The sequence below is a fragment of the Aeromonas sp. QDB63 genome (assembly GCF_027707425.1).
Lineage (GTDB): Bacteria > Pseudomonadota > Gammaproteobacteria > Enterobacterales > Aeromonadaceae > Aeromonas > Aeromonas caviae.
The window spans coordinates 114,198-222,027 of record NZ_JAPCIS010000005.1 but is presented as its reverse complement, the minus strand read 5'-3'; the positions used below and the strand labels follow the sequence as shown (position 1 = coordinate 222,027).

Genomic DNA, 107,830 nt, shown 5'->3' with positions numbered 1-107,830 from the left:
ACTGGTAACCCATTGATATTAAATGACTAAAATTTTCATTTTTTGTTCGTGGGATACTTGTTCGCACTTTCCCTAGGTCGATTTTTGACTCGGCCCTTTTCTAAAATTGCCCCATTTTCTTCAAAAATCAGGCTTTATAACCATTTTCACCCCCTTTCTGGGGGTATTCCCCGATTTTAGGTAGATCTTTCCTGTGCCCTTATCAATTGATCCGCGAATTCAACTTCGAAGTGCGACACTCGCCTATGCCGCCTGACGGTACTCTTCGAATACCTTGACAGGCTGCCTGAATCCGAGACATTTCCGAGGTCGTAGGTTGAGCCACTGCTCCGCTCTCCTGACATCCTCGTCCGTGACCTCTCTCAGGTCTGTTCCCTTTGGGATAAACTGCCTCAACAGCCCATTGCTGTTCTCGTTCAGACCGCGCTCCCACGAAGAGTAAGGGTGCGCAAAGTAAGTCTCGGCACCCAGCGCTTCCTCTATCGCCTTGTGTTCGGCAAACTCGCCGCCGTTGTCAAAGGTGATAGTATGCACCTGCTCGATGTAGGGCGTTAACATCTCGATTATCGCATCCCGCACCACCCCAGCCTGTTTGCTCGCGACCCGCTTGACCAGATAGAGCCGGCTCTTGCGCTCCACCAGGGTGACCAGTGCACCTGTGCCTTGCTTGCCCAGCACCGTGTCCGCCTCCCAATCACCGAGCCGCTCCCGGCTATCGACGATAGCCGGCCGTTCATCAATAGAGCGGGCTTCCTTGATGGGAGAACGCAGGCTGCTCGCCCCCTTGCGGTAGCGCTTGTGGCCCTGGCGCAGATGGCGGTACAACTGGCCACCCCGGGCTTTGTCGGCGGCCACATGGCGGTATATCCACTCGTGACTCACCATGAGGCCTATCTGCTTGCCCACCGTGCTTATCTGCTCCGGGCTCCACCACCAGGCGAGTGTCAGCTCGACAAACTGGATGACATCGGCAGATAGCCGAGATTTGGCCGCACTGGCCCGTCGGTGGGTGGCGTGCTGATGCGCATTGTCTGGCTGGTAGCCCTGCGGCCCGGCGTTACGACGCAGCTCCCGGTAGAGGGTGGAGCGATGAACGCCAATGGCGCGTGCGGTGGCAAGGATGGACATCCCCTGTGCGCGAAGCACCGATAACTGGTATCGTTGCCCCTCGGTCAACTGCTGATAGCTCATGGTGATACTGCTTATACTTTGGCGAGCAGAAGGGTACCACCAATCAGCAGTTGGCCACCTCTCGCCATTCATCCATGAGTGTCGCACTTATTATCTGAATTCCCGATCCACTCGGAACAGGTTCGCCAGCGTAAACAGCATCGCCAATTGATTGTCGTTCTTCATCAGCCCCTTGTACCGCGCTTTGACGAAGCCAAACTGACGCTTGATGAGCCGGAATGGGTGTTCAACCTTGGCTCGGATGCTGGCCTTGAGTCTTTCAAACTGGATAACGGCCTTGTTCTTGCGCGGACGTTGTTTGAGCGCTTTGACCTTGCCTGGGCGTTCGGTAATGGCCCATTCGACCTTTACCCCAGCCAACTCCTCACGCTTGGGTGCCCCTTGGTAACCGGCATCACCAAACACAAATTCCTCCTTCCCGTGCAGCAGATTGCCGGCTTGATTGAGGTCGTGCTCATTGGCCGCGGTGGTTGCCAGGCTATGGGTCAGGCCGCTTTTGGCATCGACGCCGATATGGGCCTTCATGCCAAAGTGCCACTGGTTGCCCTTCTTGGTTTGGTGCATCTCGGGGTCGCGCTGCTGGCGCTTGTTTTTGGTCGAACTGGGGGCCTCGATGATAGTGGCATCAACCAAGGTCCCCTGAGTCATCATGATGCCGGCGTCAGAGAGCCACTGATTGATGGACTCGAAGAGCTGGCGAGCCAGTTGGTGCTGCTCCAGCCGATGGCGGAAGTTCATGATGGTGGTACGGTCAGGGATAGCTTGGTCGAGGGAAAGCTTGGCAAAGAGGCGCATGGAGGCAATCTCGTAGAGCGCGTCCTCCATCGCTCCGTCACTGAGGTTGTACCACTGCTGGATGCAGTGGATACGCAACATGGTCTCCAGCGGATAGGGGCGACGACCATTGCCGGACTTGGGATAAACGGGCTCAATCACGGCCAGCATTCTTGACCAGGGCCGCAACGCCTCCATACGGGCAAAGAACGCTTCTTTTCGAGTTTGACGGCGTTTGCTGTGGAACTCGCTGTCGGCAAATGTCAATTGATGAGTCACGTTGAGCTTCGTCCCTGATGCCAAAATGATGTGGCGATGATCTCACATCAAGGACTTGTTCGCACCTTCCCCAGCGTTTGAGCTCCTCGCTGATGTATTCCGGACCGTTATCACAGCGGATGGCCGCCGGTTTGCCACGCCACGCTATCACCTGCTCCAACGCCCGTTTGACCCGCGAGGCGGGAAGCGAAAAATCGACTTCGATACATAACGCTTCCCGGTTGAAATCATCTATCACATTGAACAACCGCACCGAGCGTCCATCGGACAGCTGGTCATGCATGAAGTCCATCGACCAGCAGGTATTGGGTTTTGCAGGAACCGCCAACGCCGCCGGTTTTGCACGCACCAGCCGTTTCCTGGGTTTTATCCGCAGGTTGAGCTCCAGTTTCCGATAAATCCGGTACACCCGCTTGTGGTTCCAGCCAAACCCTTTGACGTTGCGCAAATAGAGGAAGCAGAGCCCGAAGCCCCAGTTGCGCTGGCTGGCTGTGATGCGCAGCAGCCAGTCGGCGATGAGCTGGTTCTCTTCGGCCAGTACCGGTTGGTAGCGATAGCAGCCTTCGCTGACCCCGAACACCCGACAGGCGAGCCGGATGGAGAGGGCGCAGTGAGCGACCGCCTGGGTGGCCATCTCCCGGCGGGTAGATGGCGTCACCACTTTATTGCCATGGCCTCCTGGAGGATGTCGGCTTTGAGGCGCTCCTCGGCATACATCTTCTTGAGGCGGCGATTTTCCTCCTGGAGGTCCTTGAGACGAGCCATGAGGGAGGCGTCCATGCCGCCGAACTTGGCGCGCCACTTGTAGAAGGTGGCGCTGCTGATGCCATGCTCGCGGCATAGCTCGGGGATGGGTGGCGGCGGGCGAGTTGGCCGCCCAGTTTCCTCATTGGGAACAGTTGCACAGCATTGGCGTGGCCATCTCTTATCGCATTGAAAACATGAAAAAAGCCACCCTTGAACATCACTACTTCATCTGTTCAAAAACGCTGGAGCGGGATGAGTTTTCTCGGGCGGTGCGTGGGCACTGGGCCATCGAAAATAGCCTGTACTGGGTACTTGGTACTGGATGTCACGATGGGCGAGGATGATTGCCCAATCTATCGGGGTGATGCGGCAGAGATTTTAGCGTGCATCCGGCACATGGGGCTGAACATGCTCAGGGCCGAGACTTCACGTAAGGCGAGCGTAAGACGGAAGCAAAAAATAGCAGGAATGAGCAGCGAATATCTGGAAACGGTACTCAATGCGGGCCTGAAAAAATTGGGTGAATTTTAACAAAATGTTCACGCTCTCACCCTGGGGCTAAAGGTATAATGACAGTTGGCATATCGATGTCTCATTGCTGCCCCCCCCTAAATGGGGTGGATCATAGATCATTGTATTTTCTACAAAAAAAATTTTCCATCGAGTTTTAATGACGTCTAATGCTTTTTTAATGCTGTATAAAAACCGGTGTTTGATACTCTCTTGCGACCATTATTGGCGAATAAAAACTATTCAAGCCGATAGGCACACAGTTCAAGGAAGAGCTCCATGACGACAGAGATTCCATTGGTACTCGTGACCGAAGGCAATGTTCAGGCGACGACCTTCACCACCTACCTGATGGCCCAACTCGGTGAACCAATACGCCTGATTAGCCATCCCGATCAACTATTGGCTATCGAGAATTGCAACCTGTTCCTGATCGATCTGGACTATCTCAAGTCGAGCCAGCAGTTTGGCTGGAGCCGGGATATAGCCGCCTTCGAATCGGCCAGCACGATATTACTCAATGCGCCGACCAGCACGAATCGCGATCTGCTGCTGCTGTGGCCCAATACCAGCGGTCTCTTCTTTCGTCAGGATCCCTTGGATCACTTGGTAGCCGGTATCAAGAAGGTGATGCTGGGGGAGTTTTGGATCCCGCGTCATCTGATGTGCGAGCTGGTCCATTATTACCGACAGGGCATGGAGCCAGCCCAACGCAGCCAGAATCTGCTGACGGTCCGAGAGCGCGAGATCATTCGCTATTTGATGACGGGAGCCTCCAATACCGAGATAGCTGACACCCTGTTTGTCAGCGAGCACACCATCAAGTCCCACCTTTATAACGTCTTCAAGAAGTTGAACGTCAAGAATCGGTTGCAAGCCGTGAGCTGGGCTAAAGATTACCTCGATATGACGAGCTCCTACTGATGCGAACTTGGCTGCTCTGTCTCTGGTTGATCTCTGGTGCCCTAGCTGCCAATGAAGGGGATGCCAACACGCCTCTGGAATCGCTGCAACCCGAGCAGGAGAGCGACAGGATAGAGATTGGGGGTCTGGTGATAGACCGTACCTTCACCCGTTTCGGTCAGGTTTTTTATCATCACTTCAGCCGATTGCGAGAGGACGAGGATCCGAATGCGCGGGAGAACATCACCATACATGAGCGGCCGACTGCGCGCTGGGGCAGCCTGATCTGGATCACCCACAATCGCAAGGTGCTGTTTAGGACGGCCCTCTCCCCGGTGCGCAGTCAGGGAGAAGCTGCAGCGCAGCAGGCCTGGGTCCAAGTGAACGAAATTTTACAACAGCAGAAGGTCGCCATCCTGTTCATGGATACCTTCGATCTGGAACACGATGAACTATAAGGATATAGCATATGTGCTCACGCCTCCTGCTTCTGGCACTGACGGTCAGCATGACCGCTTCTGCCTCCGAGCTTATCTATCGGCCTACTAACCCCAGCTTTGGCGGTAACCCGCTCAACAGCAGTCATCTGCTGGGCACGGCTAACGCCCAGAACGACTACAAGGATCCCTCCACTGGCAGCAGCAGCGGCACCTCGGCTCTGGACAGACTCACCTCCAGTCTGCAATCGCGGCTGGTGAGCCAACTGCTGGCCGACATCGGCAAGGATGGCAGTCAAAGCGGTAGCCTGGTCACCGACGAGTTTGCGATCAATGTGGTGGATGAGGATGGCACTCTTGCCGTTTCCATTACCGACAGATCGACGAATGAAACCACCATGATAGAAGTGAATGGCCTGATCGCCGACTGAGGACGTTATGACAAGGACACCGTTATTTACCGCCCTGCCTTTGCTCGCCATTCTGTTTGCTCTGGGGGGGTGTGCTACCCATATAGGCTCTCCCGAGGCGGATGAGAAGGCGACCCTGATGCCGAGATCCATCTCCTACAAAGAGTTGATCAGCCTGCCCAAACCCAAGGGCAAGATAGTGGCCGCCGTCTATGATTTTCGCGATCAGACCGGTCAGTATCTGCCAGCCCCAGCCTCCAACTTCTCCACCGCAGTGACCCAGGGTGGGGTCGCCATGCTGAGCACGGCGCTATGGGACTCCCAGTGGTTCGTGCCTCTGGAGCGGGAAGGGCTGCAGAACCTGCTGACCGAGCGCAAGATAGTGCGGGCCACGCAAAACAAACCCAATGTGCCCGGCAATAATCAGCATCAATTACCCTCTCTGGTGGCGGCCAATATCCTGATCGAAGGGGGCATAGTGGCCTATGACAGCAATGTGCGTACCGGCGGTGCCGGGGCCAAGTACTTCGGCATAGGGGCGAGTGGCGAATACCGGGTCGATCAGGTGACCGTCAATCTGAGGGCCGTCGATATCCGCTCCGGCCGGATTCTCAACAGCGTCACCACCTCCAAGACCATCTTGTCCCAGCAGGTGCAGGCCGGAGTGTTCCGTTTCGTCGAGTACAAGCGCTTGCTGGAGGCCGAGGCGGGCTTTAGCACCAACGAACCGGTACAGATGTGCGTCATGTCTGCCATCGAATCGGCGGTGATCCGGCTCATTGCCAACGGGGTGCGAGACAACCTCTGGCAGCTGGCCGATGCGCGGGACATGGAAAACCCCATACTGCAGGGTTATCTGCAAGACAGCGCCCCCATCCTCTAGTCGAGGCAGCGTCGCTAGTTTCTATCTATCGCTTGCCCCTTTCAGCTCCTCTCCACAGGCCCATCATGGGCCTGTTTTCATGGTCTATCCCCCCTCCATCCCTTGGCGCGACACCTGCAAAAAAGAGGCATGGCTCAGCTTGACCTCAGCCTTTTCTACCAGACAAACCCTGGATCCGAATCAGCCTCGAATCAGCTGTGTGCCTGATGGCCCTGGCCCGGGGGGCTGGGGATACTGGACCCGCACTTCAAAAAGGTAATCACAGATGAAATACCTGAATCCCGTCCTGCTGATCATGAGTCTGCTAGGCCTGCCCGCATTGGCGCAGGACCTGGCTTCCCTGAGTGAACTGGGTCAGGGCAACGAGCTTGAGCTGGTTCAGCGGGGGGAGGGCAACCAGGCCCACCTCTGGCAGCTTGGCTCGGATAACGAATTGCAGCTCAGCCAGTCAGGCAATGACAACCAGATCCGCCTGATGCAACAGGGCCAGCAGCAGCAACTGCGACTGGATCAAGTCGGCGACAACAACTGGGTAGATGCGGTCCAGCTCGGAGTTGGCAACAGCGCCGAGCTCTACCAGGCCGGTATCGGCAACCAGATCTGGCTGTGGCAACAGGGGATGGACAACCAGGCCTGGATCAGCCAGAGCGGATATGACAACAGGGCACGGGCCGTTCAGCTCGGTGATGGCAACTTGGCCAGCATAGAGCAAAACGGCTCCGGCCTATCGGCCACCGTCATTCAGACGGGCGCCAACCAGCAAGTGAGAGTAGTTCAAACCAACTGAGCCCAGGCTCACACCAAAGCACGAGAGGGAAATCATGTTCAAACGTACCATCATCGCCTCTGCCGTATTACTGGCTACTTCCAGCGTCTGGGCGGCTTCCGCCAACAACCAGGCGACCGTCGCCCAGACCGGCAACAACAACTTGGCCACCGTCGAGCAGATCGATAGCAGCAACCACAATCAGGCGAGTATCAGCCAGATTGGTGCCGACAACGAAGCGAAGACCATCCAGAAAAACACCAGCCAGTCCGAAGCCAGTGTGGCTCAGGTCGGGGCAGGCAACGATGCCCTGGTGACCCAGGAGTCCAGCACCGCAGGATCCGTCGCCCAGGTGGCAAGCACAGGCAACTTCAACGTCGCGACCGTGACCCAGCAGGTGTTCAACGAAGGCTCCCACGCCTCCGTGGCCCAGGTCGGCAACCACAACAGTGCCGACGTGATGCAGGATAACGGTGATGGTGCCAGCTCCACCGTGAGTCAGGTTGGCAACAACAACGATGCCAGCATCAACAACTATTGGTCCGATAAAGCCATCGCCAACGTCAGCCAGCTTGGCAACAGTCACGAAGCCAGCGTTTCCCAGCAGATTGCCGATGGTGCCGAAGCTCAGGTGGCCCAATCCGGTCAGTTGAACAAAGCCACCGTCACTCAGGCCACCAATAATTATGGTTACGCCTATCCGGAGGGGACTCTGGCAAAGGTGACTCAATCGGGTAGCGGCAACGAGGCCCTGGTCGACCAGCGCGATCTCGATAACAAGGCTTATGTCACCCAGAGCGGTGTCGATGGCTATGTGAAGACGGCGCAGTCTGGCTCTGCGGCCGGTGAGGGCAACACCCTGACCGCCAATCAGGCTGGTACCAACGAGAGCGCCACCCTGACCCAGGTTGGCAACCGTAATGAGATCGAAACCAGCCAGACTGGCCGTGACGATGCATTGACCATCGATCAGCTGGGCGATGACAACTTGGCCACTGCCTATCAGGGCGGTGTCGGTGAGCAGAGCTCCATCACCCAGGTGGGTGACGGTAACCTGGCCGATACCGAGCAGAGAGGGTCGGGCAACCAGGCCAGTGTCGATCAGATGGGTGACGGCAACCAGGCCGTGGTCAAGCAGCTGGCGAGCAGCACCGCTGGCGTGGTGACCATAGATCAGAGCGGTGATGACAACTACGCCAACGCGGTGCAGGAAGCGGGCAGCAACAACCAGATCGCCATCGACCAGCAAGGGGATCGCAACCAGGTGGCGGCCGCGCGTGATGTGCAAGGCAAAGGCGCCTGGACCTGGGGTTCAGACAACGAGCTGACCGTGGCCCAGACCGGCAACGACAACTGGGCCTATGCCGATGCGTCCCACTCCGGCTCTACCGTGACCGTGACCCAGACCGGCGACCTGAACAACGCCTCTGTCGAGTCCTACCTGGGTAGCGACAACGATCTGACCGTCAGCCAGACCGGCAACAACCATGTGGCCGACGTCTATGTCAACGCCGGTATGAATGGCGGTGGCAACCTGGTCGATGTGGTACAGACTGCGAGCTTCAACACGGCTCAGGTCGATGTCTATGGCAGCAACAACCACGCCTATGTTTATCAGGGCGGCAACTGATGATTTGCACATTCGGGGGCCTGCGGGCCCCTTTTTTATTGGTGCGAACCCGGGACTGGCTGGCTGGTCCATGCCATCAGACCACTCCCCTGCACCGGCGGCTAGTGATGCTGCTCCTATGGCTCAGCTTGTCTCCCTCGGGATGGGCGGGCGAGTCAGAACCGGCCAAGGAGGCCAAGGTGATCCCCAAGATAAGCCTCAATGTCCAACAGGGGCCGACCGGCCTCTCCCTGGCCCCTACCCTGCAAAGCGACCAGTCGGGGGCCGTTACCTTTGCCCTGGATCTCTGGAGCCAGGGGGCGGGGGGGCGCAGTCATCAGCGCCAGAGCGGGGGGGCCGAACTGGTCGCCAACCGGCCCCATGGCGTGGGACGACTGAGTCTGGGACTGGCTTGTCCCTATCAGGCAAGAATACGGTTGCAGCTGTGGCAGGGGGCCTTGTTGCTGAGCGAGATCGACCAGACATTCGAGTGCCCCTCATCTCCATGATTTCCCGTCTGGACTGTCTATTCATCCAGTAGTCTCTATGCCATACTGGCCCGCTCTGGTTACCGTATCGAGCGCGCAACAAGATGGAAAAAATCGTGATCCGGGGTGCCCGCACCCACAACCTCAAGAACATCAATCTGACTCTTCCCCGCGACAAGCTGATCGTGGTCACCGGCCTCTCTGGCTCCGGCAAGTCTTCTTTGGCGTTCGATACCCTCTATGCCGAAGGCCAGCGCCGTTATGTGGAGTCCCTCTCCGCCTATGCCCGCCAGTTCCTCTCCCTGATGGAGAAGCCGGATGTGGATCATATCGAGGGCTTGTCGCCGGCCATCTCCATCGAACAGAAGTCTACGTCTCATAACCCGCGTTCGACCGTCGGCACCATCACCGAAATTTATGACTATCTGCGCCTGCTGTTTGCCCGGGTGGGTGAGCCTCGCTGCCCCACCCATGCCATACCGCTCGCCGCCCAGACCATCAGCCAGATGGTGGATCAGGTGTTGGCTCAGCCAGAAGGCAGCAAGCTGATGCTGCTGGCGCCCGTGGTGCGCGATCGCAAGGGGGAGCACAGCAAGCTGCTGGAGAACCTGGCGGCTCAGGGTTATATCCGTGCCCGCATCGATGGCGAGGTGTGTGACCTCTCGGATCCCCCCAGCCTGGAGCTGCACAAGAAGCACACCATCGAAGTGGTGGTCGACCGTTTCAAGGTGCGCGAGGATCTGGCCCTGCGCCTCGCCGAGTCCTTCGAGACGGCCTTGACCCTCTCCGGCGGCATCGTGCTGGTGGTGCCCATGGACGGGGAGGAGGGGGTTGAACCCATGACCTTCTCGGCGAATTTCGCCTGCCCCGAGTGCGGTTACTCCATGTCGGAGCTCGAACCGCGGATCTTCTCCTTCAACAACCCAGCCGGTGCCTGCCCCACCTGCGACGGCCTGGGTGTGCAGCAGTACTTCGATCCCGCCAAGCTGATCCACGATCCGAGCCAGAGCCTGGCAGGGGGCGCCATCCGTGGCTGGGACAAGCGCAGCTTCTATTACTTCCAGATGCTGAAATCCCTCGCCGAGCACTATCAGTTCGATCTGGAGCTCCCTTGGGGGGATCTGCCCGCCAAGGTGCAGGAAGTATTGCTGCGGGGCTCGGGCAAAACCGAGATCGAGTTCCGCTACATGAACGACCGTGGTGATGTGGTGGTGCGCAAGCACCCCTTCGAGGGGATCTTGCACAACATGGAGCGCCGCTACCGGGAAACCGAATCCAACTCGGTACGCGAAGAGCTCTCCAAATACATCGCCAACAAGTCCTGCACCAGTTGCGGCGGCAGCCGTTTGCGGGAGGAGGCGCGTCACGTATTCGTCGATAACCGCAACCTCTCCGCCATCGCCGAACAATCCATCGGCGATGCGCTGGCCTTCTTCGAGGGGCTGGCGCTCACCGGCCAGCGTGCCCAGATAGCGGACAAGATCCTCAAAGAGATCGTCGAGCGGCTCGGTTTTCTGGTCAACGTGGGCCTCAACTATCTGAGCCTGTCCCGCAGCGCCGAGACCCTCTCCGGCGGCGAAGCCCAGCGCATCCGCTTGGCGAGCCAGATAGGTGCCGGTCTGGTGGGGGTCATGTATGTGCTGGATGAGCCCTCCATCGGCCTGCACCAGCGGGACAACGAGCGCTTGCTCAAGACCCTCAGGGGATGGTCAGCATGCGGGCTCCCCCTCTGATTTCAAATGTTAGAAAGTTCAAGAGCGAAACAGTCGTCCCATCATGTTGACTTTCCTAGGGAAGGTGCGAATAAGTGGGTAGCACCTTCCTCTTTGATTGCTAGGTCGATTTTTGACTCGGCCCTTTTCTAAAATTGCCGGTAATCCCCCATATTCAGGGGCATTCAAAAGTAGAGGTCAGGCGGCCCGCGCCAGGTGCTGCTTTGGCGTGTAGCCACCCAGCGCCATATTAGGCCGCTCATGGTTATAAACCCATTGCCATTGCGTGGCAAATTCCTGCAATTCATCGCTGAGAATCCCATTCTGCAATGCCCAAGCAGCCTGTATGAAGTCGCCAAGCAGCTGAATGCTTGGTGTGAAAGCTGAATAGGTTGGTGGTGTGGTAAAATTACAACATCGTAGGGGAAGGCGCAGAGGTCGATGCCACTTTATGTCAGCTTATGGGTAAATTTTACCTGATTACCCATGATTAGCAGTCAGTTACCACGAACTATACTGATCTTACGTACAGTTATCGAGGTGCGAGATCATGGCCAAAAGCAAAATCCAATTCCAGAAAGGCTACAGCCTGTTTGAGTTTCTCAAGGACTATGGCACTGAGGCTCAGTGCGAAAACGCGCTGTTCACTTGGCGTTTTCCTAACGGCTTTGTCTGCCCTGAATGTGCCAACAAGACCTGTTGTCGCCTGAGAAGGCGGCCACGTGTGTGGCAATGCAATCACTGCCGTCACCAGATGTCATTGACTGGAAACACGATTTTCGCAAACACCAAGCTCCCACTGACCAAGTGGTTTCTGGCAATGCACCTGTTGTCACAAACCAAAACAGGCTTGTCAGCAATGGAGCTAAAGCGCCAGTTGGGCGTCAAATATGACACCGCCTGGATGCTCAAGCACAAGCTGCTGCAAGCCATGAAAGAGTCCGATGACAAGCAGCCCATCAGCGGCATCATTCAGCTCGATGATGTCTACTGGGGTGGCGAGCGCCGTGGTGGCAAACGGGGTCGGGGCGCGGCAGGCAAGACGCCGTTTGTGGCAGCAGTGGCCCTGAACAAGGAAGGACATCCAATCAAGATGCGGATGACGGTGGTCGATGGTTTCAAAACCAAGTCCGTTGCTGATTGGGCAAAACGGCATATTGCCAGTGGTAGCGCGGTGATATCCGATGGATTGGCCTGTTTCAAAGCGGTCAAGGAGGCCAATTGTGAGCACCTGGGTGTTGTCACCGGGGGCAACCTGGACTGGCTGGATCATCCGGCATTCAACTGGGTAAACACGATGATAGGAAATGTGAAAAACTCGCTGCGGGGCAGTTGCCATACGCTCGGAGCGAAGCATTTACCAAGGCATCTTGCGGAATACTGCTTCCGGTTTAATCATCGTTTTGACCTCAAGAGCATGTTGGTTGAATTGGGGCATGCAGTCGTGGCTGTCACCGCCGATGTAAAAATGACCCACTAACGCCGGAGTAAAGTTGACCCACCTGGGCCAAGATCGTGGCTTTTGAGCCACGCCCATGTTGACCCAGGAGTTATCAGTGGAAATCAGAGTGTTGGCCCGTCAGGGCATGAGCATCCGGGCTATCGCCCAGCAATTGCGGGTGTCCCGTAACACGGTTCGCAAGTATCTGCGCAACCCGGGCCTGCCAATCTATCCCAACCGAGCAGCCCGACCAACCAAGCTCGATCCTTTTAAACCCTATCTGCAAGCGCGTATCCAGGTAGCGAAGCCACACTGGATCCCGGCGACGGTTCTGCTCAGGGAACTGCGAGAGCATGGTTACACTGGCGGGCTCTCCCAGCTCAAGGCCTGGTTATCGCCTCTGCGCCATGACGCCTCTGGCACCATCGTCCGTTTTGAAACGGCCCCCGGTAAACAGATGCAGGTCGATTTCACCATTATCCGCCGCGGCAATCGGCCTCTAAAGGCCTTTGTTGCTACCCTGGGATTTAGAGAGCAGCAAGCATATGGACAGCAGTGCCAATCAGCTAGGCCTGCTCTCCACCAATGTCCGTTCTGCCGCCGATCTACTGGGGCAGCGCTTGGAACAAGTGACACAACAAATTGAGCAAGCCGGTAGCCAAAATGCTGCACTTACTGATCAACTCAAGCAACAAGCCGAAATGCTGGCCAGATTGCAAGATGGCCTGCTGCAGGGAGCGGAGCGGTTCGAACAGGCTGCCAGTGAGGCTCGCCATGGCTTTGTTGAGATGAAGCAAACGCAGCAACAATTCCTGACAGGGGTGAGAACCGAATTCAATGCCTTAGGGAAGGTGCGAATAAGTCATATGGCACGAGAGCATTTACTGGTAACCCATTGATATTAAATGACTAAAATTTTCATTTTTTGTTCGTGGGATACTTGTTCGCACTTTCCCTAGTTTCACACAGCTCGTTGCTGACTCCAACAAAGAGCCCGTAGAACGTACGATGCTTATCGCCGGTTTATTGGGGCGCGAACCGGCCTCAAGCCATCCAAGTGTAAATTCGTAGTGAAGATTCTACTTGTCCAAGAGCAGATCACTCTGGTCGCTGCAATCAGTGGGAAGATAATCAAGGTGCCAGTTGGTCTTCCCGTACTGCGGATTGTCTGAAATGGCGCTGACTCGATTTTTTTACCCCTATCTCTCTGTTAATCTTGGCGTTTTCTGCTAGGTGCCTGCTTACTATGTCTATCGATTACTACAACCAACACGCCGATAGCTTCGTCGAAGGCACGCTGTCGGTCGATATGCAACCGCTTTACCAGCGCTTCTTGCCTCTGCTCGCCGCCGGCGCTCATATCGTCGATGCGGGCTGCGGCTCTGGGCGGGACAGCCTGTATTTCCATCAGCAAGGTTTTCGGGTCACAGCCTTCGATGCCAGCGCGGAGCTGGCCCTGCGTGCCGAGCGCCTGCTTGGTCAGCCGGTGCAACTGTGCCGTTTCGAGCAGTTTGTGGCTCCCGTGCCGGTCGATGCCATCTGGGCCTGTGCCAGTCTGCTGCATGTTCCCCGCGCCGAATTGGATGCCGTAATGGCCCATCTGTGCCAGCAACTCGCCGACGGTGGTCTGCTCTATTGCTCGTTCAAATATGGGGTAGACGAGACCGAGCGCGATGGCCGAGCCTTCACCCAGTTGGATGAGGCGGGGCTGCACGCCCTGATCACGCCGTTGCCGCTGAGCGAGGTCGAGACTTGGCTGACGGCGGATCGACGCCCCGGCCGCGAGCAGGAGCGTTGGCTTAACGCCATCGTGCGCAAGGTCGGGTCATGAGTGCACCCGTGCTCATCAGCGGGGGAGAGGCGGGGGATCCGGAGTTCAACGATCCCCTGTTGCCACATCTGCTGGACGCCATCGCCCGTTGTGGCGAGGGTAGCCGCATCGAGTTGTGTGTCTCCTTTATTCGCCAAAGCGGGCTGGTGCTGTTGCGCGGTGCCCTGCACGAGGCGTTGGCGCGAGGAGCACGGCTTCGGGTGATCACCTCGGACTATCTGGAGGTGACTCAGCCGGTGGCGCTGCGCGAGTTGCTTAAATTTGATCCCGCTCGCTCTTGCGCGCTGATCTACCAGAGTCAGGGCAATCGCGGCTTTCACCTCAAGTCCTATCTGTTTGTCCAGCACGCAGCCCAGTATCTAGGCGAGCAAGTTGGCCAGGAAGGGTCGCCAGCGGTGCTCGGTGGCCAGGCGTTTCTCGGCTCCAGCAATATCTCTGCCGCCGCCCTCACCGAGTCGCTGGAGTGGAACTGGTCGCTCAGGGCTGAGCCGAGCGGCCCCAGCGAGCCGCATCACAGCCTGCGTCAGCTCGCGGCTCAAATCGATCGGCTGGCGCAAGACGCGCGGGTCGTGCCCCTTACCCACGACTGGATCGATGGCTACCTCGCTCGCTATCGGCAGAGCGCGCTGCGGGAGTTGCGGGTGCTCACTGGGGATCATCGCAGCAGCGCTGAGCAGCTGCGTGAAGCCCCCATCCCCAACAGCGTGCAGCAAGAGGCGCTGATGGCGCTGCAAGCCGCGCGGGCACAGGGGCATAAACGGGGTGTGGTGGTCATGGCGACCGGCCTTGGCAAGACTTGGCTCGCGGCTTTTGATGTGCGCCAGATGCAGGCGGCCCGCCTGCTGTTTGTTGCCCATCGGGAGGAGATCCTGACCCAAGCGCGCCAGACCTTCTTGCACATGGTGCCGCGGGCAAATTCGGGCCTCTATCATGGTCAGCAGCAGGATGAGGCCGACTGGCTGTTTGCCTCCATCCAGACCCTGGGCAAGAGTCAGCATCTGCTGCGCTTTGCACCGGATCACTTCGATTACGTGGTGGTCGATGAGTTTCATCATGCCGCCTCACCCTCCTACCGGCGCTTGCTAAACCACTTCAAGCCCCGCTTCCTGCTCGGGCTGACCGCGACCCCTGACCGCACCGATCAGGCCGATATTCTGGCGCTGTGCGACAACAATCTCGTCTTTGAACGGGGGCTGGCCCTCGCCATCGAGCAGAAGATGCTGGTGCCGCTCACCTATCACGGCATTTTGGATGACACCGTCGACTATGCCGCGCTGCCTTGGCGCAACGGTCAGTTTGACCCCCATGCGCTGGAGAGTGCCTTCGCCAGTCAGAAGCGGGCTCAGCACGCCCTTAGCCAGTGGCGACGTTTACGCCAGCAGCGCACGCTGGCCTTCTGCATCTCGACCCGTCATGCCGATTTTATGGCCAGCGTCTTCCAGCAAGCCGGTGTGCGGGCGATAGCCGTCTATGCGGGCTCCCGCCAGGGGCGACAAGCCGCCCTGGAGCAACTGGCCGCCGCCGAGCTTGATATCATCTTCTCGGTAGATTTGTTCAACGAAGGCACCGACTTGCCCGCCATCGATACCGTGCTGATGCTGCGCCCCACCGAGTCGCGCATCGTGTTCCTGCAACAGTTGGGGCGGGGCTTGCGCCTCTATCAAGGCAAAGAACGCCTGGTGGTGATCGATCTGGTGGGCAATCACAAGGCGTGTCTCTACAAGCCCCAGCTGCTGCAAACGCAATTGACCCGCCCACCAACGCACGCAAACAGGGCGATGCCGCTGGCGGCAGGTTGTTTTATCAATCTGGATCCCAAGCTGCTTCCGCTGCTGGCGCTGTTAAAAAAGCAGCAGAAACCGACTCTGATTGAGACCTATCAGACCCTCAAAGAGCACCTCGGCTATCGCCCCACCGCGCGGCAAACCTGGGCAGTCCGGCTGGGTGAGCAACTGCGTTTCGATACCCAAAAACAGGGGGGCTGGTTTGAGCTGCTCGCCCAAGCGGGCGATCTGGGGGAGGAGGAGCTGCGCGTGCTGAACCGGCACGGCGACTTTCTGCGTTCGGGGGTGGAGCACACCGCGCTCACCAAGAGTTTCAAGTTGATCCTGCTATTGGCGCTGCTCGAACTCGACGGCCTGCGTGAGCCACCCACCTTGGCGGCGCTGGCCAGCCACTCCCGTTACCTGTTTGAGCGGCATCCCGAGCTGGCCCGCCTCGATCTACCGGTCAAGCAGCAAGCCCTGAGCGCCGACAGCCCGGCTTGGCTCAGTTACTGGAAGAGCAATCCGATCAAGTTCAGCAGTGGCGGCAATCCAGGCGCCAAGGGGGAGTACTGGTTCGAGGTAAGGGAGGATCGCTTCTGCCCACGCTTCGCGGTGAGTGAGGAGGATATCGATCCTCTGCATCGCATGGTGCAAGAGCTGCTGGACTTGCGTCTGGCCCAATATCAGCAGCGCAAAATCGCATCGGCAGCCGCCATTTCCCCTGAGCCCTTCACAACTATCCACGATGAGGAACAGGCGCTGGCGCCTGATGCCAAAGCGCGTCAGGTGACCCTGATTTAAGGCTGGCTATCCGATAGCACGATCAGTGTAAAAACAAGCAGTGTAAAAACCAGCAGCGTGAAAGCAATCAAGGCGCCAGTGGCGCCTTGATTGTTTGGGGAGATGGTCGGTCAGCGCTGGCCGTTACCGAAACAGCCATTCCATATCGTCCTCTTCCTCACGCCACCTTATTTGCTGCTGATCCCAGCGGGCCGCCAGATAGGGTTTGAGGGTCTGCAGGGTGGTGATCTCGGCCAGCTGGGCAGTCAGGTGGTCGATATCACGCAGCAAATAGTCCCGATGTTCGGCAAAGGCCTGCTCGGTCTTTTTCTTGGATGATTGCTTGAATTTGTGCAGCACCGCGCCCATTAGCCCGTCTTGCCCGCCGTAGTAGCTGACTTCGAGCTCGCGTAGCTGGCGTTTCAGCATCGGGTTGAGGTAAGCGAGGTTCTCGTCACTGAGCAGGTTATCGAACTCGGGTAGGTGAGCGTGGGCCAGCTGTAACAGGGTGAACATCTCTTTGTTTTCCCAAGCCTGACTGAGTTGGCCCATGATGCGGGTCTTTTCCGCCTGCATGGCGGGGTCGGGTTCCCGATCCGGGTGCAGCGCCAGGGCGAGCTTGCGATAGAGCTGCTTGAGGCTGGATTTGCTGAACAGCTGTTCGATGCGCATCTCTTCCTCTTGCTCACGACGGGTGCGCGTGTGGGCAAAAGCATCTTGCTGCTCAGCGCCGAAGGGGGACTCATCGGCAAACAACTCATCATCGTCGAAGAGGGCATCCTCTTCCTCACCAGCGGTGTCACTCCCGTTGGCCATTTTCTGCTTCGCCGCGTTTATCAGGTACTCGTGCAACAGAGCGGGGTTTTTGACCATATCGCGCAAGGTGTCGATGTCTTCGGGGCAGTGACCACAAGTTTCCATCAGCATATGGGTAAGTTCATCACACTGATAGTCGAGCTGTTCGTCATCCATGTGCAGGGCGGTATTGGTTTGGATTTGGTGATAGAGGGGGGCCAAATCCATCTCGCCACGAAACGGATTGGACTCGAGATAGTTGATGAGATCGTGGATCCAGTGGTGCAAGGTCTCCCGTTGCCACTGGGTAAAGCTCTTGCGAGCCGTAAAGTCGGTCAGTCGCTTGGTGAGGGCAAAGATGAGCTCGCATTGTTGACGCTCAAGGGGTTCGATGTCGCTGGTGAAGCGCTGATAGATATCGCGGCCGTTGAGGGTTTGCTTGTCGATTTTTGCCTGTAGCTTTTCGAGCGCTTGCCAGTTGCGGTGGAAGAGATCGAGGGCGGGGTTACCCGTCGTGGGGGAGGGCTGGCGAGCGGGCTGCTTGCGAGCTGGATTACGAAGAGACATAGGCCGCCTCCATAGGCGTTATTTTGTTCGCTAAAACAAAAAAACCGGCGCGGGGCCGGTTTATCGCCGCGCATAAATAGCGCGAAGTCTGCCTTGCAGATGAGTTGCTGGCCATATTAAAGCCTTTCTTACGCAACAGATAGCAACAACAGAGAAATAATGGGGTGGCTGATGGGGCTCGAACCCACGACAACCGGAATCACAATCCGGGACTCTACCAACTGAGCTACAACCACCACTGAAATCATCGCCATTTTGTGTCTGCCAAGGCCTGGCCAAGGTCATCCTGAGATAATCTGCCGAATGGACGATAAGTCACACTCTTCATTAATAACTCAATGATTTAAAACACATTTTAAATGGCGCGCCCTGCAGGATTCGAACCTGCGACCCACGGCTTAGAAGGCCGTTGCTCTATCCGACTGAGCTAAGGGCGCGTTGTATCAAGAAATCCGGGGATTTCCCGATGAACCTGGTCGGTGATAAAGGATTCGAACCTTTGACCCTCTGGTCCCAAACCAGATGCGCTACCGGGCTGCGCTAATCACCGAAAATTCGCCATCCAGCATACCTTCGGCGGCACCACTGGGCAACGGGCGGGCATCATACCCAAGCGCCAAAGTCAGCGTCAACGACTTTTTCCACCAGTAAATTCAAGTGCCTACTTATTGCCCTCCCTGCGAGAGCCGCTAACACCCGCGCCAAAAAAATGCGACAATGCGCCGCAGTTGAACACATGGTGAGTGAAGAACGATGTCTGCCAAAATCATTGATGGAAAACAGGTTGCGCAAACGATTCGCAATCAGGTCGCCGCGCAAGTCCAACAGCGGTTGGCGCAGGGGAAACGGGCACCGGGTCTGGCGGTGATCCTGGTGGGGCTGGATCCGGCCTCCCAAGTCTATGTGGGCAGCAAACGTCGCGCTTGTGAAGAGGTGGGATTTGTCTCCCGCTCCTATGACCTCAGCGCCACGGCGACACAAGCGGAGCTGCTGTCCCTGATCGACCAGCTCAACGAGGATCCGGAAGTAGACGGCATCCTGGTGCAGTTGCCCTTGCCGGCCCACTGCGATACCACCCAGGTGCTGGAGCGCATTCGTCCCGACAAGGACGTTGATGGCTTCCATCCCTACAACGTGGGTCGTCTGGCCCAGCGGATCCCGGCGCTGCGACCCTGCACCCCCAAGGGGATCATGACCCTGATCGAGACCACAGGCGTCAAGACCCATGGTCTGCATGCGGTGGTGGTCGGGGCTTCCAACATCGTGGGGCGCCCCATGACGCTGGAGCTGCTGCTGGCCGGTTGCACCACCACCACCTGTCACCGCTTCACCCAGGATCTGGAGACCCAGGTGCGCCGGGCCGACTTGCTGGTCGTGGCGGTGGGCAAGCCCAACTTCATTCCGGGGGAGTGGGTCAAACCCGGTGCCCTGGTGATCGACGTGGGCATCAACCGCCTTGCGGACGGCTCCCTGGTGGGAGATGTGGAGTATGAAACCGCGCGCAATCACGCCGCCTTCATCACGCCGGTACCGGGGGGCGTGGGCCCCATGACGGTCGCCAGCCTGATGGAGAACACCCTGAGCGCCTGCCAGGATTACCACGACGCCTGATGAGGGCGACGGGCAGAAAAGAGAAAGGGAAGGCATTGCCTTCCCTTTTTTTATTGCGTCACTCCCCCGGATCGCTACTGGATATCAGAGGAGGGCCAGGGCAGCGGCCAGATCGGCAATCAGATCGTCGGCGTCTTCCACCCCGATGCTGAAGCGGATGAGATCGTCATTGACTCCGGCGGCGAGGCGGCTCGCCTCGTCCATGGCGGCGTGGGTGGTGCTGGCCGGATGGCAGGCCAGGCTCTCGAGATCGCCGAGGCTCACCGCCTGCACGAAGAGTTGCAGGTTGTCGAGCAGGGTGGCGCAGCGCTCAAACCCGCCTTCCAGCTCGATGCTCACCATGCCGCCAAAGCCGCTGGCGAAGGCGCCGAGGGCATCGTGGCCCGGATGGCTGACAAGGCCCGGGTAGATCACCTTCTTCACCGCCGGGTGGGCATCCAGGAACTCGGCCACCTTCTGGGCGTTGTGCAGGTGGGCATCCATGCGCAGGGGAAGGGTCTTGACCCCCCGTTGCAGCAGGTAGGCCTCCTGCGGGCCGATGGGAGAGCCGATGTGCTTGAGGGCCACGGTGCGAATCGACTTCATCAGCTCATGACGACCCGCCACCACCCCGGCGATGATGTCGCCGTGACCGCCCAGATACTTGGTGCCGCTGTGCATGACGATGTCGATGCCAAGCTCGAGCGGGCGCAGCAGATAGGGGGTGAGGAAGGTGTTGTCACACACCGTGATGGCACCTACCTTGCGGGCCGCCTCCACCACCACCCGCGGATCCACCACCTTGAGGGTGGGATTGGTCAGGGTTTCAAAGAGTACCACCTTGGTGGCGGGGCGGATGTTGGCCAGCAGCGCCTGATCGCTCTCGTAGGCGGTGATCTTGATGCCGGCGCGGCTGAAGGTCTGCTTGAGGAAGGCATCGGTGCCGCCGTAGAGGGGGCCGATATAGGCCACTTCATCACCGCTGTCGGCCAGGGCATACATGATGGCACTCACCGCCGCCATGCCGCTTGCCACCACCAGTGCCTCATCTGCACCTTCGAGGGCTGCCAGCTTCTGCTCCAGCTCGGCGGTGGTGGGGTTGCCAAAGCGGCTGTAAATGAAGCCGGGGGCTTGACCTGCGAAGCGCTCCTTGCCCGCCTGGGCGTTGAAGTAGCTGAAGGTGCTGCTCTGGTAGAGCGGGGTGGTGAGGGCGCCGGTCTGGGGATCGATCCGCTGGCCGCTGTGCACGCTCATGGTCTTGAATTTCATTTTTGTACTCCGTCATTGCCAGGCTGTTGCCCGACTGCTTGTGTTATCCGGGGCGCCATCGCGCCCCTTTTTTAATGTCGAGTGGCGGGTTGTCAGACTAGCGCTGGCTCGCGCTGCGGCTCGCCTGCATAGTGGCGGGCCGCCACATCCGGGTGGGAGCGCAGCCTCCCCTTGAGCACGTTTTCCCCCACCTGATAAAAGAGCGGGTTGGCGGGATCGCTCTGGGGCCCTTCGGCCAGCGCCGCCAGCTCGGGGGAGAGGCTAAGCAGTGGCACAGTCGCATCCAGCCTTGCCGCCATGAAGAAGGCGCAGGAGAGGCGCGATACCCCGGGAGGTGGGCTCACCACCCGGTGCAGGGTGGCCTTGAGGTAGCCGTCGGACGCGAGCTCCAGCAGCTCGCCGATGTTGACCACCAGGGCGCCCGGCAAGGGGGGCGCGGGGATCCAGCCATCCGCCGTCTCCACCTCGAGCCCGGAGTGATCGTCCTGCATCACCAGGGTCAGGTAGCCGGGATCCTTGTGGGCACCTACCCCCTGACCACTGCTGCCTTCGGGTTGTCCGGGGTAGTGAATGAGCTTCATGTGCTGGTAGGGGGCACCGCGAATGCTCTCGTCAAATACGCCGGCGGGCTGCCCCAGCACCTCTGCGAAAGCGTCCAGCAGGGTGAGGGTGATGTCGCTCAGTCGATCCTGCCATGCCAGCAGACGTGTTTTCATCTCGGGCAGGGCGGCGGGCCACTGATTGGGGCCGATGAGGCGCTGCCAGGGTTCACGAATATGCGCCACAGGCAGGGCCTGGGCCTCATTCATGATATCGAACTGCTCCCGCAGATCCGGCCGTGCCCGGGTGAGCTCTGCCCCCACCTGGTTGTAGCCGCGAAAGTGCGGGGAGTGAACCATCTGCACCGCCAGTTTTTCTTCAAGTGGCAGGGCGAAGAAGCGGGCGGCGAGCGCCAGGGTCTCCTGGCGCGCCGATTCGCTCAGATCATGGCCCACCAGATAGAAAAAGCCCACTTCGCGGGCGGCCTGGCCGAGCTGCGCCAGCATCTGGCTGCGTGCAGCCGGGGTGCCTTTGAGGGCGGCGAGATCGATGATCGGCAATGATGGGGTGGTCATGGGCATCTCCTCACTTTCCGTGAACGGGGTCTGCGTACCCCGGCGTGCGGGGTGTTGCGAAACCGGGGCGCACTCTTCTTGAGTGGCGCCGTTTGGGTTGAGGGTGATGCTACTGTTCGAGGTTATAAGGTGGAAGCAACAAAATATTCTTAGTTATATACAAAATTCGAAATAGAATTCGGACTTGAGCGAATGGAACGAGCATCGGGCGGCTCCGGCGGCGATCTGCCGTACCGGGCGAGAGCGACATTGGCGTGACGGGATAGACGCGGGAGAGAAAAGACGGAGGGAGGCATCCGCCTCCCTCCGTGTGACTGTCATGGGAAGGGTTGCTGGCGCGCCTTTCCTCAATAACCCAGGGTGAAACGCTGGCGCAGGTGAGCCGGTGCTTGCGCCTCGTTCAGCACCCCGTCCGCCAGATCGCCGACCGTGATCCCGGCGGGCTGCTCGCCGCTGAACAGCACCTGATCCGTGCCAAGGCGGTAACCGCCGCGCTTCTCGCCGGGTTCGAGGAACACCGGTGGGGAGACGAAACGCCAGTCGAGGGTGGTTTCCCGGCGAAGGGCGGTGAGACCATCCCGGGCCGCGAGGGCCCCTTGCTTCCACTCTGCCGGGAACTCCGGGGTGTCCACCAGCTGCACGCCCGGGGCGATTTCCAGACTGCCGGCACCGCCGACCACCAGCAGCCAGCTGTTGGCCGCGACGGCGGCGGCCACGATGGCGCTGGCCCCCTTGAGGTACTGATCGTAGATGTCCGGGGCACTCCAGCCCGGGTTGTAGGCACTGATCACCCGATCGTGCCCCTTGAGCACCCTGGCCAGTGCCTGGCTGTCCTGGGCGTCCACCGCCACGGCGGTGACTTGCGGGTGAGCGGCGACCTTGCTCACGTCACGCACGATGGCGGTGACCTGATGACCGCGGCTGACGGCCTCCTGGAGGATGGCTGAACCGACAAAACCGCTGGCACCGATGAGGGCAATCTTCATGGGAATTCTCCTTCACTGTGGGAATGGGGCTATCCTACGCCCCCGAGTGTGATTTAATAATCCAGTTAAAATTGCATTCACTTGTAAGCAGGGCTTCATAATGGATCAGCTCAGACGCTACGCCATCTTCGCCGCCGTGGTGGAGGCGGGCAGCATGACCGGCGCCGCCAAGGCCCTCGGCATGACCCCGTCCGCCGTCAGCCAGCATATCAGTCAACTGGAGAGCCAGCTCGGTCTGCCCCTGCTGCACCGCTCCACCCGCCGCCTCAGCCTGACCGAAGCGGGGGAGGTGGTGTGGCAGGGTTGCCAGTCGTTGCAGCAGACCCTGAACGACACCGAGCTGCGCCTCTCGGAGGTGCGCGACAGCCTGCTCGGAGAAGTGCGGATCACCGCGCCGGTGGGGATGGCGGGCCAGCCCCTGGCGCGGGCGCTCTCGCCGCTGCTGCAGGCGCACCCGGGCCTGGGCATCCAGATCATTGCCGACGACGAGAAGCGGGATCTCATCAAGGATCGCATCGACGTGGCGCTGCGGGTCGGCACGCTTGAAGATTCCACCCTGGTGGCGCGCAGGCTGGGTCAGACCCGGATGCTGTTGTGTGCCTCGCCCGCCTATCTGGCACGCAAGGGCACGCCGCGCAGCCCGGCGGATCTGCTGGCCCACGACTGGCTGGCCTCGGACATGCTGGGGGGCGGGATACTGCTGCTGGACGAGAAGGGGGAGGCCCACAAGGTCAAGCCCAAGCCCAGGGTGCTGTGCAACAACGTCTTGCCCCTGCGCCAGTTCACCCTGGCAGGGCAGGGGATTTCGCTGCAACCGGAAGGTGAAATAGAAGAAGATATCGCCACCGGTCGATTGCTCGTGCTGTTGCCGGGCTTTTTGGCCCCTCCCATGGATATCCATGCCATCACCCCCCAGCGGGAGATCCCGGAGAAGGTGCGGCGGGTGATCAGCGCCCTTCGCAGCCACTTTGCCGAGCATGGCCAGAGCCGTCTACCCTGAGCGAGGCGGGATGAATAGCCAGGCGGTGCGCCGGCCTTGCGGTCGGCGCGACACCCCTGTTTAATGTGGCCCTCCCGGGCCAGAGCGCCCTCTGCTGGCGTGGTCTCAAGCGCATCATGACACCGACTTCTCCCCACCCACTCCGTGAGCCGGCACCCGAGGCGCGCGCCCACCTCACCCGCATCGAGCGAGTGCTCGACTACATCCATGCCAATCTGGATCAGCCGCTCTCCCTGGAGGCGCTGGCCCGGCAGAGCTGCTGGTCCCGCTGGCAGTTGCAACGGGTATTCCTGCATGAGACGGGCCAGACGGTGGCTCACTATGTGCGCGAGCTGAAGCTGAGCATGGCGGCGGAGGCGCTGCTCTCCACCCGGCTGCGGGTGCTGGATGTGGCGCTGGATCACGGGTTTGGCTCCGAAGTGAGTTTCAGCCGCGCCTTCAAGCAGCAATTTGGCTGCTCGCCGCTGGCGTATCGCAAGCGGGGCCTGCGGCTGGGGCTGCGCACGCCTCTGGTGCGGGCGGCGGTCCCCCGCTCTGCCTCTCCCAACCTGGTGCAGGTGCGCATAGAGAGCCTGCCGGCGTTCACCTTGCAGGGAGTCAGTGGCACGATCCGGGGGTTGTTCGATGCCTCACCGGATTTTCAGCAGACGGTGCCCGCCATCTGGCGAGCGCTGCGCGCGACGGGGGCGCTGGACCTGTCGAGGGAATGGCTGGGGGTGGTGGATGTGTCGGGGGCAGGGGAGCGGCTGCCTTACTGGGCCGGAGTGGCCACGACGGCGCCTACGCCCCCCGGCCTGTCGAGTCTCAACGTGCCGGCTCAGGAGTATGCCGTGCTCACCCACAAAGGACCCATTGCCCAGCTGGGGGAGAGCCTGCACTGGTTCATCCTGCACTGGCTGCCGGAGTCGGCATACCGGGGGCTGGACGGTTTCGAACTGGAGCGCTATGCCCCCGGCTTTGACGGCCAGCAGCCCGACGCCACCATGGAGTACTGGCTGCCCGTCGCCCCCCGTTAGGGAAGGAGGCTCACCCCGGCATGGCGCCGGAATGGCTCCGGGCGTGTGGCGCTGGCCAGGAGATCAGTGAACTGGGCCGGTGGCAGCGGCTTGGCGAAGTAGAAGCCCTGCAGGTAGTCGATGCCATAGCGGCGTGCCATCTCGACCTGCTCCTGGGTCTCCACCCCCTCGGCGACCAGAGCCAGCCCCATGCGATGGGCGAGATCCAGGATGTTTTCGACGATATGGCGGGAGGGGCCTTCCTCTTTCATTCCCTTGATAAAGCTGCGATCGATTTTGATGATGTCCACATGGAACATCTGCAGATAGCAAAGGCTGCAGTGGCCGGTGCCAAAGTCATCGATGGCGATGAGCACGCCCAGCTCGTCCAGGGCATCGAAGATGGCGCGGGTCTGCTCGTCCGCATCCACCATCTCCCGCTCCGTCACCTCGAGCACCAGGCGCAGATCCTGGCCCGGGAAAGCGCGAAGAAAGTCGCGGCACTCGGCGACGATGTCCTGGTTTTTGAAGTGCTGGGCGCAGACATTGACGGCGACGTGAAAGCCGGGGGGCAGCCTGTCGGCCACCCCGACCAGATAATCCCGGGTCTGGGCCATCAACTGGCGAGTCATCGGCACTATGTAGCCGCACTCCTCCGCGAGGGGGATGAAGTGGTTGGGGGCAATCATCCCTTGTGTGGGATGACGCCAGCGCATCAACACTTCACAACCGCGCAGGCGCCCCTGCCTGTCCATCACGGGTTGCAGATGGGGGATGAACTCCCGGGCCGCCATGGCTCTGGCAAGCTCGCTGCGGGGGGAGCCGCTGCGCCCCCTCAGATAGAAGGTGAGCAGCCCCAGCAACAGCGCCAGCACAGGGGCGGCAAGCAGGTTCTCCTGGTTGTACGCCCAGGCAAACGCCAGCACTTCCTTGTAACCGTTGAGCGCCACCAGGCGATAGGGATGAGCGGTGGGCTCGCTCTGTTGCAGACGCTGTCCCCCTTCCAGCAGGCGGGCTGCGGGCAGGGTCCTGCCGTGGCCATCGAGGGCCTGGTCCCCGAGGAGGAAGAAGAGGTTGTCCTCTCCCATCACGGCCTGCAAGGCGCCGAAGATGTGGAAGCCGTCCAGCTCCACCAGCAGGGTGCGATCGCCGGATGGCTGACGGTAGAGGATGGCGGTCTGCCCGGTGATGGGGCTGTGTCTGGCGAGGATCAGCGTCTGGTTGCCCGCCGGGCCGCGAGGAATATCCCGGGTGAGGATGGGCCTGTGCAGGGTGGTACAGCGCAGTTGCTGCCCCTCCAGCACATAGAGTGCCCGCGCATAGGGGGAGGCGGTGATGAGGTCGCGCAAGGCCAGTTGCTCATCCTGGCAGCGGCCCATGGCGAGGGGGTGGGCGGCCTTGACCAGGGACTGACTGTCGTTGATGGCACTCTCTATCATGGCCCTAGCATGGTTCAGGCTGCGCGCGTTGTCCTTGCGAAGGCCGCTGGCCGCCTGCAGGAGGTTGAGGGCGGTGAGGCCGACCAGCAAGAGGAGCCCGAGCACGATGGCCAGACGCAGACGCTGTGCAAGGGGATCAGTCGGCATGGTGCACCCGATTCTTGCCGGCATCCTTGGCCTGATAGAGCGCCTGATCGACCCGCGCCAGCAGTTGCTCGGCGGACTCCTGTCGCCACAGTCCCAGCCCGGCAGAGAAGGTCACCACCAGGTCCGGTTCGCGCCATGGTCGCTGTGCCACCTGGGTGCGCCACTGCTCGAGCATCGTCCGTGCTCTGGTGCTGTCCTCCCCGGGAATGATGATGGCCAGCTCCTCGCCGCCGTAGCGGTAGAGGGTGGCCTCCTGGCTTGCAATCTGCCGCCCTTCTCGGGCCACCGCCCGCAGGACGTCGTCACCGACCGGGTGGCCGTGGGTGTCATTGATGGATTTGAAGTTGTCCAGATCGATCAACCCCAGGCAGAAAGGGCGGCCGGCGATCAGCTGGTCGTCGAGTGCCTTGTCAAAGCAGCGGCGATTGAACAGACCCGTCAGGGCATCCGTGTTGGACGCCTCCACGGCTTCCAGCATCTGGCGATGGCCGCTCTGGATCTCCTGGCGCAACTGATCCCCTGGTTTGCCCGCGTGGATGCGTCCGGTGCGCATCAGGGCGATGATCTCGATAATCATCTTGCTGAGCACATGACGCAAGGACCACCAGCAGAGCAGGCAGATCAGCATGCAGCCCACCAGGGTGATCTGGAGCTGGTGGGACTCGCTGCTGCTCACCTCCTTGAACCTGGCATTGCTGACGGCATAGATGACGAACCAGTCCGGGTTGGAGAAGGAGTGGTAGTAGAGGTGGGTCTGGCGCTTTGCATCAAAGAGGTGGTCGGCGCCGTTGGTCATCTGCTCGATGAGCCGGCGGTCCACGCGATGGCGAAACAGGTTCCCCACATCCGAGTGCAGCAGGATGTCGCCCGCCCGATCGACCAGGTAGAACTCCCCCTTGAGAGGGCTCATGAGCTGGCGCAGGGGATAGCTCATCTGCTCGAGATCCACGTTCATGGCCAGGGTGCCGAGGAAGAATCCCTCCCTGTCGAGCAGGGGGCGGGAGACGGAGACGCTGCGGCTCTTGTCATCGAATTGGCTGGTGTAGTGATCGGTGTAGTGCACGAAGAGGGTTCGCACGGCGGCGGAGAGAAACCAGGGGCGCTTCCTGGCATCAACGTGTTCCTCGACCGGCAGATGGGGGATGGAATTGAAGCGCCCCTGCAGATCGGCGAGCAGGATGCTCTTCACATAGGGGGTGAGTGCCAACGTTTGCATCAGGGAGAGGCCAAGTGGCGTGTTGCCCTCATTGAGGAAGGCATCCAGGCCTGATTCATCGATGACACTGCCCGTTTCGTTGAGGACATGCTCCAGTGATTTGAACTGTGGCTCGATGGACTGGGTCGCCATGTTGTGCACGAACATGGCCGCCACCTTGTGGTACTTACGCTCGGCAGAGGTCCGGATGCTGACACTGACGGCCATCAGGGCGATGAGCAGGGTCAGGACGATGACTCCGAAGGTGACGTTGAGCTGGGTATCGCAGTGCAGGTTTTGGTAGGCGGTCTCATGCATAGGCGTGTGCTGATGGCTTCAGATTGTCTCAATCAGGGCTGATAAAAGGGTGGGCATGCTATCGCCTCATTTATCAATAGCGATTGACCAGGATCAACAAGGGGAGGGCACACACGACCATACTTGTCAGGATTGCCGATTGACTATGCAAGTGAAGGCGGTGTCCTTCATCAGGCGGCCATGATGGGCCTCCCTGAGAGCCTCGACGGCGTTGCCATGTTGCCTCCGATAACAGATGGCGTGCCTGCCACCCTCGCTTTCCCCGCTTCCCCGCCAACATGCCCCAAATTGTTAATATCGGGGCAAAATAGAACAATAAAATGCAAATGATATTTGTTACTATTAACATGCAGTAAGTAATCGAGGATCAGATGCAGCTTGTTCACCCCCCTTTGACCCTGGTCGCCGTGACCATCTCCACCCTGCTTGCAGGCACTGTACAGGCCGCCGCGCCCGACAGCCAGGATACGGCCACCGCCGACGAGACCCTGACCGTGCTCGGCCAGACCTATCGCAACACCGCGACCAAGACCCGGCTCGACCCCATCGAGACGCCCCAGGCCATCTCGGTGGTGGATGGGGAGACCCTGTCGCTGCGCGGTGTCAGCTCGGTGAGCGAGGCGCTGCGCTACGTGCCCGGCGTCAACACAGAGCTGCGGGGCGGGGCGGTCAACCGGCTGGATCTGTTCAACATCCGTGGCTTTGACAACTACCAGAACTTCTATGACGGCCTGCTGCTCCAGTACAACGACTGGAACCTGCAACCCCAGATCGATCCGGTGGCCATCGAGCAGCTGGAGGTGTTCAAGGGGCCGACATCGGTGCTCTATGGCAGCATGCCCCCCGGCGGCATGGTCAACCTCATCGCCAAGCGCCCCCAGCGGGAGAGCAAGCACAACGTGAGCGTGGCGACCGGCACGGGCACCCTCAAGGAGATGACCCTCGACAGCACCGGTGCCATCAACGAGCAGCTCGCCTATCGGCTGGTGGGACTGGCCCGGGAGAAGGATGGCCAGGCGGTGACCTCGAAGGAGGAGCGCTATGTCTTTGCGCCGTCCCTGGACTGGCAGCTCGGCGAGCGCACCCTGCTGAACCTCAACCTTTACTACCAGAAGGATCCCGAGGCCGGCATCTACACCACTGTGCCCGCCAGCGGCTCGGCCAAGTCCAACCCCCTGGGGCAGCTTGGCAGCGACACCTTCCTTGGCGACGAGAACTGGAACGAGTACAACCGGGATGTGACCCTGCTGGGCTACAAGCTGAGCCACGATTTCAACGAGCGCTGGCAGGTGCTGCAAAATGCCCGCTACATGGATGCGTCCGCCTATCAGCGCAACACCTACAACGCGGCCCTGGCGGCGGACAACCGCACCCTGGCCCGCAACGCCTATCTCACCGATGAAGACTCCCGGGGCGTTGTCATCGACAACCAGCTGGCGGGCAATGTGCAGACGGGCTCTGCCCAGCACAACCTGCTGCTCGGGGTCGATTACCAGTACCTGGATGCCCATATCCTCTACCGGGATACCCTCGACTACTCGGCACCCAGCATCGACATTTTCAACCCGAACCATAGCCAGATAGTCCCAGAGGCACTCACTTTCAACTACCAGGATAAAAAGGTGATCCGTCAGTCCCAGACCGGCGTCTATCTGCAGGATCAGGTGCGCCTCGATCGGCTGGTGGCCATCGGCGGCGCCCGCTACGACCGCTACCGGATGGACACCGACAGCCGGACCCTCTATCAGGGGGCGGACAGCCAGTCCCTGGCCCACATCGATCAGGACAACCTCTCCTTCCGCGTCGGCGCCCTCTATGAGCTGGATGGTGGCTTCTCCCCCTATGCGAGCTATGCCGAGAGTTTCGAGCCGGTGCCGGGGGCGGACAAGCAGGGCCAGGCGTTCAAACCGGCGACCGGTCATCAGTGGGAAGGGGGCGTCAAGTTCCTCTCCGATGACATGAGCAAGACGGCGACCCTGTCGGCGTTCCACATCACCAAGAAGAACGCCCTGGTGACGGATCCGGACAATGTCTACGGGCCCAAGCTGCAGACCGGGGAGACGGTCTCCAGGGGCATCGAGCTTGAGGGGAGAGCCGATCTCACCAGCCAGCTGGATCTGGCCCTCAACTACACCCTGATGGACATGGAGATCACGCGTGACACCACCACGTTGCAGGGCAAGACGCCGGTCTGGGTCCCCAGACAGATGGCGTCGCTGTGGAGCAACTACTACCCCGGCGGCAACCTCGAGGGGATGCGAGTGGGCGCCGGCCTGCGCTACGTGGGGGAGGCCGAGATGGATGCCGCCAACACCGACAAGGTACCGGACTACCTCCTGATGGATATGTCCGCCTCCTACGATCTCGCCGCCCTCAGCGCAAGCCTGAAGGGGGTAGGGGTATCGCTTGGCGCCAGCAACCTGTTCAACAAGACCTACTACTCCTGCTACGACCAGAACAACTGCTGGTTCGGGGCCGAGCGAAGCGTGGAGGCGCGACTCAAATACGCATTCTGACCTTGCGCCCCGGCACGCGCCCGGGGCCCTTTCAACGAATGGGCGAGGAGAGGGGGCGCGGTGTGCCGCGCAGCCTTGGCCGGGAGAAAGCGGACGCGGATCGCGCCCTCGTCTCGGATCACCAGGCCTTGTTCGCGGCGGCGGCCAGCCTGATCCCGTCCCTCAAGGGGAACCTGGTGGCGTCCGGTGACGTGCGCCCGCCACTGACGGATGCCGCCGGGGCGACGTCGGCCGTGGTGGCCGCAGCCCTCCATGCGCACTGGCAGCAGGCACACCCGGAGGCGGGGTCCGCCTACTGGCTCACCCGCAGCTGGGGCATGCTCTGCTGGCAATCCATCTATCTCGCCATGGTGGCCGTCTACCGCCATCGGGCCGTGCCTGCCCTCGACAGGCTGGGACAGGGGCATGAGGCCGGCGTGGTGTCAGGCTTTACCCTGCCAGCCGAGCCCATGATCAGAGGGGAGGTCGGCGTGTTGATCAAGACGGCCGGGGAGCGACTCCAGGCGCACTGGCAGGGGCTGTTCACCCTCCTTGGGACGGCGCAGCGGCTGCGCCCCGGTTTCGTGCGCCCGCTCCTGGCGGACGATCTGCTGGCGGCCCTGGTGCGGGTACCCGATTTCTTCGGGGAGGTGAGTCGGGAGGAGGTGAGGGCCCATGCCCCCTTCTGGCTTGAATCCTGTGGCCTGCCGTCGGCACATCTGACGGGTTGGCGCGAGGCGGGCCTGCCCCGGGACGAGGCCTTCCCGGGCTATGTGCGCCAGCGCTGCTGCCTGCACTACAAGCGCCGGGATGGGGAACTGTGTGGCAACTGCCCGCGAAGGCTGGGTGGGGCGAGGGGTGATGAGTGCTGATGCCCGACTCTTCGTCTGCGCGGGCAACCCGTGGTGAAAGCCGCCTGATCCTGGCGGCTTTTTTGTGCCCGGCTTACTGGGCCGCCATCCGGGTGCGAATGCGCTCGAACAGGCTCTGCAGGCAGGCCTGATCTTTGTCGGCGGCGCGCACGGCGCCATACATGTGGCGGCGAATGCCCTCCCCGAGAGGGCGCGCCTCAAGCAGGCCCTGGCGCACGAACTCCTCGCTGGCCCAGCGGGGCAGGGCGGCGAGTCCGAGCCCGGCGGCGGCCATCTGCAGCATGACCGAGGTGTTGTCCACCGGCTTGCAGCGGGCGGGCTCCACCCCGGCCGGTTGCAGGAAACGGCTGAACACGTCCATGCGCGCCCGCTCCACCGGGTAGACCAGCAGCACCTCCGGCCGCAGATCGTCCGGTGCGATGCGCCGCTGCTGGCAGAGGGGGTGATCCGGCGCCATCACCAGGGTGAGATCGAAGGCGAACAGCGGCTCGAAGTGAAGATCCCCGCGGGCCTGCACATCCGAGGTGAGCAGCAGGTCGAGCTGGCCGCCAAGCAGGGCACTGATGGCATCGAAACCCGGCACCGACTCCACCTCCAGATCCACGCCGGGCCACTGGCGGCGAAAGTCCGGCAACAGCGGGAGCAGCCACTGGATGCAGCTGTGGCAATCGAGGGCCAGATGCAGCCTGCCCGCCTCGCCGCTGTGCAGGGCGACCAGCTGGCGCTCGGTCTGGGCCAGGGCGGGCAGCACCTGACGGGCCAGGGCCAGCAGATGCTGGCCTGCCGCCGTCAGCACCAGAGGGCGGCTTTTTCGAAGAAACAGCTCCAGATTGAGGCGGGTCTCCAGCTCCTTGAGCTGGTGGGAGAGGGCGGACTGGGTGAGGTTGAGGGTGAGTGCGGCCCCGGCCAGAGACCCTTGCTCGGCCAGGGCACTGATGGTCTTCAGGTGTTTGAGATCGATGCCCAGATTGCTGCTCTGAGGGGGGCTGGATGGGGTGGGCGCGACCATGGCACTGCTCCTTTGTGCGTCAGTTGAGAAATTCTTGAGAGCCAGTTGAAGAGGATTCAATAGCCAAGGCCACCTTATCTTGTCATTTTGGATGTGTAAACATCTGGATGGCCAAACAATCCAGATCCTCATCAGATAAACGAGCATAAGGAATGGAACCTATGACCTGCGCACACACCCTGGGCTTTCCCCGTATCGGCGCCAAGCGCGAACTGAAATTTGCCCTCGAATCCTACTGGCGTGGCGAAACCACCCAGGCCGAGCTGGTCGCCGTGGGCAAGAGCCTGCGTGAGCGCCACTGGCAGGCCCAGCGTACCGCCGGGGTCAACCTGCTGCCGGTGGGGGATTTTGCCTGGTACGATCAGGTGCTGGGTACCAGCCTGCTGGTGGACGCCGTGCCTGCCCGTCACCGCCACGGCGACACCGACCTCGACACCCTGTTCCGGGTGGCCCGTGGCCGTGCGCCGACCGGCCCGGCGGCGGCCGCTGCCGAGATGACCAAGTGGTTCAACACCAACTACCACTACCTGGTGCCGGAATTTTACCGTGAGCAGCGCTTCAAGCTGGGCTGGAGCCAGCTCTTTGACGAGGTGGAAGAGGCCAAGGCCCTTGGGCTGCCGGTCAAGGCGGTGTTGCTGGGCCCCGTCTCCTACCTGTGGCTTGGCAAGGAGAAAGAGAGCGGCTTCTCCCGCCTCGAACTGCTGGATCGCCTGCTGATCGTCTACCAGGAGATCCTGGCCAAACTGGCGGCCCAGGGGGTGGAGTGGGTGCAAATCGACGAGCCGGCTCTGGCGCTGGACCTGCCGGATGAGTGGCGCCTGGCCTACCTCAAGGCATATGAGCGCCTGAGCGGCCCCTGCAAGCTGCTGCTCACCACCTACTTCGGGTCCGTGGCCCATCAGCGCGACATCATCACCAGTCTGAAGGTGGACGGCCTGCACCTGGATCTGGTGGCTGCCCCCGAACAGCTCGAGACCCTGGTCCCGCACCTGCCGGCCCAGTGGGTACTCTCGGCGGGTGTCATCAACGGCCGCAACGTCTGGCGTGCCAACCTGGCCAAGCTGGCGCCGACCCTCAAGGCCTTGAAAGAAAAGCTTGGCGAGCGCCTCTGGGTGGCCTCCTCCTGTTCCTTGCTGCACAGCCCGGTGGATTTGACCCTGGAGCACGAGCTGGATCCCCAGACCCGCAGCTGGTTCGCCTTCGCCCTGCAAAAGTGCTATGAGCTGGGGCTGCTGTCCGACTACCTGGACGGTGGCGCCCTGGACAAAATCGAGGCTTACAGCCAGCCCATCGTGGATCGGGAGTCCGACAGCCGGGTTCACAAGAAAGCGGTGCAGTCACGACTCGCCAGCCTGACCAACAGTGACTTCGATCGCCAGAGCGCCTACCCGGTGCGTGCCGACGCGCAGCGCTCGGATCTGAAGCTGCCGCTCCTGCCCACCACCACCATCGGCTCCTTCCCGCAGACCTCTGAAATCCGGGTGCTGCGTCAGGATTGGCGTGCCGGGCGCATCGATGACCAGGCCTACGAGGCGGGCATCCAGGCCCAGATCAAGGATGCGATTGAGCGCCAGGAGGCCATCGGGCTGGACGTGCTGGTGCACGGCGAGGCCGAGCGCAACGACATGGTGGAGTATTTCGGGGAGCTGCTGGACGGCTTTGCCATCACCCGCTTTGGCTGGGTACAGAGCTATGGCTCCCGCTGCGTGAAGCCGCCGGTGATCACCCGTGACATCGACCGTCCGACCCCCATGACCCTTGAGTGGACGAAGTTTGCCCAGAGCCTGACCGACAAGCCGGTGAAGGGCATGCTGACCGGCCCCGTGACCATTCTCTGCTGGTCCTTCCCGCGGGAAGACGTGAGCCGCGAGCAGTCCGCCCTGCAGATTGGCCTGGCCATTCGCGACGAGGTGGCTGACTTGGAAGCCGTCGGCATCAAGATCATCCAGATCGACGAGCCGGCGATCCGCGAAGGGCTGCCCCTGCGCAAGCAGGATCACCAGGCCTATCTCGACTGGGCGGTGCGCGCCTTCCGCCTGAGCGCAAGCCCGGTGGTGGACAGCACCCAGATCCACACCCACATGTGTTACAGCGACTTCAACCTCATCATCGAGGCGGTGGCGGCGCTGGACGCGGATGTGATCACCATCGAGACGAGCCGCAGCCAGATGCAGTTGCTCGAAGCGTTCGAGCGCTTCAACTACCCCAACGAGATCGGCCCGGGCGTCTACGACATCCACTCGCCGAACGTACCGAGCCAGGGCTGGATTGAAGACCTCATCCGCAAGGCTGCACAACAAATCCCGGCAGACCGGCTCTGGGTGAACCCGGACTGCGGCCTCAAGACCCGCGGCTGGGAAGAGACCACCGCAGCCCTGAAGGTGATGGTCGATGCGACCCGGGCGCTGCGCGCCGAGCTGGCCTGAGGGCTTCCATTCACCCGGACGAGCGCCCGGTGAGTGTCACCAAGACGAGAGAGGGAAGGCGACAGCCTTCCCTCTTTTTTGCATGGCCGCTCCCTAGAGGGGGATCAGGGCGGGCCGGGGGGCGGGCAGGTAGCGTGTGGGGGAAACCGACATCGTCACCGGGTGAGGGGCGCTTGCGAGCGCCTCGGCCAGCCACTGGTGGTCGAGGGGAATGGCATTGCGATCCTCGATCACCAGATTGAGGTGCTGGGCGCCCAGGCACCCGTAGCGGGCGGGGTCGGTCTGGGTAAAGAGGCCAAGACAGGGCACACCGCTGGCGGCAGCCAGGTGCAGGGGACCGGTGTCGGCGCTGACGAAGAGGGAGAGGCCGCCCGTGAAGCGGGCCAGCTCCCCCATGTTGCCAAGGGAAACGTGCACGTCCCCGAGCAGGTGCTCGGCGGCGGCGGGATCCGCGAGCTGGATCAGCAGGGCATCCGGGCTGTGACGGCGCAGATCCCCAAGCAACCGCTGCCACTGGGGCAGGGAGAGCCCCTTGCCCTTGCGAGCACCGGTGAAAAAGCCGATCAGGGGACGGCCAGGATGGGCTCGTCGCAGCGCACTCAAGGCCGGGCTTGGCCCCTGCAACAGGCTGCCAAGGGGTATGGGGTCGGCCGGATTGCCCGGTATGCCGAGCAGTTGCAGGGGCTGGTGGGCGTAGTGGCACTCACTGTCCGGAGCCTGCGGACGCGGGAAGATGAGATCCCCATGGCCATCGTCGAAGCCGCATTTCTCACGGGCCTGTACCCAGGCGGCGATGAAGTGATCCGTACTGGAGGCGAAGGGGACGTAGACCCTGTCGTAGTGCTGGCGGCGCAGACGCGAGAGTGCCGAGAGGGCGCCCGGCAGGTGTCTGCCCTGCAACCGGATCTGATGAATGTGCCGCAGGGGCAGATCGGCCAGGAAGGGGAGCAGGGCGGTGGGGCTGCACACCAGCTCCAGCTCGGAGTGGGGATGGGCGCGATGAAGCTGGTGCAGGAAGGGCAGCAGGAAGAGGTTGTTGCCGATGCGGTTGGTGCTGCGAATGACCAGGATCCGGCGGGGTGCCTGCGAAGAGGGCGGCAATGCGCTGCGACTGGCAAGCCAGCCGAGCAGGGTTCGCTCCAGTCCCGCCGTCCAGACCCGGCGTTGGCCGTCGAAGCGGCGCAGGGCATCGTTGAGGTGAGTCATACCGTTGGGCTCCAGTGTTGGGATGGCGTAAAGGGTGCCAGCGGACTCTTAAGACAATGTTAAGAAGGGAAAAAGCGTGTGGATGATTGCCATGGCGGAGCGGGGTGCTGGTGCGGGACGGGGGAAAGTGGCTAGAATTGCGCATTTGAAATAAATGTTATCGCCAGCGGGAGCACCATGCAGTTCAGGGATTTTTTGCCGGTATCGACCAATACCAGCGTCAAAGAGAGTTGTTACGGCGCCCTTGGCGCCCTCATCGGCTTGCTCGGCACCGCCTTGCTGTGTCGCTGGGGGCTGGGGCTCGAGGTGCACTGGCTCATCGCCCCCATGGGGGCCTCCGCCGTGCTGCTGTTTGCCGCCCCGGCCAGCCCCCTGGCCCAGCCCTGGTCCATCCTTGTGGGCAACGGGGTCTCGGCCCTGATGGGGGTATTGAGCGCGAACCTGGTGCCGGACATGGCTATCGCCTCGGCCCTGGCGGTGATGCTGGCCATCGCCGCCATGTTCCTCACCCGCAGCCTGCACCCGCCCGGCGGCGCCGTGGCCCTGACCGCCGTCATCGGCGGCGAGGGGATCCGGGCGCTCGGGGTCGGCTACGTGCTGCTGCCGGTGCTGCTCAACTCCCTGTTGCTGCTGAGTCTGGGCTTGCTCTACAACCGCGCCCTGGGGCGTCGTTATCCCCATGGCGGCAAGGCGGCGCCCAATCGCCACCAGACGGCGGATCCCCAGCCGAGTGCCCGGCTCGCCACTCAGGACATCGACTTTGCCCTGGAAAAACACGGGGAGCTGCTGGACATCAGCCGCCAGGATCTGCAGGAGCTGCTGCAGGAGGCCCAGCTTCACGCCCTGCGGGGGCGAGTGGGGACGGTACGGTGCCAGGATGTGATGTCGCGGGATCTCGTCGTGACGACGCCACAGGCGCTCGCCATGGAGGCGTGGCATCTGCTCTCCCACCACCAGATCAAGGCGCTGCCGGTGGTGGATGAGGGGGAGAGGCTGGTCGGCATCATCACCCTGCACGACCTGATGATCGACCGGGCGGGTCACCAGCCGAGGGCGAAGGAGGCCCTCGAGCAGCAGCAGGTCGCGGATCTGATGACCCGGGAGGTGCAGACGGCGCGGCGCTACCAGCCTCTCTACGACCTGGTGGAGGCCTTCTCCGACGGGGGGCTGCACCACATGCCGGTGGTGGAGGGGGAGCAGCTGGTGGGCATCATCACCCAGTCCGACATGGTGGCGGCGCTCTTCACGCTGGCCCTGAAACCCGGACTGACGAGCGAGGAGGCGACCCCGGTGTCGTCATAGCCAGGGGGGCAAGAAAAAAGAGGGCGTGCCAGGCACGCCCTCTTTTTTCGCAGACTTGCACAGACGGGTGGCCAACGCCTAGCCGTAGCGGGCCAGGGTGAGCCCCTCGTCGCTGATATCCGGGGTATTGCCCGAGATGAGATCGCTGAGCAACTGGCCCGATCCTGCCGCCATGGTCCAGCCCAGGGTACCGTGGCCGGTATTGAGCCAGAGCCCGGGGATGGGGCTTGGGCCGACCAGGGGTGTGCCGTCCGGCGTCATGGGGCGTAGCCCGGCCCAGAAGGTGGCCTGCTCCAGATTTCCCCCCTGGGGGAAGAGATCCCTCACCACCATGGCCAGGGTATCGTGGCGTCTGGGGTTGAGCGCCAGGTTGAAGCCCGAGAGTTCGGCCATGCCGCCCACCCGGATCCGTTCGTCGAAGCGGGTGATTGCGACCTTGTAGGTCTCGTCCAGCACAGTGCTGCGCGGGGCGCCCTCGGCATCCGTCATCGGCAGGGTGAGGGAGTACCCCTTGACCGGGTAGACGGGGAGCTCAATTCCGAGGGGGCGCAGGAAGCCGGTGCCATAACTGCCGAGGGCACAGACGATGGCGTCGGCCTGGAAGCGCTGCTCGCCGGCACGGACCGCCACGGCGCGTCCCTTCGCGATCTCGACCTCGTCGATGGCGCAGTTGAAGACGAAGCTCACCCCGAGCTTGCGGGCCTCGTCCGCCAGGGCCTGGGTGAAGCGGAAACAGTCACCGGTTTCATCTCCCGGCAGGCGCAGGCCCCCCACCACCTTGCCACGCACCCTTGCCAGGGCGGGCTCGACCTCCTCGCAGCCGTCGGCATTCAGAGACTGATAGGGGACGCCGTACTCCTCGAGCACGGCGATATCGCGCTGGCTGGCATCGAGCTGGGCCTGACTGCGAAACAGTTGCAGGGTGCCGAGCTGGCGCCCTTCGTAGTCGAGCGCCAGCTCGCCCCGCAACTGCTTCATGCAGTCGCGGCTGTATTCGGCCAGCCGTACCATGCGCCCCTTGTTGACCGCATAGGCCGCCGGCGTGCAGTTGGCGAACATCTTCAGCATCCAGCGCAGCTGGAAGGGGTCCGAGGTGGGCCGCACCGTGAAGGGGGCGTGCTTTTGCAGCAGCCATTTGGCGGCCTTGAGGGGAATGCCGGGGGCAGCCCAGGGGGAAGCATAACCCGGGGAGATCTGACCCGCGTTGGCATGGCTGGTTTCAAGGGCCACCCCGTCACGCCGCTCCAGCAGGGTCACTTTGTGACCGGCCTTGGCCAGATACCAGGCGCTGGTCACACCGACCACGCCACCACCGAGTACCACTATGTCCATCTTGTCTCTCCTTGACTGGGGCCTCCACCTTAATCAGCCGCCACAGGATATTCAACTGGTGTCGATGTCATTGGTGGTTATCGCTATTCACATTCTGTTAACTGGTTCTAAATGTTGTCATTTGCTCACTTTCTGGCATGAAATCCGGTCGATTCAGAGCCGCTCCAGGTGGAGCAGATGATGCTCTGCTGTCGTCAGGATGGCTTGCTGCTGTTCTGTGGTTTGGCCATCCCAGTTGGCATAGGGCAGGGCGAGGCGAGGGTTGTTGCCAAGTTTGTCCCGGTTGCGCCAGAGAAAGTGCCAATAGAGGCTGTTGAAGGGGCAGCTGTCCGGCCCGCTGCGGGCCTTCACCTGATAGTGACACCCCTTGCAGTAGTGGCCCATCCGCTCGAGATAGACGCCGCTGCTGGCGTAGGGCTTGCTGCCCATCAGGCCGCCATCGGCAAACTGGCTCATGCCGCGGGTGTTGGGCAGCTCCACCCACTCGATGGCGTCCACATAGATGCCCAGATACCAGGCATCCACCTCGTCAGGGTGGATCCCCGCCAGCAGGGCGAAGTTGCCGGTCACCATCAGCCGCTGGATATGGTGGGCATAGGCGTGCTCCAGAGACTGTCGAATGGCGTGACGCACGCAGGCCATGCTGGTTTCTCCATTCCAGAAAAAACCGGGCAGGGGTCGCTCGGCCCCGAGAAAGTTGGTGCGCCGATACTCGGGCATCTTTTCCCAGTAGAGGGCGCGGACAAACTCGCGCCAGCCGAGGATCTGGCGGATGAATCCCTCCACCTGCGCCAGGGAAATGGTGGCCTGATTGGCCTGCCAGTGAGCTTGCGCGGCGCGGATCACCTCGAGGGGATGGAGCATCTTGCTGTTCATGGAAAACGACAAGCGGCTGTGGAACAGGCTCCAGCCCCGCTCGCTCAGGGCGTCCTGATAGCGGCCGAAGTGGGGCAGGCAGTGTGCAAGGAAGTGTTCAAGCAGTGCGCGGCTCTGGCGCCGGGTGACGGGCCAGGGCAGGGCGTCGGCATCGGCACTGCCAATGGTGGCGACGCCGTGGCGGGTCAGCATGGCATCGATGTCGCTCACCTCGTTGGCAAAGGTGAGGGGCGCCGGGATGGGTTGGCTCGCCGGCAATTTGGCGCGATTCTCGGCATCGAAGTTCCAGCGCCCCCCAAGGGGCTGGCCGCGTTCATCGAGCAACACCCGGTACTGCTTTCGCAGGGCGCGGTAGAAGAACTCCATCCGGCTGTGGGGGTAGCGTCGCCAGCCATCGCGGGGGGTGAGAAAATGTTCGCTGTCCACCTCAGCGGTCGGGATGGCCAGGCCTGCCGCCCAGTGCGCCAGCTGGCTTGCAAGGCGCCACTCGTCCGGGCTCTGCCAGGCGAAGCGCTCGGCCTGATACGCTTCGAGCTGGGCCGCCAGCAAGCTCGGCAAATCGGGCCAGGGGGCGCTCTCATCGAGAGTCAGGTAGCAGACCCGGTGGCCCGCCTTGGTGAGGGCGGCGGCGAAGGCGCGCATGGCGGCAAAGAAGGCGAGCACCTTCTGGCGATGGTGGCGGCAGTAGTCCGTCTCCTGGCGCAGCTCCGCCATCAGGTAGCAGACAGCGGCATCCTGCGTGCGAAACCAACTGTGACCCGCGTTCAGTTGATCCCCGAGAATGAGGCGCAGCTCCATCAGGGGTGCTCCTTCCGACGACGGCAGCGTTCGCTGCAATAGCGCACTTCCTGCCAGCAGCGGGCCCACTTGCGCCGCCAGGCAAAAGGACGCAGGCAGACGGGACAGATCTTCTCGGGTAGATGGGGTTTGAGGTGCATGTGGCGGCCCTGTTGATGCCCTTGGTTTCTCTCTGCCTCCTTAACGAAGCACCATACGGTCGGGATCACTGGGAGAGCAGAAAGAGGCAATAGGGGGGGATTGCCACTCATGAAAAAGGCCCCCGAACCTGCCGGTTCGGGGGCCCTTGTTCTCGTAGCCGTTACTGGCTGCTGAAGAGCCTGGGCTGGGGAGTGGACTGCGCCGTCAGGGTCATGCGGCCCGAGGTTTCCAGCCAGCTCTTGATCTTTCTGGCATCGGCGACCCGTTCATCCGTGGTGTTGGCGTGAAGCAGCACCATGACCACGGGCTCGTTGTTGACCCGGGTTCCCATCACCAGGCAGCGCCCCGCCTCGCGGATATAACCGGTCTTGGAGACCAGAATGGGCCAGCTTCCTTCCCGTACCAGGCGGTTGGAGTTGAGGTAGTGCAGCTGGCGCTTGCCGTTGCGTACCAGACGCTGCTCGGAGGCGGTGTACTGGCGGATCAGCGGGTAGGTGGATGCGGCAGCAGCCAGTTTGGCGAGATCGTGTGCGGTGGAGACGTTGCGGGGGTTGAGCCCGGTGCTGTCGGCGAAATGAGTGCTCCACATGCCGAGCATGCGGGCCTTGGCATTCATTGCCTCGATAAAGGCTTTGCGACCACCCGGGTAGTGCCGTCCCAATGCGGAGGCGGCGCGATTTTCAGAGGACATCAGGGCGATGTGCAGCATGTCGGCGCGACTCAGACGCGAGCCCACCGCGAGGCGCGACCCGGTGCCCTTGAGTCTGTCCACGTCATCCATGGTGACGGTGAGGGTCTCGTTGAGGCGCTGATTGCCATCCAGTACCACCAGCGCTGTCATCAGCTTGGTGATGGAGGCGATGGACATCACCCGGTTGGCGTTGCGCTCTGCCAGGGTCTCGCCGGTTTTCGGGTTGACGACCACGTAGGCATCGGATCTCAGCGGTAGGTTGCTGCGGGGTTCGAGCAGGCTGTTGGTGGAAGAAGAGGTCGCAGAAAACGGGTTGGCATGGGCGCTTTCCATGCTGGCGGGAAGGAGGAAGGCGCCGAGCAGCAAGGGAAGAAAAGGACGAAGGTTCATGATTTGACTCTACTACGACTCACAGGGACATTTGGCTAAGTTATATGACGGTAATTGACGCTTCACAACGTCTGGTGGCCGGATATTTCCATTTTATGGGCCAGCGCACCTTGAAATCCCCCGCATCGGGGCTATTGGGCCCGCAAAAGGGAGTCATAGAAGCCTGTCAGGCCATGCCAGACACGCCACTACGGGGGCGCACTATATGCTGGCGAGGGGCGAGATGACGACTCTTTTTGCACCTTTCGGCGCCTTGGGATGATGAAAAGGTTGTTCATGGCGACCATGGCGATAAAAACGGCGCCCGGCAGGGAAGATGGCCCGCTGCATTATCGCCGTTTTGCCCCGCGTCATCCTCCCATCATCCGCGCGGTCTGAATGGCCTGGATCAACGCGGCCCGATTGATGCGGGGGCGCTCCTCGTCCAGCAACTGCTGCCAGAGGGCGATGGCCTGGGAGTAGCGACCGTGCAGGAAGTGATCGGAGGCGAGCAGCATCAGGGCGCTCACCTCGCCTTTGTCCTGCTTGAGGGCGCTCTCCAGCAGGCGGGTTGCCTCGGGAGTCAGCTGCTGGCCCGCCTGATAGTAGAGCACGGTAGCCTGTGCGGCCTGGGTCGCAGCGCTGGCGCCCCCTTCTTGCAGGGCGAGACGCTGGTAGGCGAGCAGGGCGTTGTCGTACTCGTCCCGATAGAGATAGAGCTGTCCGAGCGCCGCCCAGCCGTCGAGATCGGCGGGGTTGGCTTGCAGGCGCTGGTGCAAGGCGCCCAGCTCCTTGTCCTGCAGATCCCGCGGGCTCAATCCCGCCAGCGGATCGGGGCGCGACTGATAAGCCAGCCACGCCTGATAGCGGCCGGTGCCAGCATAAATACCGGCCATCAGCGCCAGCAGCAGGCCCCCAAGCAGTATCCAGGTGCGCAGCCAGAGCTGCGGACGAGCGGTGCGATCTCTTACCAGCCGCTCGCGCAGGGCCTGCTCGGCGGTTGGGGTGGCGTTGGCGAGGCGGGCCAGCTCCAGCTCCCGGTAGAGGCGGCTGTGGGGGGAAAGCCCCGCCTGCTGCTCGGCCATGATCAGCCGGTTCAGCTCGGCCCTGGGATCGTGGGCGAGCATCCCCTCTGCTCTGTCGCCGACAAGCGGCACCCGCGCCGGTTGCCGGCGATGCAGGCTCCTGCGCAGGTTATGGAGCGCCAACAACAGCAAGAGGGCGGGGCCGCCCCACAGCAGCGCCGTGCTGCGCTTGAAGGGGGGATCGTAGCGCACGAAATCGCCGAAGCGCTCCGTCATGCGGGCGATCACCTGCTCATCAGACTGTCCCTCGTCCACCCAGCGGTAGACCTCAAGCCGCAGATCCCGGGCGATGGGGGAGTTGGACTCCACCAGGTTCTGGTTCTGGCACTGGGGGCAGCGCAGGGCGCGGGCCAGTTCCTGAGCGCGGGTCTGCCGCTCGGGGTGGCGAAACTCATAGGTGTCGACCCCGCTGGCAAGGGCCCCGAGGCTCAAGGCCAGCAAGAGCGGTGCGATCAGGGCGTGGCCGAGACGGTTCATGGCTTGCTCTCCTGCACTTGTCTCTCTACTTCTCTCTCCGCTTCACTTTCCACTTCGGGCTGGCTGGCGATGTTGCTGCGGGCCTTTGCAAGCAGGGGGGCAAACTGGCGTTGCCAGATCTCCCGGGTGAGCAGGCCGGTATGGCGGGTCAGCAGGGTACCGTCGCCGGCGAAGAGATAGGTCTCCGGCGTGCCGTAGACGCCGAGCTCCAGTGCGAGTCGGCCGTCGGGGTCGGCCAGCACGGCGCGATAGGGGTTGCCCGCCTCGATGAGCCAGGCGCGGGCGGTATCTCCCTTGTCCCGGTAGTTGAGGCCATAGAGGGGCACGGCGCTGGCCAGCTCACCTAGCAGAGGATGCTCGGCGCGGCAGTTGGGGCACCAGCTGGCCCAGACGTTGAGCACGAAGGGCTCCCCCTTGAGTGCCGCAGTGTGGATGGGGGCGCCGCCAAACAGATCGTCACTCAGCCAGGCGGGCAGAGTGCGCCCTGCGACGGCCTCATCCTGGCTGTAGGGGTTGTTGCCAAGGCCGAGCCAGAGCAGGGCGCCGAGCCCCAGGGTGAGCACGAGCGGCACGAACAGGCGCAGACGGGCGTTCATGATGGCTCCTGATTGAGCAGGGGGCGGGGCGAGCTTGCCGAGCTTTGGCGAGGGGCCAGCAGCGGCCGGCGGGCGAGCAGGCGCAGGGCGCCGCCCGTCATCATCAACAGGCCACCGAGCCAGATCCAGCGCACCAGCGGCTTATGGTGCAGTCGCATGGCATAGGCGCCGGGTCCCATCTTCTCGCCAAGCACCACGTAGAGATCGCCGAGCAATCCCCATTTGATCCCGGGTTCGTTCATGTTCATGGTGCGCACGCTGTAGTGACGCCGCTCCGGGGTCAGCCTGGCCACCTCTTTACCGTCCTTATGCACGCTGAGCGTGATGCGCTCGGCGGTGTAGTTGGGGCCGATGATCGGCTCGCTCCCCTCATAGCGAAACTCGAAGGCGCCGAGCCGATAGGGCTGGCCTGCGGCGAGTACCGCGCCCCCCTCCTGACTGTGGTGACTCACCTGCGCAATGCCGAGGGCGCACACCGCCACCCCGAGGTGGGCCAGCAGGCTGCCGAACCGATTGAGGGTGAGCTCGCGCAGGGCGACCGGTTGCAAGAGCGGGAGCAGCAGGCTGGCCATCAGCCAGAGGCTCAGCACGTTGGCCGCGAGCCCCAGCCAGCTTGCCCGCAGCGGCTCGGGATAGGCGAGGCTCAGCAAGGCGCCCCCCAGCAGGCCGAGCAGGCATGGAAGCAGCACCTTGATGCGGCGCTGGGCTGCCAGATGCTGCCAGCGCAGGCGCGGCAGCTGGGTCATGAGCGCCATCAGGCAGAGGGCCAGCGGCACGAAGATGGTATTGAAATAGGGGGCGCCTACCGAGAGCGAGCCCAGATGGAGCGACTTGAACACCATGGGGTAGAAGGTGCCGAGCAACACGCTGGCGCAGGCCACGCAAAGCAGCAGGATGGCGGCGCCGAGCAGCCCCTCTTTTGACCAGAAACCGAAGCGGGCATAGGGGGCGCGAATATCCGCCCGCAGGGCAAACAGGGTGAGGGCGCAGGTCAATAGCAAGCCGAGCAGCAACAAGAGGGTGAGGCCGCGGCTGGGGTCCACCGCAAAGGCGTGCACCGAGGTGAGCACCCCGGAGCGCACCACGAAAGTGCCGAGCAGGCTCAGTGAAAAGGTAAAGATGGAGAGCAGCAACACGGCGTGGCCGTAAGCGCCGCGCTTCTCGCACACCACCAGGGCGTGCAGCAGGGCGGTGCCGAGCAGCCAGGGCAAGAGGGAGGCGTTTTCTACCGGATCCCAGAACCACCAGCCGCCCCAGCCGAGCTCGTAGTAGGCCCACCAGGAGCCCAGCACGATGCCGGCGGTGAGAAACACCCAGGAGCCGAGCGCCCAGGGGCGGCTCCAGTGGGCCACGGCGCCATCGAGCCGACCCGAGTGCAGCGCCGCCATGGCGAAGGCGAAGTTGACCGCAAAGCCGACGTAACCGAGATATAGCAGGGGCGGGTGGATGATGAGGCCGATATCCTGCAGCATGGGGTTGAGATCGCGCCCCTCCAGCGGCCCCGGGAACTGACGGTCAAACGGGCTGGAGAAGATCAGGGTATAGAGGCCGAACAGCCCGACGATCAGCCCCATGATGGCCAATACCCGGGTTGTGATCAGCGGATCGACCCGCCTGGAGCAAAGGGCCACCAGGGCGCCCCACAGCCCCAGCGCAAAGACGAAGAAGAGCATGGAGCCCTCGTGGCCGCCCCACACGGCCGCCAGCTTGAAGCCAAGGGGGAGGGCGCTGTTGGCGTGCTGGGCCACATAGACCAGGGTGAAGTCATCCTGGCCAAAACAGCTGGCGAGCAGCAGCAGGGCTGCCCCGAGCAGGAGCGCGACCAGGATGGCCAGCGGCTTTGCGCAGCCCAGCAGCAGGCGTGAGGCGAGCCGCAATCCCAGCCAGGGCAGGGTGCCTTGCAGCAGGGCGAGCCCGGTCGCCAGCAACAGTGAGAGATAGCCGAGCTCCGCCAGCACACAACCTCCAGTCAATCATTCGTCTATGTTATGCCGCAGCGCCTGCACCGTACCGGCGCTGGGGGATAACATCCACAGACTCGACAACAAATAAGCGCCAGTCACCCGAAGGTTGCTGGCGCTGGTGATCATACCGTTATACGACAGTCATTTGACCGGCATAGAGCACGAAGTAGCGCAGTAGCAGGATCCCCACCAGGGTCAGGCTGCAGACCAGCACCAGATAGCCGTTTTTGGCCCGCAGCGGCGCGGGGGCTAGCAGGGTCAGCAACTGGGGCAGCAGCATGCCGATGCCCACCACCCCGAGCCAGAACACCTGAGCCCAGAAGCCGCTGCCGATGGCGGCCCACATGGCGGCCTCCTTCTGGCCGCCACCGAAGTAGAGGCCGGTAAAGAAGCAGACCAGCAGCAACACCTCCACCGCCAGCACCGGCCGCTCGAAGCGATGCACGAAGCTCACCCCCTGGCTGTGATGGTTCTCCTTGAAGATCGTCACCGCCAGCAAGATGGTGGAAGCGATGCCGGAGCTGACGCCGGAGATGAGGAACAGCACCGGCAGCACCGGGTTGTTCAAGAGCGGATAGGTCTTGAGCGCCGACAGCAGAAAGCCGGTGTAGGCCCCCAACAGCACGGCAAGCAGCAGCAAGAGTGGCGCCAGTAGCCGCTCGATGCGGGCAAGCCAAGCAATGAGATTATCCACAAAGGCGAACTTCTCTTGCAGCAGGTGACGGCGCAAGGTCTCGATCTCGGTCCGAAACACCACCGCCAGCCAGGCAAACAGCACCGCCATGTAGACCTGGAACAGCATGACCCCCATCGACATCACGGAGTCGAACTGGTAGTGGAACATCAGCTTCCAGAAGGTCCAGGGGCGGGCCAGGTGGAAGATGAGGATCAGTAACCCCAGCACCACGCTCACCGGCGCCAGAATGGCAGTCGCCTTGATGATGCCGCTCTCGCTGCCGGCTCCCTTGCGGCGCAGCAGCACCGAGAGGGTGGTGGCCCCGGCGGAGATGCCGAGCAGGAACAGGTAGATGGCTATGGGCCAGTCCCACACCAGCGAGGGGAAGTGAAATGCATCATGCAACATGATCCATTCCTCCTTCTGTTACTGCGGTAGATGGCGATCGGACAAATCCCCACACAAGGGAAGGGAAGTGAAATGCCTCTTGCATCGTCATGACTTTATCTCCCCTTTGGGCACGCGGTACATCTTGGGCGAAGTGCCGAGTGCCTGCTTGTAGCGATAGGTGGTCTCCTTTACCAGCCGTTTGGCGATGGGGCTGTCCGGGTCATCCAGATTGCCGAACACCAGCGCCTTGGTGGGGCAGGATTCCACGCACGCCGGCTCCTTGCCCGCCGCCAGGTTGGTCTTGCGGCAAAAGTCGCACTTGTCGGCCACCTTGGTCACAGGGTTGATAAAGCGCACCTGATAGGGGCAGGCAGCCAGACAGTACATGCAGCCAACGCAGAGATCCGGGTTGACGTCGACGATGCCATCCTCCTTGCGGATATGGGAGGCACCGGTGGGGCAGACGTGCACGCAGGGGGCGTTGTCGCAGTGCTGGCAGGACTTGCGAAAGAAGTGGTACTCGGCATCGGGGAAGGTGCCGATGGGGCCGGAGCGGATGATCTCGAGGCGCGAGACCCCCTCTGGCACCTGATTCACCTCCCGGCAGGCATCCATGCAGGCGGTACAGCCGATGCAGGCCGTCTCGTCGTGGAGCATGCCAAAGCGGACCCCGTCGATGGTCTGGCTGTGGGCGAGGGGGGTAGCAAGGGAGCGAGTCGGCCCTGTCATCATGATGAGGGCCCCCGCGCTCATCCCCGCCATGAAGTGACGGCGAGAGCAGCTCATGGTACCTCCTTGCCCGAGGTGGTGTTCGCCTTGGCCGCCTTGACGGCCTCATGCTGCTTGCTGTGGCAGTCGACGCAGAGCTTGATGCGAGACTTCTCCGGAATAGCCACCATGGGCTCCTTGGCCGGGTGCAGCTGGTGGCAGCTGGTGCAGGTGAGCTTGGTGGCGTGCACGTCGTGGGCCCAGAGCGCCTCGCGCAGCACTTTGGGCTCGTGACAGCTCATGCAGACCCCGTTCTGCTCGGCGATGGGGTAGCGCTCGGTACTCTGTTTGTCATTGAAGCTGTCGCTAAAGCGCATCACGTCCTTGACCCCTTCCCGGTGTTGGGGGGAGGGTTGACCGTGGCAGTTGGTGCAGGTTACCGGCGCCAGGTTGTTGGGGTTGGTCGCCTGGCCGTGCTTGCCGTGCATGCCTTCGACCTGCTCCTTGTGGCAGTCGGTGCAGGCCTTGTCGGCACTGCGCAGAAATTCCACTTCATGTGTAGTAGGTGCCGGGGCGGTTGCCGCATCGGCCGCCTGGCCCTGCAGGCTGGTCAGCAGCATGGCTGCCATCAGCATCAGTCGTAAGAAATCCATTGTTAAATCACCCATAGGAAGCCTCCATCCGGCTGCGGGCCCGACACTGCGGGCCCGCATGCCTCGTCATTGTGCGAGCCGTCCGGCCGCTTTGGCCTCGGCATCCCAGGCGGGGACTGTGGTCTTGAGGAACTGGGCCTTGTCGCTGTTCATCTGCTTCATGTCCATCCCAAGAGCGGCCTGGGCCTTCTCCTTGCTGGAGATGTCAGGAATGGCGATCTCGTGGCTGATCCCCTTGGCGGCCAGCAGGCGTGCCAGCTTGGTGCGGGCGTCGGCGGCCTTGTCCAGGGCGGTTCCCAGCATGCGCAGCGCCACTTCCGGGGCGTGCATCTGCACCCCGTGGGAGGCGATGGAGAAGTCCCAGCGCCATTGGGCGTGACGGATATCCTGCAGAATGTCCTTCATCTCGGCCTCGGTGGCACCGGCATCCCAGGCGGCCTTGGCTTCAAAGTGGGCGTGCACCAGCTGCTTCTCGACTTTGAGCTTGATTTCGGTGACGGCGTCCTTGCGCTGCTTGACCACCCCTTGCAGCATCTCCTTGCTCTGGGTGTGGCAGTTGCGGCAGGTCTGGTCGAAGCGATCGAAGGGGTTGCCTACCTTGTGGTCGGTGTAGACCTTGCCTTGCTCGTTCTGCACCTTGGGCATGTGGCAGTCGACGCAGGCGACGTTGTTCTGGCCGTGAATGCCGGCGCGCCAGGTCTCGTACTCCGGATGCTGGGCTTTGAGCATGGGGGTCTTGGAGAGGGCATGGGTCCAGTCGGCAAAGCCAATCTCGTCGTAATACTCTTCCATCTGCTCAACAGTCGTACCCTTGTCCCAGGGGAATTTCACCGCCTTGGTGGGGCCGCTGAAGTAGTACTCCACGTGGCACTGGCCGCACACCTGAGACTGCTGATCGAAGCGTCCCTGCTCCTTGAACGGCTTGCCGATGGCGGTCATGGCCCGGTCGGCATAGGGACGGGAGAGGTGCAGGGCGGGTTTCCCTTCCTTGAACTCTTTCGAGGCGGTGTCGTGGCAGTCGGCGCAGCCGATGGTGTTGACGATCTCCGGTCCGCCTTTTGCCCACATGCCCTTGAAGTAGCCATCCTCACCCTTCTCGTCGATGACGCGGGCCACGTCCGGGCCTTTGCAGCTCCAGCAGGCCATGGGCAGCGGACCGTCTTCGGCAGTCTTGGGGGCGCCGGTACGCAGGGTTTCCCGCACGTCGGTCAGCGCATAGAAGTGGCCGCGCGGCTTGTTGTAATCCTTGGAGAAGGGGTAGCCGGCCCAGAGCACCACCATCTGCGGATCTTCCGCCAGGGCGTCGGTGCGCTCGCGGCTCTCGCTGGTGCCTTTCCAGCTGGTGAACTGATCGGTGTGATCCTTGGCGAACAGCTCGCTGCGCGCCTCGATCTTGCCCTTGCTTTGTGCCTCGTCGGCCGCCTGTGCCAGACTGCCAGCGCCCAGCAGGGCGGTCAGCAGCAGGGCTGCCAGTCCTGGTCGAAATAGCTTGTCATATGAACCCACGGTCATCACTCCCAGATAAAAGTCCATGTCGGGCCTGACCGTTCCATCTTGGTGTGGACATCTGTGCTCATCATCGACGGGCATGGCAGGCCGATCCATTGTTATGGCTGCATATAAATCGGTGTTTATGCAATTGCTCGGGGGGATAATACCAAATGGGTAAAATGGATAATTATTTATCCCCGTGGGAGTTGCGCTAGATCAATTGAGGGGGGGGAGGGATGCCAAAAGTGCGATCCAGGTGGAATTATTGAACCTCATCCGAGGGTTATTTCCACCCGTTCTCTTTTGATGAAAATAGGTAAAATCGATGTTCATCATGTTGGCGAGGAGGGCTGGGCGAGAGGCGGCGGAGAGATACACCGCATGCAGAGAGAGAATAAACTGCTGATATTGAAATTAAATTCAATATTAAGCTTGCGAAGGGGTGAGGGGGAGGCTTCGGTTTTCCATCACCATGGTCCCTGTCAAGGGACTTTGTGACAGAAGCTGTCGTAGAAATGGGTGCCAAGAGAGCCATCTGTTTTCATGAAAGGGAAAATAAGGGCTTTATTCCAGCATATTCGCGGCTTGATAGCGTCTTATTGAATTTAATAGGACGGTTGGCGGCATTTACTTTCGATATTTTCGAAAATGACGAAGGGTTATAGGGGGTTATTGACGGTAAAATAGCCGCCTGTCACGGAGACTTTCCCTTTACGCTTCATGTGCTGGGAAGTCTGTGTTTACCCGTTGGAGGATATATGGCCGAGCTGCGAATCGATAAACCGACTCTTATTGCCAAGGTGGAGGGCGCTGTGTTTGTGATGGATGCGGACGGCTCTTTGCGCCGTGCCACCCCTGGCATGCAACTGGAGCCCGGGATGCGCCTGCTCACCGAATCCGACGGACAGGTGGAGCTGGCGGAGGCGGGCAGCGAACGCCCCGAGCCCACCTAGCACGAGGCGGTACTGCCCGCCGGTGCCGATGCCGAGCTGGCGAGCCTCCAGGAGGCGATCCGTCCGGGGGCTGACCCGACCGAACTATTCGAGGAGACCGCGGCCGGTAACGCGGCGGCCGGTACGGTTGGCGGTGTGGCCGGCTCCAGCGCCAGCGGTTTCGTGGTGGTGGATCGCATCAATGATGCGACTCTGGCCGAGGCGGGATTTGACACCAGCCATGAGGCGCGTCAACCGGGCGACGAGTTGCTCTATGCCGAAGATCAGGATCTGCTGGCAGCCATCACCATCACAGAACCCCAGACCGATGACAACATCATCAATGCCGACGAGGCGACCGGCGTCATCATTCGCGGCTTTGTCGAGGATGTGGAAGTCGGCCAGACCGTCACCGTCACTCTGATAGATCAGGATGGCAATCGCCTGACCACCACCACAGTGGTGCTGCCCGGCTTCGTCTGGGAGGCAAACTTCGGCGACGTCACCGGCAAGCTGGTGGACGGCCCCCTGACCATCCAGGCCGATACCCAGGATGCAGCCGGCAACCGGGCCAGCGACACCGGCCAGACCCTGCTCGACACCATCACCACCATTACCCTGGATTTGGCGGACGAGAGCGACACCGGCACCAGCCAGACCGATGATCTGACCCGCGACACCACACCGCTACTGCAAGGGAAGGGGGAGCCTGGCGCTACCGTTACCCTGACCCTGGAAGGCAAGGTGATGGTCGTGCTCACCGTGGATGGCAACGGCAACTGGCAATATCAGATCCCCGATACCCTGGCCGATGGCGCCCATGATTTTCGCGTCGATGCGGTGGACATCGCGGGCAACCGGGCCAGCGACACCCTGACGGTGACGGTGGATACCCGTGCAGCCATCGACATCGACGATCTCGATACCGACAGCATCCTCGGCCATGACAAGGTCACCCTGAGCGGCAGTACCACGGACGTGGAGGCGGGGCAGCGGGTGACCATCACCCTGGTTGGCCAGAATGGCCAGACCCTCTTCAGCGGCAGTGCCCTGGTGGGCAGTGACGGCCGCTGGCAGCTCAATGGCCTGGATCTCACCACTCTCTCGGGCCCCTACGAGGTACGCGCCGAGGTGACGGATCTGGCGGGCAACCGGGTTATTGACGGGGCTCCCCTCATTGGTCAGAGCGATACTCTGACCCTCTCCGAGGCGGATCTCGCCAAGGGGCCGGTGAGTGCCACCGGATCCCTGCACACCGGTGCCGGGCTTGATGGCAACCTGCAGGTGAGTTTTGCCGCCGATCAAGGTGCCCTCAATCAGCTTGGCCTGACCAGCCACGGGACGGCGCTCGCCTACCAGGTCAGCGGCCAGACCCTCACCGCCAGCGCGGGGGGCGTGACCGTCTTCACCCTGACCCTGGCCAACGACGGCAGCTATCGCATCGTCTGGAACCAGAGCCTGGATCACGGCCAGGATAGCCTGAGCCTGCCCTTTGCCCTGGAGTACCGCGACAGCGACGGGGATCGGGTGAGCGCCAATCTTACCGTCAACCTGGTAGACAGCACACCACCGGACTTCACCATCGCCCCCATCAGCCTCACGGAGGATGATTTCACCAATCCGGCGGCGGTGGTGGGACAGAGCCAGTTCGTGGTGGGCCATCAGTCCGATCCCTTGGTGGCAACAAGTGCCGTCTTCGCGGATCAGAGTGCAACCCTGGCCCGTCTCAACGGCAGCGGTATCAGCAGCGACGGCCACGCCTTGACCTTCGAATTCACCGGTGATCGCCTGCTGACGGGTTATTACCTGGATGGCAATGGCAAGCGGGTCGAGGTGCTGAAGGCCGAGCTGACTGCCAGCCAACATGGCAGTGATATCGACGGCAATGTCACCGTCTCCCTCAATGGGCCTCTGGATCATCAGGGCAGCGACCAGCTCTCCCTCGGGCTCACCGTTTCCGCCAAGGAGATCGACGGCGACGAGACCCGCGCCGATCTGGTTGTCTCCATCAGCGACGGTGTGGATCCCCGCCTTGGCATCGATAGCGGGGTCACCTTGCAGGAAGGGGCCTCGGGCCAGACCCTGGATGGCCAGTTGCCGGTGAGCGTGGGCAGCGATCGCCTGGTGTCGCTCAATTTCGAGGCGAACCAGCCTGGCCTGAATGGCCTCACCAGCGGCGGTCAGCCGACCCACTATCAGGTCAACGGCAACGTCATCACCCTGCTGGATGCGGGCGGCAAGACCATTCTGACCGTGACCCTGGGGCTGGATGGCAAGTACCAGGTGGCGCTCGATGGCGTGCTGGATCAACCGGTCAGCACCAACAGCGTCAACCTGGGGCTGCAGGTGCAAGGCACCGACTTTGACGGGGACAAGAGCAACCTTGGCACCCTCAATATTCATATCACCGACGGCGTGCTGCCCCAGGTCGACCCCGTCTCCCTCACCCTGGTGGAGGACAGCGACTGGAGCGCAGCCCAGACCCTCACCGGGGATCTGGCCATCACCGCCGGGGCCGATCCCTTGGTCAACATCGCATTCGATGCCAGCCAGCCTGGCCTGCAGGGGCTCACCAGCGGCGGCCAGCCTGTGATCATCACCATCAGCGGCAACAGCATCAGCGGCGCCGTCAACGGCCAGAACGTCTTCACGTTGACGCTGGATCAGAACGGTCACTACGTCTTCACCCTGAACCAGCCGCTGGATCAGGGGAGTGCAGACAGTCTGCTCAAGGCGGGCTTCACCCTCACCGACAGTGACGGAGATAAAGTCTCCTCCACCCTGAGCGTTGCCATCGGCGACGGGGCGAATCCGGTCATCAGCGCCGTGACCGGCACCGAGATGACGGAGGCGAACCAGGGGGCGAAGGATGTGGTGAGCCACATGAGCTTCACCGTGAGCCACGGGGCTGATGCGCTCGACACGAGCAGCCTCAAATTCGATATCGCAGCCATTCAGCAGAGCCTGGATGGCAAGTACAGCAGCCATGGCAGCCCGGTGACCTTCACCCTGGATGCCAGCGGCGAGCTGGTGGGGACCAGCGCCGACGGCCGCGAGGTGCTGCGGGCCGAGCTGGATTTGGTGGAGAGCAACGGCAACTGGAGCGTCACCGCCAAGGTGGCCCTGGGGGCCGAGCTGGATCACCAGGGCAGCGAGTCCCTCGACCTGCCGCTCACCGTCACCCTGACCGACAAGGATGGGGACAGGGTCTCCACCGACTTGCCGCTCACCATCAAGGACGGCCATGCGCCGCACTTCGTGGCGGGCAGCGGGGTGAGCCTGGATGAGCGTGGGCTCGACGGCCACAACACCCTGACCGGCACCGGCCACTTCCAGGTCAATGCGGGCTCTGATCGGGTGAGCGAGGTGTCGTTTGCCGACATCAGCGAGCAACCAGCGCTGACCGCCCTGGGCCAGAGCGTCAAATACGAGCTGGTAGACGGCGATGCCAGCATCCCGGGCAACCAGGTGCTGAAGGGCTATGTGGAAGTCAATGGTCAGCGCGTCGAGGTGCTTCAGGTCGAACTGGTGGGCAAGCTGGACAACGCCGCCAGCAACGGTTTTGACTACAAGGTGACCCTCTATCAGGGGGTTCACCAGAGCGGTGGCACTGCGACCGACCTGCCGTTCAAGCTCAACATCGTCGACAGCGACAAGGGAAGCGGCAACAACGACAGCACCACGGGCACCCTCAACATCCGCATTTCGGAAGGGGACAAACCGACCCTCAGCCTGACCGGTGTGACGGTGAGTGAAGGGCGCTTCGATGGCGCCGCCAACAACCAGACCGGCGATGATCAGCATGCCACTGGCACCCTGACCATCACTGCAGACTCCGATCCCGTGGTGGACGTGCGGCTGACCCTCTCGGGCCAAGTCGTGGATGGGAGTGGCAAGGCCATCACCCACAACGGCGAGACCCTCACCTGGCAAGAGGTGGCGGGCAGCAACGGCCACAGCTTCCAGGCAGTGACTGCGAGCGGCACCCTGGTGCTGACGGTGACCCTGCCGAGCGTGCCGGGGCGCATCGAAGCCCACACCCAGGCAACCCTCGATTACCAGGTGACGGTACACACCAACCTGGATCACGGTGCCGACGACAAGCTCAACCTGAGCCTGCCGGTGAAGGTGACCGACAGCGACGGCAGCGTGATCACCGGTAGCACCACGGCGGTGATCACCGATGCTGCGGATCCCGTGATCACCGCCATCGAGGGGGTGACCGTCAAGGAGTCGGACCTCAACGGGGGCAGTGGCCAGCATGGGGGTACCAGCCCGTCAGGCACGGGAGAGGTTGCCATCGGCCAGGTGACGATCGCCGCCGGGAGTGACCGGGTGGTTTCCCTGCAACTGGATGTAGCCCGCTTCAACGCCCTCAATACCCTGACGTCGGGGGGCAAGGCGGTCACCATAGGGGCAGACAGCCAGCCGGGTGTCTACCTTGGCAAGGACAGCGCAGGCAAGCTCATCTTCAAGCTGACCCTGGATGTGTCCGGCCGCTACACCTTCGAGCTGACCGGCAACCTGGATCACAGCGTCCAGGGTAAGGATCTGCTGGATATCCAGCTGCCATTGCAGGCACGGGACAGTGACGGGGATCTGAGCGCCGAAGTGATCGGTCATGTGAGCGTGCAGGACGACGTGCCGGTGGCCGTGGACGCGAGCAAGACCCTGAATGAAGGGGCGAAAGTGACCGGCGATCTGCTGGCCACTGCCAGCGAGGGGGCGGATGATGCGGTGGTGAGAGCGGTGACCATCAATGGCACCGAGCACCCCATCGCCGCCACAGGCAACACCACCATCTCGGTGACAGATGGCACGGGGCAGATCATCGGCACCCTGGTGATCAATGCCGAGGGTGACTACAGCTTCACCGCCAAATCAGGCATCGATCACAGCAACAGCACCCTGGTACAGCAGATAGGCTTCCACCTGGTGGATGGCGACGGAGATACCGACGACGGTCTTCTGACCCTGACCATCCGGGACGAGGCTGGCAAGCTCACCGTGAGCGCAGTCACCGGCCAGGAGGATGCGGGGGCGAGCGATCCGGGCCAGGGGATCCCCATCACCATGAACCTGGATGTGGGGGATTTCGATCGGGGCGAGCATGTGGAACAGTTGCTTATCCAGGCGCCAGCCAACGCCCAGGGCACCTTCTATTTCAACGGCGTCGCACTGACCACCATCACCCAGGGGGGCAAGACCTGGTATGAGGTGCCGCCCGCGGCCATGGTGGCGGTGGCCAACACCGATGACAAGTTCCAGCTCACCGGTGTCACCTTTGTGCCGAACCACGACTACTCGAGCTACAACAACGGAGGTGCTGCGCTGCGCTTCCCGGTGCAGTTGCAGGTGGGGGTCACCGAGGGGAGCAAGCCCCCGGTGTTGACCGGCAATCTGGACATCACGGTGCAGGGCATTGCCGACAAACCCCTGTGGGATGTGGGTAGCACGCACCAGCACTACACCACGGACGAGGACAGCAGCGGCATCGCCCTCAACGTCAAGGCGGGTCTCACCGATACGGACGGCTCCGAGACCCTGAGCTACCAGATCAAATGGGCGTCCGGCCAGGGCACGCTGACCCTGAACGGCAAGGTGCTCACCCCGGGGGCGAACGGCCTCTATACGGTGGCTGGTGGCGACATCAACAAGGTGACCGTGGTGCCCGGCAAGGACTACAGCGGTGACATCAAACTCATTGTGACCCCGGTGAGCACGGAGAAAACCCCGGTGGTGACCGGCAAGGAGACGGCCCTCGGCGATCCGCTGGAGGTGATTGTCAACGTGAACCCGCTGGCGGACGACGCCAAGCTGACGGTGCGCGAGATCCAGGGCAAGGAAGATACCCTGATCGATCTGGGCAGCAAGATTGGGCTCGCCCATCTGGGAGACACCACGGATGGCTCCGAGCAGCTGTTCGTGCGCATCAGCGGCCTGCCCGCCGGTGCCACCTGCTGCTGGGCGGGGTGGCGGTCACTCTGGATACCAACGGCTACTACGAGGTGCCCTATGACCGCATCAATGACCTCAAGCTGCTGCCGCCCAAAAACAGCAACGTCGATTTCGATCTCACCATCAAGGGGGTGGTGAAGGACACCGCCATCCTGACCGATGCCAGCGGCCAGACCCACACCGTGGTGAACGAGAAGGAGACCGGCAGCCAGAGCCTGCACGTGGATCTGGTGGGGGTAGTGGATGAACCCCATTTCGATCTCAATACCACCGACTGGACCCAGGATGGCAACGGCTACAGCATCACCATCCAGGAGGATGGCCGGGCACCGCTGGACTTCAAGCTCACCTCGGGGGAGTGGACGGATACCCCGCTCGATCACTCGGAAACCCTGAACCTGGTGCTGGAAGGGCTGCCGGAAGGGGCCAGGGTATTCGACGGCAATGGCAAGGAGCTGACCCTCAACCTTCGCCGGGCTCGATGGCAAGGGCAATCCCCTCTACCAGGTGGATGTGACCAGCCTCGGCAACCTGCAGATCCAGCCGCCCCTCAACAGCACCGCCGATCTGCACCTGGTCGGACACGTGGTGGTGACCGAGAACGACGGCGATCACAAGAGCTTCGACGTGCCCCTCACCATCAAGGTGGAGCCGGCCATCGACGCCACCGACTATGCCAAGACCAGCCATGGCCTGGAGGATCAGTTCACCGTCCTCGACTGGCAGCCTGACCTGACCGACGGCGCCGAGAAGGTGACCCACCTCAGCCTCTCCGGTATCGAACCCGGGTATGAAGTCTGGATCCGTGTGGGCGGGGTCGAGACCCAGCTGACCGTGAGCGGCGGCGCCGTGGAGTTGAGCGACGCCGAGCTGCAGAACCTGCTCGGAGGTGGCCAGCTGCTGGTGAAAGGGCCCGAGGACAGCGACAGGGACACCACCCTCCAGAGCCATGTCACGGTGACACAAGTGGATGTGGACTCCAGCGCCACCGCCCAGAAGGTGATCGACGGCACCCTGCATGTGGATATCCAGGCGGTGGTGGAGCCCGATGGCAACCTGGTGCAGACCGGTCAGCTGGAGAGCCCGGACGGGCACGACATCCCGCTGGACGGCGTCTTCGTGTTCGAGGATCTGGACCCCAGCAGTGATGAGGTCATCGACAACCTGGTGATCAGCGATCTGCCCCCCGGCTTTGTTGTGGTGGGGGGGATCAACGATGGTCAGGGCAACTGGACCGTGCCCCATGACGCCCTCGGCAGCTACGCCTTGCGCTCGCCGGATGGCTTCACCGGCACCGTCACCTTCAAGGTGAGCGCCAGGGTGATCGACCTTGGTGACAACAACGAGGGGGATGTGAGCGCCCCGGCCTATCGGGAGATCACAGCCAGTGCCGACTTCCATGGTGCGACCCACTCGGGCCAGGTGGCCGCCGATGTCGATTTTGACAACAGCGCCCCCATCACCGGGGTGGAGGATCACGGCGTCAACTTCGGCAGCCAGCTCAAGCAGATGGTGACCCTGGGCACGGCGGACAGCGGGGATGACGAGCTCAGCATCGTCATCACTGGTCTCCCCCCGGGCGTCAACGTACAGGGGCTCACCTTCGACTTCGTCAACGGCGAGTACCTCATCAAGTTGCCGGGTGGCCTCGATGATCTCGACCGCCTGACCCTGACCCTGCCGCAAGACTATGCCGGTGACGGCCTGCACTTCAATGTGCGCCTGGTCAACACCGACACCGTGAGCGGTGACACCAAGATGGTGGAGAAGGATGTCACTCTCTCCATCACCCCGGAGGTGGACATCAACGGCGGGGCGGACGGCCTGCCGGAGCTGCAACTGAACGTGAAGGACGTAAACGGCGACGGCCAGCCTGACAACCTGGAAGACACCGACATTCATCTCGATCTCTCGGTCAAGCTCGCCGACATCAGCCCCTCGGTGGCCGATGGCGGTTTCGAGACCGTGGAGCAGGTGGTCGTGACCGTGGATCCCCAATATGGTCACTTCTTCGACAAGAACGGCCAGCCGGTCTCCACCCTCACGGTGAACGACCCGGCGGATCTGAAGGATCTGGTGTTCGTGCCCAAAGAACACTTCAGCGGCAAGGTGCCGCTGGCGGTGACGGTGGATATTCTCGATACCGCCACCACGGGCAAGGATCGGGGGAGCTGGAGCGGCAACGTGAGCTTCGAGGTGCTGCCGGTGAACGATCCGGCCAACCTCACGGTCCAGAACGTCACGGGCCAGGAAGATGGCAGCGTGAGCCTGGGGGGGCTGGGGGCCAGCCTCATCGACAACGATGGCTCCGAGCAGATCGTCGGGCTGCAGATCAAGGGGGTGCCGGATGGCTTCACCCTGTCCGCCCCGGCGGTCAACATCGGCGGTGGGGTGTGGCAGGTGCCTGTGGGCACCGACTTCTCCAAGCTGACCCTGATCCCGCCTGCGGACTTCAGCGGCACCGTGGATCTGACCCTGAGCGCCTTCACCCTGGACAAGGGGCTGACCCTGCCCCTTGAAACCAGTGCGGGCTTCACCGTCAATCCGGTGGGGGATGCGGTCATCACTGACATGCAGGAGCAGGCGAGCGGCACCGAAGGGGATGTGATCACCCTGAACCTGGGGGTGGAGACCCGGGATACCCAGGCCACCGGCGGCAATGCCGGCAATGTGCACGAGAACGGGCCCGAGCAGGTGCGCGTCACCCTGGAAGGGGTGCCGGACGGGGCAGAAATCCGCCTGCCGAGCGGGGTGAGCGGCACCGTAGTGGATCTCGGCGGTGGCCGCTGGCAGGTCACCACGGACGGCGGCAAGCTCGACGCGGTGGAGCTCGTGACCAACGACGCCAACGGCGCCATGGCGATCAAGGTGACGGCCCAGAGCCTGGACAACGGCGCCCTCGGCCCCGAAGTGAACGGCACCATCCATCTCGATGTGAGCCCGGTAAACGACGCCCCCGTCAACGTGCTGCCCGATGATCCCCAGGTGGCACAGGAGGACGAGCCGTTCGTCATCCAGGGTCTGCAGGTCAAGGACGTGGATGCGGGCAACGGCATCATGGAAGTGCGCCTCTCGGTGGAGCACGGCACCCTGACCCTGCCGGCCGGGAGCGGCGTGACCCTGACCGGCAACGGTACCGGCGATGTGGTGCTGACCGGCACGCTGGCGGATCTCAATGCCCTGCTCTCGGGCGGCGTCACCTATCAGGGCGACCCGGACTTCCATGGCAATGACGCCTTGACCATGGTGACGGACGATAGGGGCAATACCGGCAGCGGTGGCGCCCTGAGTGACACCGATGTGCTGCCCATCCTGGTACAACCGGTCAACGATGCCCCCGTCAACCAGCTGCCAACGACGCCCCAGGTGGCGCAGGAAGATCAGCCCTTCACCATTCACGGGCTGCAGGTGAGCGATGTGGATGCGGGCAACAGCCCCCTCTCCGTGCTGCACGGCACCCTGGAGCTGGCGGCGGGCAGTGGCGTGACGGTGAGCGGCAGCGGCAGCAACACCCTGGTGCTGAGCGGTTCCCAGGATGCCATCAATGCCTTGCTCGCAGGGGGCGTGACCTATCAGGGCGAGCAGGACTTCAATGGCCAGGATGCCCTGACCATGGTGACCAATGATCTTGGCAACACCGGCAGCGGTGGTCCCCTGAGCGATACCGACGTGCTGCCCATCGAGGTCGAGCCGGTCAACGATGCCCCTGTCACTCAGGTGCCGGGCTCATTGCAGGTGAAAGAGGATGGCTCCCTGTCGCTCACCGGGATCAGCGTGAAGGACGTGGATGCGGGCAGCGCCCCCATCTCCATGGTGCTGCGGGTGGAGCACGGTGTGCTGACCCTGCTGGGGGCGGCAGGCGCCGTCTCGGTGCAGGGGGCGGGGACCAGCGTGGTGACCCTGGTCGGGTCGCTCGATGATCTCAACGGCCTGCTGGCAGGCAACCTGCACTACGAGCCAGCCAGGGACTTCTGGGGTCAGGACAACCTGAGCATCACCACCTCGGATCAGGGCAATACCGGTGCCGGTGGCGTCCTGACCGACAGCACCCAGATTGCCATCCAGGTGACGGCCGAGCCGGACGATCCCCAACTGGGGGTCGGCACCCACGATATCCTTGCGCTGCAAGGGGCCTGGGTGCCGCTCAACCTCAGCGCCAGCGTGGTCAATCCTGCACCGGGCGAGCTGTCTGTGCGGATCCAGAACCTCGGCAACGCCCAGGTGGTGGACGAGCACGGCCAGAGCGTCGGCCACGCGGATGGCAACGACTGGTTGCTGCCGATGGACCAGTCCGTGCCCATCTACCTCAAGGATCTGCCGGCGGGGGATCATGCCCTCACCCTGAGTGCCGAATCCAGCCTGGGTGGCAGCACCCTGAGCTCGGCCACGGAGACCATCACCATCCACAGCCAGAGCGGCCACGATCTGCTGGGCTCGGATCAGGGGGACTGGCTGTTCGGCTCCTCAGGCAATGATCGCCTCCTGGGCGGCATGGGGGATGATGTGCTGCGGGGCGGTCAGGGCAACGACATCCTGACCGGTGGCGCCGGCAGCGATCTCTTCGTGTGGGGCAGTGGTGACGAGGGGACGACGGCCTCTCCGGCGATAGACACCATCACCGACTTCCGTCCCCAGGAGGGGGACAGGATCGATCTGGCGGACCTGCTAAAGGGGGTGACCGACAACAGCGTGGATGGCCTGCTGGGTCATCTCCAGGCATCGGTGACCAGCACCGGCAATGGCCTGAGTGACGTGAGCCTGTCGGTCTCCCCGGCGGGGGATGGCAATGTCACCCAGCAGATCACCCTGAAGGACGTGGATCTGAGTGGCTGGAACCTGAGCGGCTCCTCCTCTCACGACATCCTGCAATCCATGCTGGATCAGCACAGCCTGATCATCCAGCACCCCTGATGGGGTGAGATGATGCAAAGAGCCGGCGAATGCCGGCTCTTTTTTTTGGCTGAATATGCTGGCTTGATGTTTTCTGGTGGTGGCAATAGGAGGTGGTTTTTAACAGAGTGGGTGTTGTTGCTGCTTTTCACTGTGCTAGCGGTTCAAACAACCAAAAGAGTTCGCCGCCCGGGCCTCCCATCGGGCTGCCCGGGCGGCGTCAGAGCCTTGCCGCGCCGATCCCGGTCAATGCCGGCCAGAGGGGGCGCAGGCATTGACCGGGAGTGTCTCTTCCAAGCCGGTGCCCCTGATGATGGGCGGACCGGGGGATAGCGGTCAGGCCAGCGCCCGTGCCAGCAGGTGCACCGGGTGTTCGCAGCGAAACGCCGTGCTCATCTCGATCTGCCACTTGCAGGTCTCGCAGTCGGTGATGACCAGATCGGGTTTGAGCCGGTTTATCTGATCAAACAGCCCCTGACCGATGGCCTGGCTGGTGTCGTAGTTTTCCGACTTGAAGCCGTAGGTGCCGGCGATGCCGCAGCACTGGGAGTCCAGCACCGTCACCTTGACGCCGGGGATGGCCCGCAGCAGCTCGAGGGTGTAGATGACGCCCCCCATCTTCTCCAGGTGGCAGGGGGTGTGGTAGGCGATGTGCAGATTGAGGGGCTTCATGGCCGGTTTGTTGCCCCGATCGAACTCGTTCCACAGGAAGCGGGTCACCAGGGAGATGCGATCGCGCACCTTGTGGTTGTCCTGCTCCAGCAGGTGGGGATATTCGTCCCGCAGGGTGAAGCCGCAGGTGGAGGAGGTGGCCAAGAGCGGCATCTCGTTGCCGAGCAGGGTGTTCTCCAGCTGCTGGATGTTGAAAGCCGCCTGCTGCCTGGCCTTGTCCATGAAGCCGTTGGCAATCAGCGGCACGCCGCAGCACTTCTCCCGCGCAAGCAGCTGGACACCGATGTTCATGGCGTTGAGCACCTGCACCAGCTCCTTGCCGAGCTGGGGGTGGTTGTAGTTCACATAACAGCCGTGGAAGTAGGCGATCTGGCGCGCAAAGCGGGCCTGAGTCGTTTTCTGCTTCTTGTACCAGCCGCGGAAGGTGCCTTGTGAGTATTTGGGCAAGTCCCGGTGGGAGGAGACCCCCAGCGCCTTGTCCAGCACCTGCTTCATCGGCTTGAGGCCGGTGGTGAAGTTGACCACCGGGGCCATCAGGGTGGACATGCTGCCCATTAGATCCGTGTGGGAGAGCACGAACTCGCGGATCCCCGGTTTGAAGCCGCTGTACTGGTGCTTGGCCTTGGCGATGATGTCGCCGATGCGCACCCCGCTCGGGCAAGCCACTTCGCAGCGCTTGCAGTTGGTGCAGTACTTGAGGGCGCTGTCAAAGAGCTCGGGGCTCTTGATGCGCAGCCGCTCCCCATCCGGGCCCGCCTGCTTGGGGCCGGGGTAGGCCGGGTTGGCCTTGGCCACCGGGCAGTAGGCGGTACAGACGGTGCATTTGATGCACTGATCGAAAGTCTGGTTGGCATGATCCAGTAGCATGTCAGTTCTCCTCCCGTTGGGTGTGAAGGCACGGGATATGGGGCGAAATCATCATTGGGCTGAACTCAAAATGTGACCGGCGGCCTGCCAGCCGGTGGCGACCGCGACACCTGAGCCAGAGCCCTCCATGGATTGGGCATCGTCGTGGGCCAGCACGCTGTGTCGTTGGAGTGGGAATATGTGATTCATCTCAGCCCTCCGCCAGAATATGGCCAGCGGCTTGCCAGCCGGTGGCAACGGCCACGCCGGAGCCGGAACCTTCTTTAATGGGGTCATAGTGCGCCAGCACGCTGCCGGCGCCGTAGAGGTTGGTGAGGGGCCTGCCGCCGCGCAGCACCCGCAGCCGCTCGTCGGTCTTGACCCCGAAGCCCATGAAGGGGTGGTGGTCGAACAGGCGGCGGCCGGCCCAGGCGTCGCGCTCGGCAAGGCTCAGTACGTCGGCATCGAAGATGGGTTCACGAATGCCCCCGAGGCGCGACTCCAGCCCGCGGCTGAAGAAGCTGCCGGAGGCGAGCACGAAGTGGTCCGCCTCGAACAGCTGATCCTCCCCGTGCTGGCTGTGCACCCCGATCACCTTGTCGCCGTCATAGCGGGCGCCCAGCACCCGCTCGCTGGTGAGGAAGGTGCCGCCAAGGGTCATGACGCGGCGCTTGAGGGCCTCCTGCATCCGCATGCCGATGAGGGACGGCGGCATGGTGGCCACCTCCTTGATGGTGCAGCCGGTGCGCCGTTCCAGCTCGCTCAGACGCGGGCCGACCAGCCCCAGCGACAGGCAAGCGGGCAGCACGATATGGCGACAGCCGGGCACGCCGCATCCCTGCACCATGCGGCTGATCTCGCGGGCCAGATCCGCCAGCAGGTCCTGCTGGCCAGGCCCCTGCTTGTCGAACAGGCGGGCGATGTCGGCGGAGCGAAACTCGTGGGGATTGCGGCTGAACTGGGCGAGCTGGGGCAGGCGAATTTCCCCGGTCAGGATGCGGCTGTGGGCAAAACGGGCGTGGGTCGCGAGATTCGCCGCCGCGAGCGCCGGGTGAAAATCGCGAAACCCTTCCAGGGTGGCGAGCAGGATGGCGTCCGGGGCGGGGGCATCGGTCATGCAGGCGCAAGTGTCGGGGGAGAGCCAGGTGGATTTCAGGGTGCCGATGGGGGTCAGCCGCTGGTGGTTGTGCTCCTGGCGCATCAAGGGTAGCCCCTCTTCTGCGCAGTGGCGTTGCAGGTCGGCCAGACTCCCCTCGATATTCTGCATCCCCACCTTGCTGTAAGGGTGATCCGGATGGGCCGCCATGAAGGCGGGCAGGGCGGCGCGGGGATCCCCGTCGCTCTCCAGCAGATCCACCGAGCCGGAGGAGAAGTGCAGGGCGCTCTGGCCGGAGGCCATCAGCAGGGTCTTCTGGCCCGCCTCGGCGAGGCGCAGGGCTGCGGAGAGGCCCGCCATGCCGCCGCCGATCACGATGCTGTCAAATTTCATGGCTGCGCTCCTTGGTGGAATTGGCGGTGCTGGCATCGAGCGGGAAGGGGGGCTCGCTCACCAGGTGGGGGGCCGTCCACTCGCCAAGGCCGAACAGCCCTTCGTAGATCCAGTAGGTAAATTCTGCTTCCCGCAGGGCATCGCCCCACAGCACCGGCCGGGTGCCCTTGTAGCGCTCCTCCAGGAACTGGCGCAGCATGACGCAGGCCTGACGACCGTCCGCCTTGCCGTACTCCTGCATCAGACCGGCGGCGCGATAGGCGCACAGCTCCCCCTGACAGGGGCCCATGCCGAGGCGGGTGCGGCGGCGCAAGTCCACCAGGTTGTCCACGTCGAGCTCCCGCAGGGCGTATTCAATCTCGCCCGCGGTCACCATCTCGCACTCGCAGATGAGGGCGTTGGCCTTGGGGTTGTCGCGGAAAAAGGCGATGACCCGCTCGCCGTGGCGGTACTGGGCCGAGCCTTCGGCGGGTACCGAGAGACCGGGGGCGGAGACCTTCTCCGGATCCCGCGAGCCGGGCAGGCTCAGCTCGGCGGTGCGGCAGGGCTTGCTGTTGCCAAGCTTTTTGGCAAGCAAGTCGGTGGCCCATTCGGCCATCAGCCGGTAGGTCATCAGCTTGCCGCCTGTGATGGTGTTGAAACCCAGGAGGCCATCTCGTTCGGCGTGATCCAGCAGCACGATGCCACGGCTGATGTTGCGGCCGGACTCGTCGCCATCCACTGCCACCAGAGGGCGAACGCCGGCGTAGGCGCGCAGCAATCGGGTGCGGGCCATGATGGGGGCCAGTTTTATCCCCTCGCGCAGCAGCACCTCCACCTCTTCGGGCTCGACGGTGAGCTGGTCAATCTTGTGGTAATCGATGCGACTCGACGTGGTGCCGATGAGGGAGATGGTATCGCCCGGCACCAGAATGTCCGCGTCCGCCGGTTTGCGGCAGCGGTTGAGCACCAGCTGGTTGAGGCGGTAATCCATGATGAGCAATGAGCCCTTGGCGGGGAACATGCGGATGCCGAGGTCGGCATACTCGCAGATCTGCTGGCCCCAGATGCCGGCGGCGTTGATCACCTCCTGGCACTCCACCTCGAACGCTTCGCCGGTGCGGGTGTTGATGGCCTTGACCCCGTGCACCCTATCCTGGGTGCGCAGCAGCCCCAGCACCTTGCTGTGAGTGAAGATGCGGGCGCCGTGCTCCTTGGCGTCCAGCACGTTGGCGGCAGCCAGACGGAAGGGGTCGACCGTGCCGTCCGGCACCTGGATGGCACCGATCAGCGCCGGGTTGACGTTGGGTTCAAGGCGCAGCGCCTCGGCGGGATCCAGCTGGCGGGCGTCGATGCCTGCCAGGGCGCAGGCGTCCATGAAGGTATTTTGAAAATGGATGTCATCTTCCGGCAGGGTGATGAAGAGGCCGCCGGTGTCCTCGACGCAGTGGCTGGCGATCCGCTTGAGGATGCGGTTCTCCTGAATGCATTCGCGGGCGGACTCCTGATCCGTCACCGCGTAGCGGGCGCCGGAGTGGAGCAGGCCATGGTTGCGGCCCGTGGTGCCGGCGGCGATGTCGTCCCGCTCAAGTAGGATGCAGTCGATGCCGCGCAGCGCGCAATCGCGCATGATGCCGGCGCCGGTGGCGCCCCCCCCTATGATGACGACTTGTGTGGTGATTCTTTTCATTCGTGCCCGTCTCATCTCTTCCAGATGAGGCCAGTGTGGCGCCTCCACGACGTAAAATGTTTGATATGGGCCAAATTAATGTTCGTAAACGCTCATTAAGTGTGAGGTGATGAGCGAAATGTGATGAACCTCACGTCACCGTCGAGGCAGGCAGGGGAAAGCATGACGGGAGGGGAGAAGGCCAGCCCGGGGGCTGGCCAGAGGGCGGCGTGGGGGAAACCTCAGCCGCAGCACTTCTTGAACTTCTTGCCGCTGCCACAGGGGCAGGGGTCGTTTCGCCCGACCCGCAGCGGCGCCGGATCCTGCTCGCCGTCGGTGTAGACCCAGCGCCCCTGATGGCGCACGAAGCGGGAGCGCTCATGAAGGCAGTGACGTTCGTCCCCCTCCAGGAACCAGGCCTTGAATTCCACCATGCCGAGGATGTCATCGGGGCCGCCCTGGCTGGCGAGGATCTCGAGGCCATCCCAGCGGGTGTCGGTCGATGAGAGCTCGGCCGCCGTCAGGCCGTGCAGAAAGTCAGGGTGCCAGCTGTGGACCAGGTACTCCCCCAATCCCAGCACGAAGGCGCTGTAGCGCGAGCGCATCAGCTGTTCCGGGCTGGCGGCGGTCTGGCCTGCGTGGAGCACGCCACAGCACTGGGAGAGGGGGAGGGAGGAACCGCAAGGACATTGGCTCATGGGTCAGCTCATCGGGTCGATAATAAAAGGTGGCGGGATTGTAGCGAACGCACTTCCCTTTCGGCCAGCTTCCCATGCCGTTTAGGCAGACATCATGCAGCAATGAACACAGCACAAAGGGTGACACAATGACACTTAAGCAGAAGATCCTGTTACTGGGGGCCATCCCCGTGCTGCTGATGGCCCTGGTGGTCAATCTCAGCAACTACCTGGTGGCCAGGAGCGATCTGGAATCGGATCTGGTGGTGGCGCGGGAGAGGGCAATCAAGGAGCGCAAGGCGCTGCTCAGCAGTTATCTGATGCTGGCCAAGACGGCCATCGAGGGCAGCTACGGCAAGCCTGACAGCCCCGAAGTGCGCCAGCAGGTGAAGGAGATATTGCGGCCGCTGCGCTATGGCAGCGACGGCTACTTCTTCGTCTACGACTATCAGGGCAATACCGTGCTGCTGCCGACCCGGCCCGAGATGGAGGGGAAGAACCGCTGGCAGGACAAGGATACCAAGGGTGCCTTCCTCATTCAGGGGATCATCAAGTCGGCGCGGGAAGGAGATGGCTTCTCGGAGTACTGGACCAACAAGCCCTCTATCGGGCGGGATGCCCCCAAGCTCTCCTTCAATCTGGTGCTCGACAAGTATCAGTGGGTCGTGGGCACGGGCTTCTACATCGACGACATCGACAATGAGCTGGCCACCCTGCGCAGCGAGCGGGAGGAGACCATGTATGGCTCCCTGAAAACCGGGGTGCTGTTCATCCTAGTGATCCTGGGGGTGACCCTGGCGGCCACCGTGGTGATCGGCAACCGGGTCACCCGCCCGCTGGCGGATGCGGTTGCCGCACTCAATGACATCGCCGACGGGGACGGGGATCTGACCCAGCGCCTCAAGGTGCAGAGCAAGGACGAGGTGGGGCAGCTGGCCGCCGCCTTCAACCGCTTTGTCGAACGGATCCAGTCGGTGGTGAGCCAGGTGGGGGAAACCAGTCACCAGTTGCTGGGGGCCGTGGATCGGCTGCATAGCCTGAGCGAGCATGCGGACAGGCAGATGCAGGGCCACGGCAAGGAGACGGATCAGGTGGTGACCGCGGTGACCGAGATGAGCTCCACCGCCCAGGAGGTGGCGGCGAGCGCTTCCAACGCCGCCAGCGCCACCAGCGATGCGGCCCGCGAGTCCGATGCGGCCCGCGGCGTGGTGAACAGCGCCATCGGCAGCATCAACCGGCTGGTGGACGAAGTGCATGTGGCAGCCGGGGTCATCGAGCAGCTCGCCCACGAGACCGGCAAGATAGGCTCCGTGGTGGAGGTCATTCGCGGCATCGCCGATCAGACCAACCTGCTGGCCCTCAACGCCGCCATTGAGGCGGCCCGGGCGGGCGAGCAGGGGCGCGGCTTTGCGGTGGTGGCGGATGAGGTGCGATCCCTCGCGGGCCGTACCCAGCAGAGCACCAAGGAGATCAACGAGATGCTCCAGCGCCTGCAGGGCGGGGTGAAGCAGGCGGTGGAGGTGATGCAGGCCAGCGAGGCACGCAGCCAGGAGACGGTGCAGGAGGCGAGCCACATCGCCAGCTCCCTGGACAGCATGGTAGCGGCGGTCGGCACCATCAACGACATGAACATCCAGATCGCCACGGCCGCCGAGGAGCAGCACGCGGTCTCCGAGGAGATCAACAAGAACCTGGTGGCCATCCAGCAGATCGTCAGCGAGCTGACCAAGGCGTCCGGGGAGTCCAGCACCACCACCCGCGCCCTGGCAGGCACGGGTGACAAATTGCGCCAACTCGTCTCCCGCTTCCGTTACTAATCACATTTTTGCCGTCTGGACAGGATTTCCAGACGGCAAATTTGGGGATCGGCGCAGAATGTGTGAAAATCGCGCCATTCGTTCCTTTCGTTAGCCCCAACCCTATGAATGAGATCGTGAAAGGCAGTATCGATTTGATCCGTCAGCTCAACTACGGCCTGGTGTATGCCAGCCTGGAGGAGCACAAGGAGCTGTCCCGTACCGATCTGTCCCGTCTGACCGGCCTGTCGCCGGCCAGCATCACCAAGATCACCCGCGAGCTGCTGGACGGCGGCCTGGTGGTCACCTGCGGCGAGAGCTCGGTGGGGCGTGGCCGTCGCCAGACCCTGCTGCGCATCAACGAGCGCCGCTTCCAGTTTCTCTCCATGCGCCTGGGGCGCGGCTATGTGGACATGGCCCTGTTCGATCTCGCTGGTCACTCCCTGGCACGCCATCGCCATGTCTTCAACGAGGCGGAGCGTGCCGAGCTGCTGGCCAGCCTGGTGCGGGCCATCGAGGGCTTTTTGCCCAAGAAGGCGCTGCGTCTGGCCTGCATCGCCCTCTGCCTGCCCGGCCAGGTGGAGCGCCACTCCGGCATGGTCAAGCATTTTCCCTATTACGATCTGCGCAACTGGCCCCTCGGTCCCACCCTACAGGAGGCCTTCTCGGTACCCGTGCTGGTGAGCGGCGACGTGCGCACCTGGATCCAGGCCGAGCGGGAGTGGGGCGCCGCCAGGAACTGCTCGGATGCGGTGCTGGTGTTCGTGCACAACGACATCGGGGTCGGCATGGTGGTCAATGGCCAGCTCATCGAGAGCGAGTCGGCTCTGCTCGGGGATCTCAGCCACCTGCAGCTCGAACCCTATGGCCAGCGCTGCTACTGCGGTGGCTTCGGCTGCGCCTGCACCCTCGTGACCAATCAGGCGCTGGAGGCGCAATATCGGGAGCTGCGCGAACGGATGCAGGAGTTCGATCTGCCCGAAAGCGTCACCATACGCGAGCTGTGCGAGCTGGCGCTGGCCGGCAACAGCCTGTGTCAGGACATCCTGCACCAGGCAGCAGGCCGCCTTTCCCGGGTGCTGGCGAACCTCATCTGCCTGCTCAATCCGGGCAAGCTGCTGCTCGGGGGGGAGATCACCCGGGCCGATCGACTGCTCTTCCCCATGTTGCACCAGTCCCTGGCAAGCCAGTTGCCCGCCGAGTACCTGGTGCGCCTGCAGATTGAATCCACCCACTTCTACGAAGATCCCACCAAACCCACCTCGGTGCAGGTGCACAAGGCCCTGCGCGATGGCAGTCTGCTGCTCGACTTGTTGCGAGGCGACAAGGAGGCATGAGGCTCGGGTTGCAAGGACGCTTCCTGCTCATTCTCTGTCTGGTCAGTCTGTTGCAACTGGTGTTGCTGAGCGGGGCCAGCTACTACTATGTCGCCGAGCAGCGCTACCGTGAGGTGGGGGATCAGGCCCTGGATGTGGCACGGCTGGTGGCGCGGGAGTCGGGCGTCATCGCCGGGGTGAAGCGGGCGGATACGGTCCGCCTCAATGCCCTGGTGGAGCGGATCCGCGCCGAGGTCGGGGCCAGCTACATCGTCATCGGGGACAGGCAGGCACGCCGCCTGGTGCACCCCAATGCGGACCGGATTGGCAAAGCCATGGTGGGGGATGATCCCGAGCGTGCCCTGCAGGGAGAAGCCTATATCTCCAGGGCCCAAGGGTCCCTTGGGGTCTCGGTGCGCGGCAAGGGGCCCATCCGGGACGAGATGGGCAAGATCATCGGGGTGGTGTCGGTCGGCTATCTGGTGCGGGACATCGATGCGGATCTGCAGGGCTATTTGCGCTTTGGCCTGGCCATGACATTGCTCATTGTGGTACTCAACAGTGTCGCAGCCGCCTGGCTGGCCCGGCGCTACAAGAAGGCGATATTCGGCTTTGAACCCGAGCAGATGGGGCGACTCTATGCGGAGCTCGACTGTACCCTGCGCACGGTGCGCGAGGGGATCCTCACCATCGACGAGCAAGGGCGCCTCACCTCCCTGAACCCCAACGGCATCAAGTTGCTGCGCCTGGACGACACCACCGCCAGGAGCGCCATCGGCCAGCCCATTGGTCACCTGCTGCCGGGCAGTCGCATGCTCTCCATCCTGCAAGAGCAGACCCCCCAGTTTGACGAGGAGATAGTGCTCAACGGCCAGTCCCTCATCGTCAACCGCTTGCCGCTGGTGCGCGAGGGCAAGCTGATCGGCGCCGTGTCGAGTTTTCGCCGCAAGGACGAGCTGGCGGAACTCAGCGCCCAGCTCTCCCAGGTGCAGGCCTACAGCGATCTGCTGCGGGTGCAGACCCACGAGCACAACAACCAGCTCGGGACCATCGCCGGCCTCATTGAGCTCGGTGCCACCCGGGAGGCGCTCGCCTTCATCGGGCGGGAGGCGGCCACCGAGCAGACCCTGCTCGGCTTCCTGATGGGGGCCATCGCCAAACCCAAGGTGGCGGGGTTGCTGCTCGGCAAATACCACAGGGCCCACGAGCTCGGTCTTGAGCTCGTGATCGATCCCGATGCCCGTCTGCACGATATTCCTGCCCGTGTCAGCGGTTCCCAGCTGGTAACGGTGCTGGGCAACCTCATCGACAACGCCTTCGAGGCGACCCGCCGCCACGGTGCGCCCTATCAGCCCATCCGGGTTTCCCTGAGCGATCTGGGGCAGGATCTGGTGCTGGAGGTGGAAGACGGGGCTGGCGGCATCGACCCGCAGTTGGCGGACAGGTTGTTCGAACAGGGGGTCAGCAGCAAGCCCGAGCCAGGACACGGTATCGGGCTCTCCCTGGTGCGCAAGACCCTGGATGCCCTGCAGGGGGAGATCACCATCGAAGCCACGACGCAGGGAAGTTGCGTCGTCTGTTACATTCCCAAGGAGGTGTGAGTGATCAAGATCCTGATCGTCGAGGATGATCCCGCCATTGCCGAGATCCACCGCCGTTTCGTGCAGCGCCTCCCCGGTTTCGAGGTGCTGGGGGTGGCGTTGACCCTGTTCGATGCCAGGGAGCAGATAGGGATCCTCCGGCCCGATCTGGTGCTGCTGGATGTCTGGTTGCCCGATGGAGAGGGGTTCTCGCTATTGAGAGAGCTGCGCCAGGCGGGGGCGAGTCTGGATGTGATCCTGCTCACCGCGGCGCGGGAAGCCGCTGCCCTGCAGGAGGCGATGCGCCTCGGGGTGGTGGATTTCATCTTGAAGCCCGTGGTGTTCGAGCGGCTGCGCGACACCCTGGAGAAGTACCGTCAGAGCATCGCCGCCCTGGCGGCGTTGGCCGACATCGACCAGCAGGCGGTGGACACCCTGTTCGGTACGCCGTTGCAGCAGGTGGCGGCAGAGGGACTGCCCAAGGGCATCGATGCTCTCACCCTGCAGCGGGTGCTGACGGCCCTGACTCCGGAGGCCGCCAGTGCCGAGGAGATAGGCAGCCGGATAGGGGTGAGCCGGACCACGGCACGCCGCTATCTGGAATTTCTGGTGGGGCAGCAACTGGCGAGCCCCGAGCTCGAATATGGCACCGTCGGGCGGCCGGAGCGGCGTTACAGCAAGCCGTGATCCGGTCGCCCGGAACCTGTTGTCCAGACAAGAAAAGAGCGCCTTTCGGCGCTCTTTTTATCAGGATTTGCTTCCCGTGGGCATCAAGGTCTCTGCGCGTGATGGTCAGGGTTCAGAGGTGGCAGAGGATCATCGATTCAGTGGCTGGTGGCAGGCTCCCCCTTGGGGGCCCGGCGAGCCTGCCACCACTGCCAGACGGGCAGCAGCAACATGGTCAGGGTGATCACCGTGAAGGCGAGGGTGATGGGGCGCTCCCACAGGAAGCTCAGGCTGCCGTCGTTGATCACCAGGGCCCGGCGCAGGTTGTCCTCCAGCATGCCTCCCAGGATGAAGCCGAGCAGCATGGGGGCCATGGGGAAGGTGAGCAGGCGCAGGCCGATGGCGATCAGTGCAAAGATGGCCATCACATGGATGTCCATGGTGTTGAAGGAGACCAGATAGACCCCGGTCAGGGAGAACAGCAGCACCATGGGGATGAGCACGGGGCGCGGCACCGCCAGTACCCGGGCCAGGTAGGGGATGAGGGGGAGGTTCAGGATCAACAGCACCACGTTGCCCAGATACATGGAGATGATCACCGACCAGAAGACGTCCGGATGCTCCATGAACAGACGTGGGCCCGGCTGGATGCCGTAGGCCACCAGGGCGCCCAGGATGAGGGCCGTGGTGCCGGAGCCCGGGATCCCCAGGGTCAGCAGGGGCACGAAGGAGCCGGTGGAGGCGGCGTTGTTGGCCGCTTCCGGGGCGGCCAGACCGCGCAGGCTGCCCTTGCCGAACTGCTCCTGGCGCTGTTTGCCGGCGATGTTGCGCTCGGCCCCATAGGCCATGAAGGCGGCGATGGTGGCGCCGGCTCCCGGCAGCACGCCGATGAGAAAGCCCAGCACCGAGGAGCGGGCGATGGGAGGCGCGATTTCCCTGACCTCTTCCTTGCTCAGCTTGAGGCTCCCGAGCTGCTGCATCTGCCTTGCCTCTTCCTCGCTGTTGTCCTTGCCGGGGCGCAGCACCGCCATCAGGATCTCCGCGAGGGCAAAGGTGGCCATGGCCAGCAGCAGGAAGGAGAAGCCGTCACGCAGATCCGGCAGCCCGAAGGTGAACCTGTCCACCCCGACGCTGCGGTCGATGCCGATGGTGGAGATCATGATGCCGAACAGCGCCATGATCAGCGCCTTGAGCACCTGCCCCTTGCCGGCAAAGGCTGCCACGGCGGAGAGGCCCAGCACCATGAGGGCGAAGTAGTCCGCCGACTGGAAGGAGAGGGAGACCTTGGCGAGCAGGGGCGCCGCCACCATCAGCATGATGGCGGAGAGGGTGCCGCCGGTGAAGGAGGCGTAGGCGGCGATGGCCAGCGCCTTGCCCGCCTGTCCCTTGCAGGCCAGGGGATAGCCGTCGAAGGCGGTGACCACGGTGGCGGAGCAGCCGGGGGCGTTGATCAGGATGGAGGAGGTGGAGCCCCCGAAGATGGCGCCGTAATAGACCCCCGCCATCAAGATGATGCCGGAGGCCGGATCCAGGCCATAGGTGATGGGGATCATCAGGGCGATGGCGGTGACCGGGCCAAGGCCCGGCAACATGCCGATAAAGGTGCCGATGAAGCAGCCAAGCACCACCATCATCAGGTTGACCGGCAGCAGTGCGGTGCCGAGTCCTTGCAAGATTCCGTCTAACATGGTGACTCCTTAGAAACCGAGCAGGGTGAACAGACGACCCGGCTCCAGATAGACGTTGAGCCCCTTGGTGAGCAGGGCCCAGAAGCCGATGGAGAAGGGGACGCTGATCATCAGGCCGTAGCGCAGGCTGGGTTCACCGAGCACCCGGATGCCCACGCTCAGGAAGGCGATGGTCGAGAGCACGAAGCCAAACCAGGTGAGCCCCAGTCCGTAGATGACCATGAGCCCGAGCAGGATGAAGACCCGGCGTCAGTCCCCCTCTTCCCGGCGCAGGGGCTCGCCCCCGGGGAAGAGCACCAGCAGCAGGGAGAGCAGCGCCCCGATCCCGGCCAGGGCATAGGGCAGGGTGCTGGCGGTGAAGGGTTCGTATTCGTCGCCGGGGTAGCCCGGTATCTCGGTGGCGTAGTAGCCATAGGCGAGGGAGAGCAGCAGAAACAGCAGGCCCCCCAGTCGCTCCTTGGTAATGTTCATCTTTTGACTCCAACATGAGCGGCGGGCCTGCGCCCGCCTGCGATGGGACAGCGAGGGTTATTTGATGAAGCCGAGCTCGCGCATCAGGCCGCCGATCTGCTGCTCCTGGCCGTCGAGGAAGGCGGTGAACTCGGGACCTGACTGGTAGAGGTTGGTCCAGCTATTGCGGCTGCGGACCACTTCCCATTCCGGCTTGTCGTACATCTGCTTGAGCAGGGCGGCAAACTCGGCGGATTTCTTCGGGCTGATGGTGGGGGAGGCGAAGTAACCGCGCCAGTTGGCGAAGATGGTGGGGTTGTTCTGCTCGCTGAAGGTGGGGATCTGCTCCGCCCCCGGCAGGCGTTTGTCGGAAGTGACCCCGAGGATCCGCATCTGGCCCGACTTGACCGCTTCCATTGCCTCGCCAAAGCCGGTGGAGATGGCCTGGGTCTCTCCGGCCAGCACCGCCGCCATGGCGCTGCCGCCGGCGTCATAGGCCACGTAGCGCAGCTTGCCGGCATCGGCCCCCGCATTCTTGAAGGTCATGGCGGCCACCAGGTGATCCAGACTGCCGCGGGCGGAGCCGCCGGCAATCTTCACCTTGGCGGGATTGGCTTCATAGGCGGCCAGCAACTGGGCCCAGTTCTGATAGGGGGAGTCCAGGGGGACCGCCAGCGCCTGATAGTCGGCGATGATGGCGGCGACCGGGGTGAGATCCCGGAAGGATTGCGGCAGCTCCTTGGAGAGGGACTTGACGATGATGGGGGTGGAGTTGACCAGCAGCGTCTTGTCGGACTGTGCCGAGGTCTCGATCAGGTGGGCGATGGCCTTGGCACCGCCGCCGGCCGAGATGTTCTGGTAGGAAGCGGTGTTGATGAGGCCGGACTTGGTCAGAGCCTCGCCGGTGCCACGGGCCGTGTTGTCCCAGCCGCCGCCGGCGCCGCCCGGGATCAGGAAGTGGACTTCGTTGATCTGGGCGTGGACGCCGACGCTCAGTGCGAGCAGGCTACCGATCAGGGTGCGTTTGAGGGTTCCTTGCAACATGGTGCTCTCCTTGTGATTGTTGCAAGAAGGTTAATTAATCATGTCTGGTTGGAAAACAATCTGACCGTAATGGCTATTAAGGCTGTTCTGCCCATTCTGTTCATTCTGGTCATGGGGCAAGGAGGGGCAGACGTGGAAATAAGAAGCGGGGCTCGCCTCTGGTAAAGAGGGAGCCCCGCCTGCAACCGGCATGGGTTTGAGGTGCCTATGATTTCTCTGCTGCCGAGACCTTCTCGACCATCTTCTCCTGCTTCAGGGCCTCGCTGGCCTTCTCCCTCAGTTGCATCTGCTCCATCACCAGCTTGTAGGCGATGTAGTACTTGTAGATGTTGCCTACATAGGTGACCGTCTCGGGGCCAATCTTCTCCGCCGCCACGTACTCGACGTTGTGAAACCAGACGTTGGGATCCAGCCCCCGTTTCCTGGCCTCGGCACGGAGCCTGGCCACCCGGGCGGGGCCGGCATTGTAGGAGGCGAACGAGAAGAGGGCCTTGTCGAGGGCGGTCATGGGCTCGTCCGCATAGTAGTGATCGATCATCCAGCGCATGTATTTGACGCCCCCGTGAATATTGGGTTCGAGCTGGCGGATGTCGCCGACCTTCAACCCCTTGCCGGTGGCGGGCATGATCTGCATGATGCCGATGGCGCCCACATGGCTGCGGGCATGGTGGTTGAGGGCGGACTCCTGGTAGCCCTGAGCCGCCATCAGCAGCCAGTCCATGTCATAGCGTTCGCCATATTCACGGAACAGCTCGACTACCTGCAGGAATTTCTTGCGCTCCGCCTCGGCGGCGGCGCTTTTGACGAACTTGTTCTGCTTGAGATAACGGGCCAGGATCTCGTCTCCCGTCGCCTTGCCGCGCAGCGCCTTGAGCTGCTCGTTGAGCATGGCGAGCAACTGGGGGCTCTCCTTGCGCACCGCCCAGGCGATGACGCCCCCTTCCCGGAACACGGGGGCGTCGTGAATGGTGATCCCGGGGAAAATCTTTTGCCAGAAGCGGGCCTTGTGCTCGTCCATGACGATGAAGGGGAGCAGTCCTGCGTTAACCATCTCCACCAGATCTTCATCTTCGAGCACCTCCGAGGCGGGCTGGAGGTCGATGAGGGGCTCTCCCGCCGACTTGCGGGCCTGGTTGTAGGCGAGCAGGCTCTCGTAGTAGCTTGAGGAGGGGCGCACGAAGACGCGCTGGCCCCCGAGATCGGCGGCGCTTTCCACCTTGGGGGAGAGGGGGCCGGAGACGAGCAGCTCCCGCACGTTTTCAAGCAGGGGATCGGTGAAGGCGATACCCTGTTGCTTGCGCTTGTCCGTGATGGTGAGATTGGCGGCGGCGATGTCGCCTTTGCCCTCGATGAGGGAGCTCAGCAGGGCTTCCCGGGCCACGGGAATGAAGACGAAGTGCACCTTGAGGTGGCGTTTGATCGCCTTTTGCTTGCGCAACTGTTCGTTGAGGCGCTTTTCCACCTGCATGAAGGCATCGTAGGTGGCCCCCCGTTGCACGCCCTTGGTGATGAAAAATCCCGTCTTGTTGTAGGTGGTGAGCACTCGGATGGTGCGCTGCTCCAGCATGACGTCGAGATCTCCCAGCCTGGGTTTGGCAAGCTCGTCGTTTGCAAAGCTCAGGGCGCTTTTCTCCGTCTCTGCCTCGGGGGCCACCTGCTTGCCGGATTCGGCCCCCCAGGCTGGCGTCAGGGAGCAGAACCACCAGATCACAATCATCCATGCGCGTTTCATCACTTACACCTCACTCGTTTTATTGAGTGTAAGTGGCGACTTGTGGGGGATTTAGCTTATTGGGTTTGATAGACCCGTCCCCATAGCACGATTTTCACTATTCCATCCAGGAGTGCCCGCCCATGAAAACAGGAGCCCGAGGCTCCTCTTTTTCTGCGTGTTGCGGGCCCGTTTGGCTAGAACCAGAAGCCGATGATGAAGGAGCCCGCCAGGGTCAGCATCACGTTGGCCACCGCATAGGTGCCGGCGTAGCCGAGCGCCGGGATGGAGCTGTTGGCCGCCTCGTTCACCACGTCCATGGCCGGGGCGCAGGTACGAGCCCCGGTGATGGCGCCGAGCAGCAGGGCCGGGTTCATTTTGAGCACCCAGACACCGAACAGGTAGCCTACCAGCACCGGCAAGGTGGTCACCAGCATGCCGGAGAAGAGCACCACCATCCCCACTTCGCTCAGGTGATCGAGGATGCCGCCCCCCGCCTTGAGGCCGGTGCTCACCATGAAGACGGCAAGACCGAGATCCTTGGCAAGGCGCAGGGCGCCTGGTGGCACATAGCCCACCGTGGGGTGGTTGGCACGCAGGTAGCCCATCAGGATCCCCGCCAGCAGCAGGCCGACGGCATTGCCGAGGCCGAACTCTATCTGGCCGAACACCAGGGAGACGGAGCCGATGAGCAGGCCCAGCACGAAGAAGGTGGCAAAGGCCACCAGATCCGTGGTCTGGCTGTGGATGCTGATGAAGCCTATCTTGTTGGCCAGCAGCTTGACCCGCTGCTTCTCACCGCTGATCTGCAGCACGTCGCCCTTTTGCAGCATGATGTTGCGGTCAAAGGGCATCTCTATCTGGGAGCGCACCACCCGGTTGAGGAAGCATCCCTTCTCGGTGAGGTTGAGCTCCACCAGATGGCGACCCACCACGGCATCATTCTTCACCACGATCTCTTCGGTGACGATCTGCAGGTCAAGGAGGTTGCGATCGAACACCTCCTTGCCGTTGCGGTAGTTGACGTCGAGCTTCTCGTGGCTCTCGGGGTAGCCCACCAGGGCGATCTCGTCCCCTTCCTGAATGACGGCGTCACCATCGGGGCTGGCCAGAATGCCGTTGCGGCGAATGCGCTCCACATAGCAGCCGGTGTGGGGATAGATGCCGGTTTCGCGCAGGGTGCGACCGCCGATCCAGGCGGCGAGCTCTGGGCCGACCCGATAGGCGCGGATGATGGGCAGATAGGTCTTGCGGCTCTCGCTGTCGGAGAGCCCCCGCTCGCGGGCGATCTTCTGGGCCTCGGTGTTGAGATCCAGCCTGGCCAGGGAAGGAAGGTAGCGCACCACCAGCATCAGGCCCACCAGGCCCACCAGGTAGGTCAGGGCATAGCCTATCCCCATGTTGTCGAGCACCGACTGCATGTCGGTCTGGTGGGGCAGGTTGAGCAATCCGCTTCGCAGGGCGTCCTGTGCCCCCACCAGGGCCGGCGTGGAGGTGAGGGAACCTGCCAGAATGCCGGCGGCCATGCCGGGCCCCAGATTGAAGAACTTGGCGAGCCCCACGGTCAGCAGCAGGGCCGACAGCAGGATCACCAGGGTCAGGGTGATGTAGTGGATGCCGTCGCGAAGGAAGACGCTGAAAAAGTGCGGCCCCGCTTCAATCCCCACGCAGAAGATGAACAGCATGAAGCCGACGTTTTCAGTGGAGGTGGAAAACTGGAATCCCATCTGGCCAAACAGCAGGGCGGTGAAGAGCACGCCTATGGTGTTGCCTATCTGGAAGTTGCCGATGCGTACCTTGCCCAGCAGCAGCCCGAAGGCTAGTACCACGAACAGCAGCAGGGAGTCGCTTTGATGTAGCAATGTCACGAAATCTATGGTCATGCCCGGAAAAACCGAGGAAAAAAGTGGGGCCGATATTGTGCCGGATCCTGTATCAAGAAAGAAGCGCCAAAGCGGATTAACAGCCAGTTAAGTGCTGGTCTCTTCGGTGAAGATAGGGATGTGAGGGGGGGCTGGGGAAAACACCTCTATTTTACGCTGCAAGGCCCGCTGTCAATGAGTGAAATATGCTGTCGAGCAGAGAGGGGATGACACTCCTGTGGACAATTTATTACCTGCTGCATGGGGAGCAAACGGGCACGTTTTTCAGCATTTTCCACTGAGGAAATTGAAGGGTTACAAAAGAGACTTATGACTCATCCGGCGAGGGCTGACCCGCAGGATGCGGCATAGCGAAAAAAAATCCCCCACGGGCAGCACCGCGAGTCGATTCATCCCATTTAGGGGGGAAGGGAAAAACAGCAGAAAATGGGGAAGAGCGGGGGCAGCCAGCGCAAACCGGGGACAATGGCTGCCAGCCCAGATGAACCGTGGCTTTGGTCAAGTTACCCACAGAAACTGTGGATAACCCTGTTCATGAAACTTGGCGATCAGGCTGAAAGCCGCGCCGATACTGGGCTGCAAGGACTGTTCAAAAAATACCTGCAATAAATTGTTTCTATAAAAATCAAATAGTTATGTGCAGCAGAACAAAACGCTGCTGGTCAGTATCGGGAGATCAAAAGGGAGTCAGGCCGCAGGGAAGGGCTTGTGCATTAAAATTGGAAGAGAAAAGCACTAAAGTGGATAACTTGCACCGAGATGGTGAGGAATTGGCTCCCCCGACTGGACTTGAACCAGTGACATACGGATTAACAGTCCGCCGTTCTACCGACTGAACTACGGGGGAATATCAGGCAAGGAGGTGCATCATACAGAGGTCGTATTTCGGGGTCAATAGCCATCAGGGAGGGTGAGCGGATACCCAGCTCCTTCAACTCGGGGTACACTGCTCCCTTGCCGTTTTTTGCCGGGAGTCGTCATGAGCAAGTTATTCCAGTTGGCCAGCCAGTTTCAACCCGCCGGGGATCAGCCGAGGGCCATCGCCCAGTTGCTCGATGGCATCGAGTCGGGACTGGCCCATCAGACCCTGCTCGGGGTGACCGGTTCGGGCAAGACCTTTACCATGGCCAACGTCATCGCGACCCTCAATCGTCCCACCATGATACTGGCCCCCAACAAGACCCTGGCGGCCCAGCTCTACGGGGAGATGAAGGAGTTCTTCCCCGACAACGCGGTGGAGTATTTCGTCTCTTATTACGACTACTACCAGCCCGAAGCCTATGTGCCGACCACGGACACCTTCATCGAGAAGGATGCCTCCATCAACGATCACATCGAACAGATGCGGCTGTCAGCCACCAAGGCGCTGCTGGAGCGGCGTGACGTGGTGATCGTCGCCTCGGTATCGGCCATCTATGGTCTGGGGGATCCCCAGGCCTACCTCAGCATGATGCTGCACCTCAAAGTGGGGGACGTGATCAATCAGCGGGATATCCTGCGCCGCCTCGCCGAACTGCAGTACACCCGCAACGACATGGCCTTCCAGCGCGGCACCTTCCGGGTGCGGGGGGAGGTGATCGACATCTACCCCGCCGAATCGGACAAGCTGGCCCTGCGGGTGGAGCTGTTTGATGAAGAGGTAGAACGCCTCTCCCTGTTCGATCCCTTGACCGGCGCCATCGAGCAGACGGTGGTGCGTTACACCATCTACCCCAAGACCCACTACGCCACCCCGCGGGAGACCATTCTGGGTGCCATCGAGCACATCAAGGAGGAGCTCAAGGGGCGGCGCGAGCAGCTGATGAACCTCAACAAGCTGGTGGAGGAGCAGCGCATCAGCCAACGCACCCAGTTCGACATGGAGATGATGCAGGAGCTGGGTTACTGCTCCGGTATAGAGAACTACAGCCGCTACCTCTCCGGCCGCGCACCGGGTGAGCCGCCGCCCACCCTGTTTGACTACCTGCCGGGGGACGGCCTGCTCATCATCGACGAATCCCACGTCACGGTGCCGCAGATCGGCGCCATGTTCAAAGGGGACAGATCCCGCAAGGAGACCCTGGTGGAGTACGGCTTCCGCCTTCCCTCGGCGCTGGACAACCGGCCCCTCAAGTTCGACGAGTTCGAGGCGCTGATGCCCCAGACGGTGTTCGTCTCGGCGACCCCCGGCCCCTACGAGCTGGAGAAGTCAGGCGGTGACGTGGTGCAGCAGGTGGTGCGTCCCACCGGCCTGCTCGATCCTGAGGTGGAAGTGCGGCCGGTCAGCACCCAGGTGGACGATCTGCTCTCCGAGATCCGCAAGCGGGTGGCGGTGGAGGAGCGGGTGCTGGTCACGACACTGACCAAGCGGATGGCGGAGGACTTGACCGAATACCTGGCGGATCACGAGGTACGGGTGCGCTATCTGCACTCGGATATTGATACCGTGGAGCGGGTGGAAATCATCCGCGACCTGCGCCTTGGCAAGTTCGACGTCTTGGTGGGCATCAACCTGCTGCGCGAAGGACTCGACATGCCGGAAGTCTCCCTGGTGGCCATTCTGGATGCGGATAAAGAGGGCTTCCTGCGTTCCACCCGCTCCCTCATCCAGACCATCGGCCGGGCAGCGCGCAACCTCAACGGCAAGGTGATCCTTTACGGGGATACCATCACCAACTCCATGAAGGTTGCGATCGAAGAGACCGAGCGGCGCCGCGCCCTGCAACACGCCCACAACCTGGAACACGGCATCGTGCCGAAGGGGCTCAACAAGGCCATCGGCGATGTGATGGACATGGGGGGCAGCCGCACGGCGGGCAAGGCGGGCAAGGGGAGTCGCAAGGCTGCCGAACCGCAAGGGGAGTACCATGCCCGCTCTGCCAGCGAGATCAGCAAGGAGATCAAGCGGATGGAAGAGCAGATGTTCCAGCATGCGCGGGATCTGGAGTTCGAACAGGCGGCGGCGCTGCGGGATCAGATCCAGCGGCTGCGCGGCGAGCTGATCGAGTCATGAGCACCAGACGCTGGCTCATCTGGCGGCGTTTGCGCCGCCTCTATCAAGGCTTTCGCCACCCAGGCACGCCCTGGTGGGCGAAGGGGCTGGTGATCCTTATTCTGCTCTATGGCATCAGCCCGGTGGACGTTGTCCCCGATGTGGTGCCTCTCCTTGGCTGGCTCGACGACGCTACCTTGTTGCTGCTCCTCTTGTGGGGCTGGGAGAAATGCTTGCCCGGCGAGGTGCTTGCCGCTCTGGACAAGGCCGAGTGAGCAGAAGCCTACGTTCAGGGAGAGGGGAAAAGAAGGGGGGACTGAATGACTCCCTTCATGGGATTCGAAAAAGGGGACCATGGGGAGATTGTGAGCCAGGTCTCATTGGCGTAGACTCCACGCCGTTCACTTCATGGGTACCAAAAAATGGATCTGATCCTCTTTGCCATCGACTTTATTCTGCACGTTGACGTGCATCTGAAAGAGCTGTTCGAGAACTATGGCGTCTGGGTATACGCCATCCTGTTTCTCATCATCTTCTGTGAAACCGGGCTGGTGGTGACTCCCTTCCTGCCGGGGGACTCCCTGTTGTTTGCTGCAGGTGCCCTCACCGTGGGCAGCGTGTTGGACGTGCACACCCTAGCCGCCGTGCTGATCATCGCCGCGGTGCTCGGCAACGTGGTGAACTACACCATAGGCCACTTCTTCGGTGAGCAGCTGTTTCGCAACCCCGATTCCAAAATCTTTCGCCGGGACTATCTGGTCAAGACCCATGCCTTCTATGCCAAGCATGGCGGCAAGACCATCATCATCACCCGCTTCCTGCCCATAGTGCGCACCTTCGCCCCCTTCGTGGCGGGCATGGGGGCCATGACCTATCCCCGCTTCCTGGCGTTCAACCTGGTGGGGGGGCTCTTGTGGGTGCTCTCCTTCGTCTATGCCGGCCACTTCTTTGGCAATCTGCCGGTAGTGCGCCACAACTTTACCCTGCTCATCTTCGGCATCATCGCGGTCTCCTTGTTGCCCATGGTGATCGGCATGGTGAAGGCCAGGAGAAGTGCCAGCAAGGCTACCTCCGAAGGCGCGTGACATCGCCGTGCACGACATGAAAGAAGGGAGCCGATGGCTCCCTTCTTGTTGGTAGGCCGAGTGGCAGGTCGCTGCTGCGCCCTTTGACCCGCTTGTGGCCTGTTACGATGATGCACACCCGCAGGCAGCCACTTCATTGGCAGAACAGGGAGAAGGAGATCCGGCCCTCTGGGCATGGGGTCGTGAGGCGATAAAGAGGAAATAAAAAGGGAGCCATGGGCTCCCTTCTTAGGGTCGAGTGACGAACTAGTTGCAGCAGCGCCCTTTTATCAGGTTGCCAGCAGCCACGATGACGAACACCAGCAGATAGGCGGCAAAGATGACCACGAGCCACTGCGGCATGGAGAAACCGAGGAACTGCCAGCTGATCTCGCTGCAGTCGCCGTCCGGGTAGAACATCCAGGGAACCCACTTATCCAGTGGTGCCCAGGCAGGGAAGTCAACAAATCCCTCGCATACGTTGAAGGGGGAGGGGTTCATCTGGTAATCCACATGCTTGAGCGCCAGTTTCAGGCCCCAGAAGGCGCTGTAACCCCACAGGAGCATGGCACTCCAGCGCAGGTACCAGCGCTCTGGCGCGACCATGCCGAGGAGGCCGGCCGTGAGTACGCCGAGGAGGGCGATACGTTCATAAATGCACATCACGCAAGGGTGCAAACCCAACACGTGCTGGAAGAAGAGGGCGCAGAGTTCCAGCGCGAAAGCGGAGGCTGCCAGCAATCCCCAGGCCAGACGATGACTGGCAATGCGGCGAAGATACTCGATCATCTGATTGATCTCTCATAGAAAAATAGTGGCTGAATTAGAGCAGAGCCCCATCTGAAAAGAAAGGGGCCGAACAGCCCCTTTCATGATCAGTGTGTGGACGGGGTGGGCAGTGGCAGTGCCCCATGATCCAGCAACCATCCTGCCTGATAGAACCATTCGGTTGCAGGACCGAGGAGCAGTTCCACGGAGAAAAAGCCGACAAGCCCCAGCACCAGGGTATAGGGCAGCGCCATCCAGACCATGCGGCCATAAGAGAGGCGCAGCAGGGGAGCGAGGGCCGAGGTGAGCATGAACAGGAATGCGGCCTGGCCATTGGGGGTGGCGACCGACGGCAGGTTGGTGCCGGTGTTGATGGCCACGGCCAGCAGATCAAAATGCTCGCGGCTGATGGCGCCGTTGATCAGGGCGGTCTTCACCTCGTTGATGTAGACGGTGCCGACGAAGACGTTGTCACTGACCATGGAGAGCAGACCGTTTGCCAGGTAGAAGAGGGCAAGCTGATCCTCCGGCTTGGCCGCCAGTACCCACTGGATCACCGGCTTGAACAGCTGTTGATCGATGATGACCGCCACCACGCTGAAAAAGACGGTGAGCAGGGCGGTGAACGGCAAAGCCTCCTGGAATGCCTTGCCAAGCGCGTGTTCTTCAGTCACGCCGGTGAACGCCGTCGCGAGCACGATGACCGTCAGGCCGATCAGCCCAACTGCAGCCAGATGGAGGGCAAGACCCGTGATAAGCCAGGTGGCAATCAGCGCCTGGACGATCAGCTTGGCCTTGTCCTGCGGGGTACGTTGTGCGTCTTCGTCTCGCTCGTAGGATTCCATGATGTGACGCACGGGCTCGGGCAAGCGGGCGCCATAACCGAACCAGCGGAATTTTTCGACCAGGATGCAGGTCAGCAGGCCACAGATGAAGACCGGGATGGTGACTGGCGCCATGCGAATGGCAAATTCACCGAAGTGCCACCCCGCCTGTTCACCGATGATGAGGTTCTGGGGTTCGCCGACCAGGGTGCAGACGCCCCCCAGGGCGGTACCGATGGCGGCGTGCATCATCAGGCTGCGCAGGAAGGCACGAAATTCGTTCAGATGCTGGCGGGAGAGCTCGTCAATCTCTTCGTCATCATGATGCAGATTGCCGGACTCATCCCGGGAGGCCACCTTGTGGTAGATAGCGTAGAAGCCGGTTGCGACGCTGATGACCACGGCGATCACGGTCAGGGCATCAAGGAACGCGGAGAGGAATGCAGACACCAGGCAGAAGGCGAGAGAAAGCAACGTTTTGGAGTGGATGCGCACCAGCATCTTGGTAAAGACGTAGAGCAGCAACTGCTTCATGAAGTAGATGCCGGCCACCATGAAGACCAGCAGCAGAAGCACTTCGATATTGGCCACCAGCTCATGTTTTATCTGGTTGGCGGAGGTCATGCCGATGAGCACGGCTTCGATGGCCAGGAGTCCGCCCGGTTGCAGCGGATAGCACTTGAGGGCCATGGCCAGGGTGAAAATAAACTCGACAACCAGCAGCCAGCCGGCCAGGAAGGGATCAACGTAGAAAATGATCGGGTTGATCAGCAGGAATAGAACGATGGCAATTTTGTACCATCGCGGAGCATTGCCCAAAAAGTTCTTTGTAAACGCGCGCCCTAGGCTGATTGGCATAATGATGGTTCTCTGTTCTGTTGTTGATATCTGCGTCTATGCAGTCGAGCCCGACCCGAGCCGAACATCCGGATATTCACCTGTATCAGATTGATTGCACATGATTTTAATCAAGGGAGCGATAACTATAAATAAGGTCGCTGAACTTGCCCAGCGAGCAAACGCTTATATTCCCATCATTTGGTGTTGGTTGACTCCTCACTTGTCGCCGCATACATATTTTTAACAAAAAGATCGGGGTAATGTGAGCAGAGGACCGACCTTCTGCTTGCCAGCATGACCGGCTTTGCTATTATTCGGGGGCCTTTTTACGCACTACAACAGAGTCATTACATGGTCATTAAAGCGCAAAGCCCTGCCGGGTTTGCCGAGGAATACATCATCGAGTCCATCTGGAACAATCGCTTTCCTCCTGGATCCATTCTACCGGCGGAGCGCGAGCTGTCCGAATTGATCGGCGTGACTCGCACTACCTTGCGTGAAGTGTTGCAGCGCCTTGCCCGTGATGGCTGGCTCACCATCCAGCATGGCAAACCGACCAAGGTCAACAATTTCTGGGAAACCTCCGGTCTCAACATTCTGGAGACACTGGCACGTCTCGATCAGGACAAGGTGCCGGATCTGGTGGCACAGCTGCTCTCCGCCCGGACCAACATCTGCACCATCTTCATCCGTGGCGCCATTCGCAACAACCCGGAACAGGCCGCCGAGATCTTGCGGGGTGCCGATGATGTGGAGAACACGGCCGAGGCCTATGCGGACTTCGACTACCGTTTGCATCACCAGCTTTCATTTGCCTCGGGCAACCCCATCTATGCCTTGATTCTCAACGGTTTCAAGGGCTTATATAGCCGGGTTGGCCGCTACTACTTCTCGGACAAACAGGCGCGGGAAACCGCAGATGCCTACTACAAGACGCTGCGCAAGCTGGCCGAAACTAAGGATCACGAAGCCGTGTTCATGACGGTACGCCAGTACGGCATCGAGTCTGGCAAGCTTTGGACCCGTCTGCGTCAGGACATGCCAAGCAACCTGTGTGACAACTGATTGCCCTGATCCAAGAAAAACGCGCCTGATGGCGCGTTTTTTTATGCCCGGCACTGACGTCAGGTCATGCTCTTGCGGTCCGGACAACGGCCGATGATATCTGCGGATAGCTCGCCATTGTCCTGCTCCAGCACCACATCGAAGCCCCACAGCTGATGCAGATGCTTGAGCACCTCGTGGCGTGACTCGCCAAGGGGGATGCGGTTGTGGGGAACATAGCGCAGGGTCAGGGAGCGATCGCCTTTCACTGCCACGTTGTAGACCTGAATGTTGGGCTCCAGGTTGCTCAGGTTGTATTGAGCGGACAGGGTGCTACGCACCAGTCGGTAGCCCTCTTCATTGTGAATGGCGGACACCTTGAGGTGGTTCTTCAGATCGTCGTCATCGATGGCAAAGAGCTTCATGTCGCGCATCACCTTGGGACTGAGGAACTGGCTGATGAAGCTTTCGTCCTTGAAGTTCTGCATGGCGAAATGCAATGTCTCGACCCAGTTGGTGCCAGCGTAATCGGGGAACCAGTATCTGTCCTCCTCGGTCGGGTGTTCGCAGATGCGACGCAGGTCCGTGAACATGGCAAAGCCAAGGGCGTAGGGGTTGATCCCCGAGTAATACCGGCTGTTGTAGGGGGGCTGATAGACCACGTTGGTGTGGCTGTGCAGTACCTCCAGCATGAAGCGATCGCTGATTTTTCCCTCGTCATAGAGGTGGTTGAGAATGGTGTAGTGCCAGAAGGTGGCCCAGCCCTCGTTCATCACCTGCGTCTGCTTCTGCGGGTAGAAGTACTGACTGATCTTGCGCACGATACGCACCACCTCGCGCTGCCAGGGCTCGAGCAGGGGGGCATTCTTTTCGATGAAATAGAGGATGTTCTCCTGAGGCTCGGCAGGATAGCGCCTGTCTTCCACCCCGGCAATCTTGTGCTGCTTGGGCAGGGTACGCCACAGCTCATTGACCTGGGTTTGCAGATAATCTTCCCGCGCCTTCTGGCGCCGTTTCTCCTCGGCCAGAGAAATCTTCTGGGGCCGCTTGTAACGATCCACCCCGAAGTTCATCAGGGCATGGCAGGAGTCAAGCAGTTTCTCCACCGCATCGATGCCGTGTTTTTCCTCGCACTCGGTGATGTAGTTCTTGGCAAACAACAGGTAGTCGATGATGGAGGAGGCATCGGTCCAGGCCTTGAACAGATAGTTGTTCTTGAAGAAGGAGTTGTGACCATAGCAGGCGTGGGCCATGACCAGCGCCTGCATCGGCATGGTGTTCTCTTCCATCAGATAGGCGATGCAGGGGTCCGAGTTGATGACGATCTCGTAGGCGAGTCCCATCTGGCCGCGCTTGTAGTTGCGTTCGGTGTGGATAAAGCGCTTGCCGAATGACCAGTGTTGATAACCGATGGGCATGCCGACACTGGAGTAGGCATCCATCATCTGCTCTGCAGTGATCACCTCGATCTGGTTGGGATAGGTGTCGAGCCGATAGAATTTGGCGACCCGGGCTATCTCCTGGTGATAAAGCTCCAGCAGATCGAAGTTCCAGTCAGGACCATCGTCCAGCGGCGCTATCTTTCTTGCGGTTTCTACCATATGTGATCCCTCAAGCCGCTTGCTTCTTGAACAATTCCCGGAACACCGGATAAATGTCCTCGACCTTGCGAATGTGCTCCATGGCGAAGTGGGCGTATTGCTCTGCCACCGCCTCATATTCGTGCCACAGGGTCTGGTGGGCGCGGGTAGTGATCTCGATGTAGGAGTAGTAACGCACCCGCGGCATGATGTCGCGCATCAGGATCTCCCTGCACTGGGGTGAGTCATCGGCCCAGTTGTCACCATCAGAGGCCTGCGCCGCATAGATGTTCCACTGGTTGGCGGGATAACGTTCGTTGATGATGTCGTTCATCATCTTGAGCGCACTGGAGACGATGGTGCCGCCGGTCTCCTGGGAGTAGAAGAACTCGTGCTCGTCCACCTCCTTGGCCTGGGTGTGGTGGCGGATGTAGACCACCTCGACATTCTTGTAAGTCCGGCTCAGGAATAGATAAAGCAGGATATAGAAACGCTTGGCCATCTCCTTGGTAGCCTGATCCATGGAACCGGAGACGTCCATCAGGCAGAACATCACCGCCTGGCTCGAGGGGACGGGCCGTTTGACAAAGTTGTTGAATTTGAGGTCGAAGGTGTCGATAAAGGGGACCGCATCGATCCGTCGTTTCAGCTCCCTGATCTCTTTTTCAAGTTGCGCCATTTCGGCGAAATGGTCGTTGGGCTCGCAAGCCAGCTGGGCCAGGCGCTCCTCCAGTTCACGCAACTGACGTTTCTTGCCTGCCTGCAGCGCCATGCGCCGCGCCAGCGAATTTTGCAGGGAGCGCACCACGTTGATGTTGGCAGGCACCCCGTTGGAGGTGTAGCCGGCCCGATAGGTCTTCATCTCCATCAGCTGGTTGAGCTGGGTCTTTTGCAGCCGCGGCAGCTCCAGATCCTCGAACAGCAAGTCCAGGTACTCGTCCTTGGAGATCTGGAAGACGAAATCATCGACTCCCTCTCCTTGATCCGAAGCCTGGCCCTCGCCACTCCCTTGGCCGCCGCCACCCCCTTTGGGCCGGTCAATCTTGTCACCAGATACGAACTGGTCGTTGCCTGGATGCACCATCTCCCGTTTGCCGCCATGACCCTGATGAAAATGGGGTTCCCCGATGTCCTTGGTCGGGATGCTGATGCTCTCACCCTTGTCCACGTCCTGAATGCTGCGCTTGGAGACAGCATCCGAGACCGCTTGTTTTATCTGCTTCTTGTAGCGGCGGATGAAGCGCTGCCGATTGACAGCGCTTTTGTTTTTGCCGTTGAGCCTGCGGTCGATAAAATGCGCCATAACTCCCCCTTGAACACGGCAGGGTCAGGATGACTTGCGTACCCTGAGATACCACTCGGAGAGCAGCCGCACCTGTTTACGTGTGTAGCCTTTCTCCATCATCCGTTCGACAAAGTTATCGTGCTTCTTCTGCTCCTCAGCCGAGGTTTTGCTGTTGAAGGAGATAACCGGCAGCAGCTCTTCCGTGTTGGAGAACATCTTCTTCTCGATCACGGTGCGCAGCTTCTCGTAACTGGTCCAGTTGGGGTTACGGCCTGCATTGTTGGCCCGGGCACGCAGCACGAAGTTGACGATTTCGTTGCGGAAATCTTTCGGGTTGCTGATCCCGGCAGGTTTTTCAATTTTCTCCAGCTCGCTGTTGAGAGACGCTCTGTCAAACAGCTGGCCGGTTTCTGGGTCACGATACTCCTGATCCTGGATCCAGAAGTCGGCGTAGGTGACGTAGCGATCGAAGATGTTCTGACCGTACTCTGAATACGACTCGAGGTAGGCGGTCTGGATCTCCTTGCCGATGAACTCGACGTAGCGCGGAGTCAGGTAACCCTTGATGAACTCCAGATAGCGATCGTGCAGCTCTTGCGGGAACTGCTCGCGCTCTATCTGCTGCTCCAGCACATAGAAGAGGTGCACCGGGTTGGCTGCCACTTCCGCGTGGTCGAAGTTGAAGACACGGGAGAGGATCTTGAACGCGAAACGGGTGGAAAGGCCGTTCATGCCCTCGTCAACCCCCGCATAATCCCGGTACTCCTGATAGCTTTTCGCTTTGGGATCCGTGTCTTTGAGACTCTCGCCGTCATAGACTCGCATCTTGGAATAGAGGCTGGAGTTTTCCGGCTCCTTGAGCCGCGACAGCACCGAGAACTGGCCCAGCAACTCCAGAGTACCCGGTGCGCATTTGGCCTCGGTCAGCTCGCTGTTGAACAGCAGTTTTTCATAGATCTTCACCTCTTCCGAGACGCGCAGGCAGTAGGGCACCTTGACGATGTAAACACGGTCGAGGAAGGCTTCGTTGTTCTTGTTGTTGCGGAACTGCTGCCACTCGGATTCGTTGGAGTGGGCCAGCAGGATGCCGTCGAAGGGGAGGGCGGAGAGCCCTTCGGTACCGTTGTAGTTCCCCTCTTGCGTCGCCGTCAGCAGCGGGTGCAGCACCTTGATGGGGGCCTTGAACATCTCGACGAACTCCATCATCCCCTGGTTTGCCTTGCATAGCGCACCGGAGTAGGAGTAAGCATCGGCATCATCCTGGGCGAAGTGTTCCAGCATGCGGATATCGACCTTGCCGACCAGGGAGGAGATGTCCTGGTTGTTGTCGTCCCCCGGTTCGGTTTTGGCGATGGCGATCTGATCGAGGATGGAGGGGTTCACCTTCTCCACCTTGAACTTGGTGATGTCGCCGCCAAACTCGTGAAGGCGCTTGGCGACCCAGGGAGACATGATGGGGCGCAGATAACGGCGAGGGATGCCGTACTCCTTCTCGAGGATTTCGCCATCTTCGTCGATGTCAAACAGGCAGAAGGGGTGATCATTCACTGGTGAGCCCTTGATGCGATAGATGGGCACTTTTTGCATCAGGGATTTGAGTTTCTCTGCCAGCGAGGATTTACCGCCGCCAACCGGTCCGAGCAGATAGAGGATCTGTTTCTTCTCTTCCAGACCCTGAGCGGAATGTTTGAGATAGGAGACAATCTGTTCGATGGCTTCTTCCATGCCATAGAAGTCTTTGAAAGCGGGATAACGTGCGACGACGCGGTTGGAAAAGAGACGGCTGAGACGTGGATTGGTCGAGGTGTCGATCATTTCCGGCTCGCCGATGGCGGTCAGCAGACGTTCGGCGGCAGAGGCGTAGCAGGATTTGTCCTGTTTGCACATATCCAGAAACTCCTGGATGCTGTACTCCTCCTCTCTGGCCTTCTCATACCGCTGTTGATAGTGCTCGAAGATGCCCATAACTTAGCCCTCGTTATAGTCGCTTGCCCTGAAAAAGAGTGGATCACTACTTTTGTTCTGTTTACCTCTTAAGCCTAGTCAACAGCCCCCAGTAATCCATCGCCATCATTGGTTTAAGTTTGTGCGGGAGCTTCCCGATCCTCGTGCGGGAAGAAGCAGTAAGTGACATACCTATGTTACTGACTGTTAAATTATTTTTGCCACGACAGTGATGCAAATGTCAAAGACATAAAAAATAAATCTTTGTGTGCCAGAGGGAGAAAATGGTGACGCTCTGTTTTGTCAGGGGGCGGTGCCAGCAAGGGCAAGGGCGGCAGGGAATAGAGGGTAAAAAGACGTGTCGCTTACGTTAACGTAACGTTATTTGTTTGATGCTTTTGCTCTAATTTTTACATTGACGCTACATTCTGGCTGCTCTAGATTGGCCCTGTGTCGAGCAGTCATCGCTTTAGCAAGAGAGTGGGTGATTGTGCAGATACTAAGCTCTGTTTAAGCACGTTTCCGTTGGCTTGACCCTCGCATCCGCGAGGGTCTTATTTTTTCAGCGCCTGAACGGCGCCAAACCTGCAAGCTCAGGATTCGGCGGGATAGAGGGCTGACACCACCGCCAGCACCTCGGCGAAGGGATGGTCCGCCAACTGGCCAAAACCGGCCAGATCCCTGGCCTTGAGACGGGTCGTCAGCGGGGTGGCGATGCCACACAGGAAACGGGTCAGGATCCTGGGATGGCGCTGATGGCACAGGGCGATCAGCGGATCGCACCAGGCGCGCAAACCGTGCTCGTTGGGCAAGCCCGGTGATGCAAGCGGCGGCAACACGGCGATCTCTCCCCGGCAGACGGAACAGTGCCCGCACCGCTCGGGGGCCGCGTCGTCGGCAAAATAGCGGGCAAGCTCATGGCTGAGGCAGGTGGTCGAGGTGAAAAAGGCCAGCAGCGCCTGAAGGCGGGCCAGTTCGCTCTGCTCTTTCTTTTCAAACAATCCATGCAGCTCTTCGGCCAGGGTCGCGGTATCGATTTGCTGGCTCAGCACCCGATAGACCTCGGTCATCTGCTTGCTTTCAAGCTCGATCCAACCCTGCTGCTGCAGGTAGTCCAGCGCCGTCGCGGCGCGCTGGCGTTCCCCCTGGTATCCCTGCCACAGCGCTTCGAAGTCCATGGTGCACCAGGTGCGCGCCTGGGGTGCGCAGGCAAAGACCTGCTCCAGGAACTGGCGGCGTTCGGAATTGAAACGAGCGAGGATCGCCTGTTTTTCCAGTACGAACCTGAAGCGGTACTCGGCAAAGTAGCTGTAGGCCGGTGCAATGACCCCCGCCATCTCCAGATAGACCAGCAGGGTCTTGAGGGGCAGTTGGCGAATGTTGGTCTCGTTGGAGAGGCGCAGCAGGCTGAATTCCCACTCAGCGCCGCTCTGGCGCACGATATCGAGCAAGTGCGCGATGGCGTCCCTGTCCGGCGTATCCCCATAGACGAAGTTTTCCAGTACCGGCAACTGGGCGCGGCTCGCCAGCACGGTGCAGCGGGAGGGAAGCCCGTCACGTCCGGCGCGGCCTATCTCCTGACTGTAGTTCTCGATGGACTTGGGCAGGTCGTAGTGAATGACCCGGCGAATGTCGGCCTTGTCGATGCCCATGCCAAAGGCGATGGTGGCCACGATGCAGTCGAGTCTGCCAGCCATGAAGTCATGCTGGATCTGGCTGCGCAGGGCGGGATCGAGCCCCGCATGGTAGGCGCATGCCCGGATGCCGCTGGCCTGTAGCTGCGCGGCGCACTGCTCTGCGCTGTGTTGCAGAGTCACGTAGACGATGGTGGGGGCGGCCGGATCCCGGTGCAGCTCCTCGCGCAGCCAGGTATCGCGGGCACTGCCGGCCAGCGGGAGGACGGCCAGATCCAGATTGGGTCTGTAGAAACCGGTGACCACCAGATCGTCCCGGTCGATGGCAAATTTTGCCTGCATGTCCGCCATGACGGCCGGGGTGGCGGTGGCGGTCAGCAACAGCACCTGGGGGATGGCCAGTTCACGGCGATGATCCGGCAGCTTGAGGTAGTCGGGGCGAAAGTTGTGGCCCCACTCCGAGATGCAGTGGGCCTCGTCCACCACCAGCAGTGACAGGGGGATGTGGGCGATGAAGCGGCGAAAGCGCTCATTTTTGAGGCGCTCCACCGAAATCATCAGGATCTTGAGCTGGCCATCGCTGGCCTGCTGCATCACGCGCCGGCTCTCTTCCGCTGTCTGGCTGGAGTCCAGAGTGGCGGCGGCGATCCCCTTGCTGCGCAAAAAGGCGAGCTGATCGTGCATCAGGGCCAGCAGGGGAGAGATGACCAGGGTCAGGTGGGGCAGTGCGAGGGCGGGCAATTGATAACAGAGGGATTTCCCCGCGCCAGTCGGGAAGATGGCTGCGGCGCTCTTGCCGGCCAGCAGACGACTGATCACCGCTTCCTGCCCGGGCCGCAAGCGATCAAAGCCGAAGTGTCGGGTCAATAAAGAGGTGATCATGGCAAGGCTCCCTGAAAAAGGGCGTCATCATATCACTTCTGGCCCAGTGGTGGCCGATGATCGGACTGGTTTGGTGACATTTTGACCGTGGTTGATATTGTGTTATCACATTGTTGTAGATTTTTTGTGAGGTAACCCTGATATTTTTCAGTGATTATGTGGAAAAAAACCATGGCAGATGGGATATTCTTGTCCGCAACCCCACGCGAACGGGACAGATCCACCAGAAGAGCTGCCCACGGCGTCACCGTCAACGGACCGGTGCCAATGCGCGGGGCTGGTTGCCAACAGGACTAATGATTCACGCACCATGAGTGCACAGGGACTACTTGATGACACAACAACACCCCCTCATTCGACTGGTCAACAGCACCAGTCTGGTTAGCCAGATCCTAGTCGGTCTGGTATTCGGTATCCTTCTTGCGATGTTCATGCCCGAGTGGGCCAAGGCGGCGGGTCTGCTCGGCAGCCTGTTCGTCGGTGCCCTGAAGGCCGTGGCGCCGCTGCTGGTCTTCGTGCTGGTGATGTCGGCGATCATCGGCCACAAGCAGGGTCAGAAGACCAACATGAAACCGATCCTGCTGCTCTATGTGCTGGGTACCTTCCTGGCGGCTGCCGTGGCAGTGGTGGCGAGCTTCCTCTTCCCCTCCAACCTGCATCTGGTGGCAGGCGCTACCGAGATCACGCCGCCGGGGGGCATCACGGAAGTGCTGCAGACCCTGCTGTTCAACGTGGTGACCAACCCGGTGAAAGCACTGCTGGAAGCCAACTATATCGGCATCCTGGCCTGGGCCATCGGCCTTGGTATCGCCATGCGTCACGCCAATGAGAGCACCAAATCACTGATTTCCGATGTGTCTCACGGGGTTTCCGCCATCGTCAAGGCCGTGATCCGTTGCGCTCCGCTCGGCATCCTGGGCCTGGTTGCCTCCACCCTGGCTGAAACCGGCTTCGATGCGCTGTTTGGCTATGCCCAGCTGCTGGTGGTACTGATCGGCTGCATGCTGTTCATCGCCTTCGTGGTCAATCCGCTCATCGTCTTCTGGAAGATCAAGCGCAACCCCTATCCCCTGGTGCTGACCTGCCTGAAAGAGAGCGGTGTGACCGCCTTCTTCACCCGCAGCTCCGCCGCCAACATTCCGGTCAACATGGCCCTGGCCGAGAGGCTGCGCCTGCCGGAAGACACCTATGCGGTCTCCATCCCGCTGGGTGCCACCATCAACATGGCCGGCGCCGCCATCACCATTACCGTGCTCTCCATGGCGGCGGTGCATACCCTGGGGATGGAAGTGGACATGGCAACCGCCATTCTGCTCTCCGTCGTCGCCACCATCAGTGCCTGTGGCGCTTCCGGTGTGGCGGGCGGCTCCCTGCTGCTGATCCCGCTGGCGTGCAGCCTGTTCGGTATCAGCAACGACATCGCCATGCAGGTGGTGGCCGTTGGCTTCATCATCGGGGTGTTGCAGGATTCCGCCGAAACGGCCCTCAACAGCTCCACCGACGTGCTGTTCACTGCGGCGGCCTGCATGGCCGAGGATGAGAGCCTGCTGGATGCCGCCCCGGTCCCCAGCCGCGAAGCTTGATCCCCTCAGACTTTCCGCTCTGCACAGGCGCCCTCTTCGGAGGGCGCTTTTTATTTGCGCGCGCGTCAGGCGCCCTGCACCTTCTCGCCGTGTCATGGCACTGACAGTGCTCGGATCCCCCTGTGTGATTTCTCGGGAGGGGCCCGTTGGCTGCCTTACGTGTTCTCGCCACCGCCAACAAGCCATTCCCTGTACAAACGTGCCCGGCGCTGCATTCGCCGGGCATATCGGGCTGATTGTGCTGTCAGCATGGCGGCGTGTGACATCCCCTCTGGTGACCGAAGGGGTCATCTGCTCTTCGGACGCTGTACGGGAAGCCCGGTCAAGGCCCTCTCGGCGGTTTGCCTGCGCCCTGTAGCCGGTACTTTCCCTGAGTACCTTGAAGAAAGGCTCCATTGGGTGGGGGTGTCGGCTCTCTGGGCTAAACCCCGAAGAGCGGGCGTTCCTGGTAAGGACAAGGGCTCTGGTGTTCTGTCTGGCAAGGCCGATGGCGCGCAGCAGATGACGGGATAACACAGTACGTCTTGGTCGTGTGTCATTGGGGAAGGAATATGAGCGGCAAGCTGTCACCAAGGGGAAAGAGAGTGGGTGAAAGGGCTGTCTCTGATTTGAGGGCAGGGGGCTCTGATCATCTGAGCCCAGTACCTTATGATCACAACGAACTCAGCCCGGCAGAGGAGATCTGCCGGGCTGTGGGAGGCGCCGGGCCAGATGCTGGCCCGACGGTATCGCAGGAAGGCTTAGCCGACCAGTTGATAAAGGATGGCGGAGATGGCGATAAGGCCCATGGTCGCCACGAAGACGTTGCTGATCTGACCCTGGTATTTCGCCATGGCCGGGACGCGCTTGATGGCGTACATGGGCATGAGGAACAGGATGGTGGCGATGATGGGGCCACCCAGGGATTCGATCATCCCGAGGATGGAGGGGTTGATCACGGCCACGCCCCACAGGGTCAGGATGAAGAAGGCGATGATGAACAGCTCCACTTTCTTGTGGTTCGGTGCCTTGCCGGAGCTGCGCATGTTCTGGACGATCATCCCTTTCAGACCTTCACGGGCACCCAGATAGTGGCCGAAGAAGGAGGAGACGATGGCCACGAAGGCAACCAGCGGACCGAAGTAGGAGATGATGGGGCTCGCATGCTGGTTGGCCAGGTAGGAGAGCACGGCGATGTTCTGGGACTTGGCTTCTGCCAGCTGGGCCGGCGTCAGGCTCATCACGCAGGAGAAGACGAAGAACATCACGAAGCCCAGCAGAATGATGGCGGTGCGCTTGAGGATGGCGTCGGACTTGGCGACGGCATGCTCACCGTGATCACGGCGCTGAGCCAGGGCGAAGCTGGAGATGGCCGGGCTGTGGTTGAAGGAGAACACCAGCACCGGGATGGTCAGCCACAGGGTGGTGGCGAAATCCTTGGTGCTCGGCATTTCATTCAGGGCCGCACCGGTCCAGTCCGGGATCAGGTACAGGGAGATGCCCGCCAGAATGGCGATGAGCGGATAGACCAGGAACTCGGTCACTTTCAGCATCAGCTTCTCGCCAGCCAGCATCACGGACATCATGGCCATGATGAGCACGATGGAGAGGATCCAGCGCGGGGGCGGCGTCATCTGCAACTGGTTGACCAGGAAGCTTTCCACCGTGTTGGTGATGCCCACGCCGTAGATCAGCACGATGGGGTAGATGGCAAAGAAGTAGAGCAGGGTGATCAATTTACCGGCACCCACGCCGAAGTGCTCTTCCACCACCTGGGTGATGTCGGCATTGGGCTGCTTGGAGGAGAGCACGAAGCGCGCCAGACCACGGTGTGCCAGGTAGGTCATGGGGCCGACCAGCAGCGCCATCACTACCAGCGGCCAGAAGCCACCCATGCCGGCGTTGATGGGCAGGAACAGGATACCTGCACCGACGGCGGTACCGAACAGGCTGATCACCCAGGTGGTGTCTTGTTTACTCCAACCGCGAGATTGGACCGAGCTGATTCCTTGCTCCTGTGCGGCTGCAACATCCTGTGCGCCAGTGACAGTATTGGACATGTGTCTCACCCCGAATGTGTGGTTTTAATTAGTCGGCGCAAGAATACTTTCTTTTTAATCAAAAATGTTGATCAAATTCACCTTTGTGCGGCTAAAACCCGTACTTTCTTGTAGAAATGTGATCAAAAGAATAAAAAATCAAAATTTATTTATCAAATGCAGTGTTATTTGAATGTTAACTGGATAATTTCCCACCTCATCATGTTGTCGAAATGTTATGTCGAGATGTGTTGGGCAAGCTGGCGGATCATGCTGGCAGTGGCCCCCCAGATGAAAGATTGCTCCCAAGGGATCCAATAGATGGTGTGACGTCCGTCCGCCCTTGGCAGGCTCAGGGCTATGTGCTGCCCCGGATCCAGCACGTGGGCGAGGGGGACTTCGAAGGCCTGGGCCACCTCGTCCTGGCTCAGGGTCAGCCCGTAGCCTGGGTCGAGCATGGCGAGGACCGGCAGCACATCGTAGCGTGAGACGGTATTGAGAGGGGTGAGGCTGCCGATGATCCGGATCTGGGAGGGGGGAATGCCAAGCTCCTCCTCGGTTTCCCTGAGCGCGGTGTGAATGAGGTCCCGGTCTTCCGGGTCCTGGCGCCCGCCGGGAAAGCTGATCTGCCCCGGGTGGTGGCGCAGGGCGGCGCTGCGGCGCGTCAGCAGCAGGTGCAGGCCCTCGGGGCGCTCCACCAGGGGGATCAACACGGCGGCAGGTTTGAGCCCGGCCAGTGCCAGGCGATGGGCGGGGGCGGGGCGCTGCAGCAAAAAGCGGGTCAGCAGCTCGGCACTCGTCATCTCCATGGGTCTCCTTGTGTCGGCCCCGCAGGGCCGGATGGGGTCAAAGGGCATCGAGCAGTGGCAGGATGCGGGCCACCTTGTCGTAGGTCTCCTGATATTCGGCGTCGGGATCGGAGTCGGCGATGATGCCGCCCCCCGCCCAGCAGTGCAGCTGACCGGCTTCGGCGATCAGGGTACGGATGCAGATGCTGGTATCCATCCTTCCGTGCTGACTCAGATAACCGATGCTGCCGCAGTAGGCATTGCGCCGCACCGGTTCCAGCTCCTCGATGATCTCCATCGCCCGGATCTTGGGAGCCCCTGTGATGGAGCCGCCGGGGAAGCAGGCCCGCAGCAGATCCACTTCTTGCCAGCGCGCATCCAGTTCTCCGTGAATGGTGGAAACCAGATGATGCACCGCCGGGAAGGATTCCACGGCAAAGAGGTGCGGGACCGTGACCGACCCCGGCCGGCTCACCCGGCCGATGTCGTTGCGCAGCAGATCGACGATCATCAGGTTCTCCGATCTGTCCTTGTCGGCGCTGGCGAGCGACTCGGCCACCCTGGCATCCTGGGCGGGATCAGGGTGGCGAGGCCGGGTGCCCTTGATGGGCTTGGTCTCGATATGGCGCTTGTCGAGCAGCAGGAAACGCTCCGGGGAGAGGCTCAGAATGGCGCTGTGCGGCAGGCGGACAAAGGCGGAGAACGGCGCCTTGTTGGCGGCGCTCAGGGCGAGATAGGCGGACCATTCATCCCCCTGATAAGGGGCGCTGAAGCGCTGGGTCAGGTTGATCTGGTAACAATCCCCCGCCGCCAGATAGGCCTGGATACGGGCAAACTTGTCTCCGTATTCGGCCCGCGTCATGTTGCTCTGCCAGGGGCCGGTCAGGCGAAGGGGGAGGGGGGGTCGTTCGCGCTGCGCCATCAGCCAGTCGAGCCTGCGGGCGAGGCCGGCTTCATCACCCCAGTGGGCCAGTTGCCAGTGTCCCGTCGCGACATTTCGCAGCAGCGCCCAGTCGTAGATCCCGACCGCCATGTCGGGCACCTGGATGTCCTGTTGCGCCACTGCGGGCAGACGCTCGAATCGTCGGCCCAGATCGTAGCCAAAGAGTCCCAGGGCTCCCCCGATAAACGGCAATCCCGAGTCATCCTCAACGCGCTCCCCAAGCAGGGCTTGCTGGGTCTTGGCGAGCAGGGCGAGGGGATCGCCGTCATGATGGTGCTGGTGGTTATCCTGGGTGAGGCAGGTGCTGGTACCCCGGGTTTCCAGGGTGGCAAGCGGATCGGCGCTGATGATGTCAAAACCGTTGTCAGCCCCCAGGGGGCCGGCGGATTCCAGCAGGATGGCCCAGGGTTGGTGTTGCAGGCAGGCAAACCAGGTGTGGAGCGAGGCCTGCGGGTCGAAATGGTGGATATGCAGTCTTGGTTTCATTTTTTGTTACATAGGCAACAGTTTGCGCCCGGCTCCCTAGCCGGTTCGGGTGGTCAAGCGTATCATGGCCGCCGGCATTTTTAAGAAAAACACCGTTATAAAAACACGCCGCAGTCTGCCGGCTCCAGGTGCATTTGCCACCTGCCGAAGGCCCGGCTCATATGGAAGCCCTTGCTCGCGCAAGCGATAACAAGGACCAGTGAGGATGATATGAGCATCATTAGAAAACAGGACTTTATCGATTCCATTGCTGACGCCCTGCAGTACATCTCCTTCTACCACCCCCTCGATTTCGTGCAGGCCGCCAAGGCCGCCTATGACCGCGAGATCAACCCGGCCGCCAAAGATGCCCTGGCCCAGATTCTGATCAACTCCCGCATGTCTGCCGAAGGTCATCGCCCGCTCTGTCAGGACACCGGTATCGTCACCTGCTTCGTCAAGATCGGCATGCAGGTACAGTGGGACAGCGACATGACGGTCCAGGAGATGGTGGATGAGGGCACCCGCCGCGCCTATACCAATCCGGACAACCCGCTGCGCGCCTCCGTGCTGGCGGATCCGGCCGGCAGCCGCAAGAACACCAAAGACAATGCCCCCGCTGTCGTGCACATCGACATGATCCCGGGCAACAAGGTGGAAGTGAGTATCGCGGCCAAGGGCGGCGGCTCCGAAAACAAATCGAAGATGGTGATGCTCAATCCCTCCGACGACATCGTGGAGTGGGTGCTCAAGACGGTGCCGACCATGGGGGCTGGCTGGTGCCCGCCCGGCATGCTCGGCATCGGCATCGGCGGCACCGCCGAGAAGGCGGCGGTGCTCGCCAAGGAAGCTCTGATGGAGCACATAGACATCCAGGAGCTGATTGCCCGTGGTCCCGAGACCACCGAAGAGAAGCTGAGGGTCGAGCTCTATGACAAGGTCAATAAGCTCGGGATCGGTGCCCAGGGGCTGGGCGGCCTGACCACGGTGCTGGATGTGAAGGTGAAATCCGCACCGACCCACGCCGCCTCCAAGCCCGTGGTGATGATCCCCAACTGCGCCGCCACCCGTCACGTGCATTTCGAACTCGATGGCTCCGGCCCGGCGGAGCTGACACCCCCCAGGCTGGAAGACTGGCCGGAGATCACCCGTGAGTCCGGTGGCAATGTGCGCCGGGTCAACGTGGATGGCATCACCAAGGCAGAGCTTGCCAGCTGGAAGAGCGGTGATACCGTGCTGCTCTCCGGCAAGATCCTGACCGGCCGCGACGCCGCCCACAAGCGCATCGCCGACATGCTGAAAAAAGGTGAAGGACTGCCGGAAGGGGTCGATTTCACCAACCGCTTCATCTATTACGTGGGCCCGGTCGATGCGGTGCGTGACGAGGTGGTCGGCCCGGCTGGCCCCACCACGTCCACCCGGATGGACAAATTCACCGACATGATGCTGGGAGAAACCGGCCTTATCGGCATGATCGGCAAGTCCGAGCGCGGCCCCAAGACGGTCGAGAGCATCAAGCAGCACCAGGCTGTCTACCTGATGGCGGTGGGCGGCGCCGCCTATCTGGTAGCGAAAGCCATCAAGAAGGCGCGCGTGGTGGCCTTTGCCGATCTGGGGATGGAGGCCATCTACGAGTTCGAGGTGGAAGACATGCCGGTCACCGTGGCGGTCGACTCCCAGGGCAACAACATCCACGAGACCGGCCCGGCCTACTGGTCCGCCAAAATTGCCGAGCTGGAGACCAAGCTGGCTTGATGCGTTATAGCCTTTAAAATCAGCGACTTAACTCTTGTGAATGGTCGCGAGGTACATATGCCATGGGTAAGATGAATGCTCTTGGTGTATGTACCTCCTCTATGCAAGAGGTGAGTTATGTTCCTTGAAAGACGTTCTAATGGTGTTTGGTACTACAAGAAAACATGGGCAGTTGATGGGACTCGTAAGGTAACGAGAAAGAGCCTCAACACATACGACAAGAAAGAGGCACAGTTACGTGCCATGCAGATCTATTTCAATGTTGGAGCTGATGGCATCCCGGCACAACAAGAGTTGTCGGCTATGCCGATGAACATAAGAGGTTCACTGCTGGAGCAGCAAGAGCCAAAAACCTTACATGATGGTTTTGTTGTCTCTGGTGTTCAAACACCAACAACAACACCAATAGTGTCAGAGGCACCGAGACCTTCAGGATCTCCAAAGACGCCCTCAGAGCCTAAAGCCTTACATGATGGTTTTAGTTCTATCGTTGATGCCTACCTTGTAGAGAATGCGCACCTCTGGGGCACAAAAGAAAGCAAGGCACAACGCTCCGCTATTGAACGATTTGTGAACCATACCAACATCAAATCTTTAGAAGACTGCACAAAACACAAGGCTGTTGAGTTTAAACAGTCTCTGATCACATCTGGTCTATCTAATATCACCATTAATAAATTTATAGGTAAGTTGTCCGGGTTGTTTGATTACATTCAGGCTCACTATGAACACTCAAATATATTTGATGGGTTAAAAATTAAGCGAGCCAAACAAGAGACAACACGCACAGCCTATAGCAAACAAGAGGCCCAAGAGCTAATTAAGTTTGCTGACAAGCAACAACAACACCATAAGTTTATGATTCTGTTAGGGTTGTTTACTGGTTGCCGTGCCAATGAATTGGCGCAGTTGTACACCTCCGATATTGTTAAGATTGATGGTATTTGGTCAATTTTGATTCAAGCCACCAAACCGGATCAGAAGCTCAAGACAACCAATGCTTCCAGGATTGTGCCAGTGCATTCTGAGTTGATCAGAGCGGGTTTCCTTGATTACGTGAAGGGTAGGGGGCTCGATTGCCGATTGTTCCCAGAGTTCAAATACAGCCCTGTGGATGGATGCTCAAAAGCCTTTGTGCAATGGTTCATACAGCACAAGCCCGTTGCTAAGACCTACCATGAAATCCGTCATAGCTTCGCCACACAACTTAGGGCACACGATGTTTCATTGAACGTTGCGGCTCAACTATTAGGGCATGGGGTCGGGGCGATCAGTTTTGACCGCTACGGCTCAACAGCACAAACACAGATTCATATTTTGAAACAGGCGGTGGAACATGTCAGCTACAACTAAAATCAGCATTTTGTTATCTCTCACATTCTGTTCTGTAGCCTTTGCCTCTGCATATTCACAATATCGGCTTATAAAACAAGAGGTTATCAACAATCAGACTGTTTGTACCTATGAGAATACACGGGGGCAGATCATCACTCGAACACACAAACCTAAAAAGCAATGTTCAAAGCATATCAACATAGATAGAGAATAATTATTTTAATTTTTAATTTTTAATTGCCCTGTTGATTTTTTTATGAACTTATGAATTAATGTTGAAGTTGAATTTTTTTATTTTCGGAGACTCTAAATTGAACACACAACAATTGGAAAGAAACGTAAACATTAGTGTTGTTTCAAAAGCACTCTTGTCCCGTGACGTTTTGCGTCAGGCTTTAGCAGATCTGGACGTCTTTGATCTGGATGGTGTTGTTGAGCGTGTGACTTCGTTGGTTCAAGAGCGGAGAGAGCAAGAGAAAGCAGCAGGCATCGAAGAGATTAAAGCCAAAATGAAGGCATTGGGTGTTGATTTGAGCGACCTACAAGGCAACACACCAGCAGCACACAAGCAACCTAGAAAATCTAGTGGTTCGAGAGCTAAAACTGTAGAGGCAGAAATTAAGTATAATGAAACAAGTTATACAATTAAAAGTGCGGGAAAAGGCGATCCCAAAACAACAGAGCTATTTGAATTGATTGGGTTTAAAGGAAAGAAAGGAGACTTTATCAAGCAAGCCCAACAGGGCGAGTTTGTTGATAAGGGTGTCGAGTTCGTTCGGATCGTTGAAGATGCTTAATGAGCAACAAAGAACACAGTTACTTTGCCTAAAGCCAAACGATGCAAGAATTATATTAAATTGAATTAAATAATAGATAGAGGCGTTTTTAATTATATTAAATTCATTTTATTTGTAATTTTTAAACTCGTTGACACACAACATAAGTATATATTAGTCTCTTGGAGTCCTTCGGGGCTCCCTGTTTCATGTGAGATAGGGAACACAACACAAGAGGTAATAAATGCCAACAAATAAAATTGAAATATATAGTGCCGATGGGGAGTTTCTAAAGGGATATGAAGATGTTTGTGGTCATGACCGCTTAAGAACGCTATTTAATTACGTTTCTGAGCAAGAAGGTTGGAACACATTATTAGAAGAGATAGGATACATTAAGGGGGCAGTGAGAGGGACTGAACGGCCTGATTTGAAACATCTCGAATTGATAGCCCAAAATGAAAGCACAGCGAAATCAAACATTATTCAAGCGTTTTTGAATAATGGCATTGGAGAAATTATATTTATAGGTAGGAATAAAGAGTACCTCTCTATAGTTTACCAAAATAATTTGTTGATATTGAATGGGCCTCTGGATTACTAGAAATCAGGGCGATCTCGATGGTCGCCTAATCACACGTTATAAATAGGTGTCTTGATGACTATAGAAGAAGCAATTGCCAATAATATTGGAAGTGTTATCACTGGGTCTGTAGCTATATTAACTGCATGTATAACGGCAGGGGTTGCCGTGTGGGTATCTAGTATTAATCACGACAGGGCTGTTGCAGAAGCGAAGAGAAAGGAAAATATTGAGAGGCTGGAAAATCTTTATATTAGCTTTGAAAGTTGGTCAAGTACTCTTCTGAAAATTTATGTCAAAGTAAGCTATCAATTTAAAGGGATAGCAACCGCTGATGATACAAATAAGTCTATTGATAATATGAAGGAAAAACCAGCAGACTATATTGCATTAATAAATGCTACGATTAACCTACATCACAGGAGTTTGTTGCCATTATTTGAGAAAGTAACCACGCAACAACTAAATCTTGGCCAGTTTTTGTTGGGAGAAAGAAAGTCTTCTGTATTGAATAAATTTATTGAGGAGCAAAAGAAATTCGATGAAATCTGTAATGAATTTAAAAATGCTATTGTACTAGAAATGAACAAACTCACTAGGTAACGCACCCATGTGCGAGACTAGGTAACGCATACGTCTGCGTAGGTAGTGACGCACCCGTGTGCGTAGGGGTGACGCAGATATGTGCGTCGTAAAAGAATAGATATAATAAAAGAATAAAAGAAAAGATATTAAAAGAATAATAGGGCTCGCCCTTGTCTGTTGTCGCTTATGCTCAACATCCAATGTCGTCCCGCTTCGCTTGTGGTCGCCCTAAACACAGTCATGGAATGATAATGTAATGATTGTGTTATTTCTTATTTTATATATTTAGTTAGATAAGAAAAATAACCACTAACAATACATTCGCTATCACTCATTCCTTGTTGTGGTTTATAAGAATAGATAACACAAATATTATGTTCGTGTGCCACTCACTCCATACTTGTGTTTAAGGAACACATGGAATGATAATGTAATGGGTTTCTTATTATTCTTATAATATATAAAAGAATATATAACAAACTCAATACGCTAACGCTTCATGAGTCTGTTATGGACAGCAAACACAAAAATATATGTGTTGTGTTCAACATTGATATTATATTGTTGGTGTTCAATATAAAATATATGTGTGATAGGCGATAGCTATTGTTGTTGGTGTTCAAGCGTAGCTAATACAGCCTGTATGGTACTGTATTCAATTATATTGTGTTGGTGAATACACTGGCAGCCTGAAAGGCTCAGAAGCTCGTATAGAGCGTTATAGAAGGTTTGGTGTGTTATATTAAGTCTGCTGTGTTAATTGAGTCATAAGGCTCGGCACCTCTGGTGCTATTGTTGTATATAGAGGGCTTGATTCGAGTTTGACATTTAAATTTTTTGTGTGGTATACTGAGTAGGTGAAAATTATTTTCAAAAATGCTTGAATTTTTTAATTTATTATGGTAAACTATAATTATACAATCGAGAAAGGAATTAAAATCTAATCTTGTTTGTATTCCACTGACTATTTAGTCACGACACATTCACTAAAACTTATGCTTTCATACCTGTATGAACGGCAGGTTTTTATTTTATCTAAATAAGAGGGAGATATAGTGTATAGAACAGTAGAGCAAGCAACAACCGCGATGTTAGCAAAGTATGAAGATATCCGCAAAGCAATCCAGCGAGCCCAACAATATTGCCATAAGGCAAAGAGCGAGGAATCCTTCGATTTCTGGGTAAGTGTTGAAAGGGAACTTCAGAAGTTGAAACCGAAGAAACAATTTAAATTTAAAACTAAAGAGGAATAATCATGAGTAGCAAAATGAATCTAAATATCCCTGCTGAACTTGTTACATGGCTTGATGAGAACAAAGGCCACCGCTCCCGAGCTGCCTTCATTGTCCATCTACTACACATTCTAAAAAACAAATAACTTAACGAAACGAAACGAGGAACAACATGAGTAAACCAAAGGCACCACCCCATTTTCGCGCATATGATGAAATCTATAAAATTAAGAAGGTTAAAGGTTTAGTATTTAACCTGAACCATAAATCGGTTTATTGTTTTCTTCTTAATTATCATTATATGACTGGTAAAATCTTTCCATCATACAAGCATATACAAGACGGCTTGGGTATTGGCAGTGATAATACAGTTAAAAAATACCTTGATGAACTTGAAGAAATGGGTTTGGTGGAATCCACAAGCAGGAAAGGAACCTCAAAGACCTATAAAGTTGTGTCTCTTGAAGAATTTGAGGCATTAGGCAATACAGAACAGCAGCAGACAAGAAAACAACCAAATAAAAATTTACACATTAACGAAGATGGTGCGCAAAACAATAAAGGTTGGGGTTATGAATCTGGAAATGAAGCTAAGGTTGATACTGTTGAAGTTGCAACTAATTCAAATTCACAAGGATATCGAAATGAGCAAATTAGAAATGTTGGTGTGAGACAAGAAATAAAGCAAGATGACTTGCCTGATCCCTTCCTTGATGATTGCGGTGTGTCCCATGATTCTGGATTTGAAGAATACAGCCAGCCAAAAACTATAAAATCCGTAAAGCCAAAAGATAATGCTTATGATAATGGGTATGGCCGCAAGTGCAGCCAGTGTTACCAGCAACCTAATGGCGACTGGGATTGCCGTGATAGTTATTGCAATAATTACTTACCGTTTTAACAAGAGGAATAATGATTAAAAATTTTAAACAAATAGTTTTGAAAGCAATAAAGCAAGAAAAACAAGAAGAACGAATCAGTGTTGAGGTGGTCTATGTTCCAGGTGAACAGGAACGAGATTCACACGGCCAATGGATGAGCAAGGCAACAGTTGCCGCCGCCTGCAAAGACTTCAACGACAATCTGCACAATATCTCCCCTAATTTGTACCACATTAGCAACACAAATAAATTTGAAATTTTGAAAAGTTGGGTGCAAGAAGAAATTGATGTTGTGGCAAATGGTCAAACCATCCCAGCAGGCACTTGGCTTGTTAAACTTCGATATTCACCTGAATTGTGGGAAATGAAGAAGGCAGGCAAGCTGCAAGGAGTTTCAATTGGTTGTCGTGGTGTTGTAGACCAACAGACGGGAGAAATTACCGATGTTTCTTTTAGTCCGGATTAATTAAAGATGAAGAAACAATTTAAAAGAAATCGCCTATTCTACTATCTAACTAAATAAAAAAGAGGAACAAAAATGAAATATGAAGAAATGCTGAAAAATATAGGCCACCAGATCACAAAGGCATTGAACGAAAAAGATGATGAAAAACGTTCAGAGCACAAATACAACCTTTTAGAACAACTTGAATATCTTATTGAGTTTAGCAAGGGCCGAGATCGTATTGTGTTGACTACCGCAGCCTTTATCGACCAGTGTACTAATGGTGAATGCCAAGAACTAACAACCGCTCTGCGAGATAGTGTGTTTAAAATGGAAATTTCACAACAATAAATTATTTAGTTATCCATTCTTTAATATTTTATAAATCCCCTTCAGAACCCCTCTAAATCGCTTAAATTTCAATTCTTGTGGTATTCCATAGGCTACCCCATTGCCTATTGCTTAGAATTTATTATAGAGCATTATATGAAGTTATAGAGGGGGTTAATAAATAACAGCATAAAATGAATATAAGGAAAAATATGAGTATATTTTATGATGAAAACCTCGACCTGCCGGAACAGGTATCTAAACCTGACAGCTTTAAAAAAGGTAAACAAGCATACCTGAAACGACAGAACGGGCATTTAAATAGGCAATTAGAATACTATTGTCACAAAGAACTACCGATCATAATTGGTTACTATGCTTATTCTAAGAATGTTAAAGGCCATATCCATAATTTTGTAACGTGTGAAACAATTTGTTTGCTAACAAACAGGGTGTTGCCCACTGATCACCCCTTTAGTGTTCTTGCTAAACGTATTGTTTTACAGGGAAGGTTGGAGCGAGTTTCATA

General features: G+C 60.2%; 79 protein-coding genes, 4 tRNA genes and 5 pseudogenes (1 of these 88 running past the window's edge). 43 read left to right on the top strand and 45 right to left on the bottom strand.

Annotated features, from left to right (window positions below; translation table 11 throughout):
- Positions 1–243: 243 nt before the first annotated feature.
- From PG879_RS05990 to PG879_RS05980, 3 genes and pseudogenes are all read right to left on the bottom strand, one after another.
- The gene (locus PG879_RS05990) at positions 244–1,191 is read right to left on the bottom strand and encodes an IS30-like element ISAs2 family transposase (protein ID WP_043171239.1); all 948 of its coding nucleotides are present in this window, start codon (positions 1,189–1,191) and stop codon (positions 244–246) included.
- Between the two features lie 90 nt (positions 1,192–1,281).
- A complete protein-coding gene (locus PG879_RS05985) occupies positions 1,282–2,244 on the bottom strand; it encodes an IS5 family transposase (RefSeq protein WP_270829911.1) in 963 nt (320 codons plus the stop codon).
- 52 nt (positions 2,245–2,296) lie between these two features.
- Positions 2,297–3,099: pseudogene (locus tag PG879_RS05980) on the bottom strand (IS3 family transposase); the annotation flags it as partial.
- Between PG879_RS05980 and PG879_RS05975 the strand changes: the two are divergent.
- The 14 genes and pseudogenes from PG879_RS05975 to PG879_RS05905 all read left to right on the top strand — a co-directional run.
- Positions 3,099–3,522: pseudogene (locus PG879_RS05975) on the top strand (ISAs1 family transposase); the annotation flags it as partial. The pseudogenes PG879_RS05980 and PG879_RS05975 sit on opposite strands and share 1 nt — an antisense overlap.
- 258 nt (positions 3,523–3,780) lie before the next feature.
- Positions 3,781–4,425, top strand: a complete 645-nt coding sequence (locus PG879_RS05970; RefSeq protein WP_024941327.1) for a LuxR C-terminal-related transcriptional regulator — start codon at positions 3,781–3,783, stop codon at positions 4,423–4,425.
- Positions 4,425–4,862: a curli production assembly/transport protein CsgE gene (locus PG879_RS05965; RefSeq protein WP_024941328.1), complete on the top strand. Its 438-nt coding sequence runs from the start codon at positions 4,425–4,427 to the stop codon at positions 4,860–4,862. The genes PG879_RS05970 and PG879_RS05965 overlap by 1 nt, the downstream gene beginning before the upstream one ends.
- Positions 4,863–4,873: 11 nt before the next feature.
- The gene (locus tag PG879_RS05960) at positions 4,874–5,272 is read left to right on the top strand and encodes a curli assembly protein CsgF (RefSeq protein WP_024941329.1); all 399 of its coding nucleotides are present in this window, start codon (positions 4,874–4,876) and stop codon (positions 5,270–5,272) included.
- A 7-nt stretch (positions 5,273–5,279) separates the two neighbouring features.
- Positions 5,280–6,134 carry a CsgG/HfaB family protein gene (locus PG879_RS05955; protein WP_041204616.1) on the top strand — a complete coding sequence of 285 codons (855 nt, stop codon included), beginning with the start codon at positions 5,280–5,282 and terminating at the stop codon, positions 6,132–6,134.
- Between the two features lie 265 nt (positions 6,135–6,399).
- A complete protein-coding gene (locus PG879_RS05950) occupies positions 6,400–6,921 on the top strand; it encodes a hypothetical protein (RefSeq protein WP_005895593.1) in 522 nt (173 codons plus the stop codon).
- Between the two features lie 34 nt (positions 6,922–6,955).
- Positions 6,956–8,530, top strand: a complete 1,575-nt coding sequence (locus tag PG879_RS05945) for a curlin (RefSeq protein ID WP_024941331.1) — start codon at positions 6,956–6,958, stop codon at positions 8,528–8,530.
- A 179-nt stretch (positions 8,531–8,709) separates the two neighbouring features.
- Positions 8,710–9,018 (top strand): curli-like amyloid fiber formation chaperone CsgH, encoded by a 309-nt coding sequence (gene csgH / locus PG879_RS05940; protein WP_129146543.1) that lies wholly within the window; start codon positions 8,710–8,712, stop codon positions 9,016–9,018.
- Positions 9,019–9,101: 83 nt separating this feature from the next.
- A pseudogene (uvrA, locus tag PG879_RS05935) lies at positions 9,102–10,697 on the top strand (excinuclease ABC subunit UvrA); the annotation flags it as partial.
- 562 nt (positions 10,698–11,259) lie between these two features.
- On the top strand, positions 11,260–12,189 hold the full coding sequence (locus tag PG879_RS05925; protein WP_024941334.1) for an IS1595 family transposase: 930 nt from the start codon (positions 11,260–11,262) through the stop codon (positions 12,187–12,189).
- Between the two features lie 55 nt (positions 12,190–12,244).
- A pseudogene (locus PG879_RS05920) lies at positions 12,245–12,679 on the top strand (helix-turn-helix domain-containing protein); the annotation flags it as partial.
- Positions 12,680–12,695: 16 nt separating this feature from the next.
- Positions 12,696–13,049: a hypothetical protein gene (locus PG879_RS05915; protein WP_024941335.1), complete on the top strand. Its 354-nt coding sequence runs from the start codon at positions 12,696–12,698 to the stop codon at positions 13,047–13,049.
- Between the two features lie 347 nt (positions 13,050–13,396).
- Positions 13,397–13,981, top strand: coding sequence for a class I SAM-dependent methyltransferase (locus tag PG879_RS05910; protein WP_024941336.1), 585 nt, complete (start codon positions 13,397–13,399; stop codon positions 13,979–13,981).
- Positions 13,978–16,548 (top strand): DEAD/DEAH box helicase family protein, encoded by a 2,571-nt coding sequence (locus PG879_RS05905; RefSeq protein WP_041204617.1) that lies wholly within the window; start codon positions 13,978–13,980, stop codon positions 16,546–16,548. The genes PG879_RS05910 and PG879_RS05905 overlap by 4 nt, the downstream gene beginning before the upstream one ends.
- Before the next feature lie 123 nt (positions 16,549–16,671).
- On the opposite strand, the gene PG879_RS05900 is transcribed toward PG879_RS05905, so the two are convergent.
- The 4 genes from PG879_RS05900 to PG879_RS05885 form a co-directional block, all read right to left on the bottom strand.
- The gene (locus PG879_RS05900) at positions 16,672–17,889 is read right to left on the bottom strand and encodes a J domain-containing protein (protein WP_041211539.1); all 1,218 of its coding nucleotides are present in this window, start codon (positions 17,887–17,889) and stop codon (positions 16,672–16,674) included.
- A gap of 160 nt (positions 17,890–18,049) precedes the next feature.
- Positions 18,050–18,125, bottom strand: a tRNA-His gene (locus PG879_RS05895).
- 124 nt (positions 18,126–18,249) lie between these two features.
- A tRNA-Arg gene (locus PG879_RS05890) sits at positions 18,250–18,326 on the bottom strand.
- Between the two features lie 36 nt (positions 18,327–18,362).
- Positions 18,363–18,439: transfer RNA gene (locus PG879_RS05885), tRNA-Pro, on the bottom strand.
- 203 nt (positions 18,440–18,642) lie between these two features.
- Between PG879_RS05885 and folD the strand changes: the two genes are divergently transcribed.
- Complete coding sequence (folD, locus tag PG879_RS05880) at positions 18,643–19,500, top strand: bifunctional methylenetetrahydrofolate dehydrogenase/methenyltetrahydrofolate cyclohydrolase FolD (RefSeq protein WP_010674955.1); 858 nt, start codon at positions 18,643–18,645, stop codon at positions 19,498–19,500.
- An 84-nt stretch (positions 19,501–19,584) separates the two neighbouring features.
- On the opposite strand, the gene PG879_RS05875 is transcribed toward folD, so the two are convergent.
- From PG879_RS05875 to PG879_RS05865, 3 genes are all read right to left on the bottom strand, one after another.
- Entirely contained in the window at positions 19,585–20,748 is a 1,164-nt protein-coding gene (locus tag PG879_RS05875; RefSeq protein ID WP_270829908.1) for a trans-sulfuration enzyme family protein, read from the bottom strand.
- Positions 20,749–20,840: 92 nt separating this feature from the next.
- Positions 20,841–21,863: an isopenicillin N synthase family dioxygenase gene (locus PG879_RS05870; protein ID WP_103260261.1), complete on the bottom strand. Its 1,023-nt coding sequence runs from the start codon at positions 21,861–21,863 to the stop codon at positions 20,841–20,843.
- Positions 21,864–22,210: 347 nt separating this feature from the next.
- Entirely contained in the window at positions 22,211–22,849 is a 639-nt protein-coding gene (locus tag PG879_RS05865; RefSeq protein ID WP_041211536.1) for an NAD(P)-dependent oxidoreductase, read from the bottom strand.
- Between the two features lie 100 nt (positions 22,850–22,949).
- Here PG879_RS05865 and PG879_RS05860 point away from each other — a divergent pair, with 100 nt between their 5' ends.
- Both PG879_RS05860 and PG879_RS05855 read left to right on the top strand, forming a co-directional pair.
- On the top strand, positions 22,950–23,849 hold the full coding sequence (locus PG879_RS05860; RefSeq protein ID WP_270829905.1) for a LysR family transcriptional regulator: 900 nt from the start codon (positions 22,950–22,952) through the stop codon (positions 23,847–23,849).
- 116 nt (positions 23,850–23,965) lie between these two features.
- A complete protein-coding gene (locus PG879_RS05855) occupies positions 23,966–24,865 on the top strand; it encodes an AraC family transcriptional regulator (protein ID WP_270829904.1) in 900 nt (299 codons plus the stop codon).
- Here the strand turns inward: PG879_RS05855 and PG879_RS05850 are convergent.
- Both PG879_RS05850 and PG879_RS05845 read right to left on the bottom strand, forming a co-directional pair.
- On the bottom strand, positions 24,862–26,430 hold the full coding sequence (locus PG879_RS05850; protein ID WP_270829903.1) for an EAL domain-containing protein: 1,569 nt from the start codon (positions 26,428–26,430) through the stop codon (positions 24,862–24,864). The two genes, PG879_RS05855 and PG879_RS05850, sit on opposite strands and share 4 nt — an antisense overlap.
- Complete coding sequence (locus PG879_RS05845) at positions 26,420–27,943, bottom strand: sensor domain-containing diguanylate cyclase (protein ID WP_270829902.1); 1,524 nt, start codon at positions 27,941–27,943, stop codon at positions 26,420–26,422. The genes PG879_RS05850 and PG879_RS05845 overlap by 11 nt, the downstream gene beginning before the upstream one ends.
- A 371-nt stretch (positions 27,944–28,314) precedes the next feature.
- On the opposite strand from PG879_RS05845, the gene PG879_RS05840 reads away from it, so the two are divergent.
- On the top strand, positions 28,315–30,459 hold the full coding sequence (locus PG879_RS05840) for a TonB-dependent siderophore receptor (RefSeq protein WP_270829900.1): 2,145 nt from the start codon (positions 28,315–28,317) through the stop codon (positions 30,457–30,459).
- Between the two features lie 38 nt (positions 30,460–30,497).
- Entirely contained in the window at positions 30,498–31,310 is an 813-nt protein-coding gene (locus PG879_RS05835; RefSeq protein ID WP_270829899.1) for a siderophore ferric iron reductase, read from the top strand.
- 73 nt (positions 31,311–31,383) lie between these two features.
- On the opposite strand, the gene PG879_RS05830 is transcribed toward PG879_RS05835, so the two are convergent.
- Positions 31,384–32,319, bottom strand: a complete 936-nt coding sequence (locus PG879_RS05830; RefSeq protein WP_039041273.1) for a LysR substrate-binding domain-containing protein — start codon at positions 32,317–32,319, stop codon at positions 31,384–31,386.
- Between the two features lie 161 nt (positions 32,320–32,480).
- On the opposite strand from PG879_RS05830, the gene metE reads away from it, so the two are divergent.
- Positions 32,481–34,745, top strand: a complete 2,265-nt coding sequence (gene metE, locus PG879_RS05825) for a 5-methyltetrahydropteroyltriglutamate--homocysteine S-methyltransferase (RefSeq protein ID WP_270829897.1) — start codon at positions 32,481–32,483, stop codon at positions 34,743–34,745.
- A gap of 93 nt (positions 34,746–34,838) precedes the next feature.
- Here metE and PG879_RS05820 read toward each other — a convergent pair whose 3' ends face one another.
- Entirely contained in the window at positions 34,839–35,951 is a 1,113-nt protein-coding gene (locus PG879_RS05820) for a glycosyltransferase family 9 protein (RefSeq protein WP_270829895.1), read from the bottom strand.
- Positions 35,952–36,128: 177 nt separating this feature from the next.
- Here PG879_RS05820 and PG879_RS05815 point away from each other — a divergent pair, with 177 nt between their 5' ends.
- Positions 36,129–37,253, top strand: a complete 1,125-nt coding sequence (locus PG879_RS05815; RefSeq protein WP_270829893.1) for an HPP family protein — start codon at positions 36,129–36,131, stop codon at positions 37,251–37,253.
- Positions 37,254–37,331: 78 nt separating this feature from the next.
- On the opposite strand, the gene PG879_RS05810 is transcribed toward PG879_RS05815, so the two are convergent.
- The 11 genes from PG879_RS05810 to nrfA form a co-directional block, all read right to left on the bottom strand.
- On the bottom strand, positions 37,332–38,585 hold the full coding sequence (locus PG879_RS05810) for a D-amino acid dehydrogenase (protein WP_052815444.1): 1,254 nt from the start codon (positions 38,583–38,585) through the stop codon (positions 37,332–37,334).
- A gap of 153 nt (positions 38,586–38,738) precedes the next feature.
- Positions 38,739–40,259: a cryptochrome/photolyase family protein gene (locus tag PG879_RS05805; RefSeq protein ID WP_270829892.1), complete on the bottom strand. Its 1,521-nt coding sequence runs from the start codon at positions 40,257–40,259 to the stop codon at positions 38,739–38,741.
- Positions 40,259–40,399 carry a DUF2256 domain-containing protein gene (locus PG879_RS05800; RefSeq protein ID WP_080768040.1) on the bottom strand — a complete coding sequence of 47 codons (141 nt, stop codon included), beginning with the start codon at positions 40,397–40,399 and terminating at the stop codon, positions 40,259–40,261. The genes PG879_RS05805 and PG879_RS05800 overlap by 1 nt, the downstream gene beginning before the upstream one ends.
- A gap of 161 nt (positions 40,400–40,560) precedes the next feature.
- A complete protein-coding gene (locus tag PG879_RS05795) occupies positions 40,561–41,481 on the bottom strand; it encodes a serine hydrolase (RefSeq protein ID WP_029314613.1) in 921 nt (306 codons plus the stop codon).
- Positions 41,482–41,831: 350 nt separating this feature from the next.
- The gene (gene nrfF, locus PG879_RS05790; RefSeq protein WP_270829891.1) at positions 41,832–43,022 is read right to left on the bottom strand and encodes a heme lyase NrfEFG subunit NrfF; all 1,191 of its coding nucleotides are present in this window, start codon (positions 43,020–43,022) and stop codon (positions 41,832–41,834) included.
- Positions 43,019–43,618, bottom strand: a complete 600-nt coding sequence (locus PG879_RS05785) for a DsbE family thiol:disulfide interchange protein (RefSeq protein WP_201985382.1) — start codon at positions 43,616–43,618, stop codon at positions 43,019–43,021. Before PG879_RS05785 ends, nrfF begins: the two co-directional genes overlap by 4 nt.
- A complete protein-coding gene (nrfE, locus tag PG879_RS05780) occupies positions 43,615–45,576 on the bottom strand; it encodes a heme lyase NrfEFG subunit NrfE (RefSeq protein WP_201985383.1) in 1,962 nt (653 codons plus the stop codon). The genes PG879_RS05785 and nrfE overlap by 4 nt, the downstream gene beginning before the upstream one ends.
- Before the next feature lie 136 nt (positions 45,577–45,712).
- Complete coding sequence (gene nrfD, locus PG879_RS05775; protein ID WP_201985385.1) at positions 45,713–46,666, bottom strand: cytochrome c nitrite reductase subunit NrfD; 954 nt, start codon at positions 46,664–46,666, stop codon at positions 45,713–45,715.
- 87 nt (positions 46,667–46,753) lie between these two features.
- Positions 46,754–47,434 (bottom strand): 4Fe-4S dicluster domain-containing protein, encoded by a 681-nt coding sequence (locus tag PG879_RS05770; RefSeq protein ID WP_039041283.1) that lies wholly within the window; start codon positions 47,432–47,434, stop codon positions 46,754–46,756.
- Complete coding sequence (gene nrfB, locus PG879_RS05765; RefSeq protein ID WP_041211523.1) at positions 47,431–48,024, bottom strand: cytochrome c nitrite reductase pentaheme subunit; 594 nt, start codon at positions 48,022–48,024, stop codon at positions 47,431–47,433. The genes PG879_RS05770 and nrfB overlap by 4 nt, the downstream gene beginning before the upstream one ends.
- A gap of 51 nt (positions 48,025–48,075) precedes the next feature.
- Positions 48,076–49,521 carry an ammonia-forming nitrite reductase cytochrome c552 subunit gene (gene nrfA / locus PG879_RS05760; RefSeq protein WP_104453292.1) on the bottom strand — a complete coding sequence of 482 codons (1,446 nt, stop codon included), beginning with the start codon at positions 49,519–49,521 and terminating at the stop codon, positions 48,076–48,078.
- Positions 49,522–50,258: 737 nt separating this feature from the next.
- Here nrfA and PG879_RS20570 point away from each other — a divergent pair.
- The 3 genes from PG879_RS20570 to PG879_RS20560 all read left to right on the top strand — a co-directional run bounded on the left by PG879_RS20570 (position 50,259) and on the right by PG879_RS20560 (position 61,301).
- Positions 50,259–50,453 (top strand): hypothetical protein, encoded by a 195-nt coding sequence (locus PG879_RS20570; protein WP_213319250.1) that lies wholly within the window; start codon positions 50,259–50,261, stop codon positions 50,451–50,453.
- Positions 50,454–50,465: 12 nt separating this feature from the next.
- On the top strand, positions 50,466–56,528 hold the full coding sequence (locus PG879_RS20565) for a retention module-containing protein (protein WP_442866269.1): 6,063 nt from the start codon (positions 50,466–50,468) through the stop codon (positions 56,526–56,528).
- Positions 56,529–56,903: 375 nt separating this feature from the next.
- Complete coding sequence (locus PG879_RS20560) at positions 56,904–61,301, top strand: type I secretion C-terminal target domain-containing protein (protein WP_405695519.1); 4,398 nt, start codon at positions 56,904–56,906, stop codon at positions 61,299–61,301.
- Between the two features lie 315 nt (positions 61,302–61,616).
- Here PG879_RS20560 and glpC read toward each other — a convergent pair whose 3' ends face one another.
- From glpC to PG879_RS05730, 5 genes are all read right to left on the bottom strand, one after another.
- A complete protein-coding gene (gene glpC, locus PG879_RS05750) occupies positions 61,617–62,819 on the bottom strand; it encodes an anaerobic glycerol-3-phosphate dehydrogenase subunit GlpC (protein WP_010674925.1) in 1,203 nt (400 codons plus the stop codon).
- A gap of 51 nt (positions 62,820–62,870) precedes the next feature.
- Entirely contained in the window at positions 62,871–63,008 is a 138-nt protein-coding gene (locus tag PG879_RS05745) for a hypothetical protein (RefSeq protein ID WP_201972409.1), read from the bottom strand.
- Between the two features lies 1 nt (position 63,009).
- A complete protein-coding gene (glpB, locus tag PG879_RS05740; protein WP_236277007.1) occupies positions 63,010–64,287 on the bottom strand; it encodes a glycerol-3-phosphate dehydrogenase subunit GlpB in 1,278 nt (425 codons plus the stop codon).
- Positions 64,277–65,956 (bottom strand): anaerobic glycerol-3-phosphate dehydrogenase subunit A, encoded by a 1,680-nt coding sequence (gene glpA, locus PG879_RS05735; RefSeq protein WP_270806978.1) that lies wholly within the window; start codon positions 65,954–65,956, stop codon positions 64,277–64,279. Before glpA ends, glpB begins: the two co-directional genes overlap by 11 nt.
- Before the next feature lie 221 nt (positions 65,957–66,177).
- Positions 66,178–66,633, bottom strand: coding sequence for a YchJ family protein (locus PG879_RS05730; RefSeq protein WP_257707697.1), 456 nt, complete (start codon positions 66,631–66,633; stop codon positions 66,178–66,180).
- Positions 66,634–66,761: 128 nt separating this feature from the next.
- On the opposite strand from PG879_RS05730, the gene PG879_RS05725 reads away from it, so the two are divergent.
- The 4 genes from PG879_RS05725 (at position 66,762) to PG879_RS05710 (ending at position 71,991) form a co-directional block, all read left to right on the top strand.
- Positions 66,762–68,429, top strand: a complete 1,668-nt coding sequence (locus PG879_RS05725) for a methyl-accepting chemotaxis protein (protein ID WP_257707698.1) — start codon at positions 66,762–66,764, stop codon at positions 68,427–68,429.
- A 104-nt stretch (positions 68,430–68,533) separates the two neighbouring features.
- Positions 68,534–69,745, top strand: a complete 1,212-nt coding sequence (locus tag PG879_RS05720) for an ROK family transcriptional regulator (protein ID WP_029314606.1) — start codon at positions 68,534–68,536, stop codon at positions 69,743–69,745.
- Positions 69,742–71,325, top strand: coding sequence for an ATP-binding protein (locus tag PG879_RS05715; RefSeq protein WP_043155894.1), 1,584 nt, complete (start codon positions 69,742–69,744; stop codon positions 71,323–71,325). The genes PG879_RS05720 and PG879_RS05715 overlap by 4 nt, the downstream gene beginning before the upstream one ends.
- Entirely contained in the window at positions 71,326–71,991 is a 666-nt protein-coding gene (locus PG879_RS05710; protein WP_201996949.1) for a response regulator, read from the top strand. It abuts the gene before it with no gap.
- Between the two features lie 137 nt (positions 71,992–72,128).
- On the opposite strand, the gene PG879_RS05705 is transcribed toward PG879_RS05710, so the two are convergent.
- From PG879_RS05705 to PG879_RS05675, 6 genes and pseudogenes are all read right to left on the bottom strand, one after another.
- A complete protein-coding gene (locus PG879_RS05705) occupies positions 72,129–73,658 on the bottom strand; it encodes a tripartite tricarboxylate transporter permease (protein WP_257707699.1) in 1,530 nt (509 codons plus the stop codon).
- A gap of 9 nt (positions 73,659–73,667) precedes the next feature.
- Positions 73,668–74,129 (bottom strand): annotated as a pseudogene (locus PG879_RS20515) (tripartite tricarboxylate transporter TctB family protein).
- A gap of 57 nt (positions 74,130–74,186) precedes the next feature.
- Positions 74,187–75,152, bottom strand: a complete 966-nt coding sequence (locus tag PG879_RS05690; RefSeq protein ID WP_257707700.1) for a tripartite tricarboxylate transporter substrate binding protein — start codon at positions 75,150–75,152, stop codon at positions 74,187–74,189.
- A gap of 205 nt (positions 75,153–75,357) precedes the next feature.
- Entirely contained in the window at positions 75,358–76,884 is a 1,527-nt protein-coding gene (locus PG879_RS05685; protein WP_257707701.1) for a lytic transglycosylase F, read from the bottom strand.
- 176 nt (positions 76,885–77,060) lie between these two features.
- Positions 77,061–78,746: an aspartate:alanine antiporter gene (locus tag PG879_RS05680; protein ID WP_029314601.1), complete on the bottom strand. Its 1,686-nt coding sequence runs from the start codon at positions 78,744–78,746 to the stop codon at positions 77,061–77,063.
- A gap of 771 nt (positions 78,747–79,517) precedes the next feature.
- A tRNA-Asn gene (locus PG879_RS05675) sits at positions 79,518–79,593 on the bottom strand.
- A gap of 132 nt (positions 79,594–79,725) precedes the next feature.
- Between PG879_RS05675 and uvrB the strand changes: the two genes are divergently transcribed.
- The 3 genes from uvrB (at position 79,726) to PG879_RS05660 (ending at position 82,802) form a co-directional block, all read left to right on the top strand.
- Positions 79,726–81,738 (top strand): excinuclease ABC subunit UvrB, encoded by a 2,013-nt coding sequence (gene uvrB, locus PG879_RS05670; protein ID WP_052814371.1) that lies wholly within the window; start codon positions 79,726–79,728, stop codon positions 81,736–81,738.
- Positions 81,735–81,992, top strand: coding sequence for a DUF1232 domain-containing protein (locus tag PG879_RS05665; RefSeq protein ID WP_041215068.1), 258 nt, complete (start codon positions 81,735–81,737; stop codon positions 81,990–81,992). Before uvrB ends, PG879_RS05665 begins: the two co-directional genes overlap by 4 nt.
- 147 nt (positions 81,993–82,139) lie before the next feature.
- Positions 82,140–82,802, top strand: coding sequence for a DedA family protein (locus PG879_RS05660; RefSeq protein ID WP_010674909.1), 663 nt, complete (start codon positions 82,140–82,142; stop codon positions 82,800–82,802).
- Between the two features lie 246 nt (positions 82,803–83,048).
- On the opposite strand, the gene dsbB is transcribed toward PG879_RS05660, so the two are convergent.
- Both dsbB and nhaB read right to left on the bottom strand, forming a co-directional pair.
- On the bottom strand, positions 83,049–83,570 hold the full coding sequence (dsbB, locus tag PG879_RS05655; protein ID WP_010674908.1) for a disulfide bond formation protein DsbB: 522 nt from the start codon (positions 83,568–83,570) through the stop codon (positions 83,049–83,051).
- An 86-nt stretch (positions 83,571–83,656) separates the two neighbouring features.
- Positions 83,657–85,231 (bottom strand): Na(+)/H(+) antiporter NhaB, encoded by a 1,575-nt coding sequence (nhaB, locus tag PG879_RS05650; protein ID WP_010674907.1) that lies wholly within the window; start codon positions 85,229–85,231, stop codon positions 83,657–83,659.
- Positions 85,232–85,564: 333 nt separating this feature from the next.
- On the opposite strand from nhaB, the gene fadR reads away from it, so the two are divergent.
- Entirely contained in the window at positions 85,565–86,278 is a 714-nt protein-coding gene (gene fadR, locus PG879_RS05645; protein ID WP_010674906.1) for a fatty acid metabolism transcriptional regulator FadR, read from the top strand.
- Positions 86,279–86,337: 59 nt separating this feature from the next.
- Here the strand turns inward: fadR and PG879_RS05640 are convergent, their stop codons facing one another.
- The 4 genes from PG879_RS05640 to PG879_RS05625 form a co-directional block, all read right to left on the bottom strand.
- Positions 86,338–87,858, bottom strand: coding sequence for a SpoVR family protein (locus PG879_RS05640; RefSeq protein WP_010674905.1), 1,521 nt, complete (start codon positions 87,856–87,858; stop codon positions 86,338–86,340).
- A 10-nt stretch (positions 87,859–87,868) separates the two neighbouring features.
- Entirely contained in the window at positions 87,869–89,140 is a 1,272-nt protein-coding gene (locus PG879_RS05635; RefSeq protein WP_010674904.1) for a YeaH/YhbH family protein, read from the bottom strand.
- A gap of 24 nt (positions 89,141–89,164) precedes the next feature.
- Positions 89,165–91,087, bottom strand: a complete 1,923-nt coding sequence (locus PG879_RS05630; RefSeq protein ID WP_010674903.1) for a PrkA family serine protein kinase — start codon at positions 91,085–91,087, stop codon at positions 89,165–89,167.
- 572 nt (positions 91,088–91,659) lie between these two features.
- Positions 91,660–93,582: a RecQ family ATP-dependent DNA helicase gene (locus PG879_RS05625; RefSeq protein WP_114523010.1), complete on the bottom strand. Its 1,923-nt coding sequence runs from the start codon at positions 93,580–93,582 to the stop codon at positions 91,660–91,662.
- Between the two features lie 332 nt (positions 93,583–93,914).
- Here PG879_RS05625 and sstT point away from each other — a divergent pair, with 332 nt between their 5' ends.
- Positions 93,915–95,165, top strand: a complete 1,251-nt coding sequence (gene sstT / locus PG879_RS05620) for a serine/threonine transporter SstT (RefSeq protein WP_010674901.1) — start codon at positions 93,915–93,917, stop codon at positions 95,163–95,165.
- A 740-nt stretch (positions 95,166–95,905) separates the two neighbouring features.
- On the opposite strand, the gene PG879_RS05615 is transcribed toward sstT, so the two are convergent.
- The 3 genes from PG879_RS05615 to pabB all read right to left on the bottom strand — a co-directional run bounded on the left by PG879_RS05615 (position 95,906) and on the right by pabB (position 99,400).
- Complete coding sequence (locus tag PG879_RS05615; RefSeq protein WP_029314600.1) at positions 95,906–97,204, bottom strand: serine/threonine transporter; 1,299 nt, start codon at positions 97,202–97,204, stop codon at positions 95,906–95,908.
- Positions 97,205–97,419: 215 nt separating this feature from the next.
- On the bottom strand, positions 97,420–97,986 hold the full coding sequence (locus PG879_RS05610) for a CoA pyrophosphatase (RefSeq protein ID WP_029314598.1): 567 nt from the start codon (positions 97,984–97,986) through the stop codon (positions 97,420–97,422).
- Between the two features lie 43 nt (positions 97,987–98,029).
- Positions 98,030–99,400 (bottom strand): aminodeoxychorismate synthase component I, encoded by a 1,371-nt coding sequence (gene pabB, locus PG879_RS05605; RefSeq protein ID WP_010674898.1) that lies wholly within the window; start codon positions 99,398–99,400, stop codon positions 98,030–98,032.
- Positions 99,401–99,610: 210 nt separating this feature from the next.
- Here pabB and PG879_RS05600 point away from each other — a divergent pair, with 210 nt between their 5' ends.
- The 10 genes from PG879_RS05600 to PG879_RS05555 form a co-directional block, all read left to right on the top strand.
- Positions 99,611–101,134 carry a fumarate hydratase gene (locus tag PG879_RS05600; protein WP_010674897.1) on the top strand — a complete coding sequence of 508 codons (1,524 nt, stop codon included), beginning with the start codon at positions 99,611–99,613 and terminating at the stop codon, positions 101,132–101,134.
- A gap of 117 nt (positions 101,135–101,251) precedes the next feature.
- Positions 101,252–102,487 (top strand): site-specific integrase, encoded by a 1,236-nt coding sequence (locus PG879_RS05595; RefSeq protein WP_270829886.1) that lies wholly within the window; start codon positions 101,252–101,254, stop codon positions 102,485–102,487.
- Positions 102,488–102,741: 254 nt separating this feature from the next.
- Positions 102,742–103,266: an H-NS family histone-like protein gene (locus PG879_RS05590; RefSeq protein WP_270829885.1), complete on the top strand. Its 525-nt coding sequence runs from the start codon at positions 102,742–102,744 to the stop codon at positions 103,264–103,266.
- A gap of 223 nt (positions 103,267–103,489) precedes the next feature.
- Positions 103,490–103,849 carry a hypothetical protein gene (locus PG879_RS05585; protein WP_223954098.1) on the top strand — a complete coding sequence of 120 codons (360 nt, stop codon included), beginning with the start codon at positions 103,490–103,492 and terminating at the stop codon, positions 103,847–103,849.
- Between the two features lie 54 nt (positions 103,850–103,903).
- Positions 103,904–104,431: a hypothetical protein gene (locus tag PG879_RS05580; protein ID WP_223954099.1), complete on the top strand. Its 528-nt coding sequence runs from the start codon at positions 103,904–103,906 to the stop codon at positions 104,429–104,431.
- Between the two features lie 1,037 nt (positions 104,432–105,468).
- Positions 105,469–105,666 carry a hypothetical protein gene (locus tag PG879_RS05575; protein WP_270829884.1) on the top strand — a complete coding sequence of 66 codons (198 nt, stop codon included), beginning with the start codon at positions 105,469–105,471 and terminating at the stop codon, positions 105,664–105,666.
- Positions 105,667–105,817: 151 nt separating this feature from the next.
- On the top strand, positions 105,818–106,546 hold the full coding sequence (locus tag PG879_RS05570; protein WP_270829883.1) for a helix-turn-helix domain-containing protein: 729 nt from the start codon (positions 105,818–105,820) through the stop codon (positions 106,544–106,546).
- An 11-nt stretch (positions 106,547–106,557) separates the two neighbouring features.
- Entirely contained in the window at positions 106,558–106,992 is a 435-nt protein-coding gene (locus PG879_RS05565; protein WP_270829881.1) for an XkdF-like putative serine protease domain-containing protein, read from the top strand.
- Between the two features lie 72 nt (positions 106,993–107,064).
- Entirely contained in the window at positions 107,065–107,322 is a 258-nt protein-coding gene (locus PG879_RS05560) for a hypothetical protein (RefSeq protein WP_270829880.1), read from the top strand.
- Between the two features lie 191 nt (positions 107,323–107,513).
- Positions 107,514–107,830, top strand: the 5' portion of a protein-coding gene (locus PG879_RS05555) for a hypothetical protein (protein WP_270829879.1). The gene runs 91 nt beyond the window's last position; only the first 317 of its 408 coding nucleotides appear in the window; its start codon is at positions 107,514–107,516; the stop codon falls past the right edge of the window.

Bases quoted from the DNA above. Each gene is read 5' to 3' on its own strand.
- PG879_RS05990 (WP_043171239.1), bottom strand. From the start codon at position 1,191: ATGAGCTATCAGCAGTTGACCGAGGGGCAACGATACCAGTTATCGGTG.
- fadR (WP_010674906.1), top strand. From the start codon at position 85,565: ATGGTCATTAAAGCGCAAAGCCCTGCCGGGTTTGCCGAGGAATACATC.
- PG879_RS05665 (WP_041215068.1), top strand. From the start codon at position 81,735: ATGAGCACCAGACGCTGGCTCATCTGGCGGCGTTTGCGCCGCCTCTAT.
- PG879_RS05785 (WP_201985382.1), bottom strand. From the start codon at position 43,618: ATGAACGCCCGTCTGCGCCTGTTCGTGCCGCTCGTGCTCACCCTGGGG.
- nrfB (WP_041211523.1), bottom strand. From the start codon at position 48,024: ATGGGTGATTTAACAATGGATTTCTTACGACTGATGCTGATGGCAGCC.
- nrfF (WP_270829891.1), bottom strand. From the start codon at position 43,022: ATGAACCGTCTCGGCCACGCCCTGATCGCACCGCTCTTGCTGGCCTTG.
- nrfA (WP_104453292.1), bottom strand. From the start codon at position 49,521: ATGACCGTGGGTTCATATGACAAGCTATTTCGACCAGGACTGGCAGCC.
- folD (WP_010674955.1), top strand. From the start codon at position 18,643: ATGTCTGCCAAAATCATTGATGGAAAACAGGTTGCGCAAACGATTCGC.
- PG879_RS05860 (WP_270829905.1), top strand. From the start codon at position 22,950: ATGGATCAGCTCAGACGCTACGCCATCTTCGCCGCCGTGGTGGAGGCG.
- PG879_RS05845 (WP_270829902.1), bottom strand. From the start codon at position 27,943: ATGCATGAGACCGCCTACCAAAACCTGCACTGCGATACCCAGCTCAAC.
- PG879_RS05680 (WP_029314601.1), bottom strand. From the start codon at position 78,746: ATGACCATAGATTTCGTGACATTGCTACATCAAAGCGACTCCCTGCTG.
- PG879_RS05745 (WP_201972409.1), bottom strand. From the start codon at position 63,008: ATGAATCACATATTCCCACTCCAACGACACAGCGTGCTGGCCCACGAC.
- PG879_RS05635 (WP_010674904.1), bottom strand. From the start codon at position 89,140: ATGGCGCATTTTATCGACCGCAGGCTCAACGGCAAAAACAAAAGCGCT.
- nhaB (WP_010674907.1), bottom strand. From the start codon at position 85,231: ATGCCAATCAGCCTAGGGCGCGCGTTTACAAAGAACTTTTTGGGCAAT.
- PG879_RS05625 (WP_114523010.1), bottom strand. From the start codon at position 93,582: ATGATCACCTCTTTATTGACCCGACACTTCGGCTTTGATCGCTTGCGG.
- PG879_RS05925 (WP_024941334.1), top strand. From the start codon at position 11,260: ATGGCCAAAAGCAAAATCCAATTCCAGAAAGGCTACAGCCTGTTTGAG.
- PG879_RS05580 (WP_223954099.1), top strand. From the start codon at position 103,904: ATGACTATAGAAGAAGCAATTGCCAATAATATTGGAAGTGTTATCACT.
- PG879_RS05870 (WP_103260261.1), bottom strand. From the start codon at position 21,863: ATGACCACCCCATCATTGCCGATCATCGATCTCGCCGCCCTCAAAGGC.
- PG879_RS05965 (WP_024941328.1), top strand. From the start codon at position 4,425: ATGCGAACTTGGCTGCTCTGTCTCTGGTTGATCTCTGGTGCCCTAGCT.
- PG879_RS05725 (WP_257707698.1), top strand. From the start codon at position 66,762: ATGACACTTAAGCAGAAGATCCTGTTACTGGGGGCCATCCCCGTGCTG.
- PG879_RS05660 (WP_010674909.1), top strand. From the start codon at position 82,140: ATGGATCTGATCCTCTTTGCCATCGACTTTATTCTGCACGTTGACGTG.
- PG879_RS05565 (WP_270829881.1), top strand. From the start codon at position 106,558: ATGATTAAAAATTTTAAACAAATAGTTTTGAAAGCAATAAAGCAAGAA.
- PG879_RS05910 (WP_024941336.1), top strand. From the start codon at position 13,397: ATGTCTATCGATTACTACAACCAACACGCCGATAGCTTCGTCGAAGGC.
- sstT (WP_010674901.1), top strand. From the start codon at position 93,915: ATGACACAACAACACCCCCTCATTCGACTGGTCAACAGCACCAGTCTG.
- uvrB (WP_052814371.1), top strand. From the start codon at position 79,726: ATGAGCAAGTTATTCCAGTTGGCCAGCCAGTTTCAACCCGCCGGGGAT.
- PG879_RS05875 (WP_270829908.1), bottom strand. From the start codon at position 20,748: ATGAAATTCAAGACCATGAGCGTGCACAGCGGCCAGCGGATCGATCCC.
- PG879_RS05715 (WP_043155894.1), top strand. From the start codon at position 69,742: ATGAGGCTCGGGTTGCAAGGACGCTTCCTGCTCATTCTCTGTCTGGTC.
- PG879_RS05840 (WP_270829900.1), top strand. From the start codon at position 28,315: ATGCAGCTTGTTCACCCCCCTTTGACCCTGGTCGCCGTGACCATCTCC.
- metE (WP_270829897.1), top strand. From the start codon at position 32,481: ATGACCTGCGCACACACCCTGGGCTTTCCCCGTATCGGCGCCAAGCGC.
- PG879_RS05805 (WP_270829892.1), bottom strand. From the start codon at position 40,259: ATGGAGCTGCGCCTCATTCTCGGGGATCAACTGAACGCGGGTCACAGT.
- PG879_RS05810 (WP_052815444.1), bottom strand. From the start codon at position 38,585: ATGGACATAGTGGTACTCGGTGGTGGCGTGGTCGGTGTGACCAGCGCC.
- glpB (WP_236277007.1), bottom strand. From the start codon at position 64,287: ATGAAATTTGACAGCATCGTGATCGGCGGCGGCATGGCGGGCCTCTCC.
- PG879_RS05815 (WP_270829893.1), top strand. From the start codon at position 36,129: ATGCAGTTCAGGGATTTTTTGCCGGTATCGACCAATACCAGCGTCAAA.
- dsbB (WP_010674908.1), bottom strand. From the start codon at position 83,570: ATGATCGAGTATCTTCGCCGCATTGCCAGTCATCGTCTGGCCTGGGGA.
- PG879_RS05570 (WP_270829883.1), top strand. From the start codon at position 105,818: ATGAGTAAACCAAAGGCACCACCCCATTTTCGCGCATATGATGAAATC.
- PG879_RS05685 (WP_257707701.1), bottom strand. From the start codon at position 76,884: ATGAAACGCGCATGGATGATTGTGATCTGGTGGTTCTGCTCCCTGACG.
- PG879_RS05690 (WP_257707700.1), bottom strand. From the start codon at position 75,152: ATGTTGCAAGGAACCCTCAAACGCACCCTGATCGGTAGCCTGCTCGCA.
- PG879_RS05950 (WP_005895593.1), top strand. From the start codon at position 6,400: ATGAAATACCTGAATCCCGTCCTGCTGATCATGAGTCTGCTAGGCCTG.
- PG879_RS05630 (WP_010674903.1), bottom strand. From the start codon at position 91,087: ATGGGCATCTTCGAGCACTATCAACAGCGGTATGAGAAGGCCAGAGAG.
- glpC (WP_010674925.1), bottom strand. From the start codon at position 62,819: ATGCTACTGGATCATGCCAACCAGACTTTCGATCAGTGCATCAAATGC.
- PG879_RS05705 (WP_257707699.1), bottom strand. From the start codon at position 73,658: ATGTTAGACGGAATCTTGCAAGGACTCGGCACCGCACTGCTGCCGGTC.
- PG879_RS05915 (WP_024941335.1), top strand. From the start codon at position 12,696: ATGGACAGCAGTGCCAATCAGCTAGGCCTGCTCTCCACCAATGTCCGT.
- PG879_RS05830 (WP_039041273.1), bottom strand. From the start codon at position 32,319: ATGGTCGCGCCCACCCCATCCAGCCCCCCTCAGAGCAGCAATCTGGGC.
- PG879_RS05970 (WP_024941327.1), top strand. From the start codon at position 3,781: ATGACGACAGAGATTCCATTGGTACTCGTGACCGAAGGCAATGTTCAG.
- PG879_RS05590 (WP_270829885.1), top strand. From the start codon at position 102,742: ATGTTGAAGTTGAATTTTTTTATTTTCGGAGACTCTAAATTGAACACA.
- PG879_RS05820 (WP_270829895.1), bottom strand. From the start codon at position 35,951: ATGACTCACCTCAACGATGCCCTGCGCCGCTTCGACGGCCAACGCCGG.
- PG879_RS05865 (WP_041211536.1), bottom strand. From the start codon at position 22,849: ATGAAGATTGCCCTCATCGGTGCCAGCGGTTTTGTCGGTTCAGCCATC.
- PG879_RS20570 (WP_213319250.1), top strand. From the start codon at position 50,259: ATGGCCGAGCTGCGAATCGATAAACCGACTCTTATTGCCAAGGTGGAG.
- PG879_RS05640 (WP_010674905.1), bottom strand. From the start codon at position 87,858: ATGGTAGAAACCGCAAGAAAGATAGCGCCGCTGGACGATGGTCCTGAC.
- PG879_RS05955 (WP_041204616.1), top strand. From the start codon at position 5,280: ATGACAAGGACACCGTTATTTACCGCCCTGCCTTTGCTCGCCATTCTG.
- PG879_RS05850 (WP_270829903.1), bottom strand. From the start codon at position 26,430: ATGCCGACTGATCCCCTTGCACAGCGTCTGCGTCTGGCCATCGTGCTC.
- PG879_RS05900 (WP_041211539.1), bottom strand. From the start codon at position 17,889: ATGTCTCTTCGTAATCCAGCTCGCAAGCAGCCCGCTCGCCAGCCCTCC.
- PG879_RS05770 (WP_039041283.1), bottom strand. From the start codon at position 47,434: ATGAGCTGCTCTCGCCGTCACTTCATGGCGGGGATGAGCGCGGGGGCC.
- PG879_RS05905 (WP_041204617.1), top strand. From the start codon at position 13,978: ATGAGTGCACCCGTGCTCATCAGCGGGGGAGAGGCGGGGGATCCGGAG.
- PG879_RS05855 (WP_270829904.1), top strand. From the start codon at position 23,966: ATGACACCGACTTCTCCCCACCCACTCCGTGAGCCGGCACCCGAGGCG.
- PG879_RS05600 (WP_010674897.1), top strand. From the start codon at position 99,611: ATGAGCATCATTAGAAAACAGGACTTTATCGATTCCATTGCTGACGCC.
- PG879_RS05595 (WP_270829886.1), top strand. From the start codon at position 101,252: ATGTTCCTTGAAAGACGTTCTAATGGTGTTTGGTACTACAAGAAAACA.
- nrfD (WP_201985385.1), bottom strand. From the start codon at position 46,666: ATGTTGCATGATGCATTTCACTTCCCCTCGCTGGTGTGGGACTGGCCC.
- glpA (WP_270806978.1), bottom strand. From the start codon at position 65,956: ATGAAAAGAATCACCACACAAGTCGTCATCATAGGGGGGGGCGCCACC.
- PG879_RS05960 (WP_024941329.1), top strand. From the start codon at position 4,874: ATGTGCTCACGCCTCCTGCTTCTGGCACTGACGGTCAGCATGACCGCT.
- PG879_RS05945 (WP_024941331.1), top strand. From the start codon at position 6,956: ATGTTCAAACGTACCATCATCGCCTCTGCCGTATTACTGGCTACTTCC.
- PG879_RS05610 (WP_029314598.1), bottom strand. From the start codon at position 97,986: ATGACGAGTGCCGAGCTGCTGACCCGCTTTTTGCTGCAGCGCCCCGCC.
- PG879_RS05615 (WP_029314600.1), bottom strand. From the start codon at position 97,204: ATGTCCAATACTGTCACTGGCGCACAGGATGTTGCAGCCGCACAGGAG.
- PG879_RS05730 (WP_257707697.1), bottom strand. From the start codon at position 66,633: ATGAGCCAATGTCCTTGCGGTTCCTCCCTCCCCCTCTCCCAGTGCTGT.
- PG879_RS05835 (WP_270829899.1), top strand. From the start codon at position 30,498: ATGGGCGAGGAGAGGGGGCGCGGTGTGCCGCGCAGCCTTGGCCGGGAG.
- pabB (WP_010674898.1), bottom strand. From the start codon at position 99,400: ATGAAACCAAGACTGCATATCCACCATTTCGACCCGCAGGCCTCGCTC.
- PG879_RS05720 (WP_029314606.1), top strand. From the start codon at position 68,534: ATGAATGAGATCGTGAAAGGCAGTATCGATTTGATCCGTCAGCTCAAC.
- PG879_RS05585 (WP_223954098.1), top strand. From the start codon at position 103,490: ATGCCAACAAATAAAATTGAAATATATAGTGCCGATGGGGAGTTTCTA.
- PG879_RS05560 (WP_270829880.1), top strand. From the start codon at position 107,065: ATGAAATATGAAGAAATGCTGAAAAATATAGGCCACCAGATCACAAAG.
- PG879_RS05795 (WP_029314613.1), bottom strand. From the start codon at position 41,481: ATGAACCTTCGTCCTTTTCTTCCCTTGCTGCTCGGCGCCTTCCTCCTT.
- PG879_RS05800 (WP_080768040.1), bottom strand. From the start codon at position 40,399: ATGCACCTCAAACCCCATCTACCCGAGAAGATCTGTCCCGTCTGCCTG.